The following is a 115,343-nucleotide window of genomic DNA, read 5'->3' as shown; positions in this document are numbered from 1 at the left end:
TTTGCCGTCGACCTTGATTTCCTCGAAGGCCACGCCTTTGCTCTCGAGCAGGTACTTGGCGCGCATGCAGTAGGGGCAGTAGTCGCTGGAATAGACGATGACAGGCTTCATATCACTTCACCAGGGGCAGGTTATCGGCTTTCCAGCTGGAAACGCCACCGCTCAGTTTGGCGGCGGTGTAACCAGCCTTGATCAGCTCGCCGCAGACCGCGCCGGACTGCTGGCCCATCGCGTCGACCACGATCAGGGTCTTCTCTTTGTGCTTCTCGAGCTCGGCCATGCGGTTGGCCACTTTGTCCTGCGGAATGTTCAGCGCACCGACGATGTGGCCGGCGGAATATTCCTTGGACGTACGAATGTCGATGACCAGCGCCTTGTCGGCATTGACCAGCGCGGTCAGCTGGCCGTTGCTCAGGCTCTGGCCGCCACGGCGCAGTTCATTGACGAGCAGTGCGACCAGCAGAACCACGAAGATCGCCACCAGGATGTAGTGATCTGTCGCGAATTGAATCAGGTGAGCAACCATCAGCGGTGTTCCAGGCGATTGAAAATGCCGGCCAGTATACACAGCCCCCCAGTACCACCAAAGCCCGAAGGGTCGGTGGTAAAGGTACCTTCATGTTGCCGGGTTGCCCGCGTCGGTCGGGCAACCGGACGATTATTAGCCCCTGATGGCGCATTTGCCCTAAAATGCGTGTCTTTATCATCTTTGAACAACCGTGAGTTTGATTGATGACGAGTACGCCCAAACCCCTGGTGCTGATCATCCTGGATGGATTCGGCCACAGCGAAAGCCCCGAATACAACGCCATCTTCGCCGCCAACACGCCGGTCTATGACCGCCTGCGCGCCACCCAGCCGCATGGCCTGATTTCCGGCTCCGGGATGGATGTCGGCCTGCCGGACGGGCAGATGGGCAACTCCGAAGTCGGCCACATGAACCTCGGCGCCGGGCGCGTCGTCTATCAGGACTTCACCCGGGTGACCAAGGCCATCCGTGATGGCGAGTTCTTCGAGAACCCGGTGCTCACCGGCGCAGTGGACAAGGCAGTGGGCGCCGGCAAGGCCGTGCACATCCTCGGCCTGCTGTCCGACGGTGGCGTGCACAGCCATCAGGACCACCTGATCGCCATGGCCGAGCTGGCCGCCCAGCGTGGGGCCGAAAAGATCTACCTGCACGCATTCCTCGACGGCCGTGACACCCCGCCTCGTAGTGCGCAATCGTCGATCGAACTGCTCGACGCGACCTTCGCCAAACTCGGCAAGGGCCGCATCGCCAGCCTGATCGGCCGCTACTTCGCGATGGACCGCGACAACCGCTGGGACCGCGTCAGCGCCGCCTACAACCTGATCGTCGACAGCGTTGCCGATTACACCGCCGACACCGCACTGGCCGGCCTGGAAGCAGCCTACGCCCGCGACGAGAACGATGAATTCGTCAAGGCCACGCGCATTGGCGAGGCGGTCAAGGTCGAGGACGGCGATGCCGTGATCTTCATGAACTTCCGCGCCGACCGCGCCCGCGAGCTTTCGCGTGCCTTCGTGGAGCCGGACTTCAACGAATTCCCGCGTGCACGCCAGCCGAAAATGGCGGCCTACATCGGCCTGACCCAGTACTCGGCTAAAATCGCAGCGCCTGCAGCCTTCGCCCCGTCCAGCCTGAACAACGTGCTCGGCGAGTACCTGGCGAAGAACGGCAAGACCCAGCTGCGCATCGCCGAAACCGAAAAGTACGCGCACGTCACGTTCTTCTTCTCCGGTGGCCGCGAAGAGCCGTTCGAAGGCGAAGAGCGCATCCTGATCCCGTCGCCGAAGGTTGCCACCTACGACCTGCAGCCTGAGATGAACGCACCTGAAGTGACCGACCGTATCGTCGAAGCTATCGAGCAGCAGCGTTTTGACGTGATCGTGGTCAACTACGCCAACGGCGACATGGTCGGCCATACCGGCGTATTCGAGGCTGCAGTAAAAGCAGTCGAAGCCCTCGATACCTGTGTCGGGCGCATCGTCGAGGCGCTGGAGAAGGTCGATGGCGAAGCATTGATTACCGCAGACCACGGCAACGTCGAGCAGATGGAAGACGCGTGCACCGGCCAGGCGCACACGGCGCATACCAGCGAGCCGGTGCCGTTCATCTATGTCGGCAAGCGCAAAGTGAAAGTCCGCGAAGGCGGCGTTCTGGCTGATGTGGCGCCGACCATGCTGAAGCTGCTGGGCCTGGAAAAACCGGCAGAAATGACCGGCACCTCGATCCTGGTAGACGCCTGATTCGGTGTGCCGGGGCCACTTTGCAGGCCCTGTGCACATGAATTCCGGACCAACGCCTCGCTGCCCCGGCAGCGAGGCGTTTTTTTTGCCTGCCCGCACGGGCATACTAGGCCAGTCTCCATCCTTGGTACGCCAAACCCCATGCTACGCGCCCTGATCCCTTTAGCCCTGTCCTGCCTGCTCAGCCCGGCCTTTGCCGATGAGCGCGCACAGACCCAGCAGCAACTGGAAGCCACCCGCCAGGACATTGCCGAGCTCAAGAAGACGCTGGGCAAGCTCCAGGAAGAAAAAGCCGGCGTGCAAAAAGACCTCAAGGCCACCGAGACCGACATCGGTAACCTGGAGAAGCAGGTGGAGGCCCTGCAACAAGAACTAAAAAAGACCGAGGGCGAGCTGGAGCGCCTTGATACCGAGAAAAAAAAACTCCAGAGCGCCCGCGTTGAACAACAACGACTGATTGCCATCCAGGCCCGTTCGGCCTACCAGAACAACGGCCGCGAGGAATACCTCAAGCTGCTGCTCAACCAGCAGAACCCAGAGAAATTCGCTCGCACCCTGTCCTATTACGACTACCTGAGCAAAGCGCGCCTCGAACAGCTCAAGGCGTTCAACGAGACGCTACGCCAGCTGGCCAATGTCGAGCAGGACATTTCCCGCCAGCAGGAACAGCTGCTGGCCCAGCGCACCGACCTCGACACCCGCCGCCAGGCGCTGGACACCGAGCGCAGCAAGCGCCAGCAGGTACTGGCCAAGCTCAACAGCGACGTAAAAGACGGCGACCAGAAGCTGCAGGCCCGCCAACAGGACCAGGCCGACCTGGCCAAGGTGCTCAAGACCATCGAGGAAACCCTGGCCCGCCAGGCCCGCGAAGCCGAAGAAGCGCGCAAGAAAGCCCTGCTCGCCCAGCAGGAAGCCGAGAAGCGCCGCCAGCAAGAGGCCCTGGCCGCCCGTGCGGACAAAGAAGAAGCCGAGCCGCCGAAAAAGGCCCGCACCACCCTCGGCCCGCTGGTTTCCAGTGACGGAGCCAGCTACGGCGGTGCATTTTCTGCCGCGCGGGGAAAACTTCCCTGGCCGGTCAATGGTCGATTGCTGGCACGCTTCGGTGATGCACGCGGCAATGATGTCCGGGCCAAGTGGGATGGCGTGATGATCAGCGCCAGCCCTGGCACCCAGGTACATGCGGTGCACGGCGGGCGTGTGGTGTTTGCCGATTGGTTGCGTGGCGCTGGACTTCTGGTCATTCTCGACCATGGTAATGGTTACCTGAGCCTGTACGGCCACAACCAGAGCCTGCTCAAGAGTGCCGGCGACATCGTCAAGGCCGGCGAAGCCATTTCCACCGTTGGCGACAGCGGTGGCCAGGACAGTGCAGGCTTGTATTTCGCCATCCGCCAGCAGGGCCGGCCTACCGACCCTTCGCAGTGGTGCCGCGGCTGACACATTACATACGGTGTAGCACCAGGCGCTGCACCGATGCTCCGCAGGGAGCGCTTACAGGATCAGGAGTTCGTTCGACATGCTGCACTCGCCTCGCCTTACCCAGCTGGCCCTGACCATCGCTCTGGCGATCGGTGCGCCCCTGGCCAGTGCCGCGGAGCCGGCGAAAGCGTCGCCAGCCAAGGCTGCCGCAGTGCCAGCCACCGAAGTGACCGCCAAGGCGCCATTGCCGCTGGAAGAGCTACGTACCTTTGCCGAGGTCATGGATCGCATCAAGGCCGCCTACGTCGAACCTGTGGACGACAAGACCCTGCTGGAAAACGCCATCAAGGGCATGCTCAGCAACCTTGACCCGCACTCGGCCTACCTCGGCCCTGAGGACTTCCAGGAGCTGCAGGAAAGCACCAGCGGCGAATTCGGCGGCCTCGGTATCGAAGTGGGCCAGGAGGACGGCAATATCAAGGTGGTGTCGCCGATCGACGATACCCCGGCCTCGCGTGCCGGCGTGCAAGCCGGCGACCTGATCGTCAAGATCAACGGCGCCCCGACCCGTGGCCAGACCATGACCGAAGCGGTCGACAAGATGCGCGGCAAGATAGGTGAGAAGATCACCCTGACACTGGTGCGCGACGGTGGCAATCCGTTCGACGTGACCCTCGCCCGCGCGGTGATCCAGGTCAAGAGCGTGAAGAGCCAGCTGCTGGAAAGCGGCTATGGCTACATTCGCATCACCCAGTTCCAGGTCAAGACCGGTGACGAAGTCGGCAAAGCCCTGGCCAAGCTGCGCAAGGACAACGGCAAGAAGCTGCGCGGGGTGATCCTTGACCTGCGCAACAACCCCGGTGGCGTACTGCAGGCAGCAGTGGAGGTGGCCGACCACTTCCTGACCAAGGGCCTGATCGTCTACACCAAGGGCCGCATCGCCAACTCCGAGCTACGCTTCTCCGCCGACCCGGCCGACGCCAGCGAAGGCGTACCGTTGGTTGTGCTGATCAACGGCGGCAGCGCCTCGGCCTCGGAAATCGTCGCCGGAGCCCTGCAAGACCACAAACGCGGCGTGCTGATGGGTACCGACAGCTTCGGCAAGGGCTCGGTACAGACCGTGCTGCCACTGGCCAACGACCGTGCGCTGAAGCTTACCACCGCGCTGTACTACACCCCCAACGGCCGCTCGATCCAGGCACAGGGCATCGTCCCGGACATCGAAGTACGCCCGGCCAAGCTGACCGCAGACGCCAGCGACAACGACACCTTCAAGGAAGCGGACCTGCAGGGCCACCTGGGCAACGGCAACGGCGGCGCCGATCGCCCGACCGGTAGCAGCAAGCGCCAGGAACGCCCGCAGGACAGTGACTACCAGCTGAGCCAGGCGCTGAGCCTGCTCAAGGGCCTGAACATCACCAAGGGCGACTGATCCACCCCATGCGTTATCTGCTGTGTCTGCTGTTCTGCCTGATGGCCGGGGTCGCGCAAGCGGCGTCGGCCGGCAAGGCCTACCTGAGCATCATCATCGACGACCTGGGCCAGAGCACCGAGCGTGACAACCGCACGCTCGCCCTGCCCGGGCCGGTGACCATGGCGATCATGCCCGACACTCCACATGCCACCGACTTTGCCCGCCAGGCGCACAAGGCTGGTAAGACGGTGATCCTGCACATGCCCATGGACCCGGCCACCGGGCCCTACGCCTGGCACCCCGAACTACCGCTGCCAGAGCTGGCAAGCCGCCTTGAAGCTGCCCTTGCCAAAGTGCCGTACGCAGCCGGCATCAATAACCACATGGGCAGCCGCATGACCTCGCAGCGCGAAGCCATGACCTGGCTGATGGGCGAACTGCAGCGTCGGCATCTGTTCTTCGTCGACAGCCGCACCAGCGCGGCTACTGTGGCAGCGGCACAGGCTCAGGCTGCGGGCCTGGCGCACGTCTCGCGTGACATTTTCCTGGACGACGAGCGAACGGTAGAGGCCATCAACCGGCAGTTGCGCCAAGGTGTAGAGTTGGCGCGACGGCAGGGGTCGGCCGTGTTGATCGGCCACCCCTACCCTCAAACGCTGCAGGTGCTGGAGCGTGCGCTCCCGCAGCTGAAAGCAGAAGGGATTGTGCTGATCAGCCTTTCGCAGATGATTGCCGAACGTGGCAACCAGGCCATGCCCGCCCATGGCAAGCATGGCCGCTACAGCAACCGCTGAGCGTATCAGTCGAACGGGATGATGCCGTTGGCTTGCTCAAGCGTCAGCTTGCCTCGGTGAACCCTCACGTTACTGCCTGGCTGACTGCTCTGACGTCGTTGGCTCCAGGTTTTCAGATGCCCCACGGTGAACTCCCGGGCCAAAGCGTCGGCCGACGGCATGTGGAAGTGCGCCACCCATATCGGCCGCCCTGAATTGTCCCCAGGCTGCGTGAGGCGCTGGATGTGGTACTCGTCGAAAGTGGTGCCGTTTCTCATGACCTGCCTAGGCCCCGCGTAAACCACCTTGAGCAGTTGCTGCCCATGCAGAAATCGCAGGGCTTCGGCGGTCGGGTAGCTGGTTTTGGTGTACAACGTTATCAGCTTGAGCTGTTTTTCCGTGCGCAACCTGTCCGCGGCAGCTTCCACGCTTCTAATCAGGGCGGGGTTGGCGTTTTCACCGTTGAGCCTGGCAGCCTCGCCACTGAGCTTTTTCATTTGCCGGTCGAACAACCGCGTGAGCAGCGCAGCTTTGATATCGTTCTCGACGTATTCTGCGGCCTTGCTGATGAGCACGTCGTTTTCATCCAGCAAGCCTTGCACATGCATGGCGGCATCAGTGGGCGCATCCTCAGGCTCGGCCGGGGGCTGCGGCTCCTGCGTCAGGCGCTCATGCCATTCCCCATCACGCCAATCGAAGGTGGCCAGCACCGTACTGTCGAACGAATCACGCACTTCGAGCAGCTGTTGACCCTCCAACTCCCGTACGGTGCCGATCAAAATCTGCCCTTCGCTGTTGCGCACCACATGCTGGCGCTCGTTCGTTACGGCATAGGCAACACGCCTTGGCACCATACCGCCACCCTCTTGCTCCTGGATCGCATTGGCAACACGCGTGCCTGCATCGAGCTTGAGCCTTTCCAGCTCGAGGCGGTAGCGGTCGAGCATGTCGACCTCGATCAGCTCACCGCCTTCGTCACGGATACGCTTGCAGTTGAGCAGCGCGGCAGCATATTCGTCCCAGGCTTCCTGAAGGATGGAGATACGGTCCTCCACCGACAGATTGGCAAAATCGAGCTCACCGTGGGCGCCTGCCGCGTTGCGCAGGGCAAGCCCTGCCAAGTCATCCCTGTACCGAGCGATGCGCTGCTGGCCCACGGGAGTATCGAGATGCAAAGCCATGTCCGCCAGATTCAGTGCCTGATGAAAGCGCAGCTGTACAGTGCTGATGGTGCGTCTGGCGATCATCTGGGCAACTGTAACGGCGTTCGTTTCGCTGAGCGCAATCACGCGCTCCGCAGGCGTGTCGGCCAGTAGCACATCCAAGTTGCCGGAAGCCTTGAGCATCCTGTCCTGGAAAGCCACGGTTCGTTCCAGCTTCTGACGATACTGCGCATAGGTCTCACGCACCTGACCGATTGGGCGGCCATCCAGTCGCGCCTGCAACTCAACGAGGCCTGGGTAGTCGACCAGGTCCCACAGATCCTTGAGGATGAACTCGTTGTTACGGATCAGGAAGTTTTGAACACGCAATGTTTCGGCTGGCAGATGCTGATCCAGGCCGCTACGCCGCAGGGTGGCGAACTTGGGTTCTTGCAAGATCCCATAGTTCATCAGCACCTGCTCATCCGCCAGCACTGCCGACTCCAGGAAGCGTATTGATTCATCGCGTTTGATAAGGATCTGCGTGTTCCACTCGGCAAGACGTGCATCGTACCGGGCGACAAGCGCCACGGAATCCTGAAGATCATTGCCCTCGAGCGACGATTGCCTGGCCTGTTCCGCGTCCCGAAGCACATGCAACTTATCGACCTTACCCCGCAGCTCGGTCACCTCAAGTGCGCGCTGTGTGAATTGATCTGAAGCCTCATTGGTGCGCAGGGTGAACTCGTCGGCGGTGCGCTGCAGATTGAAAAAACGCTCGACAAGCTTCGCCCGCGCGCCCCCTCTTCTCATTCCCCCGGCCAGGCGCAGCGACTGGTCCACGCGCCAAGTGTCCATCGTAGAGACTAGCCACGGCCCATAGCCCCCATTGCCATCCATCACGCGTACGCCACCATCAACCAGCTCCACCGGGTAAGCATCACCTGCCATTGCGGCATAGAGCTGCCCGTCGATCTGGTACAGGCCTGCGGCCTCACCGGTACTTAACAGCGCCGACTCGTGCAGCGAAACGCTACTGCGCATAGCCCGCAATGCCTGACGCTGAGCGGGTGCTATCCAGTTGAAGCCCTGGTTGCCACGCCATGACAGGTCCAGCTGACGCCCAGGCAATGCCGCCAGCTCACCCAGGGTGGCTGAAGGCTTCGTGCTCGGCAGCACTGACACTTCGGCAAAAGTACCGTACTGAGAAGCCGGCCCCTCGAACGCCGAGGCGTCCACAGGCATCGCGTCGGCTACGGCTGGCGCGCTGGGCTGGTGCAGGTGCAGCAAGGTCATGCCCAGGTTCAACAGCAAATCCGCGGCCGCTGCTGAACGGCCAAACTCGCCCTGTTGCTCAAGGGCCTGCAGGTCATGCTCCAGCGAGCCCAGCAGCTGTGCCAGCCACGCCACTGTTGCCACAGGGCCACGCAGCACCAGCGTCACGACATCGAACAACAGCCAGGCACCCTGGGCCAGTGTTTTCCAGCGCCTTTCCACGTTGGACTCGGACTGCATGTCTGCTAACTCTACCAGCAGGTCGCGGTTGGCGTTATAGAGGTGTTCGTCCAGGTCTTTGAGCCAGTACTGCACATGGATGACGGGCGGCCCGGGGCGCTCGGGCAGGTCGTAGGGGTCGGCTCCAATGCTGCCGACATGCGGTTCGCGAAACCCTCCGTGATCGTAAATGTGTCGAACCTGAGGGTCCATCCATTCAAGAATGCTGGCCTGCAACAGCGGCGACTGCTGGATGTGCTCCAGCAATGCATCAAAGTTTGCGTATTCGCGTAGCGTGTCCTGTTTATACAGTGGGCGATAAAGCAGTACCCGCCCGGGTTCTCCGCAAATCAGCACGTACATGCCACGCACCGGGTCATGCAAGCGGGAATCAGGTTGGCGCCGGAATGCCAGCGGCATCAAGACCACGCGCGGCAATAGCGGATCAAGGTGGCCGGCGCAGAAGTCGACCACAGCCTGCAGACCGACATCGGTGATCTTGGCATCGAGCTTGGCCCCCAGCGCGCTGAACCACAGGCTGCTGCGCCACTCCCTGGCAAAGCGCTTCACCCGCTGCGGGCGCTGTTGAGGGTCATTCAACTGGGCAGCGACATATGCCGGGTAAGTTCCGCCGATGTCGACCTCGCGGACCAGTTGATTGACAGCGTCTGCATCCAGCCACGCGGGCGCGGCTTCGCCGTTGGAACGGTGCAGGCGTGTAATCACAGCACCTTTGAGCGCCCCAAGATGGCCGATGGCGAACTCGGTCAGGTTTCTTTGTCCCGCGATTTCCAAAGGCTCGCCACCACCTGCTCCCGCCCCTGCCCCGCCTGGTACACCACGCGCCACGGAGAACTCAAGAATCAGATCGTCGGGCGATGTGTCGTCACTGTACTTCAGCCGTATCTGCTCGCCCAGCCGCTGCCACGTATAGGTTTGCAGGCTCTGCACGCCATCCAGTGCAGCAACGCCATCAGCGTCCTGTTGCAGGGCGGCAAGCTGCTGCAAGGCGGTTTGGTAGGCAAAGCTGTCACTGCCAGAGCTTGCCCGCACCCCAAGGGGCGGCGGCACTGCCGCGGTGTCGTTGGGGTAGCTGGCGAACCACTGAGCCGGGTCGCTCAGCTGAGCAAACAGTTGTTCAAGTGCCGCAACATCCGCCAAGCGCCCGTAGCGTACCCGGTCGACCTGGGTGAACATGGTGTCCAGCAGCAATGCCGCTTGCTGCGCGAAGACATTGCCATCGACCGGGTACTGCTGCCACGACATCTCATCGAACTGATAGGTGAGTGCCAGCTCGTCGCGCAGGGCCACGGCAAAGGCGGCCAGCGACTCAAACCCGCGCACGCTCCCAGAGGGAGAGCACCACAACACCACCTGCCGCTCATCCCACTCACCCGTTACCAGCAAATGGCAGAGCATGATGTCCCAGCTGTGACTACCCGTGGTGAGGCTGGCCTGCACAAAGCTCACCCACGGCTGATCGCTGCTACCGCGAACCAGCCCACGGATGCAGGCCTGCTCCTGTGCGTCCAGTCCTTGCAAAGGCAGGCCGCGTTGCAGGGCAGTCTTCAACAACAACTGGATCCATTGGTCACGACTGACCCCGGCGTTACCTATCCCCGTCCAATAGCCGAGTTGAGCCTGGCAAAAGGACTCGGGGATCTGCTCGATCAACGCATTGAGCGGGGCGGTAAGCCCGGTGAGGCTGCGGGTGTCGAAGGCACTGTCCGAGCCGGGGAACCGGTAGGGGTCGACGAGGCCAAGGTTGTAATGGCGCCCGTCGACAGGTTCCAGGTCTACGGTGTTTGATTGCAGCAAGGCCTGCAATATCCGGTCAACGAGCGGCTGAGTGGTCCAGTAGGCCGCAGAGGGGTCAGGGCTGTCCAACATCAACGCATCTGCCGAAGACAAGGCGGGCTGCACCGAGGCCAGCCATGGCAGTTCTACCAGCAACACCTTGAGCAACTGCTCGCTCACGACTTGGCGCAGGGTGGGTCGGTCGCTGAAATGCACTGCGGCTGCGCGGTTGAAATCGAACGTAAGGGCGGGGGAAGCGGGCATGCGTAGGCACTCCTGATGAAAGAGCAGGAAGCCTTGCGTAATGGTTTGTGGTTCAGGTGGTACTTATTACGTAGCGACACGAAACAGGCCCTGCTTGGGACAGGGCCTGTTTCCAAAGCCAATCAGCTGTACACGCGCCCCAACAGCTGGCGGTGGCTCTCGAACTGGTCCAACACATCACGCACGATCTGCTCCGGCGCAAAGCCCATCAGGTCGTACTCCTGGCTGCCGTCGTGCAGGTACACCTCGGCACGGTAGAAGCGCTGGCGCACTTCCGGCTCGCCTTCCACCGGTGCTTCGCTCGGCGCGGCCATGTAGCCGTCCAGGCTCACTTCGTAAACGAACGGGTTACCCTCGTCCATCATCACCCGCAAGCCCATCATGTTGCGCGACTGGCCAACACGGGTCTCCACTTCGAAACCAAGGGTCTGCAACTGCGCGGCAGCTTCTTTAAGCGCCGGGCTGACCTGCTTGTCCATGAAGCGCTGCACCACGGCCTGGGTCGGCTGCAGGTCCAGCTGGCTGAGGCGCTCGCTGAAACCACGGCGGCCACGGGCAGCCAGTTCGGCGCGCTCGCCTTCGACGGCGACGTCCTGCTTCATGGCCTTGTACAGGCCGAACATGAACAGCACCAGCACTACCGAGAACGGCAAGCCCGCCAGCACCACCATGGTCTGCATCGCTTCGAAGTTACCGGCGAACAGCAGGCCGATAGTGACCAGGGTGATGATCACCGACCAGAACACCACCATCCAGTGCGGGGCATCTTCGTCGACCTTGCCGCCTTTGCACGACAGATTGGCCATCATCACCGCGCCAGAGTCGGCCGGGGTGAGGAACAGCACGAAGCCGACGAATACCGCCACACCAATCACGATCTTGGCCGCAGGGAAATATTCCAGCAGCTGGTAGATCGACATCGAAGGCTGCTCAAGCGCTGTCTTGCCAAGCTCCACGGCACCGTGGTTGATCACCAGGTCCAGCGCGGTGTTGCCGAAGATCGACAGCCAGGCCAGGGTGAAACCCAACGGGATCAGCAGCACGCCGCTGACCAACTGGCGCACGGTACGGCCCTTGGAGATACGGGCAATGAACATGCCGACGAATGGGCCCCAGGAAATCCACCAGGCCCAGTAGAACACGGTCCACAGGCCCAGCCAGCGCTCGGACTTACCGGCCTCGCCTTCATATACGTAAAGGTCGAAGGTCTTCAGCACGATGCCGTTGAGGTAGTCGCCGACGTTCTGCACGAAGCCGTTGAGCAGGTGCAGGGTCGAGCCGCCCAGCAGGACGAATATCAGCAGGCCGCTGAACAGCATGATGTTCAGGTTGGACAGGCGGCGGATGCCGTTTTCCACACCCGAAACCGCTGCCACGGTCGCAACGCCCGCCATGACCAGGATCACTACCAGCAGGTTGGTCTTGGTGTGGTCCATGCCGAACAGATATTCCAGGCCCGAGGCCACCTGCATCGAGCCGATCCCCAGGTTGGTGACCAGCCCCAGCAGGGTGACGAACATGCCGAAGATGTCCACGGCATTGCCCGCAGCGCCCTTGACCCAGCGCTCACCGACCAGCGGGTACAGCGCCGAGCGCAGGGCCAGTGGCTGGTTGTGGCGGTAGGCGAAGTAACCCACGGCCAGGCCGACCAGGGCGTAGATCGCCCAGCCGTGCAGGCCCCAGTGCAGGAAGGTCAGCTGCAGGCCCTGGCGCGCAGCCTCGAGGCTGGCAGGGGTACCTTCCGGTGGGTTGAAGTAGTGGTCCAGCGGTTCGGAGGCGCCGAAATACAGCAGCGAGATACCGATACCGGAGGAAAACAGCATGCCGGCCCAGGCGCCGTAACTGAAGTCGGGCTGGTCGTCCTTGCCGCCAAGCTTGAGCTTGCCGTAGTCGGAGAAGGCCAGGTAGACGACGAACAGCAGGTAGCTGCAGATCACCAGCATGTAGTACCAGCCGAAGGTGCGCGTCAGCCATTTCTGGGCCATGCCCAGCACCTGGCCGGCGGTTTCGGGTACAGCGATAAGCAAGGCAGTCAGAACAAGGATCATCAGCGCGGAGGTGAAGAACACCACGCGGTTGACCCGTACCCTCTCGGCGGGGGGCTTGGTAAGTGAGGCAGAACTCATTGCACGAATGCTCCGGGCAGTGCAGCTGTGGAGGCTAATCAGTCTTTCCCGAGCAATTGGTGGAATATCCCCACTGCATCAGGTGTTATAAAAGCACCCTGGAAACCGTGATCCCGAATCGAAACGTTGCAAAAAAACAGACAGGTGGCCTGCTGAAAATGCCACGCCTCAGCTGAGGTGCGCGCATTCGTCACAGATCACCCCGCCCGCTCCAAGGGCCTGTCGCAGGCCAGCGGCCGTACGGCAGAATCTGCATTTCGCATCGCTCATGCCCGTCAACGCCTTGTATTCCGGGGGTTACGCGATTTCCTGGGGTGTCAATCCGTGCCTCATTGACCTCTTGAAAGAGTGTCAATGGCACAAATTGTCGCAGAGCTTATTCTTTATTGATTGAACGTTCAATCAAAACAAAATAGACTGGTCTTCGCCGAGTCAGCCGCCTGTCGTCTGCTCGCAGGGCCTGAGGAGATAGCAAGATGCCCAAGGTCGGTATGCAACCCATCCGCCGCCAGCAGTTGATCGAAGCCACGTTGCAGGCGGTCGATCAGGTCGGACTGGGGGACGCCAGCATTGCGCTGATTGCCCGTTTGGCCGGTGTGTCGAACGGCATCATCAGTCACTACTTTCGGGACAAGAACGGCCTGATCGCAGCGACGATGGGTTACATCATGAACATGCTCAACGAAGGCGTCAGAGCACGTCGCCAGGCCCTGACAGACGACAGCCCGCGCGCCCACCTGAAAGTGATCATCGAGGGCAACTTCGATGCCAGCCAGGTGAACGGCCCGGCAATGAAAACCTGGTTGGCCTTCTGGGCTTCCAGCATGCACCAGCCCGATTTGCACAGGTTGCAGCGAATCAACGATCACCGCCTGTACTCCAACCTGTGCTGCCAGTTCCGCCGCGCCCTGCCGCTCTACCATGCGCGCAAGGCAGCCCGCGGCCTGGCGGCCCTGATCGATGGCTTGTGGCTGCGTGGTGCCCTGTCGGGGGATGCATTCGACACCGACCAGGCAATACGGATTGCATACGAATACATGGATCTACAACTGGCTAAACAGCACACCCTGGACACAACCGACCAGGCCGCTGATCGAGCACGCACGGCGCTTGCCAACCCGGCAGGAGCGTGACGCGCAGCCAACCACACACTGCACTTGCGAGGACACTATGGCCCGTTTCGGAACGCAAAAACTCTACATTGATGGCGCTTACGTCGACGCTGGCAGCGACGCCACTTTCGAAGCCATCAACCCGGCTACGGGCGAAGTCCTCGCCCACGTGCAACGTGCCACCGAGGCTGACGTCGAGAAGGCCGTGGAAAGCGCCGAGCGCGGCCAGAAGGTCTGGGCAGCAATGACTGCCATGCAGCGTTCGCGCATCCTGCGTCGCGCCGTCGACATCCTGCGCGAGCGCAACGATGAACTGGCCATGCTGGAAACCCTGGACACCGGCAAGTCGTACTCTGAAACCCGCTACGTCGACATCGTTACCGGCGCCGACGTGCTCGAGTACTACGCAGGCCTGGTACCGGCCATCGAAGGTGAGCAGATCCCGCTGCGCGAATCCTCCTTCGTCTACACCCGTCGCGAGCCGCTGGGCGTGACCGTCGGTATCGGCGCCTGGAACTACCCGATCCAGATCGCCCTGTGGAAATCCGCCCCGGCCCTGGCCGCTGGCAACGCGATGATCTTCAAGCCATCGGAGGTCACTTCGCTGACCACCCTGAAACTGGCCGAGATCTACACCGAAGCCGGCCTGCCGAACGGCGTGTTCAACGTCCTGACCGGCAGCGGCCGCGAAGTCGGCACCTGGCTGACCGAACACCCACGTATCGAGAAAGTCTCCTTCACTGGCGGCACCACCACCGGCAAGAAGGTCATGGCCAGCGCCTCGAGCTCGTCGCTCAAGGAAGTCACCATGGAACTGGGCGGCAAGTCGCCACTGATCATCTGCGCCGACGCCGATCTGGACAAGGCCGCCGACATCGCCATGATGGCCAACTTCTACAGCTCCGGCCAGGTGTGCACCAACGGCACCCGCGTATTCATCCCGGCTGAAATGAAGGCTGCCTTCGAAGCCAAGATCGCCGAGCGCGTTGCCCGCATCCGTGTTGGCAACCCGGAAGACGAAAACACCAACTTCGGCCCGCTGGTCAGCTTCCAGCACATGGAAAGCGTGCTCGGCTACATCGCCAAAGGCAAAGAAGAAGGCGCCCGCGTGCTGTGTGGCGGTGAGCGTCTGACTGCCGGTGAATTCGCCAACGGTGCCTTCGTCGCGCCGACCGTGTTCACCGACTGCAGCGACGACATGACCATCGTCAAGGAAGAAATCTTCGGCCCGGTGATGAGCATCCTCACCTACGAAACCGAAGAAGAAGTCATCCGCCGCGCCAACGACACCGACTACGGCCTGGCCGCCGGCGTCTGCACCAACGACATCTCGCGCGCCCACCGCATCATCCACCAGCTGGAAGCCGGTATCTGCTGGATCAACGCCTGGGGCGAATCGCCAGCCGAAATGCCGGTTGGCGGCTACAAGCAGTCGGGCGTCGGCCGTGAGAACGGCGTCAGTTCGCTGGCTCAATACACTCGCATCAAGTCGGTCCAAGTCGAGCTGGGCGGCTACAACTCGGTTTTCTAAGCCCTGTCTAGCCACGCCCGTGCCACTGCGCACGGGCGTTTCCGCTCCCTGATCACCGCCAACACGAGGGTACTTCCATGTCCCAAGAATTCGATTACATCATCGTCGGCGCAGGTTCCGCCGGTAACACCCTGGCTGCCCGCCTGACCGAAGACGCAGGCGTTACCGTACTGCTGCTCGAAGCCGGTGGCCCCGACTACCGCTTCGACTTCCGCACCCAGATGCCAGCCGCCCTGGCCTTCCCGCTGCAAGGCCGCCGCTACAACTGGGCCTACGAGACCGACCCGGAGCCGTTCATGGACGGCCGTCGCATGGAATGTGGCCGCGGCAAGGGCCTGGGTGGCTCGTCGCTGATCAACGGCATGTGCTACATCCGCGGCAACGCCATGGACTTCGACGGCTGGGCAGAACTGCCAGGCCTGGAAGACTGGACCTACCTGGACTGCCTGCCGTACTTCCGCAAGGCCGAAACCCGCGACATCGGCCCGAACGACTACCACGGCGGCGATGGCCCGGTCAGCGTGGCCACGCCGAAAGCCGGCAACAACCCGCTGTTCCACGCCATGGTTGAAGCCGGCGTGCAGGCCGGTTACCCGCGCACCGAAGACCTCAACGGTTACCAGCAGGAAGGCTTCGGCCCGATGGACCGTTCGGTGACCAAGAACGGCCGCCGTTCCAGCACCGCCCGTGGTTACCTGGACCAGGCCAAGAAGCGCCCGAACCTCACCATCGTCACCCACGCCCTGAGCGACCGCGTGCTGTTCGACGGCAAGCGTGCCATTGGCGTGACCTACCTGGTCGGCGACAGCGAAGAGCGCGTCGAAGCCCGTGCCCGCAAGGAAGTGATCGTCAGCTCCGGCGCCATTGCTTCGCCGCAACTGCTGCAGCGCTCCGGCGTCGGCCCGCGCGCCCTGCTGGAAAGCCTCGACATCCCGGTCGTGCACGACCTGCCGGGCGTCGGCGAGAACCTGCAGGACCACCTCGAGCTGTACCTGCAGTACGCCTGCACCCAGCCCGTGTCGCTGTACCCATCGCTGCTGTGGTGGAACCAGCCGGCCATCGGTGCCGAGTGGATGTTCAAGGGTACCGGTATCGGCGCCAGCAACCAGTTCGAGGCCGGTGGTTTCATCCGCACCCGCCCTGAGTTCAAGTGGCCGAACATCCAGTACCACTTCCTGCCGGTGGCGATTAACTACAACGGCTCCAACGGCGTGAAGGAACACGGGTTCCAGGCGCACATGGGTTCCATGCGTTCGCCTGCCCGTGGTCGCGTCCAGGCCAAGTCGAAAAACCCGCGCCAGCACCCGAGCATCCTGTTCAACTACATGTCCACCGAGCAGGACTGGCAGGAATTCCGCGACGGCATCCGCCTGACCCGCGAAATCATGGCCCAACCGGCGCTGGACCCGTATCGCGGCCGCGAAATCAGCCCTGGCGCCCACGTGCAAACCGATGAAGAGCTGGACAAGTTCATCCGCGAGCACGCCGAAACCGCCTTCCACCCTTCCTGCTCGTGCAAGATGGGCACCGACGACATGGCGGTGGTCGACGCCGAAGGCCGCGTGCATGGCATGAAAGGCCTGCGCGTGGTCGATGCATCGATCATGCCGCTGATCATCACCGGCAACCTCAACGCCACCACGATCATGATCGCCGAGAAAATCTCGGACAAGATCCGTGGCCGCAAGCCGCTGCCACGCAGCACCGCCAAGTACTATGTGGCGGGCGATGCACCGGTGAGGGGCAAGCCGATGCGTGAAGTGAAGCAGGCGTAAGCCGGTACTGGCCCCTTCGCGGCTAAAGCCGCTCCCACAGGTAGCGCATCGCTTTCGAGCCTTGTGATCACCCTGTGGGAGCGGGTTTACCCGCGAAAGGGCCATGCCAGGCATCATAGAAAAAGGCACCCATCGCGGTGCCTTTTCTACATCTGCAGAAACGCTTTACATGCTGCCAATTCATCAGGTTAGAATCGATTGGCACGCGACTTGCCAGTCAAGCCCCCTTCCCGCGATATCCCGGAGTACCTGCCTTTGGATGCAAGCACCATCAACAGCCTGTTTCTGATCGGCGCATTGCTGGTGGGCGCAAGTATCCTGGTCAGTTCGCTGTCGTCTCGCCTGGGCATCCCTATCCTGGTCATCATCCTCGCCGTCGGCATGGTCGCTGGTGTCGATGGTGGCGGCATCATCTTCAACAACTACCCGACCGCCTACCTGGTGGGCAACCTTGCACTGGCCGTGATCCTGCTCGACGGTGGCCTGCGTACGCGGGTGGCAAGCTTCCGCGTGGCACTGTGGCCTGCGCTGTCGCTGGCCACAGTCGGCGTGATGATCACCACCGCGCTCACTGGCCTGGTGGCCGCCTGGCTGTTCCACCTGAGCCTGATCCAGGGCCTGCTGATCGGCGCCATCGTCGGCTCTACCGACGCTGCGGCGGTGTTCTCGCTGCTGGGCGGCAAAGGCCTGAACGAGCGGGTTACCGCTACGCTGGAAATCGAGTCGGGCAGCAACGACCCGATGGCGGTATTCCTCACGGTCACCCTGATCGACATGATCGCCAGCGGCCAGACCGGCCTGCACTGGAGCCTGCTGACCCACCTGCTGCGCGAGTTCGGCATCGGCAGCTTGCTGGGGCTGGGCGGCGGCTGGTTGATGCTGCAGCTGGTCAACCGTATCAACCTGGCCGGCGGCCTGTACCCGATCCTGGTGGTGGCCGGCGGCCTGGTGGTGTTTTCGCTGACCAACGCCCTGCATGGCAGCGGCTTCCTCGCCGTGTACCTGTGCGGCCTGGTGCTGGGCAACAAGCCGATCCGCAGCCGCCACGGCATCCTGCACATGCTCGACGGCATGGCCTGGCTGGCGCAGATCGGCATGTTCCTGGTGCTGGGGCTGCTGGTCACCCCGCACGACCTGCTGCCCATCGCCCTGCCGGCGCTGGGCCTGGCGCTGTGGATGATCCTGGTGGCGCGGCCGCTGTCGGTGGCCGCCGCCTTGCTGCCCTTCAAGGCCTTCCATGGCCGCGAGAAAGGCTTCATTTCCTGGGTCGGCCTGCGCGGCGCGGTACCGATCATTCTGGCGGTGTTCCCGCTGATGGCCGGCCTGCCGGACGCCCAGCTGTTCTTCAACCTGGCGTTCTTCATCGTGCTGGTGTCGCTGCTGGTGCAAGGCACCAGCCTGCCGTGGATGGCCAAGCTGCTGAAAGTGACCGTACCGCCAGACCCGGCACCGATTTCCCGCTCTGCCCTGGAAGTGCACATCACCAGCGAGTGGGAGCTGTTTGTGTACCGCCTGGGTGCCGAAAAATGGTGCATCGGCGCCGCCCTGCGCGAGCTGAAAATGCCCGAAGGCACGCGGATCGCCGCCCTGTTCCGTAACGAGCAACTGCTGCACCCGTCGGGCAGTACCGTGCTGGAAGTAGGCGACATGCTTTGCGTGATCGGCCACGAACACAACCTGCCGGCGCTGGGCAAACTGTTCAGCCAGGCACCCCAGCGTGGCCTGGACCTGCGGTTCTTCGGCGATTTCGTGCTCGAAGGCGATGCCGAGCTGGGCGCGGTGGCCGCCCTTTATGGCCTGAAACTGGACGGCCTGGACGCGAAGATGCCGCTGGCGCAGTTCATCCGACAGAAGGTCGGAGGCGCTCCAGTAGTAGGTGACCAGGTCGAATGGCATGGCACGATCTGGACGGTGGCGACCATGGACGGGAACAAGATCCAGAAAGTCGGCGTCAGATTCCCCGAAGGAACGCGACCCGGACCAGGATTGTTCCTCTAAACTTCGTTTCTGCCGGATCCCAAAGTAGTCTGCCTATGTCCCTGCGCGTGTACCTTCGCACAGCCCTGCTCGGGCTGTGCCTGTCCCTTTCTTTCGCGGTCAACGCGGCAGAAGCCCCGACCACCGCCAGCATCCAGAACAGCCTCGACAAGATCGCCGAGCGCAAGCTGCCCGAAGCTGACCAGAAGGCCTTGCAGCAGGTGCTCGAGCAAACCTTGAGCCTGCTCAACAGCAAGGAAGACAGCGAAAAGAAGCTTGCAGCGCTCAAGCAGCAACTGGCCAGCGCCCCCAAGGAAACCAGCGACAGCCAGAAAGAACTGGCCAGGCTCAAGGAGAGCAAGCCGCAACCGGTCGCCCAGCGCTATGCCAACCTGACCGTGCCCCAGCTGGAGCAGATGCTCAGCGAGCGCAACACCCAACAGGGTGAGCTGCAGAAGGCACTGTCCGAAGCCAATAGCCTGATCATCAACTCGCAGACTCGCCCCGAGCGGGCCCAGGCCGAGATCAGCAACAACCAGACCCGTACCCAGCAGATCAACAACAGCCTCAAGAGCGGCAAGGACGGCGGCAAGTCGATCAATGCCGACCAGCGCAACCAGCTCAATGCCGAACTGGCCTCGCTCAACGCGCTGACCCTGCTGCGCCGCCAGGAGCTGGCCGGCAACGGCCTGCTGCAAGACCTTGGCAACGCCCGCCATGACCTGCTGATCGAGCGTGCCGCACGCCTGGAGCAGGAGATCCAGGACCTGCAGACGCTGATCAACGAAAAGCGCCTGGCCCAGTCCCAGCAGACCGTCACCCAGCAGTCGATCGAAGCGCAAAAAGCCGGTGGCAGCAGCCTGCTGGCCACTGAAAGCGCTGCCAACCTCAGGCTCTCCGACTACCTGCTGAAAAGCACCGACCGCCTCAACGAGCTGACCCAGCAGAACCTGCGCACCAAGCAGCAGCTCGACAGCCTGACCCAGGCCGACCAGGCGCTGGACGAGCAGATAAACGTGCTCAAGGGCAGCCTGCTGCTGTCGAAGATCCTCTACAAGCAGAAGCAAGCGCTGCCGCACCTGAAGCTTGACCGCGACCTGGCCGACCAGATCGCCGATATCCGCCTGTACCAGTTCGAGATCAACCAGCAGCGCGAGCAGATGAGCAGCCCGGTGGCCTACGTCGACAAGCTGCTGGCCAACCAGCCTCAGGAAGACGTCACCCCGCAGCTGCGCAAGGCCCTGCTGGAAGTGGCAATCACCCGCAGCGACCTGCTCGAACGGCTGAACCGCGAGCTGTCGGCACTGCTGAACGAGTCGATCACCCTGCAGCTCAACCAGAAGCAACTGCTCGGCACCGCCCAGGGCCTGCGCAACACCCTCGACGAGCAGATGTTCTGGATCCCCAGCAACAAGCCACTGGATTGGGACTGGCTCAGCTTCGTGCCGACCCGTTTGCCCGAACAGGTCGCCAGCTTGCCCTGGGGCTCGGGCATCAAGGAAGTGGCCGATGGCCTGAGCCAGCGCCCGTTGCTGTTCCTGCCCCTGCTGCTGGCCATCGGTGGCCTGCTGTGGCGGCGCAAGTACCTGTATCAACGGTTGGGCAAGGTGCATCAGGATATCGGCCACTTCCGCCGTGACAGCCAGTGGCACACGCCCCAGGCCATCCTGATCAACATCCTCCTGGCGATGCCGGTGAGCCTGGGCCTGGCGCTGTGCAGCTATGCCCTGCAGATCGACGCCCGCGGGCAGAACGCCAACCTCGGTGCAGCGCTGTGGCAACTGGCCCAGGCCTGGCTGGTGTTTTACACCGCCTACCGCATCCTCGCCCCCGGCGGCGTGGCGGAAATCCACTTCCGCTGGCACAAACCCCAAGTCGAATTCCTGCGCGGCTGGGTTCGCCGGCTGGGCACTGTGGTACTGGCGCTGGTCGGTGTGGTGGCGGTCGCCGAGCACCAGCCTTCGGCCTTGGCCGACGACGTGCTCGGTATCGGTGTTGTACTGACCTGCTATGCGCTGATGGCCTGGCTGCTCAGCCGCCTGCTGCTCAGCAGCCCGGCGCACCGCGACACCTCGCTGTTCCGCAAAGCGGTGGGGGTGGCCTTCACCGCCCTGCCGATCGCGCTGTTCGTGGCGGTCTGCTTCGGCTACTACTACACCGCACTGAAACTGACCGACCGGCTGATCTATACCCTCTACCTGCTGCTGTTCTGGTTGGTGATCGAAGCGGCCTTCGTCCGTGGCCTGTCGGTAGCGGCGCGGCGCCTGGCTTATCAGCGGGCACTGAGCAAGCGCCAGGCCGCCAAGGAAGGGCTGGACGGTGAAGTCATCACCGAAGAGCCGACCCTGGACATCGAACAGGTCAACCAGCAGTCGCTGCGCCTGATCCGCCTGGCCCTGCTCGGCGGCTTCATCGCCGGCCTGTACTGGGTCTGGTCGGACCTGATCTCGGTGTTCGCCTACCTCAACAACTTCACCCTGTACGAATACACCAGCGGCACCGGCAGCGCCGCCAGCATGGTGCCAATCAGCCTCGGCGACCTGCTCGGCGCCCTGGTGATTGTGGGCATAACCTTCGCCTTGGCCGGTAACTTGCCGGGCCTGCTGGAAGTACTGGTACTGTCGCGCCTGAACCTCGCCCAGGGCAGCGCCTACGCCACCACCACGCTGCTGTCGTACACCATCGTCGGCGTCGGCATCGTCAGCACCCTGTCGACCCTTGGGGTGAGTTGGGACAAGCTGCAATGGCTGGTGGCGGCGCTATCGGTAGGCTTGGGCTTCGGCATGCAGGAGATTTTCGCCAACTTCATTTCCGGCATCATGATCCTGTTCGAGCGCCCGGTGCGGATCGGCGACACCATCACCATCGGCAACCTGTCCGGAACGGTCAGCAAGATCCGCATCCGCGCCACCACCATCACCGACTTCGACCGCAAGGACATCATTGTCCCCAACAAGACCTTCATCACCGGCCAGCTGATCAACTGGTCGCTGACCGACACGGTCACCCGGGTGACGCTGAAGCTGGGCATCGACTATGGCTCCGACCTGGACCTGGTGCGCGACCTGCTGCTCAAGGGCGCCCACGAGAACCCGCGGGTGCTCAAGGACCCGGAGCCGATCGTGTACTTCCTGAACTTCGGCGAGAGCTCGCTGGACCATGAGCTGCGCATGCATGTGCGTGACCTCGGCGACCGCAACCCGACGCTGGACGAGATCAACCGCTACATCAACCGCGAGTTCAAGGCCCACAACATCAAGATCTCGGTACGCCAGGTCGAGGTATTCCTGATGGACCCGAAAGGGGGCAAGCAGCAGTTGATCCCGATGGAGCAACCTAAGCCGGATGGCACTGCTTCAGCCTGAGTGGGCTCGAATACTTTATTCTGTGCAAATCCCCTGCGAGGGCTTCGCCCTCGTTTGCGGGCAAGCCCGCTCCCACAGAGACCGCATAGTACCTGTGGGAGCACGCTTGCCCGCGAAGGGCCGTCAAGCGGCCCCGATGTCCCGACTTCAGGAGCCGGCCCCGTGAAAGCCCTCGACCATCTCAGCTTCGACAACCGCTTCGCCCGCCTGGGCGATGCGTTCTCCACCCAGGTCCTGCCCGAGCCGATCGCCGAGCCGCGTCTGGTAGTGGCGAGCGAGTCGGCCATGGCCCTGCTCGACCTCGACCCTGCCCAGGCCGAACTGCCGGTATTCGCCGAAATATTCAGCGGTCACAAGCTCTGGGAACAGGCCGACCCGCGAGCGATGGTCTATTCCGGCCACCAGTTCGGCTCCTACAACCCGCGCCTGGGCGATGGCCGCGGCCTGCTGCTGGCCGAAGTGCTGAATGACCAGGGCGAACACTGGGACCTGCACCTCAAGGGTGCCGGCCAGACGCCGTACTCGCGCATGGGCGACGGCCGCGCCGTGCTGCGCTCGTCGATCCGTGAATTCCTCGCCTCCGAAGCCCTGCACGCCCTAGGCATCCCCACCAGTCGGGCGCTGTGCGTGATCGGCTCGAGCACCCCGGTGTGGCGCGAAACCCGCGAAAGTGCGGCTATGCTCACCCGACTGGCGCAGAGCCATGTGCGCTTCGGGCATTTCGAATACTTCTACTACACCAAACAGCCCGAGCAGCAGCGGGTGCTGATCGACCATGTGCTGGAGCAGCACTACCCCGAATGCCGCGATGCCGAACAGCCGTACCTGGCGATGTTCCACACGATCGTCGAGCGCAACGCCGCGCTGATCGCCCGCTGGCAGGCCTATGGCTTCTGCCACGGAGTGATGAACACCGACAACATGTCGATCCTCGGCATCACCTTCGACTTTGGCCCGTTCGCCTTCCTCGACGACTTCGACGCCAATTTCATCTGCAACCACTCCGACGACCGTGGCCGTTACAGCTACGCCAACCAAGTGCCCATCGCCCACTGGAACCTCAGCGCCCTGGCTCAGGCCCTGACCACAGTGATCGAGGTCGAACCGCTCAAGGAAGCGCTGGGCCTGTTCCTGCCGCTGTACCAGGCGCACTACCTGGACCTGATGCGCCGGCGCCTGGGGCTGACCACTGGCGAAGACGACGACCTGGCGCTGATCGAGCGCCTGCTGCAGCGCATGCAGAGCGGTGGCGTGGATTACAGCCTGTTCTTCCGCAGGCTGGGGGAGCTACCCGTTGCCGAAGCACTGAAGGGGGTGCGCGACGACTTCATCGACCTCGCCGGCTTCGATGCCTGGGGCGCGGATTACCTGGCCCGTTGCGCGCGCGAGCCCGGTAATGCCGAAGGCCGCCGTGAGCGGATGCATGCTGTGAACCCGCTGTACGTGCTGCGCAACTACCTGGCGCAAAAGGCCATCGAAGCGGCCGAAGCGGGGGACTACAGTGAAGTGCGGCGGCTGCATCAGGTGCTGAGCAAGCCATTCGAAGAGCAGGCTGGAATGCAAGGCTACGCCGAGCGCCCACCGGAGTGGGGCAAGCACTTGGAAATCAGCTGCTCATCCTGAAACCTGGCGCCGCTGCGCGGCCCTTTCGCGACACAAGGCCGCCCCTACAGACCTGCGCGAGCCCTGTAGGAGCGGCCTTGTGTCGCGAAAGGGCTGCGCAGCAGCCCCAAAAAACTCAAGGAATCAAAAATGTCCGACCCACTGGTAATCCCCTGCCCTCACTGCAACGGTCTCAACCGCCTGCCCGCAGAGCGCCTGGGTGACGCCCCGAAATGCGGCCGCTGCAAACAGGACGTACTGCTGAGCCAGCCCTTCGAACTCGGCGAAGCCAATTACGCCAGCCAGATCAAGGGCGACCTGCCGCTGCTTATCGACGTCTGGGCTGATTGGTGCGGCCCGTGCAAATCATTCGCCCCGACCTTCGAACAGGCCGCCCGCCAGCTCAGCGGCCGCTGCCGCCTGGCCAAGCTCGACAGCGAAGCCAACCGCAACCTCGCCGGGCAACTGGGCATCCGCTCGATCCCCAGCCTGATTCTGTTCAAGAACGGCCGCGAAATCAGCCGCCAGGCCGGGGCGTTTCCACTCCAGTCTTTGCTGGAGTGGCTGCGTAGCCAAGGGGTCTAAGCGCTCTCTTCGAGCAGCGAATGCAGCTCCACAAACTGCTGGGTCAGCTTGTGCCGTGGTTCCAGGTGGATCAACGGCAGGCTGGCGTGGTGCGATTCACGCATCTTCACTGAGCTGCCCAGGTACACCGGCAGCACCGGCAGCCCCTCGGCCAACAGCTCGTCGAGCATCTGCTGGGGCAGGCTGGCGCGGGACTGGAACTGGTTGACCACAATGCCTTCGACCATCAGGCCTTCGTTGTGGTCGTCCTTGAGCTCTTCGATTTCGGCCAGCAGGCCGTAGAGCGCCTGGCGCGAGAAGCTGTCACAGTCGAAGGGGATCAGCACACGATCAGCCGCGATCAACGCGGAAACCGCATAGAAATTGAGAGCCGGCGGTGTGTCGATGTAGATCCGCTCGTAGTCTTCGTCCAGCTCGTCGAGCAACTTACGCAGCTTGTTGATCTTGTGCTTGGCCTCCAGCTTCGGCTGCAGGTCGGCCAGTTCCGCCGTGGCCGTGACCACGTGCAGGTTGTCGAACGGGGTTTCGTAGATATCGACCTTGTTCTTCTTGCTGAACGGCCCGCTGGACAGGCTTTGCTTGAAGAAATCGGCGATACCCATGGGGATATCGTCGCCGGTCAGGCCGGTCAGATACTGGGTCGAGTTGGCCTGGGCGTCCAGGTCGATCAGCAAGGTCCGATAACCTTCGCTGGCGCTCACTGCCGCCAGGTTGCAAGCGATGCTCGACTTGCCCACGCCACCTTTCTGATTGAACACCACGCGCCGCATGATTGACCTCCGTGTATCAACGAATGCCCGAGTATGTGGCGGCGACGCGGCTATGGCCAGTGCCATTTGCCCATTAGCCGGCACAAGGTGCAAACATCACCCCTGGCCAGCCATCAACCCCGTCAGCAACTCGGCGAACGCCCGGGCCATCGCCGAGCCACCCCGCTCGCGCTGCACCAGCCATACCGCCGACATCGCCCCTTCATCCAACAGCGTGCGGTACACCACGCCTTCGATGCGCATGCGCTGGAACGACGCGGGCAGCACCGAGACCCCCAACCCCGCCGACACCAGGCCGATGATGGTCATCGCCTCCCCTGCCTCCTGAGCAAAGTGCGGGCTGAAGCCGGCCTGGCGTGCCAGGCTCAGCAGCTGCGCATGCAACCCGCTGCCATAGCTGCGCGGGAAGAACACGAACGGTTCATGGGCCAGGGCGGCCATGTACACGCCATGCTCCGTGCCTTCGGCCAACGGATGCGAGGCATTGATCACCGCCACCAGCGGCTCACGGAACAGCTCGGTGGCCACCAGACCCTCCGGCAGCGGCATCGGCCGCATCAGCCCGACCTCGATGGACTCGTCAAACACCGCTTCGGCGACATCCCGGCTGCTCATTTCCTTGAGGTTCAGGTGCACTGCCGGGAAGCGCTGGCGAAAGGCATGGATGGCCTTGGGAATCTTCGAGGTGAACGGCGCCGACGACGTGAAGCCGATCTTCATCTCGCCCAGCTCACCCAACTGCGCGCGCCGCGCCACATCGGCCGCCTTCTCTACCTGTGCCAGCACCTGGCGCGCCTCTTCGAGGAACAATCGGCCAGCCTCGCTCAGCTCGACCCGACGATTGGTCCGCTCGAACAGGCGAGCACCCAGCTCCTGCTCCAATGCCTGGATCTGCTGGCTCAAGGGCGGCTGGGAGATGCCAAGTTGCTGGGCCGCGCGGCCGAAGTGCAACTCTTCGGCAACGGCGATGAAGTAACGCAAATGGCGCAGTTCCATGATCGGCTCCAATTAGGTCGCTTAACGTCTTAAATAGGTCGAACAATATATTGGATCTAATCATTAGCCAGCTATATGCTTTTTTCATTGCGCCAGAGGTACCGCCCGTGAAAACTGCTGTAGCCCCCCTTCCTGCTGACCCAGAACCTGCCCCCCTGAACGAAATGTGGATCGAGAAAGGCACCCCCGCCTTCATGAAGACCGTGCTGGCCCTGTTCAGCGGCGGCTTCGCCACCTTCGCCCTGCTGTACTGCGTGCAGCCGATGATGCCGCTGCTGTCGAAAGAATTTGCCATCAATGCGGCACAGAGCAGCCTGGTGTTGTCGGTTTCCACCGCCATGCTGGCGTTCGGCCTGTTGATCACCGGCCCCATTTCTGACCGCATCGGACGCAAGCCGGTGATGGTCTTTGCCCTGGTTTGCGCCGCCCTCTCCACCCTGGCCAGCGCGGTAATGCCAAGCTGGGAGCTGGTACTGGCCACTCGCGCCCTGGTGGGCCTGTCGCTGAGCGGCCTGGCGGCGGTGGCCATGACCTACCTGAGCGAAGAGATCCACCCGCAGCACATCGGCCTGGCCATGGGCCTGTATATCGGCGGCAACGCCATTGGCGGCATGAGCGGACGGCTGATTACCGGCGTGCTGATCGACTTCGTCAGCTGGCACACGGCGATGCTGACCATCGGTGGCCTGGCCCTGGTCGCCGCACTGGTGTTCTGGAAGGTGCTACCTGAATCGCGCAACTTCCGCCCGCAGATGATGAGCCCGCGCAGCCTGCTGGATGGCTTTGTCATGCACTTCAAGGATGCCGGCCTACCGTGGTTGTTCCTCGAAGCCTTCCTGCTGATGGGCGCCTTCGTGACACTGTTCAACTACATCGGCTACCGCTTGCTGGCCGAGCCTTATCACATGAACCAGGCGCTGGTCGGTTTGCTGTCGGTGGTCTACCTGTCAGGTATCTACAGCTCGGCGCAAGTCGGCGCGCTGGCGGACAAGCTGGGACGGCGCAAGGTGTTCTGGGCCAGTATCGTGGTGATGGCAGGTGGCTTACTGATGACCCTGGCCAGCCCGCTGCCGATGGTGATCGTGGGTATGCTGGTGTTTACCTTCGGCTTCTTCGGCGCGCACTCGGTGGCCAGCAGTTGGATCGGTCGCCGGGCGCTTAAGGCCAAGGGGCAGGCGTCGTCACTGTACCTGTTCAGCTATTACGCCGGATCGAGCGTGGCGGGTACTGCGGGTGGGGTGTTCTGGCACCAGTGGGGCTGGAACGGGATCGGGCTGTTTATTGGCAGCTTGCTGGCGGTGGCGTTGCTGGTGGCGTTGCACTTGAGCAAGCTGCCTCCCAAGGCATAGGCGCCCGTGCTCATGCTTCCGGCAGCGCCATGACCAAGCGCGCCTGAAGCAGCTCGCCTTCGGCTTGCAACTGGATGTTCAGCGCTTCGCCACCGTCTTGCTCCAGTACGTGCAGCCAGGCCAGTACTGCGGCGACGGGCCCCTCCAGGCCGACATCCACCTGCGCAGCCTTCGCTTCCAGGCTAACGATGTGGACCCCTGCCGCCTTGGCACGCTCATTCAGCACAGCCGGTGTCAGCAACTCGACGGCGTCTGTCGACCGGCGCGGCCCCTGTACAATTCGCTGCAATATGGCAGCCAGCTCATGCTCACGCGCCAGCGCTTGTTCCGCTTGCTGCATGCGGGCCTGCCCTGGCAACCAGAGAAGCTGGCAGATCACGATCGACAGCAAGCCCCACACCGCTGCATTCAACAGCGCACGCCGGCCTGCTGGTATCTCTTTCCACTGGCGAACCCATGCATGCTCGTTGAGATGTTTCATTCTGCCTCCTGCCAGGCGAGGGTTGCCCGCACACCCTGGTCAGTCTGTCGCCCCTGTTCCATGCGCATGCCGGCAACACGCCCACCCAGTCGTTCGAGATCGTCAAAACCTTGAGCGATGACTTCGACACGCCAGCCCTGCCCGGCTGTCGTTTCCGCTCGCTCAATCACCAGATTGCCGCTGCTGACCAACTGCTCGGAGAACTGCGCGAGCTGCTCCACAGCAGTCGATTGCCTGGGCATGTGTTCCAACAACCGGATTTGCGTGGCTAAATCGCTTCCGGCCAGCTGTTCAGGCGCCCCGTGTTGCAGCACCCGAAGATTGTCAGTGCGCTGCAGGGATGCCTGACGCAACAACCATTCGGTTCGCCAGTAATCGACCAGGCAAACCATCAGCAATGCCAACACCACACTACCTGCCATCGCTTGCCATGCCGGCGTCTTGCGCCGTCGATACAAGCCCCCCTGGCACAGGTCCACTGCACCCGTTTTACCCTGCACCAGCAGCTCCACAGCACTGTCGACCTCCTGATCGCAGCAGTCCGCACCAATTGCCCCTGCCTCGCCTATCCAGGATATCGACGCATGGTTCTGCTTCAGTACCTGAGCAGCCTGGGCACTGACAGCCAGACGCGCACCTTCGGTGCCTCCCAGCAACCAGCGCCCCTCGAACCACAGGGCACACGCCTGTGCGGCACTCAGCAGGTCAGCATCGACGTGCACCGCGACCGGGTCGATACCCTGCTCATGCAACAGCGACATCAACGGACGCAAGCGTTCCAGCGCTATCACCAGTACCTTTCGCCGTCCCTCATCATCCTCTGGCCCAAACGCCAGGTGAGAGGCCTCCAAAGGTGCTGCCAAATGCTCTTCGGCCGCATAGCTCAATACCTCCCGGCTGGGGCGCTTGCCCGGCACTGGCCCGACCCTGCAGTAGCTCGCAAGCTCCATCGGCAAGACAAGCACCACACCAGCATCGGCCAATGCTGGCGGCAGGTTGGCCAACGTCGACCGATAAAGCTGCGCCTGCGCTGTACGCACAAGGACCGGCCATGTCCCGTCGGCTGCGGCCAGACCCTCCGCCAGTAGAAACAGGTAAACATCACTCATCTGGCGTTTGCTCCGGCTGTGCAGAAAAAACACGACGCAACACACGCACCTGATGCGTGTTCAGGTCGATCTCAAGGTCGCTGTAAAGGTAACCAAGATGGCCTGCCAGCGCTGCACGTACCTCCAAGCGGTACCAGCGGCTGGTCACTGAAAGACCATGGCTGTCGATGCCAAGACCGACCAGACGCGGTTGCGCAAGAAACTGCTGAACGCTGGCAAAGCCCTCTTCAGGCCGTTCGACTATCAAACTCCGGGCCGTGGATGCTTCCACGCCTTCAAGGCCTTCGAGCACCTGCGCCAAAGCGGTGTTGACGTTGAGCCCCGCATTCGCAGGCAACGCCACGACCCATGGCCGCAGGCGTGTCATCACTTCATCATCAACCCCTGGCAGGGCGCGCAACTGGCTAGGGTCGAGCATGCGTTGGCCTGCCAGGGAATCCAGCACTGGCGCCTCGATCTGCAGCGCTCGGCACAACTGCTGCCAACGCTTTAGCAGGACAGGGTCGAGAGGTTTCCGTGCGGTCAGCGCAGCGATGTTGAAACGCCCGGAAAGGTCTTCCAGACGCAGGCGGACCTGCCCCTGCTCAAGGCCCAGCAACCGGGCTTGCGCCCAAGGCTGACCGCCATGGGTCACTTGCAGCAGGGTTGCAGCCTGCTGTTTCAGTTGCATCAAAGCCTGGCGTTCCCCGGCATGCGCCAACTGCAGCAAACGCGAGGCATCGATTTGCTGCCTGACGCTACCGAGCATGCCTTGATGGCTACGCAACATGTTGGCAACTAGCACCGTCAGCAGCGCCATGACCAACAGCACGGTGATTAGCGCCACGCCCCTCTGCCGAGCGTTCTTCACAGACTTGCCCCCGCCATTGGCAGCACGCGACGTATGCCCTGGAAGCGCTGCGTCGAAAATGTGATCTCGAGCGCCTGTGGCGGCTGCGCAGCCGTCCAGCTGGAAACCCAGCCACCCTCTGCGCCATACATTCGCCAGCGCAACGCCACAATACCATCGAGCACGCGCTGCGGCCGTACCTGCCCATGCTCCAGAGTACGCCGCTGCCGCCACAGCACACCGTCCTCCAGCCAGTACTCGACAACCCTCAGATCGCTGCGTGGCAGGGGCTGCCGGTCACGCTCGGCACCCAGCAACCAGCTGACCCGGTATGGCGTCAAGGCAATGCCGTGGCCCGCACCATGCTTGCCGCTCGCGGGCCAATACCCTTGCAGTGCATCCCGCTGCATCACACTCATTGCCCGCCCCAGCGCACGCAACTCGTCGGCGTGGGCCTGGCGCGCGGCATCGGCCCGGGTGAATGCCGCCAGCAACTGGCTGGTGCCTGCCGCCAACAAGGCAAAGATGGCGACGGCCAGCAACAACTCCAGCAGGGTAAAACCGCGTTGGCTACAGGCTGGCTTAGGGCGCGGCATCAGCAACCTCCAGCCAGCCCACCGTGTGATGAAGCGTCTGCTGATCCGACGCCAAACCGACAGTCACGATCACTTCGACGAGGGGCGCATCGGCCAGCGAATGCCTTACCTCGACCAACCACCAGGCACGCTCATCGAACCGGACCTCGAGCGTGCGCCGCTGTGCAGCCACAGGCGCGTGCAGACGCAGTTCAGCCAGGTGGTTATCGGCGATCCAGCTGGCGAACAGCCGGTCACGCACGCCCTGCGACTGTTCCAGCACATGCTGGCTGGCGGTCATCACAGCTGCAGCCAGCACGGCAAAAACAGACAGCGCCACCAGTACTTCCAGCAACGTAAACCCGCGTTCAACGTTCGAGCCAGGGGTCATTGAGGCCATCACTTGATACTTGGGCCAGGCTGACGCCCGCCTCATGGAATGACAACGAAAACGGGGTGTGCTCGTCGCTACGGGAAAACACCAGCTGCGCAGTGCCTTCCGGCTTGCCGGTCATCACTGCCAGCCCGTCGATCTCAAGGCGCAGGTCCAGCCCGGTGTCCCGGCGCTGCCCCTGCGCTGCCACGCTGTGCCCCTCACCCTTCACTAGCTGATAGCCGCGGGGGTCGACGTGCACAGCCAAATCCCGCCCCTCCAGGACCGCCTGCTGCCTGGCGTATTGGACCAGTTGCAGAAACAGGACGGCTTCCTGCCGCGCCAACCGTTGGGGGCCCTGCCCCACCTGTAGCCCGGCCATGGCCAGGACGACGCCAACCAGCAGCAGCACCAGCATGATTTCAAGCAGGGTGAAGCCTCGCGACCGGCGCTGCCTCATTCGTCCCAGTTACCGATATCGGCATCCGCGTCTTCACCCCCGGGCTGGCCGTCGGCCCCCAAAGAGAACAAGTCGTACCCCTGGCCTGATCGCGTACCTGGGTTGGCGTACTGATAAGGTGCTCCCCACGGGTCCATCGCCTGACGCTTGAGGTAACCCTGGGCGCTCCACTGCCGGGGCAGTGGCGCCAGGGTTGGGCGCCGGACGAGCGCCTCCAGGCCTTGAGCCGTGGTGGGGTAGCGCCCATTGTCCAGGCGGTAGATTTCCAGTGCTGTGGCAATGGACTGGATATCGGTACGCGCTGCGGTGAGCTTGGCGTGGTCCGGGCGGCTCATCACATTGGGCAGCACCAAGGCACCGAGTACCCCCAGGATGATCACCACCACCATGATTTCAATCAGCGTGAAACCGCGTTGCGCGCGGCGTGCAAAGCCGTAGGACATATCAGTTGACCAGTTGGTTGAGGTTGAGAATGGGCAGCAGGATGGCCAGCACGATGAACAGCACGATGCCGCCCATCACCAACAGCATCAGGGGTTCACACAGGCTAACCAGGAGGGTTATACGACCTGCCAGTTGCCTGGCTTGAAGATTGGCGGCACGTTCCAGCATGCCGTCCAGCTCCCCGGCACGCTCGCCACTGGCGATCATGTGCAGCATCAGGGCGGGCATGGTCTCGCTGCGTGCCAGGCTATGGGCCAGCGTTGCGCCTTCGCCTACTGCACGCACAGCGGCTTGCAAGCGTTCGCGAAGAACCAGGTTGCCCACCACACCTGCCGCGATGTTCATGGCATCGACCAGCACGACGCCGCTGCGCCCCAGAATTGCCAGGGTGCTGATGAAACGTGCGGCTTCACTGGCCAGCACAAAACCGGCGTAACCGGGTATGCGCAGGACCATGGCATGCCATTGCCTTCGTCTGGCGGGTTTGCGTAACAGCAAGACGACCGCTGCAGCGCCTGCCAGCATCACCAGCAAGGCCAACAGCCCAAAGCGGCCGAAGGCATCGCTGAGTGCGATCAGCACCTGCGTTGCCAGTGGCAACTGTGCCTGGTCGCGGGCAAATGCCTGCACCACGTCCGGCACCACATAGCCAAGCAGAAACCCCACCACCAGCAGTGCCACGACCGTCAGGATCAAGGGGTAAAGCATCGCCAACTGCACTTTCTGGCGCAGTGCCCGCTGTTCCTCGCCATGCTCAGCCAGCCGCTCCAGTACGCCGGCGAGGTGCCCTGAACGCTCCGCCGCCTCGACCGTAGCGCGGTAGACCAACGGGAATGCCGATGGGTAATGTGCCAACGCATCGGCAAAGGTATTACCTTCGCAGACCCGCTCAGCCACACCAAGCAACACCTGCCTGACCAGACGCTGGCCGCTCTGCGCAGCCACCGCCTGCAATGCTTCAGTCAGCGGTATGCCGGCCTGCAACAGCGTTGCCAGCTGCCGGGTCAGCAGGCAGCGCTGCACGAGGGAAAGGCGGTTGCGTGCAACCTGCGCGGCAAACAGCGACGGTTGTAACTCTTCGATCATCAATACCGACCAGCCCTGCTCGCGCAACTGCTGTCGGGCGTGGCGTGCACTGGCTGCCTCCAGCGTGCCGCGCTGACGTGTGCCATCGATGCGCTGAGCCCGATACCGGAAAACCGCCATGCTCAATCCTGGCCGGTGACGCGCAGCAGTTCCTCGACACTGGTCTGTCCTTGGCAGACACGCTCAATGCCGTGCTGAAACAAGCTGATCGACTGCGGGGACAGCAATGCCCGCATCTGTGCCAAGGATGCGCGGGCGTGAATAGCCTGTGCCAGCTGCGGGGTGATCACGACCATTTCGTGCAAAGCCACACGCCCGCTGTAACCCAGCTGGCACAGCTCACAACCAACAGCCTGGTAAAGCTGCCGCGGTAAGTCATCGGGATTGCCCAATGCAGCGGCCATGGCGTCATCCACCTCGCACGCGACCTTGCAGTGCGGGCACAACACTCGCACCAACCGTTGGGCCATGACACCGGCAAGCGATGAGGCGAGCAAGCAAGTATCCACCCCCATATCCGCCAACCGCATGATGGCGCCCAGTGCACTGTTGGTATGCAGGGTCGACAGCACCAGATGGCCCGTCAGCGATGCCTGCACGGCAATTTCAGCGGTTTCCCTGTCACGGATCTCACCCACCATCACGACGTCCGGGTCCTGCCGCAGGATCGCCCGCAGCCCGCGGGCAAAGGTCATCTCGACTTTGCTGTTGACCTGAGTCTGGCCGATGCCCGGCAAGTGATATTCGACCGGGTCTTCGACGGTAAGGATGTTGCGCGACTCACGGTTCAGTACCGATAACGCCGTATACAACGTGGTGGTCTTGCCAGAACCAGTGGGGCCGGTCACCAGGAAAATGCCATGGGGCTTGTCCAGCAATGCAAGGAAAGCCTTCTGGACAGAGGGCTGCATCTGCATGTGTTGTATGTCCAGGCGGACCGCCTGCTTATCCAGCAAGCGCATCACCACCCGCTCCCCATGGGCCGCAGGCAAGGTGGACACACGCACATCCACCTCATGGCCTGCCAGCCGCAAGCTGATGCGGCCATCCTGTGGCACACGTTTTTCGGCGATGTCCAGGCGCGCCATGACCTTGATGCGCGATACCAGCAGTGCCGAGAGCGCCCTGGGCGGCGCGAGCACTTCGCGCATGACACCATCGATGCGCATGCGAACACGTAACTGCTGCTCGAAGGTTTCCAGGTGGATATCGGAAGCGCGTGACCTGACCGCTTCGCTGAGCAACGCATTGAGCAGCCGGATGATCGGCGCATCGTCCTGTTGATCGAGCAGGTCACTGGCCTGCGGCAAGCCCTCAGCCAAGCGTGACAGGTCGATGTGTTCATCCAGCTCCTGGATAACCGACTGTGCCGCATCCTGGGCGCCGCCATAGCAACCGGCCAGGTGGATGGCAAACACGTCATCGTCCACCAGCCGCAGCGGAAAATGCTGCCCGACCACGCGCAACGCTTCGGAAAGCGACTCCAGCGAAGCGCCATTGCGCATCAGCAACGTGTGGCGGTCAAGCAAAATGCCAAAGCGCCGGGCAAAGCCGAATGGAATCATGTCGCTCACCGGCCAGCTTCCTCGCCCATCGGTGCAGGACGCGCCTCGAACATTTGGCGCGGGTCTTTCGGTACTCGTGCCGGGTCGGACGCCTGTACCTCGCCATAGGCGCGGCGACCCGACTCGATCAGGTCTTGCTGGGTACGCAAGACGGTAGGCCTCAGGAACACCATCAGATTGGTCTTCTCCTGAGTGTCCCGGGTCCAGCGGAACAGGCCACCGAGCAGCGGGATGCGGCTTAGCAACGGTACACCGCGCTGCTCTGTCCGCACGCTGTCCTTGATGAGGCCGCCGATCACGATGATCTCGCCATCCGCAGCCAGGATGGTGCTCTTGAGCGTCCGCTTGCTGGTGATCAGGTCACCGTCGACTGTGCCAGGTGCCAGTTCGGAGCTTTCCTGCTCGACTTCAAGGCGCAAACTCCTGCCCTCATTGATGTGCGGGCGCACCTTCAGGCTAATACCGATGTCCTTGCGTTCCACGGTCGTGAACGGGTTGTCTGCGCCACTCCCTGATGTGGTGTACGAGCCCGTCTTGAAGGGCACGTTCTGCCCCACCAGGATCTGCGCCTCCTGGTTGTCTAACGTGAGCAGGCTGGGGGTGGACAGCAAATTGCTGCGGGTGTTGCTGGCCAACGCGGAGACCAGCAGGCGGAAACGGTCAGACCCCAAAGCCAGTGCCGCACCGCTCGGCAGTGCCTTATCCGCACCCAACAGGTCAGCCCACGCCACACCGCTGTCGGGGAATGTCACGCCGCCTTTAAGGCTGCCTGAATCTATCCCCCACTGCAGCCCCAAGGCTTCATTGATATCCCCGCTGACCTCGACGATTGCCGCATGAATCAGCACTTGCGCGCGTGGCTGGTCGAGTTGCTCGATGATCTGTACCACATCCCCCAACGTCTGGGGCTCGCCCAGAAGCACCAGCGCATTCTGGCTGACATCGGCCTTGACCATGGCCCCTGCTGCAAGTGGCTGGCCCAAGGTCTCAGTACCTGCCTTGCCATCCAGCCGTTTGCCCACTTCACTGAGCACCTCAGCCAGTTGCTCGGCATTGCCATGCTGAAGGCGCACAACTCGCCAGTTCTGCGAACTGGCGGGCGCAGGTACATCCAGCTCGCGGGCCAGGCGGGCAAGGCGCTGCCGGGACTTTTCCGGGCCGAGTATCAACAGGCGGTTGCTGCGCGAGTCGGATAGCACCCGCACACCACTGTCCGGGCCACCCGCCGAAGCCTCTACCACAGGCAACACATCCACGGCCTGTGCAGTACGCAAGGTCACCAGCTCATAATCATGACGTTGACCGCTGTCCAGTTGCGCCACCAGGCTTTGCAGGCGCTCCAGGTTTGCAGCCGAATCGGTAACGACCAATGCATTGGCCGAACTGGACGGGCCAATGTAACCGTTGCTGGACACCAACGGCCTCAGCAAGCCCGCCAAGTCAGCGGCAGTGCTACCGGACAAGCTGAACACGCGCGTTGTGAATGCGGCAGGAATGGCATCAACCTGCTGGTTGGCCCAGGCTTTTGCTTCACTCGCCGGCAGCACCAGCAAGCGATCGCCATCGTTTACCGCGGCGAACCCTTGCGCATTCAGCACCGAGTAGAACAGCCGGCGCACACCTTCACGATCGTGCGCTTCATTGGACAGGACGGTAATCCGGCCCTGCACGCGCGGGTCGAGCACAATCGTCTGATCAAGAATGGCCCCGACTTCGCGCACCACATCGCGCACATCGGCATCACTCATCGCCAGTTGCCAGGTCGGCGCATCAGCCAGGGCCAGCGGGCAGGTCAAAATCAGACAGGTCCTGAACAAGGCCACCCGTAGAAAGCGTTGAAATGTCATTGCACCTCCCGCAGCAGGCGGGGTGAATCGGCAGAGGCGGGACCACGCACAGGGGTACTGCCCGATTGAACGAAGACGTTGGCGCGGCTGCCGGACAAGGCCAGTGTTCGCTCGCGCTCACCGTCCCAAAGGGTGATGGACCGCACGTCGATGCGACGCAACACGCTGCCGCCCGGCATACGGTCGCCCACCTGGTACAGGCTTTCACCCTCGCGGCTTGCAACCAGCGCACGGGGGTGGCCCAGGCTCGGGATGAAACATGCCTTGAGCACCAGTTCGGCCTGGCCGGCAGCCTGGCCGATAGGTGCGCTGTAACCAAACGCCAGTGCCAAGGTTGCCGTGGGTAATGGCTGCTGGACGGTCGGTGCGGGGGCGACCTGCTCCTGCCCGACACGCTCAGCCATGGGGCGAGTTGTTTCCCGCACGACAAGGAAGACAATCGCCAGCAGGGGGGCCGCCACGCAGGACAAGATCGAAAACAGCTTCATAGGGCTCAGGGCAACATCCGGCGAAGCACCCGCCGCCCAGAACACTCGTGCAGCATGACGGCCCCGACATGCAGCGCCACAACCATGGTCAGCACCACGTTGGCTGCAACATGCAGCTTCAGCCAGGCACTGAGCCATGACGGGTCGCTGATCAACGGCGAGATGGCAAACCATCCAAACACGTCGATTGCGCGGTCCATCATCAGTACGCCAGATAACAGCACCAGCGCTGTCAGCCAGTACATGCCCTCGTGTACAGCATGGGCAGCCCGGCGCGCTCGAGGGTTCTCATTCAGCGCACCCGGCCTGGCCTTGACCCATCGCACCAGCCAGCGCAGCAAGAAAATCGGGATGAACAGCGTGGTCAGCCCGACATTCACGAAACCGACCAGATGGGCAGTGGCGGGTTCGACATCAAAGCCGGAAACATAAAAGCCACTGAGCAGCGCCCAGCCGATCACCAAGGCAGAGACCCAGTGCAACAGGATCTGCTGCCAGCAATATTTGTGTACTTGCATCGAAAATACCGTGTTGTGCCCTGGCAGCTACTCCAGCTGCCAAGGCCCATTCCTTCAGCGCTTGATCCAGGCGTCTTGCCAGTGGCTGCCTACACCAGGCTCATATTGGGTGGCACTTGCCGAATAGCTCTTGCACCAGCCCTCGAACGGGAACGGCTTGCACTCGAACACTTCCCCCGTCTTCGGTTGCAGGACACGTGTACCGGCCTTGTAGCTTGCAATCGATTGAGGGAAGACGAAGTCGTGGCCTTCGCCACCCGCAGCCTTCAGCTGAACCGTGCGCTCCTCCTGCAGCAGGATGCGCCCGGCCTTATTCACGCCGACCACCTTGAGCAGGTGCTCACCTGCCACGGTGTCCGCCTGCAGCATCATTGGACGGGTGGTGGCGTCCACGTCCTGGCGAGTGAAGCCGACTTGCTGGTTGGCACTGTCGAACAGCCGCGCGCTAACCTGCAAATTGCGGTTGGTCATCACTGTGAAGTCCAGGTTCGCCTTACCGTCTGTCAGTGTGTACTCAGGCTTCAGGTCATGCAGGTGCAGGTAACTGTCATCGACCGGCACGCCCTCGAAGTCCAGTTGATAACTGCTGATGCCCGTCTCAGGCTTGGCGAAGATGCTGTTGCTGCCCTGAACCGGCTTGATGTTACCGTCGCCATCCAGGAGGCCCGCCTGGACCAAGGACTGGGTTTCATTGATGCGCTTGGCAAGCTTGTAGGACCAGTTCGGCGCCAAGCCTTCCTCGGCATTCTCGATAGCCACGGTGACACTGTATTGCGGGCTTTCCGAACCGGCGATAAAGGCACGGGCCTTGACCTTGTCACCTACCTGCAGGTCCCGATGCGGATTGATAGTGCCGACCTGCGGCCACTCAGGCGCCGGGCCACCTTCGGCCTGAATATCGACATCCATGACGTTATAGAAAGCTGCTGCGGTATCACCTACGGTCCAGACACCCAAAATGACATGATGCCCTGAACGATCAGCAGGCAACGTGCATTGATGCTTTTCGAGTGCAGGCCCTTTCATGGGCTGCCCCTCACCACGCGCAGGCTTACCATGGCCATCAACTTCGCAGAAAGGCACCAACTCGAATGATTCACGGCTCAACGCCGCATTGGGGTTCCAACCATTTTTGGTGATGAAATATTCCCACTTGGTCGTAACGTGCCCAACTTCGTAGTACCAGTCGAACGCGACTTGCCGGTTTGTTATAGGGGTCAAGTGCCAACGGCCAGCCGATTGTTCGTCAACCGGCGCAAAGTCTGGGCGTACACCACCACTCGCTAGCTCGCCATCAGCAGGGCCGCGTGCTGGAAAGCCTTTTTCAGCTTCGCCCACGGATTGTGGCTCGTACATGGGCTGACCACACCCGGTGTTAAGCCCTAAACGGCAGGCATATGCCCGAGACGGCGGCTCACTGGCATAGCCATGCGCACTGGCCATTTGGGCATGCATGCCCAACCCGGCAATTGCCAGCCACGCGCTGCTGGCAACAACCCTTCGTAGATGCTTTCGTGTACTCATGACGCACTCCAAACTGCTGAGCTTGCGTCGGGGGCTCCCGACCAGAGTACGTCACTCTAATAATGCGAAAGGCTACAAAATATAGGAAGATTCCTACGAATAAGCAGGTATCTTCATGGATCAGTTGATAATCTCGACAATATCGACATCCACCTCACGGCTCATCAAGTGCTTCTCCACTTCACCGGTCAGCTTGACCTTGGTCTTGTCGTTGAACGGCGTTGGTGGCAGGTCTTCGTCATCGATCTCGACCGTAATGGTGCCGGAGTTGTCCTTGAACTCGTACTTGTCGTCGTTGTTGATCTTCTTGGTCACAAAACCTTGCAGCACAACCGGAGTGTCATCGGCAGCGTCGTTGGCTGCGGCAACGGTGGTAACCGGCTGAGCACCGGGGCCGGTATAGCCAGCAGCGAAGGCAGCGCTGCTGAGCAGCGGGGCGAGGATCAAAGCAAGGTAGCGGGCGGTCATGTCGAGCAATCCTGTGTCGGTGTCTGATTGGCCCACGATAACCGCCTTGGCTGAAGTAAAGCTTAATCAGTGCCCACTAAACCACATCCGCCACAACACCGAGCGACCGGCCAGTTGATGCTTGATGACCGCACCAATATGCAAAACGATCAGCGCGAACAACAGCCCCAGCGAGAAGAAATGCACCTGCACCCATGCCGCACGCCACGCATGTTCGCTGAACAAGGCCGGGACGTGCAGCACGCCAAAGGCACTCAGATCCTCATCTATGATCAGCACACCAGTCACCAGCACCAAAGCGATGGCCCCATATAAAGCAAGGTGCACCACCTGGGCAAGCAACTGCTCATAACGCCTGCCCGCGTGTGCAGACGGACCGGGAATGGCCATGCGCACCACACAACGCACGATGAATACGGGAATCAACAAGAGGCTGATTGAAATATTGAAGTCGGCCATCGCCGCCTTACGCGACGGGCTCACCTCAAACAATGCCAGGTACGCCCCGCTGCACATGACCCACAAGATGATGGCCGCCGAAAGCCAGTGCAACACCACCTGCGGCCAGGCATATCGTATGCGGGGATTGGTAAGGGATAAGGGCATCGTAAACCTCCAGACAAAGCACTCGGCAGTGATAGAGAGGTTGGGCGATGCGTCAGGGCAGGTATGTAAGAATCGCCCTTTACGGCTGAGTGAATCGTAGGAGCCCGCTGGCCCTTAGCGACCAGCGGAGCTATGCGGGGTCAGGCGTGATACTGCGCCGACAGTTCGTGCACGGCGTTGATGAACACGCCAGCGTGCTCCGGGTCGACCTCCGGGGTAATGCCATGGCCGAGGTTGAACACGTGGCCGGTACCCTTGCCATAGCTGGCCAGAATGCGCGCCACTTCCTGGCGAATAGCCTCCGGCTTGGCGTACAGCACAGTCGGGTCCATGTTGCCTTGCAGTGCCACTTTGTCACCCACGCGGCGGCGGGCGTCGCCGATCTCGCAGGTCCAGTCCAGGCCCAGTGCGTCGGCACCGGCCTCGGCGATGCTTTCCAGCCACAGGCCGCCATTCTTGGTGAACAGGATCACCGGCACCTTGCGCCCTTCATGCTCGCGGATCAGGCCGCTGACAATCTTGCGCATGTAGGCCAGGGAGAATTCCTGATAGGCCGCCGCCGACAGGTTGCCGCCCCAGGTATCGAAGATCTGCACGGCCTGGGCGCCAGCGAGGATCTGGCCATTGAGGTAGCTGGTGACGGACTGAGCCAGCTTATCCAGCAGCAGGTGCAGGGCTTGCGGGTTGTCGTAGGCCATGGCCTTGGTCTTGCGGAAGTCCTTCGACGAACCGCCTTCGACCATGTAAGTGGCCAAGGTCCACGGGCTGCCAGAGAAACCGATCAGCGGCACGCGGCCATTGAGCTCGCGGCGGATGGTGCTGACCGCGTCCATGACGTAGCCGAGGTCTTTTTGCGGATCAGGGATCGGCAGCGCTTCGATATCGGCCGGGGTACTGATGGCCTTCTTGAAACGCGGGCCTTCGCCGGTTTCGAAGTACAGGCCCAGGCCCATGGCATCAGGGATGGTGAGAATGTCCGAGAACAGGATCGCCGCGTCCAGCGGGTAGCGGTCCAGCGGCTGCAGGGTAACCTCGCAGGCGAACTGCGGGTTCATGCACAGGCTCATGAAATCACCGGCCTTGGCGCGGCTAGCGCGGTACTCCGGCAAGTAGCGGCCGGCCTGGCGCATCATCCAGACTGGGGTAACGTCTACGGGTTGCTTGAGCAGTGCACGCAGGAAACGATCGTTCTTCAGGGCAGTCATGTCGGCATCCGGAAAAATAGTGCGGGCATTTTCTCAGACGCCAGCGCAAAAGGCACGGTCAAGACCATGCGTTTTGTCTATTGGGTGCTACAGATCAAGCGTTTTTGTATACAAAATCATCGCGGGCAAGCCCGCTCCCACAGGGTTATGTGCAAAACCTCTGTGGGAGCGGGCTTGCCCGCGAATGCGATGGATCAGACTTCGAGGTAGTCCAGGATACCTTCGGCAGCGTTACGGCCTTCGAAGATCGCAGTCACCACCAGGTCCGACCCCCGCACCATGTCGCCACCGGCGAACACTTTCGGGTTGCTGGTCTGGTGCTTGAACTTGGCTTTCTCCGGCGCCACCACGCGGCCCTGGCTGTCCAGCTGGATGCCATGTTGCTCGAACCACGGTGCCGGGCTCGGGCGGAAGCCGAAAGCAATCACCACGGCGTCGGCCGGCAGGATTTCTTCGGAGCCCGGGATCGGCTCGGGACTGCGGCGGCCACGGGCATCCGGCTCGCCGAGACGGGTCTCGACCACCTTCACACCTTCGACCTTGTCCTCACCGACGATGGCGATAGGCTGGCGGTTGTAGAGGAACTTGACGCCCTCTTCCTTGGCGTTCTTCACCTCTTTGCGCGAACCCGGCATGTTGGCTTCGTCACGGCGATAGGCACAGGTCACCGACTTGGCGCCCTGGCGGATCGAGGTGCGGTTGCAGTCCATCGCAGTGTCGCCACCGCCCAGCACCACGACCTTCTTGCCCTGCATGTCGACGAAGTCTTCCGGCGATTTCTCGAAGCCGAGGTTGCGGTTGACGTTGGCGATCAGGAAGTCCAGCGCGTCGTGCACGCCTGGCAGGTCCTCACCCGGGAAACCGCCCTTCATGTAGGTGTAGGTGCCCATGCCCATGAACACGGCGTCGTATTCGGCGAGCAGCTGCTCCATGGTGATGTCCTTGCCCACCTCGGTGTTCAGGCGGAACTCGATACCCATGCCAGTGAAGACTTCGCGGCGATTGCTCAGCACAGTCTTTTCCAGCTTGAACTCGGGGATACCGAAGGTCAGCAGGCCGCCGATTTCCGGGTTCTTGTCGAACACCACCGGGGTCACGCCGCCACGCACCAGCACGTCGGCGCAGCCCAGGCCGGCAGGGCCGGCGCCGATGATCGCGACGCGCTTGCCGGTTGGCTTGACCTTGGACATGTCCGGGCGCCAGCCCATGGCGAAGGCGGTGTCGGTGATGTACTTCTCGACCGAGCCGATGGTCACCGCACCGAAACCGTCGTTCAGGGTGCAGGCACCCTCGCACAGACGGTCCTGCGGGCATACACGGCCGCACACTTCCGGCAGGGTGTTGGTCTGGTGCGACAGTTCGGCCGCAGCCAGGATGTTGCCTTCGGACACCAGCTTCAACCAGTTGGGGATGAAGTTGTGTACCGGGCACTTCCATTCGCAATACGGGTTACCGCAGCCCAGGCAGCGGTGTGCCTGCTCTACGGACTGCTGCGGCTTGAACGGTTCGTAGATTTCCACGAACTCCTTCTTGCGCTGGCGCAGGAGCTTTTTCTTCGGGTCCTTGCGGCCCACTTCGATGAACTGGAAGTCGTTGTTCAGACGTTCAGCCATTTTTCAAAACCTCTTTACCGCAGTTGCCAGCCTCAGGCTGCAAGCTGCAAGACGATCACTTGAGCACGACGGGCCCCGCGCACGGGGCCGTCACTTGCAGCTGTTCTTACTGCGGGTTGGCACGGGTGCTGGACAACAGTTGCTTGAGGTTGGCCGCCTTCGGCTTGACCAGCCAGAAGCGCCGCACGTAGTCGTCCAGGTTCTCGAAGAGCTCACGCCCCCACTCGCTGCCGGTCTCTTCCACGTATTCGCCAAGGACCCGCGCCAGGTGGCTGCGGTAGGCTTCCATCGCCTCACCACTGATACGCTGGATTTCCACCAGCTCGTGGTTGAGCTTGTCGACGAAGCTGTTGTCCATGTCGAGCACGTAGGCGAAGCCGCCAGTCATGCCAGAACCGAAGTTGTAACCGGTCTTGCCCAGAACGCAGACAAAGCCGCCGGTCATGTATTCACAGCAGTGATCGCCAGTGCCCTCGACAACAGCGTGGGCGCCGGAGTTACGCACAGCGAAGCGCTCGCCTGCGGTGCCGGCGGCGAACAGCTTGCCGCCCGTGGCGCCATACAGGCAGGTGTTGCCGACGATTGCGCTGTGCTGGGTTGCGAACGGGCTGCCAGCTGGCGGCACGATGGTGACCTTGCCACCGGTCATGCCTTTGCCGACGTAGTCGTTGGCGTCGCCTTCCAGGTGCAGGTTCAGGCCACCGGCGTTCCACACGCCGAAGCTCTGGCCAGCAGTACCCTTGAAGCGGAAGGTGACCGGCTTGTCGGCCATGCCCTGGTTGCCGTACAGCTTGGCGATTTCACCCGAGATGCGGGCACCGATGGAGCGGTCGCAGTTGCAGATGTCGAGGCTGAATTCGCCACCGGCCTGATCGCGGATCGCCGGCAGGGCCATCTCGACCATCTTCTCGGCCAGCTCGCCCTTGTCGAACGGCGGGTTCTTGTCGACTTCGCAGAACTGCGGCTTGTCGGCCGGGATGTGCGAGCTGCCCAGCAGCGGGGTCAGGTCCAGGTACTGCTGGCGTTCGGTATCGCCTGGCAGCACGTCGAGCAGGTCGGTACGGCCGATCAGCTCGCCGAGGCTGCGCACGCCCAGCTTGGCCAGCCACTCACGGGTTTCTTCGGCGACGAAGGTGAAGAAGTTGATCACCATGTCGACGGTGCCGATGTAGTGATCCTTGCGCAGCTTCTCGTTCTGGGTGGCCACGCCGGTGGCGCAGTTGTTCAGGTGGCAGATGCGCAGGTACTTGCAGCCCAGGGCGATCATCGGCGCGGTGCCGAAACCGAAGCTCTCGGCGCCGAGGATGGCCGCCTTGATCACGTCCAGGCCGGTTTTCAGGCCGCCGTCGGTCTGTACACGTACCTTGCCGCGCAGGTCGTTGCCGCGCAGGGTCTGGTGGGTTTCGGCCAGGCCCAGTTCCCACGGGGCGCCGGCGTACTTGATCGAGGTCAGCGGCGAAGCACCGGTACCACCGTCGTAACCGGAGATGGTGATCAAATCGGCATAGGCCTTGGCCACGCCGGCGGCGATGGTGCCAACGCCAGCTTCAGCCACCAGCTTGACCGAAACCAAGGCCTGCGGGTTGACCTGCTTGAGGTCATAGATCAGCTGAGCCAGGTCTTCGATCGAGTAGATGTCGTGGTGCGGTGGCGGCGAGATCAGGGTCACGCCTGGTACCGCGTAGCGCAGCTTGGCGATCAGGCCGTTGACCTTGCCGCCTGGCAGCTGGCCGCCCTCGCCGGGCTTGGCGCCCTGGGCAACCTTGATCTGCAGCACTTCGGCGTTGACCAGGTATTCCGGGGTCACGCCAAAGCGGCCAGTAGCCACCTGCTTGATCTTCGAGCTTTTGATGGTGCCGTAACGCGCCGGGTCTTCACCGCCCTCACCGGAGTTGGAGCGTGCGCCCAGGCGGTTCATCGCCTCAGCCAGGGCTTCGTGAGCCTCTGGCGACAGCGCGCCCAGCGAGATCCCGGCGGAGTCGAAGCGCTTGAGGATGGCCTCCAGCGGCTCGACCTGGTCCAGCGGCAGGGCCTCGTCGGCCACCTTTACTTTCAGCAGGTCACGGATCATCGACACCGGGCGTTGGTCGACCAGCGTGGTGTATTCCTTGAACTTGGCGTAGTCGCCCTGCTGCACGGCGGCCTGCAGGGTGTTGACCACGTCCGGGTTGTAGGCGTGGTATTCGCCACCGTGGACGAACTTCAGCAGGCCACCTTGCTGGATCGGCTTGCGCGCACTCCAGGCTTCGGCTGCCAGCAGCTTCTGGTCACCTTCGAGGTCGACGAAGCGCGCACCTTTGATGCGGCTGGACACGCCCTTGAAGCTCAGGCCGACCACTTCCTCGGCCAGGCCCACGGCTTCGAACAACTGGGCGCCGCGGTACGAGGCGATGGTGGAGATACCCATCTTCGACAGGATCTTCAGCAGGCCCTTGGAGATGCCTTTGCGGTAGTACTTGAAGACTTCGTCCAGATCCCCCAGCACTTCGCCGGTACGGATCAGGTCGGCCAGTACTTCATAGGCCAGGTACGGGTACACGGCCGAGGCACCGAAGCCCAGCAGCACGGCGAAGTGGTGCGGGTCACGGGCAGTAGCGGTTTCGACCAGGATGTTGCTGTCGCAACGCAGGCCCTGCTCGGTCAGGCGGTGGTGCACGGCACCCACGGCCAGCGAAGCGTGCACCGGCAGCTTGCCCGGGGCAATGTAACGGTCGCTCAGCACCAGCTGGGTCTTGCCGCTACGCACGGCTTCTTCAGCCTGGTCGGCAATGTTGCGGATGGCCGCCTGCAGGCCGACGCTCTCGTCATAGTTGAGGTCGATCAGCTGGCGGTCGAAGCCTTCGCGCTCCAGATTCATCAGCGAACGCCACTTGGCGGGCGAGATGACCGGCGAGCTGAGGATAACCCGCGAAGCGTGCTCCGGGGATTCCTGGAAGATGTTGCGCTCGGCGCCCAGGCAGATTTCCAACGACATGACGATCGCTTCGCGCAGCGGGTCGATCGGCGGGTTGGTCACCTGAGCGAACTGCTGGCGGAAGAAATCGTACGGCGAACGCACGCGCTGCGAAAGCACGGCCATTGGCGTGTCGTCACCCATCGAGCCGACCGCTTCCTGGCCCTGCTCGCCGAGTGGGCGCAGGACCTGGTCACGCTCTTCGAAGGTGACCTGGAACATCTTCATGTACTGCTTGAGCTGGTCAGCATCGTAGCTGGCCGCGCCCTGGTCATCGGTCAGGGTCGCCTGGATGCGCAGGGCGTGCTGACGCAGCCAGCGCTTGTACGGGTGGCGCGACTTCAGACGGTTGTCGATGGCGTCAGTGTCGAGAATCTGGCCGGTTTCGGTGTCCACGGCGAGGATCTGACCCGGGCCGACACGGCCCTTGGCCAGAACTTCCTCAGGCTGGTAGCCCCACACGCCGATTTCAGAGGCGATGGTGATGTAGCCGTTGGTGGTCGTCACCCAGCGCGCCGGGCGCAGGCCGTTACGGTCGAGCAGGCACACCGCGTGGCGGCCTTCGGTCATGACGATACCGGCCGGGCCATCCCACGGCTCCATGTGCATGGAGTTGTACTCGTAGAAGGCGCGCAGGTCGGCGTCCATGGTCTCGACGTTTTGCCAGGCTGGCGGCACCAGCATGCGCACGCCGCGGAACAGGTCGATGCCGCCGGTCACCATCAGCTCGAGCATGTTGTCCATGCTCGAGGAGTCGGAACCGACGCGGTTGACCAGCGGGCCGAGTTCTTCGAGGTCGGGGATCTGGTCGTTGGCGAACTTGGTGCGACGGGCCATGGCCCAGTTGCGGTTGCCGGTGATGGTGTTGATCTCGCCGTTGTGGGCGAGGAAGCGGAACGGCTGCGCCAGCGGCCATTTCGGCAGGGTGTTGGTAGAGAAGCGCTGGTGGAACACGCAGATCGCGGTCTGCAGGCGCTCGTCACCCAGGTCTGGATAAAACGCCGCGAGATCGCGCGGCATCATCAGGCCTTTGTAGATGATGGTCTTGTGCGAGAAGCTGCAGATGTAGTGGTCGGCGTCGTGGGCGTTGGCCACGGACGAACGGCGACGGGCACTGAACAGCTTGATGGCAAATTCCTGATCGCTCAGGCCTTCACCGCCGATGAACACCTGCTCGATCTGCGGCAGGCGCTCCAGGGCCAGACGACCGAGCACGCTGGTGTCGATCGGGACCTTGCGCCAGCCGACCAGCTTCAGGCCGGCTGCAACGATTTCGCGGTCCATGTTGGCGCGAGCGGCTTCGGCTTTGACCGGGTCCTGGTTGAAGAACACCATGCCGACGGCGTACTGCTTGGGCAGTTCGACAGCAAAGTGTTCCTGGGCCACGGCACGCAGGAATTGATCGGGCTTCTGCATGAGCAGACCGCAACCGTCACCGGTCTTGCCGTCGGCGTTGATACCGCCGCGGTGGGTCATGCAGGTCAGTGCCTGCATGGCAGTTTGCAGAAGGTGGTGGCTCGGTTCGCCCGTCATATGGGCGATCAGGCCAAAACCACAGTTGTCCTTGAATTCTTCGGGATGGTACAGACCTGTTTTCATAGACACTTTCTCACCAGGTTCACCTCTCAACCGGAGGCAAATCTCTTTTATGTACAACCACTTACCATCCACGCCGATCAAACGCCAGCTTTTTTGCGGTGGCCATGGAAAACCATTGTTGCACAGCGACAGTCCTACCCACAAATTTTCATGTCTCACCATTGAAAATTTATGTCGCATTTTTGAATGTTTTTGCGCCACTAGCCGTGATAGCGGCTTGGCTCGAGTCTGAAGCGTTTCAGCCATGACTGCAACTGAGGCTTGTGGCCGGCAGTCTGGGACAGAAAAGCCTGCCGCGCTCGGGCGCAGCAGGCTAGTCGAATGTCATTAATCGCTCAGCAACTGGGCGGCGGGGTGATGCCGCCCGGCAGGTATCAGCGGGCCGAGGCCAGCTCTTGTTGGACGCTGGCGACGGTACGTGGCCAAGGTTTACCAGCCTGGACCTTCGCTGGCAAGTTCTTGATTGCCGCAACCGCTGCGTCGCGGTTGGCAAAGTTGCCGTAGGTGACTACGTACAGCGGCTTGCCCTGCAGGTTTTTCTTGAAGTAGCGATAGTCGCCACCCTGTGCCTTGACGAAAGCCTGGGCCGACGCCTCGGAGCTGGTACCGAGGATCTGCACCACATAGTTGCCTGGCTTCTGGCCCGAGTACCAGCCACTGCTGCCGGTGCCGCCGGCTACCGGTTTTTCCAACGGTTTGGCGGCGGGCTTGGCGGTAGCAATCTGCGTCGGTGCGGCTGGCGCCGGCTTGGCAGGCGCAACCGGTTTGGCAGGCTGGGTAGCGACAGGCTTCGGCGCTGGCGCAACTGGCTGGGCCGGCTGAACTGGCTGAACCGGTGCGGTAGCCTGGGCCATGCTCGGCGTCGGGCCGGCAGGTACGCCCTGCGGTGGCGCGACGGTGGTTACGGTAGGCGGGTTGCCAGGCTGCAAGGCAGTGTTGCCGGCCGGGCCACCCTCTTCGCCGTCACCCATGCCGGCAGCTTGCGCCAGAGGCTCGCGCATGACCGGCTGGGACTGACCCACCAGCGGCAAAGGCATCGGCTGCGACTGGCCGGAGAATTCGATGGCCGGGTTGCCGTTGTTCGATTGAGCGCCCCCCGGCTGGCCTTCGCCCAACGGCAACTGGGCCTGAGCCACGGGCGCCTCGGCAGGGGCCTTGTCGCCTTTCTTGGGCATCAGAACCGCAGCACCTACGGCGACCACGACGACAGCGGACAGCGCGAGTACGTGTTTCTTAGGCATTTTGAACCCCATGGATGGTCGCTTGACCGTAGTACGGCTGGCGATCATGGCTTCGATCAAAGTATCGCGGGCGACCTGGTTGATGTTGCCAGGCCATCCGTCGGAGTTTTCATGAATATCGACCAGCTGTTCACGGGTGAACACCTCGATGCCCCGGCCAGCGCCCTCCAGGCGTTGTTCCAGGTACTCGCGGGTTTCTTCCTCGCTGTAGGGGGCAAGCTCAATGACGTGGAAGCGCTCTTCCTCGACCTGGATCTCGTCCAACCCGGCAATCAGCGAAGGCTCGCCGAACAGGAACACGTGCGGGCGACCTTCCGGTAGCCCTGCCGCCAGTTCCAGCAACGCTTGGAGTGCCGACTCGTCGAGTTGTTCCGCATCGTCCACCAGCAAATAGACTTCCTGCCCGGTCAGTGCCAGTTGCACCACCTTGTTCAGGATCGCCTGCACTTCAGGCTGGGCCACTTCCAGGGTTTGCGCCACCTGGCCAAGCACGCTGGCGGCGTCGCTGGCGCCGCGGGCAGATACCACCACGCTCAGCACCGACTGCTTGTTGGTACTGGCCACCAAGGCCTGGCGCAGCAGGGTCTTGCCGCTGCCCACGGGGCCGGTGACCACCAGCATCAGCTGGCTGTAGCGGGCCAGGTGATGTAACTGGCCCAGCACCGGCTTGCGCTGGGCAGGGAAGAACTTGAAGCCGGGCACACGCGGCGCGAACGGATCGTGGCTCAACTGGTAATGTTCGAGGAACGCCTCATCGGCATGCAAACTGGTCATTACGCTGTCACAACCTCAAAGCTGGGCCACGATCGCGCGGTAATCCGCCGACAGCGTGGCCTGAAGAATCTCTTTCGGATAGTCGTCGGTGATCACGGCCTCGCCCAGCCGGCGCAGCAGCACCAGCCGCAGGCGGCCATCGAGCACCTTCTTGTCGACCGCCATATGCTCCATGAAATGCGCCGGGGTCATTTCCTGTGGTGGCACCACCGGCAAACCTGCGTCCTGCAACAGGCGGATACCGCGATCACGCTCGGCCTGGTCAATCCAGCCCAGGCGCATGGACATTTCCAGGGCCATTACCGTGCCTGCGGCTACGGCTTCGCCGTGCAGCCACACGCCATAGCCCATGTGCGTTTCGATGGCATGCCCGAAGGTATGCCCAAGGTTCAGGGTTGCCCGCACGCCGGATTCGCGCTCATCGACGCCGACCACCGCCGCCTTGGCCACGCACGAGCGGCGGATGGCTTCGGTCAGGGCCGCAGGCTCCAGGGCGCGCAAGGCCTGCATGTTGGCGTCGAGCCAACCGAGGAACGGTTCGTCGCAGATCAGGCCGTACTTGATCACTTCGGCCAGGCCTGCCGAAAGCTCGCGCTCGGGAAGGGTCTTGAGGCTTGTGGTATCGATCAGCACCGCGTTGGGCTGGTAGAACGCACCGACCATATTCTTGCCCAGCGGGTGGTTGATGCCAGTCTTGCCGCCCACCGAGGAGTCGACCTGGGACAACAGCGTGGTGGGTACCTGAATGAAATCGACACCACGCTGGTAACAGGCTGCGGCAAAGCCAGCCATGTCGCCGATCACCCCGCCGCCGAGGGCGACCACGGTAGTGCGGCGGTCATGCCGGGCACCGAGCAGGCCGTCGAAGATCAGTTGCAGGGTCTGCCAGTTCTTGTGGGCTTCGCCATCCGGGAGGATCACCGGCAGAACCGAATAGGCACCGAGGGTCTTGCTCAGGCGTTCGAGGTACAGAGGCGCGACGGTTTCGTTGGAAACGATGGCAACCTGCCGCCCGGCGATGTGCGGCGCCAGCAGTTCAGGTTGGTCCAGCAGGCCTTCGCCAATGTAGATCGGGTAGCTGCGCTCGCCCAGGTCGACCTTTAGTGTCTGCATGTATCCCCACAATGTACTTGAGCGCGGCGCCGGCTGTGCGACCCGCGCGGTAACGTTGAACCTCGCCTCGGCGCTGGCCGAGAATAGTCCCGGCTTAGCGGGGCGGCAACTGCTGCAGGCGCTCGAGAATATCAAGCACCACCATGCGTGGTGGCCGTTCGTCGGTTTCCACCACCACGTCGGCGATCTCGCGATAAAGCGGGTCGCGCGCCTCCAGCAATGCGCGCAGAGTCGCTTCCGGGTTGGCGGTGCGCAGCAACGGGCGGTTGCGATCGCGCGCAGTACGCCCGACCTGCTGCTCCACCGAGGCGTGCAGGTAAATGACCCGGCCGCCCTCGTGCAGCGCCTGGCGATTTTCCGCGCGCATTACCGCACCGCCGCCGGTCGCCACGACCACGCCATCGAGCGCGCAGAGCTCGGCGATCATCGCCTGCTCGCGGTCACGGAAGCCCGGCTCGCCTTCTTTATCGAAGATCCACGGGATGTTGGCGCCGGTTCGCAGTTCGATTTCCTTGTCGGAATCCTTGAACAGCAGGCGCAGCTCTTTGGCCAACAGGCGCCCGATGGTGCTCTTTCCAGCGCCCATGGGCCCTACAAGTATCAAATTTCGCACAGAATCAACGACTCACAGCAATCGCCTGGTCACTCATGATACGCGGAGTCAGGAAGACCAGCAGCTCGGATTTTTTCTCTTGTAATGCATCGCGTCGAAACAGCCGCCCAACATACGGCAGATCGCCGAAAAATGGCACCTTGTCGACTACATTGTTTTGCGTGGTCGAATACACGCCGCCGATGACGATGGTCTCACCGTCCGTAACGCGGACCTTGGCATTGACCTCGTTCTTGCGAATCGGCGGCACGTCGTTCAGGGCATTGACGAAATCAGGTTCGTCCTTGGTCACCTTGACCGTCATGATGACCTTGCCGTCCGGAGTGATCTGTGGCGTGACCTCCAGCGACAGCGAGGCCTCGCGAAAAGCCACAGAGGTAGCGCCACTCTTGCTGGTTTCCTGGTATGGCACCTCGGTACCCTTCAGGATTCTGGCGGTTTCATTGTCAGCCGTGACCACTTTGGGCTGGGAGATGATTTCGCCGTTGCCGCTCTTCTCCATCGCACTGAGCTCCAGATCCAGCAACACGCCGCCGCGCAAAAGGCCTACACCGATGCTGGCACCACCCTGCTCCATGCCAAGGTCGACGAACACATCCTTGCCCAATTGCGGCGCCTCCCCATATAACTGCCGGCCCCAACGCACGCCCAGGCCTTTCTCGTAGTCGACATTGGCCTCCACGATGCGCGCCTCGATCTCCACCTGGCGTACCGGCACATCAAGTTGAGCAACCAGCTTGCGCAACTCGGCCAGGCGTTCTGCCGGCTGATGCGCCACCAAGGTGTTGGTGCGCGCATCGACGCTCAAGCTGCCACGACCGGTCAGAATTCCATCATCCGCCAGTGTTGCCAGCAGCAGCTCTGCAAGTTGGGAAGCGTTGGCGTGATGGATTGGCAGCAGCTCTCGTCGCAACGGCTGCAGCTGCGCATCCAGCTCCTGCCCAATACGCACGCCGCGGGATTGCTCGGCCAACTCGGCCGCAGGTGCCACCAGCAGCACATTCCCCTCGTCGCGCCGCGCTAGCCCTTTGCTGAGAAGGACCAGCTCCAGCGCTTGATCCCAGGGGACTTCGTGCAGCCGCAAGGTGACATTGCCTTGCACCGTATCGCTGGCTACCAGGTTGACCCCGGCATAGTCCGCCAGCACCTGAAGCACTGAGCGCACTTCGACGTCCTGAAAATTCAGCGATATGGGTTCACCCCGATAGGGTGTTGCCATGCACCACTGACTGGGTATCAGGGCCACCGCCATCCACATCAACAGGCATTTCATAACCTTCCGTGATCTCCAGGTTCGCGCTCTTCCTGAGCGTCAGCATCACCGTGCGCTCGCGCCACACGCCCCCTACGAACAGTCGCTGGCGCACTTCCAGCTGCCGTTCGCCGACCTCTACAACAATGCCTCCTTCACGCCCCAGCCGGTCACCGGGGCGCGCGCGATACAAGCGCCCTGCCGACGCCAGCAACGCTTCGCGCTGCAGGCCCCGCTGCAAGCTGCCGACCATTTGCAGCTGTGCCAGCGGAACACTGACAAGCCCACCCTGAACGTCACGTGTCGCCCATGCGGAAAAAGGATCAACACCCACTGGCAGCACCTCAGCACGGGCGGGTAAATCAGCCAGGGATACAGGTTCGGGCACAGCGCCGTCGGCTTGGTAGGCATGGACACGCAAGCCAAGGCGCAACAGCCCTGGCCGGTCATCGGCAGGCTCCAGCCACAACGCCTCTGCGCGTAACAGGCGAACCTGGCCCAGCCAATCGTCCAGCCACACTCGCAACCCCGAATAACGCCCGACTACCTGCACATCCAAGGGTGTCTGCCAGTAGCCGGGCTGCTTTACGTCATCTCGCACGTCCAATTGTTCGAAGTGCAGACCATGCGCATGCCCCGAGGCTGCCAACTGGTCCAGTAAATCGCTCATGCCAGCGCCGGCAGCAAGACGCCAGCGGGCATCCTGCAATAGCTGCTGCGCCTCATCGAAGGCCTCACGCATTTGCGACAGCGCCAGCACTTCGGCAGCCTTGGTTGCGTGCTCCTGAAGCAAGTCGCTTTGCCTGGCATGTTCCGCGCGCTGGAGATGCGACCATTGCGGCAGGCGAAACAGGCAGCCAAGCCCAAATACGACGAGGCCTACGGCGCAGGGCAGCGTGAAGCGAAATAACCGCGAGCGCTCGATGAGGGCCAGCCACACCTCATGCTGAAACAGATTCACGACCACAACGCCGACAGACGTGCCAGCAACAGGAACTCATCGCCACCCGGCAGGCTCTTGAGGCTTTTAAGTTCTAGATCGCGCACCACGCCAGAGCGCTCCAGTTCACGCATGAGCTGCGCCACGACGGCGCCGGAGGCGGCTACACCGACCAGGCGCAGTCGTGAGCATTCCAGTTCGAGCTTGCGCAGTTGAACGCCTTCCGGCAGGGCTCGTTCCAGGTCGGCGAACACGGCAGTCAGTAGCCCCTGCTCTGCGCGCAAGCCAGCCAACGCGGCGGCCTGCTTACGTACCGCGTCATAGGATTGCCTGATGCGATCATGCTCGTTCAGCTGCACCTCGAGCGCCTCGATTGCAGCCTGCTGACCATGGTTGGCAATGGCTTGCTGCCGAACGCGCTGGCGGGCCAGCTGGTCCATCAACAGCACCGCACACAGCGCCACGACAGCCGCCCCCAACAACGTCAGGCGCAAACGCCGGAGCACTGCCAGCCGTTGCCGCTCTCGCCACGGCATCAGATTCAGACGCAGCATCAGCGCACGCTCCCCATCGCCAGGGCGAAAGCCAAGGCCATATGCCCGTCGCTGCAATCCACACCGGCCACCGGCGGCAATGACCGGCAGGGCAAGCCGAGTTGCTCACTCAGTCGACCGAGCAAGCCTTGCCCAGGCACCGAAGCCCCGACGACCAGCACTTCCTCCGGCCCCTTCCCTTCACCGAACAGATTGCCAGGCAAATCAGGTGCTACGCCAGGGAGCAACTCCCGCCGCAATGGCAGCGTCTCGTCAAGCCAGCCATGCAGTGTCGAACCGCCCGGTTCAATGCGCAGCAGCGCTGCTGTGCCTTTGCTTGGCATCAGCCGACGCAAGGCAATACTGTCGACCTCGACGACCTCCAGTTCCAGCCCTGCGGACTCGAAGGCTGCTGCCAGAGGCTGCAGCGCACTCTGACGACTGGCCGCGACCAGCACATCCAGGCTACCTGGCTGTTGCGGCGAGGCGCCCAGCACCTGGAAGTCCAACACTAGGTCTTCAAGGGGGAAGGGAAACAGCCGCTCCGCGTCCGCCAGCAGTTGTGCCTCCATCTGGCTCGGGGCCTGGCTGACCGGCAGCTGACACAGCTTGCAGATCACTTGCGAGGCTGGTAGCGCCACAGCTGCCCGGCGTTGCCGACTACCTGATTGCCGAAGAGCATCGCGCAAGGCACCTACGAACCACTCAGGGTCATGCCTGCCGTTGCCAGGCGCAAACGGCTCGCATGCATGAAACGCCCAGACAAGCGGCTCATAGCGCCCCCTGTGGCGACGCAACTGTGCAATACGAATGGAGTCAGAGGCAATTTCAACCCCCAACAGTGAACTGGCATCCTTGCCAAAACGTCCGAGCATCACGACTTCCTTGTTACAACCATGAACCGCCCCATTGCCGGGCCTGGACGGCCAGACGGTGCAGCGGGCCGCCTGGCCGGTCACCCGGCGAGGCGAAAAATGCTTATAATGCCCAGCGTTTTTTCGTCCGCCGGCCCCGTGCGCAATTCACCCCTCAATCTGGACACCGAAAAGCCTTGATACGCCTGCTGAAGTTCTTCTGGTGGTCTTTCGTCGCAGTCATCTGCGCGCTCGTACTCGGTGTGAGCGGTGCGTTTCTGTATCTTAGCCCCAACCTGCCATCGGTCGATTCGCTCAGAAGCATCCAGTTGCAGATCCCCCTGCGGGTGTATAGCAGCGACGGCAAACTGATTGCCGAGTTCGGCGAAATGCGCCGCTCGCCGATCCGCTTCGCGGAAATTCCGCCACAGTTCATTCAGGCGCTTCTGTCAGCCGAGGACGACAATTTCCTCAATCACTACGGGGTCGACCCAAGCAGCCTGATGCGTGCTGCGACCCAGCTGGTGAAAACCGGTCACATCCAGACCGGCGGCAGCACGATCACCATGCAGGTGGCGAAGAACTTCTTCCTCACCAGCGAGCGCAGCTTCTCGCGCAAGACCAACGAGATCCTGCTGGCCCTGCAGATCGAGCGCGAGCTGACCAAGGACGAGATCCTCGAGCTGTACGTCAACAAGATCTACCTGGGCAACCGTGCCTACGGTATCGATGCTGCCGCGCAGGTCTACTACGGCAAGTCGATCCGTGACGTGAGCCTGGCGCAGATGGCGATGATTGCCGGCCTGCCCAAGGCACCGTCGCGCTTCAACCCGCTGGCCAACCCGGTACGCGCCAAAGAGCGTCGCGACTGGATCCTGGGCCGGATGTACAAGCTCGGCAAGATCGACGAAGCGAGCTATCAGGCCGCCCTGGCCGAGCCACTCAATGCCAGCTATCACGTGCCGACCCCTGAGGTGAACGCGCCTTACGTCGCCGAAATGGCCCGCGCCGAAATGGTTGGCCGTTATGGCAGTGATGCCTACACCGAAGGTTTCCGCGTCACCACCACCGTGCCAAGCGACATGCAGGAAATGGCCAACAAGGCCATTCTCAACGGCCTCACCGAATACGACGAGCGTCACGGTTATCGCGGCCCGGAAGCTCGCTTCCCAGGCAAGACCCACGCTGCCTGGCTGCAAGAGCTGAGCAAGCAGCGCAACCTTGGCGCACTCGAGCCGGCCATCGTCACCCAGATCGAGAAAGACGGCATCAAGGTGCTGACCCGTGATGGCAAGGAAGAACACGTTGCCTGGGACACCATGAAATGGGCACGCCCATTCATCAACACCAACTCCCAGGGCCGTGCGCCGCAGTCGCCTGCCGACGTTGCCCAGGTCGGTGACCTGGTTCGCCTGCAGCGCCTTGACGAGGGCAAGCTCAAGTTCAGCCAGGTACCCGGTGCACAGAGCGCGCTGGTAACCCTCGACCCCTACAACGGCGCCATCCGCGCCCTGGTTGGCGGCTTCTCGTTCGAGCAGAGCAACTACAACCGTGCCATGCAGGCCAAGCGCCAGCCAGGCTCGAGCTTCAAGCCGTTCATCTATAGCGCGGCACTGGACAGCGGCTACACCGCTTCCAGCCTGGTCAACGATGCGCCGATCGTGTTCGTCGACCAGTACCAGAACAACGAGTGGCGGCCGAAAAACGACACCAACACCTTCCTCGGCCCGATCCGCATGCGCGAGGCGCTGTACAAGTCGCGCAACCTTGTATCGATTCGCCTGCTGCAGGCCATGGGTGTGGACCGCACCATCGATTACATCAGCAAGTTCGGCTTCAACAAGCAGGACTTGCCACGCAACCTGTCCCTGGCCCTGGGCACCGCGACCCTGACCCCGATGGAAATCGCTACAGGCTGGAGCACCTTTGCCAACGGCGGTTACAAGGTCAACCCGTACCTGATTGACCGTATCGAAAGCCGCAATGGCGAGACGCTGTTCACCGCCAACCCGGCCCGCGTACCGCAAGGCGCTGAAGACCATGCCGGGCTGGCAGCACCGGAACAACCGATCAGCACTGCCGCCCTGCCGGGCGAGGCGCCTTCGGCCCTGGGCCAGATCGCCCCGCCACCGCAGACCCCGGCCATCGCCGAGCAGATCATCGATGGCCGCACCACCTACATCCTTACCAGCATGCTGCAGGACGTGATCAAACGCGGCACCGGCCGCCGGGCACTGGCCTTGGGCCGCGACGACCTGGCGGGCAAGACCGGTACCACCAACGAGTCCAAGGACGCCTGGTTCTCCGGCTACAACGCCGATTACGTGACTACCGTGTGGGTCGGCTTTGACCAGCCGGAAAGCCTGGGCCGTCGTGAATACGGTGGTACTGCGGCGCTGCCGATCTGGATGAACTTCATGGGCGCGGCATTGAAGGGCAAGCCGAGCCATGCACCGGCCGAGCCGGAAGGCATCCTCAGCCTGCGGGTCGACCCTGTCAGCGGCCGCGCGGCCTCGCCCAGCACACCAAACGCCTACTTCGAATTGTTCAAGGCCGAAGACTCGCCGCCGTCGGTCGATGAGCTGGGTAACGGCGCAGCGCCTGGCAGCCCGCTGCCAGCGGATGAAGCGGCGCCGATGGATCTGTTCTGAAGCGGAGCGCCTGGATCAGGTTTTGTGTGGGCGCGTAAATCGAGCGCCGCCCGTGCGGCGCTCGATCTCACAGGCGCTGACACTCTCTCGGCAAACAAAAAGCCCCGGTTCATATGAGCCGGGGCTTTTTTGTGTCGCTTACGGCAGTGATCAGCCGTTGAACACTTCATCCACGCTGTTCAGCGGGTAGTGCTTCGGATACGGCAGGGTAGCCACGCCGGATTCGATGGCAGCTTTGGCCACAGCGTCGGAAACGACGGTGATCAGACGCGCGTCCAGCGGCTTCGGAATGATGTACTCGCGACCGAACTCCAGGCCTTCAACGCCGTAAGCTTCGCAGACTTCCTTAGGTACCGGCAGCTTGGCCAGGTCTTTCAGGGCGATGGCAGCAGCGATCTTCATTTCTTCGTTGATGCGCTTGGCGCGAACGTCCAGGGCACCACGGAAGATGAACGGGAAGCCCAGCACGTTGTTGACCTGGTTCGGGTAGTCGGAACGACCGGTAGCCATGATCACGTCGCTGCGAGTGGCGTGAGCCAGCTCTGGGGAAATTTCCGGGTCCGGGTTCGAGCAGGCGAACACGATCGGGTTGGCAGCCATCGACTTCAAGCCTTCCGGGCTCAGCAGGTTCGGGCCGGACAGGCCTACGAACACGTCAGCACCGTCCAGGGCATCGGCCAGGCTGCGCTTGTCGGTGGCGTGGGCGAACTGGGCCTTGTACTGGTTCAGGTCGTCGCGACCCGCGTGGATCACGCCACTGCGGTCGATCATGAAGATGTTTTCGACCTTGGCGCCCATGCTGACCAGCAGCTTCATGCAGGAAATGGCGGCAGCACCGGCACCCAGACAGACGATCTTGGCGTCTTCCAGCTTCTTGCCGGCGATTTCCAGGGCGTTGATCATGCCGGCCGCGGTAACGATCGCGGTGCCGTGCTGGTCATCGTGGAACACTGGAATGTCGCACTGCTCGATCAGGGTGCGTTCGATTTCGAAGCACTCTGGTGCCTTGATGTCTTCGAGGTTGATGCCACCGAAGGTGATCGAGATGCGGCGAACGGTGTCGATGAAAGCCTGCGGGCTCTCGGACTCGACTTCAATGTCGAACACGTCGATACCGGCGAAACGCTTGAACAGAACGCCCTTGCCTTCCATCACTGGCTTGGAAGCCAGTGGGCCGAGGTCACCCAGACCGAGGATGGCGGTGCCATCGGAAATTACCGCGACCAGGTTGCCCTTGCCGGTGTATTTGTAGGCCAGCTCTGGATCACGGCCGATTTCGCGCACGGGTTCAGCAACGCCTGGGCTGTAGGCCAGGGCGAGATCGCGGGCGGTGGCGGTGGGCTTGGAGAGCTCGACGCTCAGTTTCCCCGGACGAGGTTGAGCGTGGTATTCGAGAGCGGCGGTTTTCAGGTCTGACATGGTGGGCATTCCGCTATTTACTGTTCTGACGGACCGCCGAGGATACGCAAAGAGCCGGGGAGCCACAAGACTGGTCAGTCACTTGTGTCAAGGCCTTTGGCCTACGACTTTAAGCTATCACGCACGGGGGCATTCGGCTCACAGTGTGTACAATCCAATAGCGAACTGTCTACATCTTTCGGCCTGAAGTGCGCTCTAGCATGCCCGGATAGGTCACAGGCAACACCCAGCGTCGCTGCCCCGGTTTGAGGCCACCCTTGCGGGAACGGTCCAGCACCCAACCGCGCGCCTCGACCTGGCGTCCCTTGAGGTTAGCGAAGAAGCCTTGAGGGAAGTTGCGTTGCAGACGAGCGGGAATCTGCAGCACCACGGTGTCGTCCAGTTCGAGCCAGATACCACCACGATTGCGCTCGATGCTTCGAACGGTGCCTGCGACAACAGCAAAGCCCGATTGCTTTACATCTGCGGCCTTGCGCACCGGCGAACTGCGCCACAGGCCTACCCGCGCTTCGCGCGCCACCCGCTCGGCCGCTTGCTGGCAACTCGCCAGGCGCACATTGGGAGCGATCGCTATGCGAAAGCCAAGCCCTTCGCTGAGCAGCTGCGCTTCAAGATTGTTGCCATTGCGACCATAGATGTGCGCCAGGGTACGGCCGTACTTGTCTTTGCCCTCGACCCCTGGCACCAGCCCGACACGCCCGTCGCTAGCCCTGACCAATGCCTGCAGGCGCCGCTTGGCGGCCTCGGCATAAGGTTCACTGGTACGCCCCTTGCGCCCGATCTCAGGGGCATTGATGCCGATCATGCGCACGCTGCGACCATCGGTCAGGCGCAGCGTGTCGCCATCCACCACCTGGCGCACCGCCACTTGCTGCGGCTTCTCCGGCAGCGGGCAGAACGCCATGGCAGGGGTCTGCCAGATTGCGCCCACAAAAAAGGCGCCCACAAGGGGCGCCTTTTTCAGCAACAATGCGAAGCCCGAAGGATTCGCCATGCGCATGATTACTTCTTGGTACCGAACATACCGAAGCGATCGGCGAACTTCTGTACGCGACCACCGGTGTCCAGGACTTTCTGCTTACCGGTGTAGAACGGGTGGCACAGGTTGCAAACGTCGATCGCCAGGGTGTTGCCCAGGGTCGAACGAGTTTCGAACTTGTTACCGCAGCTGCAGGTGACTGCAACTACTTCGTAGTTCGGGTGGATACCTTCTTTCATGGTCACTTCCTCGAGCTGCGTGCCGCCACCCAACACCTATTGTTGAATACCGCACGTAATTAGGCGGCGAATAATACCAGAGCACCGCGCCAACGCAAGTTGTCGCTTGCACCGACCGTCGTCTGCTAGGCTCGCCAGTCTTTGAAACGCCCTCCGAGACTTGCCGCGTGTCCGACGTCATCCTGCGCCTTGCCCTGCCCTCCCCGTTGCGCCGCCTGTTCGATTACAAGGCGCCAGCGAGCATGGCACGCCAGGTGCTGACCCCAGGCATGCGCATCCGTGTACCGTTCGGGCGCCGCGAAATGATCGGCGTGCTGGTGGAAGTGTGTGAGCAGAGCGAAGTTCCCGCCGACAAGCTCAAGCCCGCCAGCGCCCTGCTCGACCCGGTTTCGCCGATTCCACCAGCGCTGTTCAAGCTGTGCCTGTGGACGGCCCAGTACTATCAGCACAGCCTCGGTGACACCCTGAGCTGGGCGTTACCCACCCTGCTGCGCCAGGGTGAACCTGCCGAAATGCGCCAGGAGCGCTTCTGGCACGCGGCCCCCGGCGCACGCCTGGAGGACCCCCGCATCGCCCGCGCCCCGCGCCAGCGCGATGCCCTCAAGACCCTGGCCCAACACCCGCATGGCGTTGCGCACAGCCTGCTGAGCAAGCTCAACCTGAACAAGGACAGCCTCGACCTGTTGCTGGCCAAGGAGCTGGTACAGCTGGAAGTACGCCGCCACCTGCCGGCGCTTCGCCATGAACACTGGCTGGCGCAGCCGGAACTGCCCCTCAATGAAGAACAACGCGATGCCTTCGACGCCGTGCGCGAGGGCTTTGACGGCTTCGGCGCCTTCCTGCTGGCCGGCGTCACCGGCAGCGGCAAGACCGAGGTGTACCTGCAGCTGATCCGCGAAACCCTGGAAGCCGGTAAGCAAGCGCTGGTGCTGATCCCCGAGATCAACCTCGGCCCGCAGACCCTGGCGCGTTTCGAGCAGCGCTTCAACGCCCGCATCGCCCTGCTGCACTCGGCCGTGAACGACCGTGAGCGCCTTGATGCCTGGCTGGCCGCCCGCGACGGCGAAGCCGACATCATCATCGGTACACGTTCGGCGCTGTTCACCCCGATGAAGAACCCTGGCCTGATCATCATCGACGAAGAACACGACGGTTCTTATAAGCAACAGGAAGGCCTGCGCTACCACGCCCGCGACCTGGCGCTGGTGCGCGCCCACCAGGAAAACATCCCGATCCTGCTTGGTTCCGCCACCCCGTCGCTGGAAACCCTGCACAACGCGCTCACCGGTCGCTATCGCCTGCTGCGCATGAACCAGCGCGCTGGCGGAGCCCGCCCACCGCGCATGCTGCGCCTGGATGTGAAAAGCCTGCCGCTGGACAGCGGCATCAGCGGCCCGTTGCAGCAGGCCATCCGCCAGACCCTGGAGGCTGGCCAGCAAGTCCTGGTGTTCCTCAATCGCCGCGGCTTCGCCCCAACCTTGCTGTGCCATGACTGTGGCTGGCTGTCCGAGTGCCCGCGCTGCGATGCCCGCATGACCGTGCACCAGCGCTCTGGCGTGCTGCGCTGCCACCACTGCGGCTACGACGAGCGCCTGCCGCACCAGTGCCCGAAGTGCAACCACGTCGACCTGCGGCCCGTTGGCGCCGGCACCGAACGCGCCGAAGAGCGCCTGAAAGTCCTGTTCCCGGATTACCCGATCCTGCGCGTGGACCGCGACAGCACGGCGCGCAAGGACGCCATGCACAACTTGTTCAGCACCATCCAGCGCGGCCAGCCAAGCATCCTGGTCGGTACCCAGATGCTGGCCAAGGGGCACCATTTCCCGCGGGTGACCCTGGTCGCCATCCTCGATGCCGATGGTGGGCTGTTCTCCGGAGACTTTCGCGCCAGCGAGCGCATGGCCCAGCTGATCGTCCAGGTCGCAGGCCGGGCCGGGCGCGCCGAAGAGCCTGGCAAAGTGATCATTCAGACACACCTGGCCGACCACCCGCTGCTGGTGCAACTGACCGAACAAGGTTATTTCGCCTTCGCCGAGCAGGCCTTGGACGAACGCCGCAATGCCGGGCTGCCACCGTTCTCCCACCTTGCCCTGCTGCGCGCCGAAGCGCACAAGCCCGGCCAGGCCGAGGGTTTCCTTGACGAAGCCTGCGCCGCCGCCGAGCGACTGGTCGCCGAACAACGGCTGCCCGGCATCGAACTGCTCGGGCCAGTGCCTGCGCCCATGGAGCGGCGCGCTGGGCGTTTCAGGGCACAATTGTTGATTCAGGCCAATACCCGGGCCCCCTTGCATCGACTGATCAGCGCCTGGTTGCTAGTGTTGGAGCAACTGCCGAGCGGGCGCCAAGTACGCTGGTCGCTGGATGTCGACCCGGTCGATCTCTATTGAGCGACAAGCCATTAGCTGCAAGCCACAAGCAATCACAGGCGGCGTGTGCCCGGTTTTTCTTGTCGCTTGCAGCCTGTAGCTTGCAGCTCAAAGGTTGGCAACCCGCCCCCGGCAACGGATAATGCCCAGTTTTTCCACCTGCGCATCCAGGCGCTCCTCCGCGCTTGCGGTCGAAAAGAGATCCCCATGAAAGACACCATTCGCCAGCTGATCCAGCAAGCCCTCACCCAACTCGTCACCGACGGTGTGCTGCCTGAAGGGCTCTCGCCGGCGATCCAGGTGGAAAACGCCCGGGACAAGACCCACGGCGACTTCGCCAGCAACATCGCCATGATGCTGGCCAAGCCGGCCGGCATGAAGCCGCGCGACCTGGCCGAAAAAGTGATCAACGCCCTGCCGGCCAGCGCCGACATCAGCAAGGTCGAGATCGCCGGCCCAGGCTTCCTGAACTTCTTCCAGAACACCGACGCCCTGGCCAAGCGCCTGGACGCCGCCCTTGCCGACGATCACCTCGGTGCGCGCAAGGCAGGCCCTGCGCAGAAGGTGGTGATCGACATGTCGGCACCCAACCTGGCCAAGGAGATGCACGTCGGCCACCTGCGCTCGACCATCATTGGTGACAGCGTCGCGCGCGTGCTGGAGTTCCTCGGTGACAACGTCATCCGCCAGAACCACGTCGGCGACTGGGGCACTCAGTTCGGCATGCTGATGGCCTACCTGCAGGAAAACCCGATCACCAGCGACGAGCTGTCGGACCTGGAGAACTTCTACCGCGCAGCGAAGAAGCGCTTTGACGAATCTGAAGAGTTTGCCACCCGCGCCCGCGGCCTGGTGGTCAAGCTGCAGGCCGGCGACCCTGAGTGCCTGGCCCTGTGGACACGCTTCAAGGACATCTCGCTGTCGCACTGCCAGAAGACCTACGAGCTGCTCAACGTCAAGCTGACCATGGCCGACGTGATGGGCGAAAGCGCCTACAACGATGACCTGGCCAACGTGGTCGCCGACCTCAAGGCCAAGGGCCTGCTGGTCGAGGACCAAGGCGCCCAGTGTGTATTCCTCGAAGAATTCAAGAACAGCGAAGGCGAGCCACTGCCGGTGATCGTGCAGAAGGCTGACGGCGGCTACCTGTACGCCACCACCGACCTGGCCGCCGTGCGCTACCGCAGCAACGTGCTCAAGGCCGACCGCGCTCTGTATTTCGTCGACCAGCGCCAGGCCCTGCACTTCAACCAGGTGTTCGAAGTGGCCCGCCGCGCCGGCTTCGTCGGCCACCCGATGCAAATGGAGCACATGGGCTTCGGCACCATGAACGGCGCCGACGGCCGCCCGTTCAAGACCCGCGACGGTGGCACCGTCAAGCTGATCGACCTGCTCACCGAGGCCAAGGAGCGCGCCTACGCGCTGGTCAAGGAAAAGAACACGGAATTTACCGAAGACGAGCTGCGTCACATCGGTGAAGTGGTGGGCATCGGCGCGGTGAAATACGCCGACCTGTCCAAGCACCGCACCAGCGACTACAGCTTCAACTTCGAGCTGATGCTCAACTTCGAAGGCAACACCGCGCCGTACCTGCTGTACGCCTACACCCGCGTGGCCGGTGTGTTCCGCAAGCTGGGCAAAGGCTTCGACGAAGTCGACGGCGCCATCGTGCTGCAGGCCCCTCAGGAACAGGACCTGGCCGCGTCCCTGGCCCAGTTCGGCGAAATCCTCAACAACGTCGCCGACAAGGGTACCCCGCACGTACTGTGCAGCTACCTGTACGACCTGGCCGGCCTGTTCTCGAGCTTCTACGTGAACTGCCCGATCCTCGCTGCCGACACCCCCGAGCAACAGCAGAGCCGCCTGCGCCTGGCCGCCCTGACCGGTCGCACCCTCAAACAAGGTCTGGAGCTGCTCGGCCTGGAAACCCTGGAGCGCATGTAAGTTGGCTGCCAAGAAAAAACCAGCGCCCAAACGCGGTGCCAGCCGTCAGACGGCGCCAGCCAAGCAGCCGATCCCCGGCTGGGTATGGCTGGCAGTCGGCCTGACGGTCGGTGCATTCATCGTCTTCCTGATGAAGCTCGAACCCGGCGGCGGTGACATCAAGCGCACCAAGCCCGAACAGCAGAAGCCGGAGAAAGTGGCCGAGGCCAGCAAGTCGACCACGACTGCGACGCCACAGCAGCCGGTGAAACCGAAGTACGACTTCTACACGCTGCTGCCCGAGTCTGAGGTAATCGTGCCGCCTGAGGCCGTGCCGGAGAAGACCCCACCAGTACCGGCACAGCCCGTGACCCCAGTCACACCGGCAGAAGCTGCGAAGATCGATACTGCACGCGCCCAGGCCGCGCTGCTGGGGCAAACGCCGCCACCTGCACCACCGGTGATCAAGCCGGCGGCGACCACGCAGTACTTCCTGCAGGCCGGTTCGTTCCGCAAGCAGGCCGACGCAGACAAGGTACGCGCGCAGATCATCCTGCTCGGCCAGGCGGTCAAGGTCGAGTCGGGTACCGTCAAGGAAGAAACCTGGTACCGCGTGCTGGTCGGGCCGTTCAGCAACCGTGAACAGCTGACCGGGGCGCAGAAGCAGTTGGCAGGGGCGGGCTTCAGCAACCTGCTGCTGCAGCAGCGGCAGACCCGCCAGTAACGAACAAGGCCTTGCCGCTCAGTGCGACAAGGCCTTTTTTGTGGGCGCTTGCCGCCCTACCGGCTGCGGGAATTGGCTTCGGAAATCTGGCCGTTCAAGGTCCAGAAGTCGTACAGCACACCGACCAGGAACAAGCCGCCAGTGAAGAAGTAGATGATCGCCGAGATCCACTTGCCCTGGTACAGCCGGTGCACACCAAAGATACCCAGGAAGGTCAGCAGGACCCAGGCAATGTTGTAGTCGATACGACCGGACTGGAAACGCATGTCAGCTTCGCGGTCCATCGACGGGATCAGGAACAGGTCGATCAGCCAGCCTATGCCAAGCAGGCCCAAGGTGAAGAACCAGATTGTCCCGGTGATCGGCTTGCCGTAGTAGAAACGGTGCGAGCCGGTAAAGCCGAAGATCCACAACAAGTAACCGATGACCTTGCTGTGGGTGTCGTGGTGCGGCGTCCCCTGTTGATAACTGTTCATTCATAGCCCTCGTGGGTTATCCGAAAATTTTCTAAATAAAAATGTGACTTTTCCGCTGCAGGCCGACGTACGGCAGCATGACAATCGACCAACGGCCCTGAAAAGGAGCAAAAAGCTGTTATAAAGTTGCGCGCCAAACACATAAACATTCATAAGAGCTTCATCTATGCCGCCTTTATTCAAGACATGGCTGACCCTCTGCCTATTATTGCCCCTGGCCGCCCACGCCACCAATCGTGAGCAACGTCTTCCTAATGGTTTCACGGGCTACACCAGCAACACTTCGGTGAAACACGCGCCCGTCAAGCAGACCACGCTGCACGCACGCTCGAACTATTCGGGCAAGGGCCACAACCTGCCTGCCGTTGCGGCAATGTCGCCGAAGCAGAGCAGCGATGTGCTCAGCCGTGCGGTCAACGTGCTCGGTACCCCTTATGTTTGGGGCGGCAGCAACCCGAAAAAAGGGTTCGATTGCAGCGGGCTGGTCAAATACGCGTTCAACGACGTGGCAGATGTCGACCTGCCGCGTACGTCCAACGCCATGGCCCAGGGCCACGGCGTAAAAGTGGCAAAGAGCGACCTCAAGCCAGGCGATCTGATCTTCTTCAATATCAAGAGCCGCCGGGTCAATCACGTTGCCATCTACCTGGGTAACGACCGCTTTATCCATGCGCCGCGCACCGGCAAGCGGGTGAGCATCGACAACCTGAGCAAGCCGTACTGGCAGCAGCACTATGTGGTTGCCAAGCGGGTGCTGCCCAAAGAGCAGCAACAGCTGAGCCTGGCCAAGCGCTAAATCGGTTTCGGCCTCTTCGGGGCAAGCCCGCGCCCACAGAATCAGCACCTTTTTCCAGTGCTGTGCAGTAACTGTGGGAGCGGGCTTGCCCGCGAAAGAGCCGGAACACGCTCTAAAAATCCCCGATCAATCCATTCTCCCTCAGCCCAAACATCGCCCCCTCCATCGTCCGCATTCCCTCCGCCGCCCCCGCCTGCATAACCGAACACAACTGCGCCATCCGCCCCTCCCGCACCAGGTTGCGCACCGCAGGCGTCGCCACCAACACCTCTCGCGCCGCCACCCGGCCGCCGCCCACACGCTTGACCAGCACCTGTGCCACCACCAGGCGCAACGACTCCGCCAGCATCGCCCGCACCAGCGGCTTTTCGTCTGCCGCAAATACCTCGATCAACCGATCAATGCTGCCGGCCGCAGACCGCGTATGTACCGTGGCCAGCACCAGATGCCCCGTCTGCGCCGCGCGTAGCGCCAGGCGGATGGTTTCCAGGTCACGCAATTCGCCAATCATGATCACATCCGGGTCCTGACGCAGAGCGCTGCGCAGCCCTTGACCGAAGTCGCGACAATGCCGGCCGATCTCGCGCTGGTTGACCAGGCTGCATTGGCTGCTGTGGATAACTTCAACAGGGTCTTCGAGGGTGATGATATGTAGCGCCCGCTCACCATTGAGCCGGTCAATCAGTGCCGCCAGGGTGCTCGACTTGCCGCTGCCGGTCGGGCCGCCTACCAGCACCAGGCCATCCCTGTGCTGCGCAACGGCTTGAAACACTTCTTCAAGATCAAGTTCGTCGACACTGGCAATGCGTTTCGGAATCAGACGAAACGAGGCTGCCAGGCCGTTCAGCTGACGAAACAGATTGACACGAAAACGCCCCAGCGATGCCAGTTCCAGTGCCAGATCCAGCTCGTCGCCTTGCAGCCACTGCTGGCACTGGCCCTCGTCGAGCAGCGGCGTCAGTGCGTCGCTCAACGCTGCCGTGGTCACCCCCGGTAGCGGCATGCGCCGCAGCTCGCCATCCACACGCAGCATCGGTATCTTGCCCGCAGCCAGATGCAGGTCGCTCGCCCCTGCGCCCATGGCCCGGGCCAACAGGTCGGTCACATCCATGAGACTCCCCAATAGCCATCAAGCAGGTAGAATGCCGAAGATCTCCAGAGCCGACGGCATCGATCCATGTCCACCATAGCAGACAACCTTTCCGCCCTCGCCGCCCGTATCCACAACGCTGCCCAAGCTGCCGGGCGCGACCCGGCCAGCGTCCAGCTGCTGGCGGTGAGCAAGACCAAACCGGCCGCCGCCATTCGCGAAATCCACGCCGCCGGCGTGCGGGATGTCGGTGAAAACTACCTGCAGGAAGCCCTGGCCAAGCAGGAAGAACTGCGCGACCTGCCCTTGATCTGGCACTTCATCGGCCCCATTCAGTCGAACAAGACCAAAGCCATTGCCGAACATTTCGACTGGGTACACTCCGTGGACCGCCTGAAAATCGCCCAACGCCTGTCCGAACAGCGCCCTGCGGGCCTGCCACCGCTGAACATCTGCCTGCAGGTGAACGTCAGCGGTGAAGACAGCAAGTCCGGCTGCGCCCCAGCCGACCTACCAGCGCTGGCCAAAGCCGTGGCAGCACTGCCAAACCTGCGCCTGCGCGGCCTGATGGCGATCCCAGAGCCAACCGAAGACCGCGCCACTCAAGAGGCCGCCTTCGCCGGCCTGCGTAAGCTTCAGGAGCACCTGGAGCTTGGCCTGGACACCCTGTCGATGGGCATGAGCCACGACCTGGAAGCGGCCATCGCCCAAGGCGCGACCTGGGTACGTATCGGGACCGCCCTGTTCGGCGCCCGCAACTACGGCCCCGTCTGATTCCATGCTTTACTCACTCTTTCCTTCAAGGACCTGACATGAGCAAGACACGTATTGCCTTTATCGGCGCCGGCAACATGGCCGCCAGCCTGATCGGTGGCCTGCGTGCCCAGGGCCTGGACGCGGCGCAGATCCGTGCCAGCGACCCCGGCGCCGAGACCCGCACCCGCGTCCAGGCCGAACACGGCATCGAGGCATTCGAAGACAACGCCCAGGCCATCGCTGGTGCCGACGTGGTCGTGCTGGCAGTGAAGCCACAGGTCATGAAGGCCGTGTGCGAAGCGCTGAAGCCGAACCTGGAAGACGGCCAGCTGATCGTCTCGATCGCCGCCGGTATCACCTGCGCCAGCCTGCAGACCTGGCTGGGTGCCCGTCCGGTGGTGCGCTGCATGCCCAATACGCCGGCACTGCTGCGCCAGGGTGTCAGCGGCCTGTACGCCACCACTGAAGTGTCTGCCGAGCAACGCCAGCAGGCCGAGCAACTCCTGTCGGCAGTCGGCACCGCCCTGTGGCTGGAGCAAGAACAGCAACTGGACGCCGTCACCGCCGTTTCCGGCAGTGGCCCGGCCTACTTCTTCCTTCTCATCGAAGCGATGACCGCTGCGGGTGAAAAACTGGGCCTGCCACGCGAAACCGCCTCGCAGCTGACCCTGCAAACCGCCCTGGGCGCCGCGCACATGGCCGTGGCCAGTGATGTCGATGCCGCAGAACTGCGCCGCCGCGTCACCTCGCCAGCCGGCACTACCGAGGCGGCGATCAAGTCGTTCCAGGGCAACGGTTTCGAAGCCATCGTCGAACAGGCGCTGGAAGCGGCATCGAAGCGTTCCGCCGAGCTGGCCGAACAACTGGGCAAATAAGGAGCTGTTGATGAATGCACTGTCCGGCGCCGCGATCTTCGTGGTGCAAACCCTGGTCAGCCTGTACCTGGTGATCGTTCTGCTGCGCTTTGTGCTGCAACTGGTCAAGGCCAACTTCTACAACCCGCTGAGCCAGTTCGCCGTGCGCGCGACCCAGCCGCTGCTCAAGCCGATCCGCCGGGTGATCCCCAGCATCGGTGGCCTGGACACTTCGTCGCTGCTGTTGGCGATCGTCATCCAGGCACTGCTCATGGGCTTCGTGCTGATGGTCACCTACGGCACCTTCGGCGACGTCCTGCACCTGCTGATGTGGGCCATCATCGGCATCACTTCGCTGTTCCTGAAAATCTTCTGGGTCGCGATGATCGTCATGGTGATCGTTTCCTGGGTCGCACCGAACAGCCACAACCCGGCTGCCGAACTGGCCTGGCAGATCAGTGAGCCCGTCCTGGCACCGTTCCGCCGCATCGTGCCCAACCTGGGCGGCATGGACATCTCGCCAATCTTTGCCTTCCTGGCGATCCAGGTGATCCAGTCGTTCGTCATGCCACCGCTGGCAGCCTACGCGGGCATGCCACAGGAACTGTGGCGGATGATCTAAGCCTCGATGCCTGCGGGTTTCCCCCAGCGGCAAGCCTTTGCTTGCCGCTGGGGGTAGCGCTCTTTAGACTTACGCCTCCGTCAAGCGTGAGCAGGGTCGATGTCCACTGTCCTTCCCGAAGATTCCGTCGGTCTGGTTACACCGCAAATTGCCAAGTTCGATGAGCCGCTGGCCCTGGCCTGTGGCCGCTCGCTGAACAGCTACGAGCTGATCTACGAGACCTACGGCACCCTGAACGCCAGCGCAAGCAATGCCGTGCTGATCTGCCATGCCCTGTCCGGCCATCACCATGCCGCGGGTTACCATGCCGCCACCGACCGCAAGCCGGGCTGGTGGGACAGCTGCATCGGCCCTGGCAAGCCGATCGATACCAACCGCTTCTTCGTGGTCAGCCTGAACAACCTCGGCGGCTGCAACGGCAGCACTGGCCCGAGCAGCATCAACCCAGCCACCGGCAAGCCTTATGGCGCCGAGTTCCCGGTACTGACCGTTGAAGACTGGGTGCACAGCCAGGCACGCCTGGCCGACCGCCTGGGCATTGCGCAGTGGGCCGCCATCGTCGGTGGCAGCCTGGGCGGCATGCAGGCCTTGCAGTGGACCATAACCTACCCCGAACGCGTGCGTCACTGCGTGGACATCGCCTCGGCGCCCAAGCTGTCGGCGCAGAACATCGCCTTCAACGAAGTGGCACGCCAGGCCATCCTCACCGACCCCGAGTTCCACGGCGGCTCGTTCCAGGACCAGGGCGTGATCCCCAAGCGCGGCCTGATGTTGGCGCGCATGGTCGGCCACATCACTTACCTGTCCGACGACTCGATGGGTGAGAAATTCGGCCGCGAGCTGAAGAGCGACAAGCTCAACTACGACTTCCACAGCGTCGAATTCCAGGTCGAAAGCTACCTGCGCTATCAGGGCGAGGAGTTTTCCGGCCGTTTCGACGCCAACACCTACCTGCTGATGACCAAGGCTCTGGACTATTTCGACCCGGCCGCGGCACAAGGTGGCGACCTGGCCGCCACCCTGGCCCACGTCAAGGCAGACTACTGCATCATGTCGTTCACCACCGACTGGCGCTTCTCGCCAGCCCGCTCGCGGGAGATCGTCGATGCCTTGATGGCAGCGCGCAAGAACGTCTGCTATCTGGAAATCGACTCACCTTATGGGCACGATGCCTTCCTGATCCCCACACCTCGCTACATGCAGGGTTTCGCGAACTACATGAACCGCATCGCCATCTGAGGACAGCATGAGAGCCGATCTGGAAATCATCCACGAGTGGATTCCCGCTGGCAGCCGGGTACTCGACCTGGGCTGCGGCAATGGCGAGCTGCTGGCCTCGCTGCGTGACCGCAAGCAGGTCACCGGTTATGGCCTGGAGATCGACGCCGACAACATCGCCGCCTGCGTGGCCAAGGGCGTCAACGTCATCGAACAGGACCTCGACAAGGGTCTGGGCAACTTTGCCAGCAACAGCTTCGATGTGGTGATCATGACCCAGGCCCTGCAGGCCGTGGAGTACCCCGACCGCATTCTGGACGAGATGCTGCGGGTAGGCCGCCAGTGCATCATCACCTTCCCCAACTTCGGCCATTGGCGCTGCCGCTGGTACCTGGCCACCAAGGGCCGCATGCCGGTGTCGGACTTCATGCCCTACACCTGGTACAACACGCCGAACATCCACTTCTGCACCTTCGCCGACTTCGAAGAGCTGTGCCATGAGCGCCGCGCCAAGGTCCTGGACCGCCTCGCCGTCGACCACTTGCACCGTAACGGGTGGGGTGGGCGGCTATGGCCTAATCTACTAGGTGAAATCGGCATCTATCGCGTCAGTAGCCCAGGCCTGCAGGAGCACCAACTGGCGGTCTGACGCCCACCGGAGGATTCGCACCATGCGTCGCCTAGCCCTGTTCCTGATCAGCCTGTGCCTGGCACTGCCAGTGATGGCGGCCGATGCTGCCCGCCCCGAGCGCAAGGAAGTCTTTGGCGACGTGACGGTGCACTACAGCGCTTTCACCTCGAGCATGCTGCAACCGGACATCGCCGCTGCCACCGGGCTCAACCGCAGCAAGAACCAAGGCGTGCTCAACATCGCCGTGCTCAAGGCCGACAAGCCGGCGATGGCGGTGGTCAGCGGCACGGTGAAAGACCTGACCGGGCGCACCAGCCCGCTGTCGTTCAAGCAGATAACCGACCAAGGCGCGGTGTACTACATCGCCCAGTTCAAGATCGAGCAGGCCGAGACCCTGACCTTCGACCTCAATGTCGAAACCGGCGGGGTCAGCCATCAACTCAGTTTCAACCAGGAAGTGTTCCCAGGCGAATGATGAATTTCCAGCAACTCGTATTGGCCAGCCACAACGCCGGCAAACTCAAGGAACTCCAGGCCATGCTCGGCCAGTCCGTGCAACTGCGCTCGATCGGCGAGTTCAGCCAGGTCGAGCCCGAGGAAACCGGCCTGTCGTTCGTCGAAAACGCCATCCTCAAGGCCCGCAATGCAGCACGCATCTCTGGCCTGCCAGCACTTGCCGACGACTCCGGCCTGGCAGTGGACTTCCTCGGCGGCGCGCCGGGCATCTACTCGGCGCGTTATGCCGATGGCAAAGGTGACGCGGCGAACAATGCCAAGTTGCTCGAAGCCCTGAAAGACGTGCCGCAAGACCAGCGCGGCGCGCAGTTCGTCTGCGTGCTGGCCCTGGTGCGCCATGCCGATGACCCGCTGCCGATCCTTTGCGAAGGCCTGTGGCACGGCAGCATCCTGTTCGAAGCCAGCGGCGAGCATGGCTTCGGCTACGACCCGCTGTTCTGGGTGCCAGAGCGCAAGTGTTCGAGCGCCGACCTCGCCCCTGTGGATAAGAACCAGCTCAGCCACCGCGCCCGCGCCATGGCCCTGCTGCGTCAACGTCTGGGCCTGGCATGATCGCAACGCTGTCCGAAGCCGGCGCGGTGGCGCTCACCAGCCTGCCGCCGCTGGCGCTGTACATCCACATCCCGTGGTGTGTGCGCAAATGCCCTTACTGCGATTTCAACTCCCACGCCGCCGGGCCTGAGCTACCGGAAGAGGCCTACGTCGACGCCCTGTTGACCGACCTCGACCTGGAACTGGCCGCCGTGCAGGGCCGGACACTGTCGTCGATCTTCTTCGGCGGCGGTACGCCGAGCCTGTTCAGCGCCAATGCCCTGGGGCGCCTGCTGCGCGGCGTAGAGCAGCGCATCCCGTTCGCGCCGGACATCGAGATCACCCTCGAGGCCAACCCGGGTACTTTCGAGCAGGAGAAGTTCAAGGCCTACCGGCAAACGGGTATCAACCGCCTGTCGATCGGTGTGCAGAGCTTCCAGCCGGCCAAGCTGGAGGCACTGGGGCGCATCCACAATGGCGACGAGGCGATCCGCGCCGCCGGCATGGCACGTGCTGCGGGCTTCGACAACTTCAACATGGACTTGATGCACGGCCTGCCCGACCAGTCGCTGGACGACGCCTTGGGCGACCTGCGCCAAGCCATCGACCTGGCGCCGATGCACCTGTCGTGGTATCAGCTGACCGTCGAGCCAAACACAGTGTTCTGGAACCAGCCGCCGGAGCTGCCCGAGGACGATATCCTCTGGGACATCCAGGAAGCCGGCCAGGCCCTGATGGCGGCCCACGGCTTCAAGCAGTATGAGGTTTCGGCCTACGCCCAGGCTGACCGTGCCGCCCGGCACAACCTCAACTACTGGCGCTTCGGCGACTTCATCGGCATCGGTGCCGGCGCCCATGGCAAGCTGACATTCGCCGATGGCCGCATCCTGCGCACCTGGAAGACCCGCCTGCCTAAGGATTACCTGAACCTGGCCAAGCCGTTCAAAGCCGGCGAGAAGCTGCTGCCGGTCGACGAGTTGCCGTTCGAGTTCCTGATGAACGCCCTGCGCCTCACCGATGGCGTGGAAGCTGAGCTGTTCACCCAACGCACCGGGCTGCCCCTGGCACAGCTGGCCGAAGCCCGCCGTGCGGCCGAACAAAAGGGCCTTTTGCAGGTCGAACCGGATCGACTGGTGGCCACGCCACGCGGCCAGCTGTTCCTCAATGACCTGCTGCAGTATTTCTTGACCTAAGGATGACCCATGGATCTGGTACTTGATCTGCTCGCCACGGTTTCGCGCTGGAGCCGCAGCAACCTGTCGGAGATTTCCCTGGCCCTGGTAGGCTGCCTGCTGGTGCTGTTCGGCACCGATATCAAAGGCTGGGTGGACCAGCGCCTGGGCGCCCTGGCGGGTGCGTTGCGCGTGCCGGTCATGGCTGCGCTGGTGATGATCGGCAGTGGTGCGGCGCTGATCTATGCCACGCCTTGGGTAGTGAAGGGACTGGGGCAGTTCAACAACTATGCCTTGGCGCCGGTGCTGTTGGTTGTACTAGTACTGATTGGCGTTGTGGCTGACCGCCGCGGGTGAGCCTGCTAAAAGCTGCCCCGGCGAACCAGGGCAGCTCTAGCACCTGACTAGCCCTTACTGGGCATCGTCGAAGTGATCGCGCATGAAGTCTCGAACAGTCTTGATCACAGTCAGGATCCGGACGAGCCTCCAGACGCGGCTCAGCGTATCAAGCAAACGCTTCATAAGCCTTGGCCTCCGTGTTGGCGGGCCAATCTTCCAGCATCTAACCGGTACTTCGATGCCTTCGAAAACTGTGTGAACGTTTTCGGTGAAGTGGCCAAGTTGATGGCCCTTCGAAATCAGATACCGGCATGATTCTCAGGCCATGTCGAAGGGGCCGAGAAGCAGAATTCTTCTCCTACCCGGCCCATCAGCGAACTCGCCCACACAGGAGCAGCGCGATGATACTTGGGATGCGCGGTCAAAGTTGTTAACCGCGCCGACACACGTGATGCTGGATATTTCTGATCATTGACGCGTCCTTTCTGGCTGCCTATGATCCACTGACTGTGTGAACGTTTTCGATGAAATCCCGGAGCAAAGGATACTCAGTCCTGAAGCTCCCCCAAAAAAAACCGCCCTTCACAGAGCGGTTTTTTTTCGCCTGCAGTTATACAGGCATCAGCACATAGAAAGGCTTATCCAGCCGATCAATCCACCTTCTCGAACTTCAGATCCCACACCCCATGCCCCAGCCGCTCGCCGCGGCGTTCGAACTTGGTGATCGGGCGCTCTTCCGGGCGCGGCACATAGGTACCGTCTTCAGCACGGTTGCGATAGCCCGGGGCGGCGCTCATCACTTCCAGCATGTACTCGGCATAGGGTTCCCAGTCAGTTGCCATGTGGAACACACCACCCGGCTTCAGCTTGCGTCGCACCAGCTCGGCAAACTCCAGCTGGACGATACGGCGCTTGTGATGACGCGCTTTGTGCCATGGGTCAGGGAAGAACAGCATCAGGCGATCGAGGCTGTTGTCGGCCACGCAGCGGTTGAGCACCTCAATGGCGTCGCAGTCGTAGACACGCAGGTTCTTCAGACCCTGGGTCAGCACACCGTTGAGCAGTGCGCCCACACCCGGACGGTGCACTTCAACACCGATGAAGTCCTGCTCAGGCGCAGCAGCGGCCATCTCCAGCAGGGAATGGCCCATGCCGAAGCCGATCTCCAGGGTACGCGGCGCCGAACGGCCGAACACCTGGTCGTAATCCACCGGGCTGTCGGCCAGCGGCAGGATGTACAGCGGGCCGCCCTGGTCAAGGCCGCGTTGCTGGCCTTCGGTCATGCGCCCGGCGCGCATCACGAAACTCTTGATGCGGCGGTGTGGGCGGGCTTCGCCGTCGGCGGAGATCGGCGTATCTTGCGAGTCAGTCATCAGGGGCTCTTACTTGATCAGACCATCCAGCGGCGACGAGGCGCTGGCATAAAGTTTTTTCGGCATGCGGCCGGCCAGGTAGGCCATGCGACCGGCGAGGATGGCGTGCTTCATGGCCTCGGCCATCAGCACCGGCTGTTGGGCGTGGGCGATAGCCGAGTTCATCAGCACGGCTTCACAGCCCATTTCCATGGCGATGGTGGCATCCGAGGCGGTGCCCACACCTGCATCGACCAGTACCGGCACCTTCGATTCTTCGAGGATGATCTGCAGGTTGTACGGGTTGCAGATGCCCAGGCCAGTGCCGATCAGGCCGGCCAGCGGCATCACCGCGATGCAGCCGGCTTCGGCCAACTGGCGGGCGATGATCGGGTCGTCGCTGGTGTAGACCATCACGTCAAAACCGTCCTTGACCAGCACTTCGGCGGCCTTGAGGGTTTCGATCACGTTAGGGAACAGGGTTTTCTGGTCGGCCAGCACTTCCAGCTTCACCAGCGTGCGCGACTCGTGGGACTTGTGACCATCGAGCAGCTCACGGGCCAGACGGCAGGTACGCACCGCCTCGACAGCGTCAAAGCAACCTGCCGTGTTTGGCAGGATGGTGTACTTGTCGGGCGACAGCACGTCGAGCAGGTTCGGCTCGCCCGCATTCTGGCCCAGGTTGGTCCGGCGCACGGCCACGGTGACGATTTCGGCACCCGAGGCCTCGGTGGCCAGGCGGGTTTCTTCCATGTCACGGTATTTGCCGGTGCCGACCAGCAGGCGCGACTGGAAAGTGCGCCCGGCCAGGATGAAGGGCTTGTCGCTACGAACGTTGCTCATCGTTGTTCCTCGGGAAAAGATTGCTGGGCTTGCAGGTGAATCGCCGGACCGGGGTCAGCCACCACCGATGGCGTGGACCACCTCGACCTGATCGCCTTCGTTCAGCTGCGTGCTGTCGTGCTGGCTACGCGGCACGATATCCAGGTTGAGTTCCACCGCCACCCGGCGCCCGGTCAGTTCCAGGCGGGTCAGCAGCGCCGCGACGCTTTCGCCAGCGGGCAATTCGTAAGGTTCACCGTTCAGTTGAATGCGCATGCGCACGGCCACCATTGTTCTTTGGGGCCCGCATTCTAGCGCCGATCCACGTATGAACCCAAGGGCGCTGCACGCCATTAGTCGCGATTGTGGACCGCTTGGTCAGCCCAGGCGCCAGGCAGCCAGGCCCAGGCACAGCCAACCGGCGAGGAAGCACAGGCCACCAATGGGTGTGATGATACCCAGCTTGCCCAGGCCGCTGAGGGTCAGCAGGTACAGGCTACCGGAGAACAGCACGATCCCCAGGGCGAACAGACCGCCGGCCCAGCCAACCAGGCGCCCCGGCAGGTGCGCCGAAAGCACGGCGACACCAAAGATCGCCAGGGCATGCACCAGCTGATAGGTGACCCCCGTGTGGAAAATGGCCAGGTAATCCGCGGTCAGGCGGTTCCTAAGCCCATGCGCGGCGAACGCGCCCAGGGCGACGCCGGTGAAGCCGAAGAAGGCGGCGAGCATGAGGAAGCTGCGAAGCATGGGACGACTCCTTGTATCGGGTCTGTATAATGGCCCGTTCCACCGGTCCGGCCAAGCCATCGCCATGCTGTCATCCATTCTCCGCCGCTTCGCCCGCGCCCTGCTCTGGTTCGCCACCGGCAGTATCGTGCTGGTACTGGTGTTTCGCTGGGTACCGCCTCCGGGCACCGCCCTGATGCTCGAGCGCAAGGTGCAATCATGGGTGAGTGGCGAGCCGATCGACCTGCAACGCGACTGGGAACCGTGGGAAAACATCTCCGACGAGCTCAAGGTTGCGGTCATCGCCGGAGAAGACCAGAAGTTCGCCAGCCATTGGGGCTTCGACATTCCGGCCATCCAGGCGGCACTGGCATACAACGAGCGTGGTGGCAGCATTCGTGGTGCCAGCACCTTGACCCAACAGGTGGCCAAAAACCTGTTCCTGTGGTCGGGCCGCAGCTGGTTCCGCAAGGGGCTGGAAGCCTGGTTCACCGCGCTGATCGAGCTGTTCTGGTCGAAGGAACGCATTCTCGAGGTGTATCTGAACAGCGCCGAATGGGGCCAGGGCGTGTTTGGCGCCCAGGCGGCCGCCCGCTATCACTTTGGTGTGGATGCCAGCCGGCTGACCCGCCAGCAGGCCGCGCAACTCGCGGCGGTGCTGCCAAGCCCGATCAAATGGAGTGCCAGCCGCCCGAGCGCCTACGTGGCGAGCCGAGCGGGCTGGATTCGGCGACAGATGAGCCAGTTGGGTGGCCCCAGCTACCTGATGCAACTAGATTCTTCGCGCAAACTTTGAATTTCTGGGGCTGCTGCGCAGCCCATTCGCGACACAAGGCCGCTCCTACAGGCAGGAGTGCCCCATAATCGCGCTGGCAAAAAAAAGCCGCTCACCCTCTTCGGGCAAGCGGCTTCTCGATGCAACCAAGCCTGATCAGGTGGTGATCAGCGCCTTGACCTTGTTCATCGCATTTTTCTCCAGCTGGCGAATCCGCTCAGCCGAAACGCTGTACTTGTCAGCCAGCTCATGCAACGTGGCCTTTTCTTCCGCCAGCCAGCGCTGGTAGAGAATATCGCGGCTGCGATCATCCAGGCCTTGCAGCGCTTCGTGCAGGTTGCTGGTGGAGTTGTCACTCCAGTCGGCATCCTCAAGCTGTACAGCCGGGTCGTAGCGGTGGTCTTCCAGGTAATGCGCAGGCGACTGGAAAGCGCTGTCGTCATCCGCTTCGGCTGCCGGGTCGAAGGCCATGTCCTGGCCACTCAGGCGACTTTCCATCTCGCGCACTTCACGTGGCTCGACGCCGAGGCTTTCAGCCACGCGATGAACCTCGTCGTTGTTCAGCCAAGCCAGGCGCTTCTTCTGGCTGCGCAGGTTGAAGAACAGCTTGCGCTGGGCCTTGGTGGTCGCCACCTTGACGATGCGCCAGTTGCGCAGGATGAATTCGTGGATCTCTGCCTTGATCCAGTGCACGGCGAAGGACACCAGGCGCACACCCATTTCCGGGTTGAAACGCTTGACTGCCTTCATCAGGCCTACGTTGCCTTCCTGGATCAGGTCGGCCTGGGCCAGCCCATAGCCTGCATAGCTACGTGCGATATGTACGACGAAACGCAGGTGGGCCATCACCATTTGCCGAGCGGCCTCGAGATCCTGCTCGTAATAGAGACGCTCGGCCAGATCACGCTCCTGCTCGACAGACAACAGCGGGATGCTGTTGACCGTGTGCACGTAGGCGTCCAGGTTTGCACCGGGTACCAGGGCATAGGCAGGTTGCAACGATGTGGTCATTCAAGAACCTCCGACTTACTAAACTCGCGCCTTGTGGGCGCTGCCAACATTGACCCGGAACGACCGTACAAGTTCCCTGGTGAAGAAAATGTCAATGCTGGCACGTAAAAACTATCGCGGCGCCAGCTCGTTCAGATGACGAGCGACTGCGATCCATGCACCGATATACCCCAACAGCACTGCTCCGATCAAGAGCGACAGACCATCGGAAGCCGGCACACCACCCAGGGCGAAGTCACTGCCGTACAGCCCGGACAGCCCTACCACGGCCTCGTTCAGCCAGTTCAGACCAAAGGCCAGGATCGCCCATGCCAGCAAGCCCGCACCCAGGCCATACAAGGCGCCCATGTACAGGAAAGGCCGGCGTACGTAGCTGTCGGTGCCGCCTACCAGCTTGATCACTTCGATCTCGATACGGCGGTTTTCAATGTGTAGACGAATTGTGTTACCGATTACTAACAGCAACGCAGAAATCAGCATTACCGCCAGGCCGAAGACGAAGCGATCGCCGAGCTTGAGGATCGCCGCCAGGCGCTCCACCCACACCAGGTCCAGCTGCGCATTTTCTACCCTTGGCAGTTCCGACAGGCGCTGCCGCAGGGCTTCCAGGGCTGGCTTGTCGACTTCGGTCGGGGTCACCACCACGACACCGGGCAACGGGTTGTCGGGCAATTCGCGCAGGGCCTCGCCCAGCCCGGACTGCTGCTGGAACTCTTCCAGGGCCTGCCCGGGGCTGACGTACTGGGCTTCGGCGACACCCGGCATGCGCCTGATGTCGTCGCGCAGGGCTTCACCCTGCTGGCTGCCCGCATCGAGCTTGAGGTAGAGCGAAATCTGCGCAGCGCGTTGCCAGGAGCCGCCCAGCACCTCGATATTCTTCAACAACAGCGACAGGCCCATGGGCATGCTAAGGGCCACTGCCATCACCAGGCAGGTGAAGAAGCTACCGATCGGCTGCTTGCCCAGGCGTCGCAGGCTGTCGGCCAGGCTGGCACGATGGCTTTCCAGCCAGGCGTGCAGCAGGGTGCGAAAATCCGGGCCGTCGTCGTCGTGATCGCCGCCCCTCTTCTTGTTTGCTGGCTGCGGGTCGGCCGCCTTGGGCGCAACGCGCTCGGAAACCTTTGGTGTACGTGTAGTGCTCATTGCCCGGCCTCCCCATCGCCGATCAGACGACCGCGCTGCAAGGTCAGCATGCGGTGGCGCATGCGCGCAATCAGTGCCAGGTCGTGGCTGGCGATCAGAACTGTGGTGCCCAGGCGGTTGATGTCTTCGAACACGCCCATGATCTCTGCGGCCAGGCGCGGGTCGAGGTTACCGGTGGGCTCATCCGCCAGCAGCAAGGCCGGCTGGTGGACGATGGCACGGGCAATACCGACCCGCTGTTGCTGGCCCGTGGACAGGTCGGCCGGGAACAGCTCGCCCTTGTCCGATAGCGAAACACGCTCCAGCGCCGAATCAACGCGCTTGGCGATCTCTGCCTTGGACAAGCCGAGAATCTGCAGCGGCAGGGCGATGTTGTTGAACACGGTGCGGTCGAACAGTAGCTGGTGGTTCTGGAACACCACGCCGATCTGCCGGCGCAGGAACGGGATCTGTGCATTGCTGATCTGGCCCAGGTCCTGCCCGGCCAGCATCAGCTTGCCGCTGGTCGGGCGTTCCATGGCCAGCAGCAGGCGCAGCAAGGTGCTTTTGCCCGCCCCCGAATGCCCGGTGACGAACAGGAACTCGCCCCGGCGCGCCCGGAAACTCAGCTCATGCAAGCCGACATGGCCATTGGGGTAGCGCTTGGCAACCTGTTCGAATCGGATCATGGTCAGTCTCGCTCGGCGAACAGAGCCTTGACGAACGGCTCGGCTTCGAAGGTGCGCAGGTCGTCGATGCCTTCACCGACGCCGATGAAGCGGATCGGGATGTTGAACTGCTTGGCCAGGGCGAAGATCACCCCGCCCTTGGCGGTACCGTCCAGCTTGGTCAGGGCCAGGCCGGTGAGTTCGACGCTCTGGTTGAAGTACTTGGCCTGGCTGATTGCGTTCTGCCCGGTACCGGCATCGAGCACCAGAAGCACCTCGTGCGGCGCCTCGGCGTCGAGTTTGCCGATCACCCTGCGGACCTTCTTCAGCTCTTCCATCAGGTTGTCTTTGGTGTGCAGGCGGCCGGCGGTGTCGGCGATCAGCACATCGACACCACGGGCCTTGGCGGCCTGTACAGCGTCGAAGATCACCGAGGCGGAGTCGGCGCCGGTGTGTTGGGCGATAACCGGGATCTGGTTACGCTCACCCCAGACCTGCAACTGCTCGACAGCGGCGGCGCGGAAGGTATCACCGGCAGCCAGCATGACTTTCTTGCCTTCCAGCTGCAGCTTCTTGGCAAGCTTGCCGATGGTGGTGGTCTTGCCGGCACCGTTCACGCCGACCACCAGAATCACATAGGGCTTGTTCTGCGCTTCGACCTTGAGCGGCTGCTCGACCGGGCGCAGCAGTGCGGCCAGCTCTTCCTGCAGGGACTTGTACAGCGCGTCGGCGTCGGCCAGCTGCTTACGGGCGACCTTCTGGGTCAGGTTCTGGACAATGGCCGAAGTGGCTTCTACGCCAACGTCAGCAGTCAGCAGCCGGGTTTCGATCTCGTCGAGCAGGTCGTCATCGATGACCTTCTTGCCCAGGAACAGGCTGGCCATGCCCTCGCCGATGCTGGCGCTGGTCTTCGACAGGCCCTGCTTGAGGCGGGCGAAGAAGCCGGGTTTGGACTGCTCGGTGGCAACCGGCGCGGCAACTACGGGGGCTGGCTCTGGCGCCACTGGCGCAGGCGCCGCGACTGCGGTCGCTACCACAGGCTCTGGCGCGGGACGTTCCGGAATCACCGGCGGCGCCTTCGGCTCCAGGTCCGGCACCAGCGCCACAGGTTCTTCAGCTACCGGAAGCACCAGATTACTGACGGGGGCGGCATGCTCGACAACTGGGGCAACTTCGACCGGCCCCGCTTGCAGCGGCACAGAGGCGACGGGCTCAGGCGTCGGTGCGACCAGCGGCTCAGCAGCGATCGGCTCAGGCTCGGGTGCGTGCAATGGCTGGGAAGCGAGCGGCTCTGGCACAGGCGCTTCGACCACCGGGGCCACCGGCTCGACCGGCGTAGGCTGCTGTGCCTCGGCAAGCGGCTGCTCGACGGCAGGCTGCGGCGTTACCGGTTCGGCTGGCTGCGCCTCGGGCGCTTGTGGCTCAGGCGCTTGAGGCTGTTCGGCGACAGGTTGCTGCGGCTTCTTGCGAAACCAGCTGAACAGGCCTTTTTTCTCGCCAGCCTCGGCCGGCGCTTTTTTGTCGTCGTTGGAACCAAACATGGAAGACGGCTATCTCAGGGTAGCGATGGGCCAGCAGCTGGCGCATCGGGAATTCTCTAAACGCAGAACAGACTATTTTGAATCCGACTGGTTCATGCGCAATGTTTTGTCTTAATGGGCCTGCGGGCCAGAACGGCGACAGGCATGGTCGCCAGGCAACCGGATCAGTATCCTAGCACCTCCTGGCCCGTCGACGCTAAACCAGCGGGCCGCCGAACAGGTTAATCACCGTATGAATGCTCTAGCCCGCCGCGCCGCTGGCCTGTTGCTCAGCACGCTCTGCCTGCCGCTCGTGGCTTTTGCCGCCGACGTGCAACCCACCCACGAATTCATCCTCGACAACGGCCTGAAAGTGGTGGTGCGTGAAGACCATCGCGCCCCGGTGGTGGTGTCGCAGATCTGGTACAAGGTCGGCTCCAGCTACGAGACCCCGGGGCAGACCGGCTTGTCCCATGCCTTGGAACACATGATGTTCAAGGGCAGCGCCAAGATCGGCCCCGGCGAGGCCTCGCGCATCCTGCGTGACCTCGGCGCGGAAGAAAACGCCTTTACCAGCGACGACTACACCGCCTATTACCAGGTGCTGGCCCGCGATCGCCTGCCGGTGGCACTGGAGCTTGAAGCCGACCGCCTGGCGAGCTTGCGCCTGCCTGCCGACGAGTTCGCCCGTGAAATCGAGGTGATCAAGGAAGAGCGCCGCCTGCGCACCGACGACCAGCCAAGCGCCAAGGCTTTCGAGCTGTTCCGTGCCATGGCCTTCCCGGCCAGCGGTTACCACACCCCGACCATCGGCTGGATGGCTGACCTTGAGCGCATGAAGGTCGAGGAGCTGCGCCACTGGTACGAATCCTGGTACGCGCCGAACAACGCCACCTTGGTGGTGGTCGGCGATGTCACCGCCGATGAAGTGAAAGGGCTGGCGCAGAAATACTTTGGCAGCATTCCCAAGCGGGCCGTGCCTGCGGCCAAGCTGCCGCTGGAGCTCGCCGAGCCAGGCCAGCGCCTGCTGACGCTGCACGTGCGCACCCAGCTGCCGAGCCTGATCTACGGTTTCAACGTGCCGAGCCTGGCAACCACCAAGGACCCGAGCACCGTGCACGCCCTGCGGCTGATCTCGGCCCTGCTCGACGGCGGCTACAGCGCGCGCATGCCAGCACGCCTGGAGCGTGGCCAGGAACTGGTGGCCGGTGCCTCGTCCAGCTACAACGCCTTCACCCGTGGCGACAGCCTGTTCCTGATCTCGGCCACGCCAAACGTGCAGAAGCAAAAGACCCTGGCCGACGTCGAAAAAGGCATCTGGCAGCTGCTCGACGAGCTCAAGACCACGCCGCCCAGCGCCGAAGAGCTGGAGCGCGTGCGTGCCCAGGTCATTGCCGGCCTGGTCTACGACCGCGACTCCATCAGCAGCCAGGCCACCACCATCGGTCAGCTGGAGACAGTCGGCCTGTCGTGGAAGCTGATCGACAGCGAGCTGGACGAACTCAAGCGCGTTACCCCGCAAGACGTGCAAAACGCCGCACGCACCTATTTCACCCGCGAACGCCTGAGCGTTGCCCATGTACTGCCCGAGGAGTCCGCTCATGAGTGATCGCAGCGCACCACGCTACACCCTGATCGGCACGGGCATCATCGCGCTGGTAGTGGCCGTGGCCGCGGTACTCGCCCGCCCGGCCCACTCCGAGGCCGAAAGCAACGCCGCCCGCCCGGCCAACACCTTGCAATCGCTGGCCGAGCTGGACGGCAAGGCGCCCAGCCGGCGCCAGCTGAACATCCAGAACTGGACCACCGCCGAAGGCGCCCGCGTGCTGTTCGTCGAAGCCCGCGAGCTGCCGATGTTCGACCTGCGCGTGACCTTCGCCGCCGGCAGCAGCCAGGACGGCAACACCCCTGGCCTGGCCACCCTGACCAACGCCATGCTCAACGAGGGTGTTGCCGGCAAGGATGTGACCGCAATCGCCGAAGGCTTCGAAGGCCTTGGCGCCGATTTCGGCAACGGCTCCTACCGTGACATGGCCGTGGCCTCGCTGCGCAGCCTGAGCGCCAAGGACAAACGCGAGCCGGCACTCAAACTGTTCGCCGAAGTGGCCGGCAAGCCGACCTTCCCTGAAGACGCCCTGAAACGCATCAAGAACCAGCTGCTGGCCGGCTTCGAGTATGAGAAGCAGAACCCTGGCAAGATCGCTGGCAAGGCGCTGTTCAGCAAGCTCTACGGCGACCACCCTTACGCTCAGCCAAGCGATGGCAGCGCCGAGAGCGTGCCAGGCATCAGCCTTGGGCAGCTGCGCGCCTTCCACGCCAAGGCCTATGCCGCTGGCAACGCGGTGATCGCCCTGGTTGGCGACCTCAGCCGTGAGGAAGCCGAGGCAGTCGCCGCCCAGGTGTCCGCCGCCCTGCCCAAAGGCCCGGCGCTGGCCAAACCGGCCCAACCGATTGAACCCAAGGCCGGTGCCACGCATATAGACTTCCCGAGCAAGCAGACTCACCTGATGCTGGCCGAGCTTGGTATCGATCGCCAGGACCCGGACTGGCCGGCCCTGTCGCTGGGCAACCAGATCCTCGGTGGCGGCGCTTTCGGCACCCGCCTGATGAGCGAAGTCCGCGAGAAGCGTGGGTTGACCTACGGCGTATACTCGGTGTTCAGCCCGATGCAGGTGCGTGGCCCATTCATGATCAACCTGCAGACCCGTGCCGAGCTCAGCGATGGCACACTCAAGCTGGTGCAGAGCATCCTCGCCGACTACCTCAAGAACGGCCCGACCCAGCAAGAGCTGGACGACGCCAAGCGCGAACTGGCCGGCAGCTTCCCGCTGTCCAATGCCAGCAATGCCAGCATCGTCGGCCAACTGGGCGCCATCGGTTTCTACAACCTGCCACTGACCTGGCTGGAAGACTTCATGCAGCAGTCCCAGGCGCTGACCGTTGAACAGGTCAAAACGGCGATGAACAAGCATCTGGCAGCCGATAAGCTGGTGATCGTCACCGTTGGCCCAACAGTGCCACAGCAGCCACTGCCTGCCCCCACTGACAAACCGTCCGAGCAACCGCTCGGCGTACCGGAGCACTAATGCCTAGATCCACCCCTCCCGCCCGCCCGCAGCAGGGCCAAAGCAAGGGCCAGGGTCACCTGCGCATCATCGCCGGCGAGTGGCGCAGCCGCCGCCTGGCGGTACCGGAAGGCGAAGGCCTGCGCCCAACCCCTGACCGCGTGCGCGAAACCGTATTCAACTGGCTGGCGCCCCATATCGAAGGCGCCCGGGTGCTGGACGCCTTCACCGGCAGCGGCGCCCTGGTACTTGAGGCACTGTCCCGTGGCGCCGAGGATGCCGTGGCGCTGGACAGCAACCCGGCGGCCATTGCCAACCTGAAGAACAACCTCGAGATCCTGCGCTGCCCGCGCGGGCAGATCTTGCAGACCGACGCCTTGCGCTACCTGCAGAGCCCGGCCAAGCAGCAGTTCGATGTGGTGTTCCTCGACCCACCGTTCCACCAGGACCTGCTGGCCAATGCCTGCAACCTGCTGGAACAGAACCAGTGGCTGCGCGATCAAGCGTGGATCTACACCGAAAGCGAGGCCGCTCCGTCGACGCTGCCGATGCCCGGCAACTGGCGCCTGCACCGTGAGAAGAAGACCGGCCAGGTGCACTACGCGCTCTGGCAACGGGCCTGATCCGGTAAGCCGTATTTAGTTACCGCAAAACCGCTGCCCGCATGGTTGAAGCTGCTCCCACGTTCTTGCAGGAGCTCTTCAACCGTGACCCACCACCCTTCTGTGCCCATCCAGGGCAGCACCGTACAATCATTCACCCTTTCCAATGGCCTGCGTACCTACCTGCGCGAAGACCATCGCGCCCCGCTGGTCAGTATGCAGCTGTGCTATCACGTCGGTTCGAGCTACGAGCCCGCAGGCCATACCGGTCTTTCCCATGCCCTGGAGCATCTGCTGTTCGAAGGCAGCAGCAAACTGACAAGTGGGCAATATTCAGCGGTCATGACCCGCCTCGGCGGCGAGCCGAATGCCTTCACCTCTGCCGATGCCACGGTTTTTCCGCTGACCCTGCCAGGCAGTCGGCTCGAAATTGCTCTGGAGGCCATGGCCGACGTCATGGCGAGCGCCACGATCAGCAATACACCTTTCGCTCGCGAACTGGACGTGGTCATGGCCGAGCGCCGAGAACAAGTCGACAACAACCCCTTTTCACTGGCGCTGGAGCATCACGATTTACTGGCGTACGGCAGCGACGGCTATGGCACCCCAATCATTGGCTACACGTCTGACCTTGAGCACCTGACCCCGGCTGCCGCCCGAACCTGGTACCAAAGCTGGTACCACCCAAACAATGCCACGCTGGCAGTAGCCGGTGACATCACCCTGCCACGGCTGCAAACCTTGGTAATGCGGCACTTTGCAAACATTGCCGCCAATCGACTGCCGGCCCGAATGACTCCCTCGGCCCCGCCACTGCAAGCTCGCCGCCATCAGACGCTGCGCCTGCCAGGCCTTAACACAGGCACCATCCTCAGTTTCAACCTCCCCAGCCAATGTACCGCCCGGTCTGGCGAGCAGGCCTACGCATTGCGGCTACTGCCCGATCTGCTGGCCAACGGACATAGCAGCGTCCTGCAACGCCTGCTGGTTCTGGATGACCCTGTTCTTCGTAGCCTGAGATCAGCCTACGAACCCTGGCAGCGCGGTGACAGCTTGCTGGCGCTCTACGCATTTTGCAGCCCTCAGATAACGCCGGAGCTCGCTGCCGAAAGGCTGATGCTGGAAATCGAAGCATTTCGCCAGTCGGCCCCCTCCAAGGACGACCTGGAACGTGCCAAGGCTCGCTTGCTGGCAAGGCAGGTGTTCGAAAAGGATGACATCAGCAACCAAGCGCAGGCCATCGGCAAGCAAGCTGTCTGCGGCCTGGACCCGATTGCGCTGGCAGATGAACGACAAGCCATCGAAGCCGTGACAGCCGAGCAGGTCGGCCAGGTAGCCCTTGAGTTCCTGACCGATTCCCGCGCCGCCATTACCTTCATGCACCCCAAGGAGAGCGCTCATGCATGACACGACTCCGACTCAACAGCCCACCGAAACCAACCGCATTTACGGCGGCCTGGTCTCTGCCCGGGGGCTCGACCTGGATCAGTTCGAGTCCATCCAGACTCAGGTGCATGCCTGGACGACTGAAGCAGGGACAGGCGTGAAATTCGTCGAAACCCGCGGGTTACCAATCGTCGATATAGTACTGAGGTTCAAGGCTGGCACTGTTCAGGACACTGCGCACTCGGGCCTGGCAGCCTTGACGTTGTACATGCTCGATGAGGGCAGCCAGCAGTACACGGCCACGCAGCAGGCCGAACACCTCGAGCGCCTGGGGGCGATCGTCGAAAAGCAGATACGCCTGGAGCACGCGACGCTGAGCCTGCGTAGCCTGAGTACACAGGCCGTGCTAGGGCAGGCCCTGGCGGTTTTTACCGACCTCGTGGCACGTCCTGCATTCCTCACCTCTGCTCTGGACAAGATCAAGCCGCAGTTGCTACAGAGCAGCGCTTCACGTGAACGGCACCCTGTATTGAGGGCGCGTAGCGAAGCCTTCCGTCACCTGTTCAGTGGCCATCCCTACGGCTCCCCATTGGGTAACACCGAACAAGGTGTAACGGCGGTTACCACAGACGACTTGCGAACCTTCCACCAGCGCGCCTACTCCGCCAGTAACCTGGAGATGGTCGTGGTCGGAGATCTTTCCCTCGCGCAAGCGCAAGCGCTCTCACGCCAGATCAGCGAGGCTCTGCCACAGGGCTGGTTGGCAACAGATTTGCCAACTGTCCCGGCCCCTACCCGCGCGACGCTACACGTCGAACAGCCAGGTGCGAGCAGTGCGGTCCTGCTGGCACTCCCTTTGAACGTGCCCGCCAATGACCCGCAGTTCCCCGCCCTGTTACTGGCCAGCGACGTACTGGGAAAAGGGCTTGAATCGCGCCTGATGGTGGAGCTCCGCCAACGCCGCGGCCTCACTTACGGTGTGCATACCCATGTATTGCCATTACGGGCAGGCGGGTTGTTCACCACCGAATGGGAAGTCGCACCGGCGCATGTGCAAGGCTCTCAGGAACTGGTAGTGGCTCTGCTGCGTGACTTCATCGAGCAAGGGCCGACCCCGGCCGAATTGCGAGTAGCACGCAAACAACTGGAAGGGCAATTGCTGCGCAGTGTCGCTCAGAACAAGCGTCTGGCAGCGCTGCTCACGGAGTTTACCCATCATCGTCAACCTGAAGATCATCTCAATACCTACATCGAGCGCATCAACAGGTTGACGCCGGCAGATGTCCGCACCGCCATGCTGCGTCATCTCGACCTAAGCTACACCGTACAGGTCAGTGTCGGCCCAAGCGTCGCGCAACAACCTCTGCCAGCCCCCCACCAATAGTGCAGGTACAGCGGCGGGGTTTCATGGCACTCTAAGCAGGCACATCACGAGTCGCCCAGCATGCCCAGTCTCACCGCCACGTTCCGCCCGGCCATAGGCCTGTCCAACCCCCACCTGCAGACCCTGTGGGGGCCACTGTGGCGCAAGCTGCCAGAGCTGGAACGCCGCCGCGAACGCCTGTGGCTGGCCGATGGTGATTTTCTCGACCTCGACTGGCATGGGCCACATAGCCCGGATGCGCCGCTTGTGCTGGTGCTGCATGGCCTGACCGGCTCATCCCATTCGCCCTACGTCAAAGGCTTGCAACAATCGCTGCAAGCCCGCGGCTGGGCCAGCGTGGCGGTGAACTGGCGCGGCTGTTCGGGCGAGCCGAACCTGCTGCCACGCAGCTACCATTCCGGTGCCAGCGAAGACCTCGCCGAGGTGGTCGCTCACCTGCACGCCCAACGCCCTTCGGCGCCGTTGTATGCCGTCGGTTATTCACTTGGCGGTAATGTATTGCTCAAGTACCTGGGGGAATCTGGTTCAACCAGCCAGTTGCAAGCAGCCGTGGCGGTTTCGGTACCGTTCCGCCTGGACCAGTGCGCCGACCGCATCGGCCAGGGCTTTTCCAAGGTGTACCAGGCGCATTTCATGCGCGAGATGATGGCCTACGTGCAGGTGAAACAACGGCACTTTCGCGACCACGGGCACCACGAGGGGCTGGCCGCGCTCGACCGGCTGGGGCCATTGGGCAGGATGAAGACGTTCTGGGATTTCGACGGCAAGGTGACCGCACCGCTCAACGGCTTCAACGATGCCCACGATTATTATCGCCGCTCATCGAGCCGGTTCTATCTGGGGGAAAATCGTACGCCGACACTGATCATCCACTCCACCGATGACCCGTTCGTGTTCGGCCACAGCCTGCCCACGGCCAGTGAACTGGCACCGCAGACGCAGTTCGAATTGCATGAGCGGGGTGGGCATGTCGGGTTTGTCGACGGCAGCCTGCGCAATCCGGGCTACTACCTGGAGCGGCGGATTCCGCAGTGGCTGCTCGACGGTCAGTGATTACTCGCCAGTCGCCACGCCATGCTTGGGATCATTTATCCATTCGCTCCACGACCCGGCGTACAGCCTGCCCAGTGGATAACCTGCCAACGCCAGTGCAAACAAGTTATGGCAGGCCGTCACGCCTGACCCGCAATACGCCACCAGTTGCTCCGGCGAACGCCCTGCCAGCTTTTCAGCAAAGCGCTGCTTGAGCTGCTCCGGCGCCAGGAAACGACCGTCAGCTGCGAGGTTTTCGTTGAAGGCCGCGCACTGGGCACCCGGAATATGCCCGGCAACCGGATCGATTGGCTCCACCTCACCGCGAAAGCGCGGCAACGCACGGGCATCGATCAGGGTCAGGTCAGGGCTGCCCAGGCGCTTGGCCAGGTGCTCGGCGTCGATCAACAGCTTGGCGTCCGGCTCACCGCTGAAGGTCCCCTCGCGCTTGGCAGGGGCATCCAGGCTCAGCGGCAGATGCGCCGCATGCCAGGCCTTGAGCCCACCGTCGAGGATCGCCACGTCACTGCGCTTGCCCAGCCAGACCAGCAGCCACCAGGCCCTGGCGGCAAAAGCGCCGGGGCCATCGTCATAGAGCACCACTTCGCTGTCGTCGTCCAGGCCCCATTCGCGCAGGCGCTGGACCAACCGGTGCGGGTCGGGCAACGGGTGGCGGCCGGTGCGGCCCTTGCTGACAGGCCCACTCAAGTCGCGCTCCAGGTCGGCAAAGTGCGCACCGGCGATGTGCCCCTCGGCATAGCTGCGTTGGCCGTAATCCACATCCTCCAGGGCAAAACGACAATCCAGGATCACCAGCTTGGGCGAGTCCAGACGCTCGGCCAGCTGTTGCGGGGTGATCAATTGCGCAAGGGGCATGACAATCTCCTGATCGATGGCACGAAGGCCCTGGCTACTGTTCCAGAGCCTGATTGAACGGAACGTGGAATTCCTGACACAGGGCGTCCACGGCGCTGCGGGCGTTATGGGTGACGAAACCGAGCTCCAGCACCAGCACCTGATAGACGCCGCGCTTGAAGGCTTCTTCACCCAGATGCGCGGAATGTTCGCGCGTAGTGCTGAGAAAGCGCACCCACGAGGTCAGAACGATCCAGGCATTGATGGTCAGTGACTCGATCTGCGCAGCTTCCATGGCCAGGATCCCGGCATCGACGAAGCCGCGGTAGATGGCCTGGCCTTGGCGCAGGCAGCGCTCGGAGAAGCGCCTGTAGCGTGCGGCCAGCTCCGGGTCGCTTTCCAGCAGGTGTTCAAGGTCACGGTGCAGGAAGCGGTAATTCCACATCGCCGCAAGCAGCGCCTTGAGGTAGAAGCGCTTGTCCTCGACTGTGGCCATGCGGCCCTGCGGCGGGCGCAGGAAGCTGTCCACCAGCGCTTCGTACTGGCTGAACAGCACGGCGATGATCGCCTGCTTGTTGGGGAAGTGGTAGTACAGGTTGCCGGGCGATATTTCCATGTACGCGGCGATGTGGTTGGTACTGACGCTGCGTTCGCCCTGCTGGTTGAACAGCTCCAGGCTGTTCTGCACGATGCGCTCTTGGGTCTTCATGCGCGGGGCCATGCTCAGCTCCGAGTCTGCGGGCTTTCGATAATGGAGCCATCTTACGGTGAATCACCCCACGGGTGCACCGTTCCTCCCGGTGAAAAAAGTCGCACCATGGTACAAGTTAGAGTATAGGCTCTAGGCACTTCGAGCCCTGACGAGAGACCGCCGTGACCTCGCCCATCGCCTTGCCTCCTGTGCATTCCGACACCGACCTTGAAGCGACGTTCGCCGCTCAGCGCCAGGCCTTTGCCGGCAACCCCATGCCGCCAGCGGCGCAGCGGCGGCAGTGGCTGAAAAGCCTGCGCGAAGCGTTGCTGGCGGACCAGCAAGCGCTGATCGAAGCAATCGATGCCGACTTCAGCGGCCGCAGTGCCGACGAGACGCTGTTGGCCGAACTGCTGCCGTCGATGCAAGGCATTCGCCATGCCGAGCGCCACCTGCAGCGCTGGATGCGCCCGGCCCGGCGTGCCGTAGGCCTGGCCTTCCAGCCGGCGAACGCCCGCGTGCTGTACCAGCCGCTGGGCGTGGTAGGCATTATCGTGCCATGGAACTACCCACTGTTTCTCGCCATTGGCCCGCTGACCGGAGCCCTGGCTGCTGGCAACCGGGTCATGCTCAAGCTCAGCGAGTCCACCCCGGCCAGCGCGCTGGCGCTTAAAGCCTTGCTGGAACGGGTGTTTCCCGAGGACCTGGTCAGCGTGGTACTGGGCGAAGTCGAGGTTGGCCAGGCGTTCGCCAAGCGGCCCTTCGACCACCTGCTGTTCACCGGCGCCACCAGCATCGGCCGCCAGGTCATGCTGGCAGCCGCGCAGAACCTGACCCCGGTGACCCTTGAGCTGGGCGGCAAATCACCCGCCATCGTCTCGGCCAACGTACCGCTGGGCACCGCCGCCGAGCGCATCGCTTTCGGCAAGACCCTCAACGCCGGCCAGACCTGCGTCGCCCCCGACTACGTGCTGGTGCCACGTGACCGCCTGAACGACTTCGCCGACGCCTACCGCAACGCTGTGAAGCGCATGTACCCACGCATCGCCGACAACCCCGACTACAGCGCCATCATCAACCCACGGCAGTTGCAGCGCCTGCAGCACCTGCTGGACGACGCCCGCGGCAAGGGTGCCCAGGTGCTCGACCTGTACCCCGATGAGCCGCGCCAGGGCCGGCGCCTGCCACCGCACCTGCTGACCGGGGTCAACGACGGCATGCAGGTCATGCAGGACGAAATCTTCGGCCCGTTGCTGCCGCTGGTCCCTTACGACCACCTCGACGATGCCCTGGCGTACATCAATCAACGCCCCCGCCCTTTGGCGCTGTATTACTTCGGCTACGACCGTGGCGAGCAGCAGCACGTGCTGCAGCACAGCCATTCCGGCGGCGTGTGCCTGAACGATACGCTCTTGCACGTAGCCCAGGACGATTTGCCGTTCGGCGGGGTCGGCCCTTCCGGCATGGGCCATTACCATGGCCACGAGGGCTTCCAGACCTTCAGCAAGGCCAAGGCAGTGCTGGCCAAGCAACGCCTGAATGCCGCACGGCTGATCTACCCGCCCTATGGCAAGGCCTTGCAGCGCCTGGTCTACAAGCTGTTCATCCGCTGATGCAGCGCCGCGACCTGCTGCGCTTCAGCCTGGGCGCCAGCCTTTTCCTCAGTACCGCCAGCCTGGTCGGCTGCAGCAAGCAAACGCCCGCAGCCAGTTTCCAGGTGCTGCGTGACGATGACTTGCCAGCCCTGCTTGCGCTGATTCCGGTGGTGCTCGCCGGCACTGCAGCGAGCGACGAGTTGGTGCTGCACAGCCTTGACCACAAGCTGGCAGCACTGTCCCCGGAAATGCTCAAGCTCACTCGGCAACTGTTCGATGTGCTCAACCTGCCGCTGACCCGCGGCCCGCTGACTGGGGTCTGGGGCGGCTGGGAGCACGCCAGCGGCGCGCAAGTAACGGCGTTTCTGCAGCGTTGGCAGGACAGTTCGCTCAACCTGCTGCGCATGGGCCATGCCTCGCTGCTGCAACTGCTGCAAATGGCCTGGTACGAGTGCCCGCAAGCCTGGGCAGCCTGCGGCTACCCCGGCCCACCCAAGACCTGACAACAAGAGCATCTTCAATGCCTGTCACCGACCCGTTTCGCCAAGGCCTCGAACGTGGCTGGATCACCCATGACGGCTCACGCCTGGAGCAAGACCTGACGCTGGAGACCGATATCGCCGTGATCGGCAGTGGTGCCGGTGGCGCCACCAGCGCGCAGATGCTCAGCGCAGCAGGCTTCAAGGTATTGCTGATCGAGGAAGGCCCGCTGAAGACCAGCAGCGACTTCCATCTGCTGGAGAGCGAGGCCTACGCCAGCCTGTACCAGGAAGGCCTGGGGCGGATGAGCAAGGATGGCGCCATCACCATTCTGCAGGGCCGTGCAGTCGGCGGGACCACGCTGATCAACTGGACCTCGAGCTTTCGCACGCCCCCGCAAACACTGGCGCACTGGGCCACAGCGCATGGCGTGACGGGCCTGGGAGAGAACGCAATGCAGCCCTGGTTCGAGCGCATCGAGCACGACTTGGGCATCTTGCCCTGGGCGCTGCCAGCGAATGCCAACAACGACGTTCTGCGGCGAGGCTGTGAACAGCTCGGCTATCGCTGGGCGGTGATACCGCGCAACGTGCGTGGCTGCTGGAACCTTGGCTACTGCGGCATGGGCTGCCCGGTCAACGCCAAACAATCGATGCTGGTCACACGCATTCCGGCGACCCTGGAAAATGGCGGAGAGCTGCTCTACCTCGCACGTGCCGAACGCTTTGAACACAATGGCGAACGTATCGCCCGGTTGCAGTGCCAGGCGCTGGATGCTCAAGGGGTACACCCCACTGGCCGGCAGATCAGCGTGCGCGCCCGCCACTACATCTTGGCCGGTGGCGGTATCAACAGCCCGGCCTTGCTGCTGCGCTCCAAAGCACCCGACCCGCATGGCCGCCTGGGCAAACGGACCTTTCTGCACCTGGTCAACTTCAGCGCAGCACGATTCGACACGCGCATCGACCCGTACTACGGCGCTCCCCAATCGATCTACAGCGACCACTTCCAGTGGCAAGACGGTGTCGATGGGCCAGTGGGCTACAAGCTGGAAGTGCCCCCCTTGCATCCCGCCCTGGCCAGCACCCTGCTCGGCGGCTACGGCAGCGAAAATGCCAGGCGCATGGCAGAACTCCCCCACACCCACGTGATGCTGGCATTGCTGCGAGACGGTTTTCACCCCGAAAGCACGGGTGGCGCGGTGGAGCTGCGCGGGGACGGCTCGCCGGTGCTGGATTACCCGGTAACCGACTACCTGCGCGAAGGCCTGCGCCGCGCCTTCCACAGCATGGCGCAAATCCAGTTCGCTGCAGGCGCCGCGCAGGTTACCCCGGTGCACAGTGATGCCAGCGCCGCAGCCAGCCTTGATGAGGCCCGACGCATGATCGACGCCTTGCGCCTGGAGCCGTTTCGCACCCGCCTGGGTAGCGCCCATGTCATGGGCGGCTGCGCAATGGGGGAGGACCCACGCCAGGCGGTATGCGACAGCCTGGGCCGCCACCATCAGCTGGAAAACCTGTCGATTCATGACGGTTCGCTGTTCCCCACCAGCATCGGCGCCAACCCGCAGTTGTCGGTCTATGCCATCTGCGCCATGCTCAGCGACGCCTTGGCCACCCGCCTGGCACAGAGTGCATGACAACAAATACGCGCCCTGTCTATAGTGCCATCAGCCGGCCGCATGACTTGGCCGGGCGCAATCGCTGCGCTACCATCCGACTCCCCAACGCACTCCAGCCAGGATGACGCGATGAACCGAGTGTTGTACCCGGGTACTTTCGACCCCATTACCAAAGGCCATGGTGACCTGGTCGAGCGCGCTTCGCGCCTGTTCGACCACGTGATCATCGCGGTGGCGGCCAGCCCGAAGAAAAACCCCCTGTTCCCACTGGAACAACGGGTCGAGCTGGCCCGTGAGGTCACCAAGCACCTGCCCAATGTCGAAGTCATCGGCTTCTCCTCGCTGTTGGCGCACTTCGCCAAGGAACAGGGTGCGAACGTGTTCCTGCGCGGCCTGCGTGCGGTGTCGGACTTCGAATACGAGTTCCAGCTGGCGAACATGAACCGGCAGTTGGCGCCCGACGTCGAAAGCCTGTTCCTGACGCCTTCGGAACGTTATTCGTTCATTTCCTCGACGCTGGTGCGGGAAATAGCCGCTTTGGGCGGAGATATCACCAAATTCGTCCACCCCGTGGTGGCCGAGGCGCTCACCGAGCGCTTCAAGAAGTAACCTTGCGCACCTGATCATCGCGCCCGCGTGCACTGCGGGCGCGAATGCGGCACAATTGTGCCCAAAGCGTTGAACATGCCCGGGCGATGCGCCCCGGCCGGAGTCCCCATGTCCCTGATCATCACCGACGATTGCATCAACTGCGACGTCTGCGAACCCGAGTGCCCGAACGAGGCCATCTCCCAAGGCGAAGAGATCTACGTGATCGACCCGAACCTGTGCACCCAGTGCGTGGGTCACTACGACGAGCCGCAGTGTCAGCAGGTCTGCCCGGTCGACTGCATCCCGCTGGATGAAGCACATCCGGAAACCGAAGACGAGCTGATGGCCAAGTACCGCCGTATCACCGGCAAGGCCTGAGCGCCGCCTGGCAAGGGCTTCGCCCTTGTTCGCGGGTGAACCCGCTCCCACAGGTACGATGCAGTCTTTGTGGGAGCGGGTTCACCCGCGAATGGGCCGCCTAGCAGGCCTCAGCGCTGGCAGCGCGGGCAGAACACGCTCGCCCGCTGCCCTAGCTTCACCTCGCGCAGGGCCGTGCCACACAGCTTGCACGGCTGCCCGCCCCGCCCGTAGACGAACAACTCCTGCTGGAAGTACCCCGGCTGCCCGTCGCCGCCGATGAAATCGCGCAAGGTCGTCCCGCCCTGCTCGATGGCCGCCGCCAGTACCCGTTTGATCTCGCTCGCCAGTTTCAGATAACGCGCCCGGGAAATCCCGCCCGCCTCGCGGCGTGGGTCGATTCCGGCGGCGAACAGCGCCTCGGTCGCGTAGATGTTGCCCACCCCTACTACCACCGCGTTGTCCATGATGAAAGGCTTGACCGCCATCGAGCGCCCACGCGACAGCTGGAACAACCGCTCACCGTCGAACAGGTCGGTCAGCGGCTCCGGCCCCAGACGCAACAGCAGTTCATGGTTGAACGGGTCGAGGCTCCAGAGCATGGCGCCGAACCGCCGCGGGTCGGTGTAACGCAGCATCAGCCCCGATTCCAGCTCGATGTCGACGTGTTCGTGCTTGGCCGCTGGCAAGCCCAGCTCCACCAGGCGCAGGTTGCCCGACATGCCCAGATGACTGATCAAGGTACCGACCTCGGCGTTGATCAACAGGTACTTGGCCCGCCGCTCGACGCTGACGATGCGCTGCCCGGACAGGCGCACGTCAAGGTCTTCGGGGATTGGCCAGCGCAGGCGCCGGTCACGCACCACCACACGGCTGACGCGTTGGCCTTCCAGGTGCGGCGCTATTCCGCGCCGTGTGGTTTCGACTTCAGGTAATTCCGGCATCGATCAGTGCCCACCCAGCTCGCGAATGTTCTGTTTCAGGTTCTCGAAGTCGTAATCCGACAAGCCGATATAGTCCAGTACAAGTGGGCCGACCACACGCCACTCGTGGTCGACGCTCTGGTTGCCCAGCACACGGTACGAGGCGCAGATGTGCTCTGCCATCTTCAGTACGGCCAGCAGGTTCTTCAACTGGCTCTGGGTATTGCGCGACGAGTCCTCGCGGAAGATCGCCAGGGCATTATGGTGATTGGCGATGGCCGCGCTGATGTGCTCCGGCAGGCGCCACGACTTGGCCGTGAAGTAACCAACCACAGAATGGTTGGTGTTGAAGGCGCGGTTCTCGGTATCGACCACGCGAGTTTCCTCACCGGCCTTGGCGTACGCATCTTCCAGCACCTGCATGTAGTCGGGGAAGCGCTTGAGCATCAGCGGCACGCCGCAGTCGTGGAACAGGCCGAGCGTGTAGGCTTCGTCAGCAGCCTGGATACCTGTGCGCTTGGCCAGGGTCAGGCAAGTCATGGCCACATCCTGAGCGGTGTCCCAGAAGCGGTTGAGGGTGACGATGGTCTCGTCACTCATCTCGCCCTTGATCGACTGCGCGTTGATCAGATTGATGATCGAACGGCTGCCCAGCAGGTTCACCGCGCGCTGGATCGAGCCGATCTTGTTCGCCAGGCCGAAATGCGGCGAGTTGACCAGCTTGAGCAAGGCTCCAGCCAGGCCCGGGTCCTGGGAAATCAGCTTGGCGATGGTATCCAGGTCCGGGTCGGGCATGTACTGCTCGAACTGCAGGTCGACCATGATCTGCGGTTGCGGCGGAATGGTGATGCCTTGCAAGGCTTGCTGGATCTGTTCGGCGCTGAGTTCTTGGGACATGCGTGCACACTCGTGAAGGACCGGGGAATTCTACCCCCCTTACGCGCCAGGCGACCAACCACTGAATCCCTGTGGGGCGGCCTTGCGTCGCGAAAGGGCCGCATAGCGGCCCCGGCAATTTCTGCTGCGAAGCTGCAAACCTGGGGCCGCTACGCGCCCCTTTCGCGACGCAAGGCCGCTCCTACAAGGGACGCGCAGGCAGCCAACAGGCTATAATCCCGCTCTTTTTTCCCGGAGCGACGTCATGTCCCTGCCCAGCCTTCGCCTCAAAGCCAATGCCGACCGCCGCCTGCGCGCCGGCCACCTGTGGGTCTACAGCAACGAAGTCGACGTCTCCGCGACCCCGCTGCAAGGCTTCCAGGCCGGCCAGCAGGCAGTACTCGAGGCTGCCAACGGCAAGCCGCTGGGCATCGTCGCACTGAGCCCGAACAACCTGATCTGCGCTCGCCTGCTGTCGCGTGACATCAAGCTGCCGTTGGACAAGTCGTTGCTGGTGCACCGCCTGAACGTGGCCCTGTCCCTGCGCGAGCGCCTGTTCGACAAGCCGTGCTACCGCCTGGTGTACGGCGATTCCGACCTGCTGCCGGGCCTGGTGGTCGACCGCTTCTTCGACATCCTCGTGGTGCAGCTGGCCTCGGCCACCATGGAAGCGCACAAGGATGACGTGATTGCAGCACTGATTCAGGTGCTCAAGCCCAGCGGCATCCTTTTCAAGAACGACTCCGCCGCCCGCGACGCCGAAGGCCTGCAGCGCTACGTCGAAACCGTTTATGGCGAAGTGCCCGACTGGGTCCCGCTGGAAGAGAACGGCGTCAAGTTCGAAGCCCCGGTACGCGAAGGCCAGAAGACTGGCTGGTTCTACGACCACCGCATGAACCGCGCGCGCCTGGCCCCCTACGTCAAAGGCAAGCGCGTGCTCGACCTGTTCAGCTACATCGGTGGCTGGGGCGTGCAGGCCGGCGCATTCGGCGCCAGTGAAGTGTTCTGCGTCGATGCGTCGGGCTTTGCCCTGGATGGCGTCGAGCGTAACGCTGCGCTAAACGGCATCAGCGAGAAGCTGACCTGCATCGAAGGCGACGTGTTCGAGGCCCTGCGCGAGCTCAAGGCCGCCGAAGAGCGCTTCGACGTGATCATTGCCGACCCACCCGCGTTCATCAAGCGCAAGAAGGACCTGAAAAACGGCGAAGCGGCTTATCGCCGTCTCAACGAACAGGCCATGCGCATGCTCAACAAGGACGGCATCCTGGTCAGCGCCTCGTGCTCGATGCACCTGCCCGAGGACGACTTGAACAATATCCTGCTGACCAGCGCCCGCCACCTGGACCGCAACTTGCAATTGCTGGAGCGCGGCGGCCAAGGCCCGGACCACCCCGTGCACCCGGCCATTGCCGAAACCCGCTACATCAAGAGCATCACCTGCCGGTTGCTGCCAAACAGCTGACCCGCGCGGTCTGGGGCGCAATGCGCCCCAGACCGGTATCAGATTTCCAGCACCTGCGACGCGATCCCGAAGTACACCAGCACCCCCGCCGCATCGGCGATCGAAGTCACCAGCGGACCACTGGCAGTCGCCGGGTCGAGCTTCAGGCGTGTGAACAGGAACGGCAGGCTCATGCCGATCAGGCTGCCGACCAACACGATCACCAGCATGCTACTGGCTACGATCAAGGCAACGTCCGCGCCACCTCGCAATGCTCCCAGCGATGCCACCGCCAGGGCCATGGTGCCGCCGAGCGCCAACGCCACCCCGCATTCGCGGCCCAGCATGCGCATCCAGTCACGCATGACCACCTCTCCCGTCGCCAGCGCCCGCACCATCAAGGTGGCCGACTGCGCCCCGGCATTCCCCCCGCTGTCCACCAACAGAGGCAGGAAGAACACCAGCACGATATGCGCGGCGATGGTTTCTTCAAAGGCGGCGATGCCGGCGCCGGAAAACAGGTTGCCGAACACCAGCAGCACCAGCCACAGCACCCGCTTGCGGTAAAGCAGACCGACAGTGGCAGTGCGCAGGTTGCCGACGTGATTGGTGATCGATGCGCCTTTGTGGAAGTCTTCGGTCGCCTCCTGGCGAAGCTTGTCCAGCGCTTCGCTGGCCTGGTCATGCGAGAGTGGTTCTTTACAGCGAATGCAGTTTGCGCAGACAGAGTACATACGAGTCTCCAGGCGCCGACGCAGGCACCCGCAAACCTCGAACTCAGGGGTTCAAGCCTTCGCAAGCCCTGGCGACAACGCGCTCAGTGCCAATTTACAAGTTCGCGGTGAACTGAAACTGGGAAGGTCCATTGAGGTGATTTCTCGTGAAGCCGCACATGCGGCGCGGAGGATGATAACCAGCGCGATTGGCAGGGTCTGCCACGCAGGCACCGTTTCAGAGGCGTCCTACAAGCAGCCGGGAATCACTCTCAAACCACCGTCCAGGCACATCTTCATTCCCTCGCCGCGCCAGCGGTGTAGAATCGGCCTATTCATCGCCAGTCATCCCCGGCGGGTTTATGAGCTCTGGCCAAGCACGCGGCGATCCCGCGCGGTCTTCGGCCCCATCCGTGCCAGTGGCAACCGGCCTGTGGCGCAAAGGACAAGAGAAGCTCACTCCCCTATTTGTGACCTGATTAAGCCGCCAGGAGTGTTTCATGCCTGATTATCGTTCCAAGACTTCCACCCAAGGCCGCAACATGGCCGGCGCCCGCGCCCTGTGGCGCGCCACCGGGATGAAGGATGAAGACTTCAAGAAACCGATCATCGCCATCGCCAACTCGTTCACGCAGTTCGTCCCGGGCCACGTGCACCTGAAGGACCTGGGCCAGCTGGTCGCCCGCGAGATCGAACGCGCCGGTGGCGTGGCCAAGGAATTCAACACCATCGCGGTCGATGACGGCATCGCCATGGGCCACGACGGCATGCTGTACTCGCTGCCCAGCCGCGAAATCATTGCCGACGCCGTCGAGTACATGGTCAACGCCCACTGCGCCGACGCCATCGTCTGCATCTCCAACTGCGACAAGATCACCCCCGGCATGCTGATGGCCGCCCTGCGCCTGAACATCCCGGTGATCTTCGTTTCCGGCGGCCCGATGGAAGCCGGCAAGACCAAGCTGGCCAGCCACGGCCTGGACCTGGTCGACGCCATGGTCATCGCCGCCGACTCCACGGCCTCCGACGAGAAGGTCGCCGAGTACGAGCGCAGCGCCTGCCCGACCTGCGGTTCGTGCTCCGGCATGTTCACCGCCAACTCGATGAACTGCCTGACCGAAGCCTTGGGCCTCGCCCTGCCGGGCAACGGTTCGACCCTGGCCACCCACGCCGACCGCGAGCAACTGTTCCTCACCGCTGGCCGCACCATCGTCGAGCTGTGCAAGCGCTATTACCAGGAGAACGACGAGTCGGTGCTGCCGCGCAGCATCGCCAACTTCAAGGCGTTCGAGAACGCCATGATGCTCGACATCGCCATGGGCGGCTCCACCAACACCATCCTGCACCTGCTGGCGGCAGCCCAGGAAGGTGAAGTCGAGTTCGACCTGCGCGACATCGACCGCCTGTCACGCAAGGTGCCGCAGCTGTGCAAAGTGGCGCCGAACATCCAGAAGTACCACATGGAAGACGTGCACCGCGCTGGCGGCATCTTCAGCATCCTCGGTTCGCTGGCCCGTGGTGGCCTGCTGCACACCGACCTGCCGACCGTGCACAGCCGCAGCATGGAAGAAGCCATCGCCAAGTGGGACATCACCCAGACCGATGACGAGGCCGTGCACACCTTCTTCAAGGCAGGCCCGGCCGGCATCCCGACCCAAACCGCGTTCAGCCAGTCGACCCGCTGGGAAACCCTCGACGACGACCGTGAAAACGGCTGTATCCGCAGCTTCGAGCACGCCTACTCGCAAGAAGGCGGCCTGGCTGTGCTGTACGGCAACATCGCCCTGGACGGCTGCGTGGTGAAAACCGCCGGTGTCGACGAGTCGATCCACGTGTTCGAGGGCACCGCGAAGATCTTCGAAAGCCAGGACAGCGCCGTGCGCGGCATCCTCGCCGACGAAGTGAAGGCCGGCGACATCGTGATCATCCGTTACGAAGGCCCGAAAGGCGGCCCGGGCATGCAAGAGATGCTCTACCCGACCTCGTACCTGAAGTCCAAAGGCCTGGGCAAGGCTTGTGCGCTGCTCACCGATGGTCGCTTCTCGGGCGGCACCTCGGGCCTGTCGATCGGCCACGCCTCGCCTGAAGCAGCCGCTGGCGGTGCCATCGGCCTGGTGCGCGACGGCGACAAAGTGCTGATCGACATCCCGAACCGTTCGATCAACCTGTTGGTCAGCGACGAAGAGCTGGCTCACCGCCGCATCGAGCAGGACAAGAAAGGCTGGAAGCCGGTTGAAGTACGTCCGCGCAAGGTGACCACCGCGCTGAAGGCCTATGCCCTGCTGGCAACCAGTGCCGACAAGGGTGCTGTGCGTAACAAGGCAATGCTCGAAGGGCTGTGAGGCTCTGACGGCGTAAAAAAAAACCGGCGCCTTGAGCGCCGGTTTTTTGATTGCTCATTGATGTTCAATGAAACGGGGTAGCAGTGTCCGAGCAAAACATTGACAGCTTGTGAAGAGCGATTCCAAGTGACTCGTCATCAAACAATTTGCTTTTTCGAGCAGCGGATCCTGCCCCTCCAGACCAGCTTTTCAGATGTTCGCGAACTGCTGGGACTGTCGGTTCTACACCATCTACATGCAATAGCCAATCAACAGTAGCCAGTAGCTCCATACCAAAAGGAGACTCAAAACCATCGATCAATTCGGCAGTGAACTCCAACGCAGGCAAATACGCCTTGGCTTCACTGTTCAAATACGCCTGCACAAATGACTTGCGCCCCTCATCAAACCAGATCACGTCCAGAGGGCCCGCATCGCTGATTCGCTTTCCGCAGTGCAAATAACTACCATCAAGGTTGTCTAGCAGATGCTCAAGCCGGTTCGCGTAAGGGCCGTACTTATGAGCAACAAACTTCAACTCCAATGGGTTGATGCCTGGCGTGAACCGCTCGATTGATCGTTCTAGAAACCAGGCAAGCTTCTGGACTTCGAGCAAACTGCACTCCATCCCAAGCACCCAGTAGCGGCGCACCAGCTCTGCAATCAAGGCTCGAGCCGGGGTTAGCTTCTCAACACCACAGCGCTTGGAAACGTTTTGATAATTTGCCGTAGGCTCGAAAACAATAATATCCGCATCCAGATCATCCAGAACGCTCTGAATCTGTTCTCGTACCGTATCCCAAGGCAAGCCTCCATTGCCAGCGCCAAGTGGAGGGATAGCAATCGATGCCACTTGGTTCTCGATAATGAAGTTGCGCAAATCATGGAGACCATCGACGATCCAGCCAATTTGCGAAGGCGAGCGCCAATGCCGCTTGGTTGGAAAATTCACAATCCAGCGCGGCCCGTCCAGCTCACGCACTTCAGTGACAAACATCTTCCCAGTAATTACTTCTTTCGCTTTGCAAGCAGCAGCATACTGGCGATAGTTATCGGCAAAACGCTCCTTGAACATCAGCGCGATGCCTTTGCCCATCACCCCTACGGTGTTGACAGTATTAACCAGCGCTTCGGCCTTGGCCTCCAGCAGGTTACCTTGCATAAAGCGGATCATCAGAAGTACCACCTAGGGCGAGCATACACGGGAAGATTCAGCTGACGTTGCTGAACCTCCTTGTCGACACGACTCTTCAAAGTTTCGTTGTAGCAGACAATTCCCAGAAGGCCAGCGACCGGGACATGTCCATGGATAAGGGCCTCAGCCTGATAACGCTCCATTTTTCGAGGGTCATCAGGATCACGTTTGAAATCCCTGCGCTGCAAAATCCCCCAATCGATTTTGTCCAGCTGCGTGAGATCGCTGTAGTAGCCAGCCCAATGCGGGTAGGCATGGGCGTCCGTGAAGACAAACCGCAGACCCAGCGACTGCGCATGGTACAGACTGGAGACAAGAATCACGATCTCTTCGTTCCTCCGCTGGGGAACGCCCCACCCCGAGTGGATGTTCTTCATCATCACGGAGAACGGGGTGAAGTAGAACGGCACATAATCTGCCAGCGTCCCATTGGGATCTATAGGCACGTGGCGTTGCGCTCGCTTGCTGATCAGCTCTGGATTGCCGATTCCAACGTAAGCGCTGGAAAACTTACCGGATGACACAGCATGCAGCCCATGATCCAGAAGCCACGGTAGGTTATCGCGGTGAACAATTCGCCAGATGAGCGCCTTGGATGGGTTGAGACTGGAATAGATCATCTAGGTGGGAACATGTTTGGATTCGAGTCGATCCATAGATTGCCCATCCCCGCTCCCCTAGCCTCCCGCGCTACGGTTTGCTGGATTTCAGGTGATGGCGTATAGATTTTTGCAAACTGGGCCGCCAGCACTGGGCCCGGAGCTAAACACTCTGCCATGCAAATGTGCCTGCACAGGGGATCACGATACTCTCGTCGCTCCATCATGTCCCAGTCAATCGTTCCAATCCCTGCTTCATAATCCAGTAATTCAAGAGCGCCACCGGCCAATGGATGCCTTGGTATCACGCGCCAGTTGGACTGACGAGCGTAACTCCTGGCCACGGCAATCAATACAAAACGCTCGCCCGGTCGGTCATGATGCACTCTGCCATCGAAGGGGTTTTTCGCAAACCAGTGAAATGGCACAAACTGTTCCAGAGCCTCGCCCCGCCGGCCTTCGATAATTTCAGGATCAGCGATATCGGTGAAACCCGCCTCCAGATGGGCTCTGGGAAGCAAGCCCCTCCGCATGATGGAAGGGACATTTTCGACGCTGGTCAGATGGTAGATGAACTGCTGATCTCGAATAACCACTGGCAACCTCTGGCAGAAATGATATCCATGGGCCATCAACCATAGTCATTGGATCCATATCTGCCAGGCTGCAGCCACTTTAAATCCAATCCTGACCTTTACTGAATCTGCTCCGGCGTCACGATCACCCAGTTCTTGTCTGCGGTCACCGGCAACCCTTCCTTGGCCTGGGCCGCCGCATGCTTCGCGATCATCCCGTTCAACTGGTCCATGTACTTGGCCTTGCGGTTTATCCACAGGTGAATGCCGCCCTTGTCCACATCCACACCGTGAAACTGCATGTAGCCATCACTGGTCGGTGTATCACCGCCCACCAGCACCGGTTTCTTCCATTCATCGATGTAGGTGAGGATCGCCGCCTGCTTGCCCGCCATCCAAGTGGCCGGGGTCCACAGGTAAGGCGTCAGCTCGAGTCCTTCGTTGGCCTTGGCGTCATAGTGCCCGGCAGCGATCTGCTTGCGCGCCGTGGTCAGCTGGCCATTGGCGCGATCCTTGAGCAACAGGCTGACGCCAATCACGTTCTGCGGTTTGACGTTGTAGCCGTACTTGGGATCGGAAGCGACCATGCGCACCAACTCTTCCGAGGCCGCCGAGATCACGTAGACCTCGATACCGTTCTCCATCAGCTTGTTGTACAGCTCCGCCTGGCCAGTGAAGACCTTCGGCGGCTGCACCTCGATGGACTTGACCTGGTCACCTTCGAAATAGGTGCTGGGGATTGGCTTGGCAGAGGCCATCAGCTCATCGACCTGAGCCTTCAGCTCCTTGAGCGTAAAACCGGCAAACACCTGTGCCACCCACGGGTAGCAGACCATGTCGTCGATCTCGCACAGCCGGTAGTAGTAGCTGAACAGGCTTTCCTTGTGCGCAGCAGTGTCCTTGAACGGGATCAGCTTGAGCGACGGGTCGAGCTTGTCACGGGTCAACAGCCCTTTGTTTTCCATGAACGGCAGCAGCGCTTCTTCGAGGTCGTAGCGGTAGCTGGTGTTGTCCATGTCGAACACCGCGTAGTTACCTTTGTGGGCATTGGCGGCAATCATGGCGTCGAGCTGCCTGGCCGCATCGGCGGGCCAGTGCTTGAGCTCGGTAGCGAAGCTTTCGACACTGAACAACAGCGACAAGCCAAGGGCGAGGGCTTTCGGAGCGAATTTCATGTGCGGATCTCCTGAAATGACCTGGAAACGCTAGTGCAACATTCCCGCCTTAAAGGCCCTCACAACGACCCGCATGCAACTCTAAACGCCTTGTTCATTGCTATCCGCGACAAGCTGTTATTCCATTAGCGACTAAGCAAATTACTTTTGGGTATAAATTCGTTTGTTTTCAGGCTGTTAGCATTTCCGTTCGCAATCGCTCACCAGAGGCGATGCCTCTTCTGCTTTTTCCTGGAGCTTCAATGAACCTGCCGTTGTCTCTCAACCTGCTGGCGTTCCTGGCCTTGCTGCTGGGCCTGGCGCAAACCCGCCGCACCAACTGGAGCCTGGCCAAGAAAGTACTGCTGGGCCTGGCACTGGGCGTGGCGTTCGGCCTGGTCTTGCACACCATTTACGGCGCTGGCCACCCGGTACTCAAGGCCACCATCAGCTGGCTCGACCTGGTCGGCAACGGCTACGTCGGGCTGCTGCAGATGATCGTCATGCCGCTGATCTTCGCCTCGATCCTCAGCGCCGTGGCCCGCCTGCACAACGCCTCGTCGCTGGGCCGCATCAGCGTGCTGAGCATTGGCACGCTGCTGCTGACCACCGCCATCGCCGCGCTGATCGGCATTGTCCTGACCAACCTGTTCGGCCTTAGCGCCGAAGGCCTGGTGGCCGGCGCCCAGGAAAGCGCGCGGATGCAGGTTATCCACAGCGACTACGTCGGCAAGGTCGCCGACCTGAATATCCCGCAGTTGCTGCTGTCGTTCATCCCGAGCAACCCGGTCGGCGACCTGGCCCGGGCCAAGCCGACCTCGATCATCAGCGTGGTGATCTTCGCCGTGTTCGTTGGCCTGGCCGCGCTGCAACTGATCAAGGACGATGCGCAGAAGGGCGAGCGCGCCCTGTCGGCCATCGATACCCTGCAGGCCTGGGTGATGCGCCTGGTACGCGTGGTCATGAAGCTCACGCCTTATGGCGTGCTGGCATTGATGACCAAAGTGGTGGCCAGCTCGAACATGGAGGACATCCTCAAGCTCGGCAGTTTCGTGGTGGTGTCGTACCTGGGCCTGGCGCTGATGTTCGTGGTCCACGGGATCATCCTCGCCGCTACCGGCGTGAGCCCGCTGCGCTTCTTCCGCAAGGTCTGGCCGGTGCTGACCTTTGCCTTCACCAGCCGCTCCAGCGCCGCCAGCATCCCGCTGAACATCGAAGCGCAAACCCGCCGCCTGGGCGTGCCGCAGTCGATTGCCAGCTTCAGTGCATCGTTCGGCACCACGATTGGCCAGAACGGCTGCGCCGGGCTCTATCCCGCCATGTTGGCCGTGATGGTGGCGCCTGCGGTGGGCATCGATACCTTCGACCCGCTGTGGATAGCGACCCTGGTGGCGATCGTGACGCTGAGTTCGGCGGGGGTTGCCGGTGTGGGTGGCGGTGCGACCTTCGCCGCGCTGATCGTGCTGCCGGCCATGGGCCTGCCGGTCGAGTTGGTGGCACTGTTGATCTCGGTTGAGCCGCTGATCGACATGGGCCGCACGGCGTTGAACGTGAACGGTTCGATGACCGCGGGCGTGGTGACCAGCCAGTTGCTGAAAGAGACCGACAAGGAAGTGCTGGGCGGCGATGAACATGCCGAGCTAAGCCATACCTGACAAATCGCCGGGGGCGCCTTGCGCCCCTTTCGCGACACAAGGCCGCTCCTACAAGGCAAACGCGTATCCCTGTAGAAGCGGCCTTGCGTCGCGAAAGGGCTGCAAGGCAGCCCCAGCATTCTCAAACTTTGTTCCAAACCTCGAAGTGGTAAGCCGGCTTGCCTTCTTCAGCCTGCGCCTCGCTCGACAGCAACTTCCACTGGCCCTCATCGAACGCCGGGAACCAGGCATCACCCTGCGGCGATAGCTCGACCCGCGTCAGGTACATCCGGCTCACCAGCCCCTTCTCCAGCGCCTGCCCATACAGCTGCGCCCCGCCAATCAGCATCAGCTCACCAACGCCCTGCTCCCGCGCCCATTGCTCGGCCCGCGTCACCGCTGCTTCAAGCGAACTGAACACTTCGGCGCCCACCAGTTGCAACCCTGGCTGCCGGCTGACCACGATATTCAGCCGCCCCGGCAACGGCCGGCCCAGTGAATCCCAGGTCTTGCGCCCCATGATGATCGGCTTGCCCAGGGTGGTGGCCTTGAAGTACTTGAAGTCCCCCGGCAGGTGCCAGGGCATGGAGTTGTCGATGCCGATCACGCGGTTCTCGGCGTGAGCCGCGATCAGGCTGAGGGGGAGTGATGTATTCATGCCAGCGAGGATAGCACCGGGCGTGTGGGTTATGCTTCTGCCCTGAACCACGCAATGGAAGACCCTGTGACTGCACCGACTCCACTGGACAAGCGCTGGCTCACCGAAGCGGTACGCCTGCGCGAAGAACATGCCGGCCTGCTGGAAGACCAGGAGGCCAACCGCCACGCCCGCCAGCAGGGCGGTGACCTGGCGGCGCGCATCGAAACCCGTGCGCTGTGGCTGGCCGAACGCGATGGCATGACCACGGCCTTGCGCCACTGGCAGCAGGGCGCCCGCCTGGCGCTGCTGGCCTTGATGCTGCTGGCCATTTTCAGCGGCGCAGGCCTGGCCTTCGCCGCCCTGGGCGACGGGCAACGCCCGGTCAACGTGTTCTGGGCCCTGGGCAGCCTACTCGGGCTGAACCTGCTGATGCTGCTGGGCTGGGCCGTGGGTTTTGCCTTGAGCGGCGAGCACGGCGCCAGCCTCGGTCGCCTGTGGCTGTGGTTGAGTGAACGCTTTGCCCGCGATGCCAAGGCCGCGCACCTGGCGCCAGCGCTGTTGGTGCTACTGCAACGCCAGCGCCTGAACCGCTGGCTGCTGGGTGCCCTAGTACACGGGCTGTGGCTACTGGCGATGCTCGCCGCCCTGGTCATGCTCCTGACCTTGCTGGCTACCCGCCGGTACGGCTTCGTCTGGGAAACCACGCTGCTTGCCGCCGACCCGTTCATTCACCTGACCCAAGCCCTCGGCGCACTGCCCTCGCTGCTTGGTTTCGCCGTACCGGACGAGGCCATGATCCGCGCCAGCGGCGACACCCTCCCCGCCCTGGATATCGCCCGCCAGGCTTGGGCCAGCTGGCTGCTCGGCGTGGTGTTGGTGTACGGCCTGCTGCCGCGCCTGCTGCTGGCCGGGCTGTGCCTGTGGCGCTGGCGCCAGGGCCGTGAGCGGCTGACGCTTGACCTCAGCCTGCCCGGCTACGCGCAGCTGCGCGACGCCCTGATGCCCCGCAGCGAGCGCATCGGCGTGCAGGATACAGCCCCCGATGCGCTGCCACAATTCGAGGCTGGCCAGTTGGAAAGCACCAGTAGCGGCGCCCTGCTGGTGGGCCTGGAGCTGGACCACCAGCACCCTTGGCCGCCCGCCCTGCCCAAGGCCGTGACCGACGCTGGCGTGCTCGACAACCGCGAATCACGCAACAAGCTGCTCGAACAGCTCAGCCGTTTCCCGCCAGCGCGCCTGGCCATCGCCTGCGACCCACGCCGCTCGCCCGACCGCGGCAGCCTGGCGCTGCTCGCAGAGCTGGCACGCCATGCTGGCGCCACTCGCATCTGGCTGCTTCAGGCAGCGCCCGGCCAAGCCCTGGACGCCCAGCGCCTGGGTGACTGGCACGACGCCCTTGACCGCCTCGGCCTGCCCCATGCCGACACCTCGCCCCTGACCTGGCTGGAGCATGGCCATGACTGAGCCGCTGAAACTGGCCGTGGTTGGCCACACCAACGTCGGCAAGACCTCGCTGCTGCGCACGCTCACCCGTGACGTCGGCTTTGGCGAGGTCTCACACCGCCCCAGCACCACCCGCCACGTCGAAGGCGCACGGCTGTCGGTGGATGGCGAACCGCTGCTCGAGCTCTACGACACGCCCGGCCTGGAAGATGCCATCGCCTTGCTCGACTACCTCGAGCGCCTGGAACGCCCCGGTGAACGCCTGGACGGCCCAGCCCGCCTCGAACGCTTCCTGCAGGGCAGCGAGGCGCGCCAGCGCTACGAGCAGGAAGCCAAGGTGCTGCGCCAGTTGCTAGCGAGCAATGCTGGCCTTTATGTCATTGACGCCCGCGAGCCGGTGCTGGCCAAGTACCGCGACGAACTGGAAGTGCTGGCCAGCTGCGGCAAGCCGTTGTTGCCGGTGCTCAACTTCGTCGCCAGCAGCCAGCACCGTGAGCCGGAATGGCGTGAAGCCCTTGCCCGGCTTGGGCTTCACGCACTGGTGCGGTTCGATAGCGTCGCCCCGCCAGAAGATGGCGAACGCCGGCTGTACGAGAGCCTGGCACTGCTGTTGGAAGACGCCCGACCAGCCCTGCAACGGCTGATCGACGACCAGCAGGCACAGCGCCTGGCGCGCCAGCAAAGCGGCAAGCGGCTGATCGCCGAGCTGCTGCTCGACTGCGCGGCCTGCCGCCGCAGTGTCGAGGCTGAGCCGGTAGCCGAGGCGCGCGCCATCGAGGCACTGCGCCAGGATGTGCGCCAGCGTGAACAGCGTTGCGTAGAAGCATTGCTCAAGCTGTATGCCTTCCGACGGGAGGATGCCAATGCCGGTGATTTGCCGTTGCTGGATGGCCGTTGGGGTGATGATCTTTTCAACCCCGAGACTCTGAAACTGCTGGGTGTGCGCCTGGGCAGCGGCGTGGCGGCCGGGGCTGCTGCCGGTGCCGGGGTTGACTTGCTGGTTGGGGGCCTGACCCTCGGCGCAGCAGCGCTGGCAGGTGCCATTGCCGGTGGTGCGCTGCAGACGGCGCGCAACTATGGGTCAAGGCTGATGGGCAAGCTGAAGGGGCAACGCGAACTGACGGTGGATGACACAGTGCTGCGGCTGCTGGCGTTGCGTCAGCAGCACTTGATGGTAGCGCTGGATAGCCGTGGGCATGCGGCGCAAGACCGCATACGGCTGGGTGAAGTGGATGAAAAGGCCTGGCGTGAGGGCAAGCTGCCAGAGGCGTTGATCAAGGCACGGGCGCATCCGCAGTGGTCGACCCTCAACCCTGGGGCGAAGCTCAATCAGGCCGAGCGCCAGGAACAGCTGGAGGCGCTCGTTTCACAGATCTGATTCAGCAGGTCTTGCCCTTTCGCGGGCAAGCCCGCTCCCACAAAGGGACTGCACAACTTTCGAAAAGTGTGCGGTCCCTTTGTGGGAGCGGGTTTACCCGCGAAGAGGCCGGAGCAGGCAACTTCAAAGCAAAGCCAGAGCCTTCTGCTTGAGCAGCGCCAGATCCATCACCGGCACCCCGACCTCCTTGGCCATCTCGTCCCACTCCCGCATCCGCAAGCTCACCTCGAACAGCGGATCCTGCTCGAATGTATCCGCCTCGGCTGCGCTCATCACGCCCCCCTGATACTCCAGGGTCCGCCGGCTCGCCTCGCTCAGCCGCTGGTAATACCCAGGCTCGCGCAAGGTCAGGTAACGCTTGGCCTCCACGTGGTATTGCACCAGCCGCGCCATGCGCTCGCCAAAGCCACAACGACGCAGGTATTGCGCACCGATGCGCTCATGGCTGACCACGCCATAGCCGCCCATGCTGGCGTCACCGCCGCACAGGTGGCCGATGTCATGGAAGAACGCCGCCAGCACCACTTCATCATCGAAGCCTTCAGCCATGGCCAGCTGCGCAGCCTGGGACATGTGTTCGAGCTGGTTGATGGCTTCGCCGATGTAGTCGTCGCTGCCATGCTGCTCATACAAACTGAACAGCCTGTCGATGATCTGGGATGGCGTAGGCATGGGCTTCACTCCTGGGCTTATTGTTGCGCCACTTTCTCCGACTTGCCGTCATAGCGCTTGCGCCATTCGGTGAGGATCTCGTCGCGGTTCTTCGAGGCCCAGGCAAAGTCGTTCTTGATCAGGCGCTGTTCATAGTCGGCCGGCAGCTCGGTCTGTGGCTTGGCGATACCTGGCGCGGCCAGTACGGCAAAGTTGTCCTTGTACAGCTCCATGGCCGCCGGGCTTGCCGAGAAATCAGCCAGGCGCTTGGCCGCGTCAGCCTTGGGCGAGCCTTTGATCACGGCAGTTGCTTCGATCTCCCAGCCCAAGCCTTCCTTCGGCAGCACGATATCCAGCGGCGCGCCTTGGCGCTTGAGCTGCACGGCCGGGTACTCGAACGAAATACCGATCGGAAACTCGCCCGCCGCCGCCAGCTTGCACGGTTTGGAGCCGGAGTGAACATATTGGCCGATGTTCTGGTGCAAAGCATCCATGTAGGCCCAGCCTTGAGGCTCGCCGAAGGTCTGCAGCCAGGCGCTGACGTCAAGGAAACCGGTGCCGGACGAGGCCGGGTTGGGCATGACGATCTTGCCTTTGTACTCAGGCTTGGTCAGGTCCTGCCAGCTCACGGGTTTAGTCAGGCCCTGCTTTTCGGCTTCGACAGTGTTGAAGCAGATGGTCGCGGCCCACACGTCCATGCCGACCCAGGCTGGCGGGTTGGCCGCATCGCGGTAGTTCGCCGAGATCTTGCCCAGGTCTTTCGGCGCGTAGGCTTCGAGCATGCCGTTGTGGTCGAGAATGGCCAGGCTGGAAGCGGCCAGGCCCCAGACCGCGTCGGCCTGTGGGCGCTCCTTCTCTGCCAGCAGCTTGGCGGTGATGATGCCAGTGGAATCACGCACCCACTTGATCTCGATGTCCGGGTTGGCCTTTTCGAAGGCCTGCTTGTAACTCTTGAGCTGCTCGGCTTCCAGCGCGGTGTACACAGTCAGCTGTGTGGCTGCGGCCGAAGCCTGCAGGCTGAAGACGGCGGATACGGCAGCGGCAAGTGCAAGGGGCTTGAACATGATGCGTTTCCTATCAGTGTGGGCAGGCAGTCATTGGCCGGGCGCGCGCTGGCGCCAGGCCTGGGAGCGGCGCAGCAGGCCGCGGGAAGCCGCGGCCAGCAGCAGCGATGCGGCGGCGCTGGTCAGCAGGATCAGGGTCGACATGGCGGCAGCACCGCCGACGTTGCCAGCATCGTCCATGTTCAGCACGGCGACTGCGGCGAGGAGGGTGTCGGGGCTGTAGAGGAAGATCGCCGCCGACACGGTGGTCATCGCCGAGACGAACAGGTAGCGGATGATGTCCAGCAGCGCCGGCAGGCAGATCGGCACGGTGACCCGCACGAAGTGCTTGTATAGCGGGGCCTTGAGCGACAACGCGGCGGCCTCGAACTCGCCGTCGAGCTGGCGCAGCGCGGTGGCGGCGGTCATCTGCGCGGTGGTCAGGTAGTGGGCGATGGTGCACAGCACCAGCAGCGCCATGCCGCCGTAGAACACGTGCAGCGGGTTGCCGCTGAGGTTGAAGAAGAACACGTAGCCCAGGCCCAGCACCAAACCCGGTACCGCCATGGGGATGAAGCTGAGCAGACGCAGAGCCTGGTTGAGCAGGCGCTGACCTTGGGTTTTCTCCATCAGGTAGGCGCCAGTGAAGATCACGATGCTGCCGATCAGTGCGGTGCACAGGGCCATGGTCACACTGTTGCGGTAGGCCAGCCAGCCGCCACCGGCGGTGTCCTCGAACTGGTAATGCTTGAACGACAGGGTCAGGTTGTACGGCCAGAACGTGACCAGCGACGAGTACACCGCCATGCCGATTACCACCAGCAGGGCTGCGCAGACCAGCAGCACGATGGCCAGGTAACAGGCATCACGGCAGCGCGACGGCTTGGGCTCGAACACCTGGGCTCGGCCGCTCATCGCCTCGCCCTGGCGCCGACGCAGCCAGGCATCGACGCCGAAGCTGAACAGCGCCGGCAGCAGCAATACCATGCCGATCAACGCGCCACGGCCGAACTGCTGCTGGCCGACAACCGCCTTGTAGGCCTCCAGCGCCAGCACCTGATAATCGCCGCCCACCACGACCGGCACGCCGAAATCGGTGATGGTCAAGGTGAATACCAGGCAAAACGCGGCGAACACCGCCTGACGCGTGGCTGGCCAAGTGATGCTGAGAAATGCCCGCCACGGCCCGGCCCCCATGCTCGACGCCGCGTCGAACAGCCGCGCGTCGGCCAGCGACAAAGCCGAGAGAAGGATCATCAACGCATGGGGGAAGGTGTAGATGGCCTCGCCCAGGACAATGCCCCAGAAGCCATAAATATTGTGGCTGAGCAGGCTGCGCAACAGGCCTTGGTTGCCGAAAAGATAGACCAGGGCAATCGCCGGTAGCATCGACGGCGCCAGCAACGGCAGCAGCGAGATGCCGCGCCACAGGCCCTTGGCCGGGATCAGCGTGCGCTGCAAGGCGTAGGCGAAGAGGTAGGCCAACGGCACCACGATCGCCGCCACGGTAAAGGCCACCGACAGGCTGTTGCCGAGCAGCCAGTGAAAGTTTTCGCTGGCGAACAGTTCGCGGGCAGCCAATACGCCACCGCCCTGGCCGGCTTCACCGCTGAAGCCTTTCCAGAAAATGGCCAGCAGTGGCATCACCACGGCCAGCAGCAGAAGAATCAGCAGCAGGCTCTTGCCACCGACAACGAACAGGCGGTCACCCAGGGCGACGTCACCGCGTCGCGCATCCTTGGTCGGGGTCAGCGGTAAAGACATTGGCGCGGCCATCTCAGGCAAACACCTGCAGGCTCTGCGGTGGCAGCGCCACCCAGATGTCCTGCGAGCCCAGGGGCGGCATGGCTTCGGGCGCAAGTTCGGCGAGCAGGGCATGGCCCGGCAGCGCCTCGAGCTCGAAGCTCATGCGGCAGCGGTTGCCAAGGAAGGTGATTTCGCGGACCTTGGCCGGGAACAGGTTCTCCTCATGCACCACTGGGTTCACGGTGATTGCCTCTGGGCGGCAGAACAGTCGACCACTGCGGGCACTACCCGCGTTGGTTGCCAGGCGCATGCTCATGGCGCCGACCTGGGCGTGGCTCTCGCTACTGCGCTGGAACGGCAGCCAGTTGCCTTGGCCGACGAATTCGGCGACGAACGGCGTGGCTGGCTGGTCGTAGATTTCCTGCGGGGTCGCGTATTGCTCGACCTGGCCGTTGTTCATCACCGCGATGCGGTCAGCCATGAGCATGGCTTCGTCCTGGTTGTGGGTGACCATCAACGTGGTGATACCCAGCTGGCGCTGCAGCTGGCGCAGCTCGGTACACAAGTGCTCACGCACGCGGGCATCCAGTGCTGACATCGGTTCGTCGAGCAGCAGCAGTGACGGCGACGGCGCCAGCGCACGGGCCAGGGCCACACGCTGTTGCTGGCCGCCGGACAGCTGGCCGGGATACTTCTTTTCGCTACCGGACAGGCCAACCAGCTCAAGCATTTCCGCCACGCGCTGGCGGCTCTCGTCGCGGCTGCTGCCGGTCAGGCCGTAAGCAATGTTGGCTTCAACGCTAAGGTTGGGGAACAGTGCGTAGGACTGGAACAGGATTCCGTAGTCCCGGGCCTGGGGTGGCAGTTCGGAGATGTCGCGCTCACCGATGTACAGCGCGCCACGGTCCTGGCGCTCAAGGCCTGCGATGCAGCGCAGCAGGGTGGTCTTGCCGCAACCGGACGGGCCAAGCAGGCACACCAGCTCACCGGCGGCGATGTCCAGGGACACATTGTTCAGCGCCGTGAAGGCACCGAAACGTTTGTGGATACCGCGCACTTTCATCTGTGCGCCCGGGGTGGCGTGGTTCATGGCAAGGCCTCATCGAACAAGTGAGGGCCATGCTAGGAAGGCTGTGCGAAGGTTCTGTGGCTTTTGGGCAAAAGCCGCTGATAGTGGTATAGGCAGATTTGGTAGTGGCCGCGAGGGCCTATTCGCGGGTAAACCCGCT

Annotated in this window: 101 protein-coding genes (1 of these 101 running past the window's edge); 43 read left to right on the top strand and 58 right to left on the bottom strand. The window is 62.7% G+C overall.

The window, feature by feature from the left end:
- Both grxC and APH27_RS06345 read right to left on the bottom strand, forming a co-directional pair.
- Positions 1 to 111, bottom strand: partial view of a glutaredoxin 3 gene (gene grxC, locus APH27_RS06350; protein ID WP_003249204.1) — the beginning only. It extends 144 nt beyond the left edge of the window; the window shows 111 of its 255 coding nt (coding positions 1-111); the start codon lies at positions 109 to 111; its stop codon lies off the left edge, out of view.
- 1 nt (position 112) lies between these two features.
- On the bottom strand, positions 113 to 526 hold the full coding sequence (locus APH27_RS06345) for a rhodanese-like domain-containing protein (RefSeq protein ID WP_027921024.1): 414 nt from the start codon (positions 524 to 526) through the stop codon (positions 113 to 115).
- A 206-nt stretch (positions 527 to 732) separates the two neighbouring features.
- Here APH27_RS06345 and gpmI point away from each other — a divergent pair, with 206 nt between their 5' ends.
- The 4 genes from gpmI to APH27_RS06325 all read left to right on the top strand — a co-directional run bounded on the left by gpmI (position 733) and on the right by APH27_RS06325 (position 5,895).
- Positions 733 to 2,268 carry a 2,3-bisphosphoglycerate-independent phosphoglycerate mutase gene (gpmI, locus tag APH27_RS06340; RefSeq protein ID WP_027921023.1) on the top strand — a complete coding sequence of 512 codons (1,536 nt, stop codon included), beginning with the start codon at positions 733 to 735 and terminating at the stop codon, positions 2,266 to 2,268.
- Between the two features lie 141 nt (positions 2,269 to 2,409).
- Positions 2,410 to 3,705, top strand: a complete 1,296-nt coding sequence (locus tag APH27_RS06335) for a murein hydrolase activator EnvC (protein ID WP_027921022.1) — start codon at positions 2,410 to 2,412, stop codon at positions 3,703 to 3,705.
- A 79-nt stretch (positions 3,706 to 3,784) separates the two neighbouring features.
- Positions 3,785 to 5,119 carry a S41 family peptidase gene (locus APH27_RS06330; protein WP_027921021.1) on the top strand — a complete coding sequence of 445 codons (1,335 nt, stop codon included), beginning with the start codon at positions 3,785 to 3,787 and terminating at the stop codon, positions 5,117 to 5,119.
- 8 nt (positions 5,120 to 5,127) lie between these two features.
- A complete protein-coding gene (locus tag APH27_RS06325; RefSeq protein WP_060484297.1) occupies positions 5,128 to 5,895 on the top strand; it encodes a divergent polysaccharide deacetylase family protein in 768 nt (255 codons plus the stop codon).
- Between the two features lie 5 nt (positions 5,896 to 5,900).
- On the opposite strand, the gene APH27_RS06320 is transcribed toward APH27_RS06325, so the two are convergent.
- Both APH27_RS06320 and APH27_RS06315 read right to left on the bottom strand, forming a co-directional pair.
- Positions 5,901 to 10,571 (bottom strand): DUF6543 domain-containing protein, encoded by a 4,671-nt coding sequence (locus APH27_RS06320; RefSeq protein ID WP_060484296.1) that lies wholly within the window; start codon positions 10,569 to 10,571, stop codon positions 5,901 to 5,903.
- 122 nt (positions 10,572 to 10,693) lie between these two features.
- Positions 10,694 to 12,640, bottom strand: a complete 1,947-nt coding sequence (locus APH27_RS06315) for a BCCT family transporter (protein WP_256208150.1) — start codon at positions 12,638 to 12,640, stop codon at positions 10,694 to 10,696.
- Between the two features lie 533 nt (positions 12,641 to 13,173).
- On the opposite strand from APH27_RS06315, the gene betI reads away from it, so the two are divergent.
- From betI to trxC, 7 genes are all read left to right on the top strand, one after another.
- A complete protein-coding gene (betI, locus tag APH27_RS06310; protein WP_027921017.1) occupies positions 13,174 to 13,830 on the top strand; it encodes a transcriptional regulator BetI in 657 nt (218 codons plus the stop codon).
- Positions 13,831 to 13,867: 37 nt separating this feature from the next.
- Complete coding sequence (gene betB / locus APH27_RS06305) at positions 13,868 to 15,340, top strand: betaine-aldehyde dehydrogenase (RefSeq protein ID WP_027921016.1); 1,473 nt, start codon at positions 13,868 to 13,870, stop codon at positions 15,338 to 15,340.
- A 77-nt stretch (positions 15,341 to 15,417) separates the two neighbouring features.
- Positions 15,418 to 17,115, top strand: a complete 1,698-nt coding sequence (betA, locus tag APH27_RS06300) for a choline dehydrogenase (RefSeq protein WP_027921015.1) — start codon at positions 15,418 to 15,420, stop codon at positions 17,113 to 17,115.
- Between the two features lie 255 nt (positions 17,116 to 17,370).
- On the top strand, positions 17,371 to 19,113 hold the full coding sequence (locus tag APH27_RS06295; protein WP_060484311.1) for a potassium/proton antiporter: 1,743 nt from the start codon (positions 17,371 to 17,373) through the stop codon (positions 19,111 to 19,113).
- Between the two features lie 35 nt (positions 19,114 to 19,148).
- Complete coding sequence (gene mscK / locus APH27_RS06290; protein WP_060484295.1) at positions 19,149 to 22,457, top strand: mechanosensitive channel MscK; 3,309 nt, start codon at positions 19,149 to 19,151, stop codon at positions 22,455 to 22,457.
- A 162-nt stretch (positions 22,458 to 22,619) separates the two neighbouring features.
- On the top strand, positions 22,620 to 24,080 hold the full coding sequence (selO, locus tag APH27_RS06285) for a protein adenylyltransferase SelO (RefSeq protein WP_060484294.1): 1,461 nt from the start codon (positions 22,620 to 22,622) through the stop codon (positions 24,078 to 24,080).
- 129 nt (positions 24,081 to 24,209) lie between these two features.
- Positions 24,210 to 24,644, top strand: a complete 435-nt coding sequence (trxC, locus tag APH27_RS06280) for a thioredoxin TrxC (RefSeq protein WP_060484293.1) — start codon at positions 24,210 to 24,212, stop codon at positions 24,642 to 24,644.
- On the opposite strand, the gene APH27_RS06275 is transcribed toward trxC, so the two are convergent.
- Positions 24,641 to 25,414 carry a ParA family protein gene (locus APH27_RS06275; RefSeq protein WP_027921010.1) on the bottom strand — a complete coding sequence of 258 codons (774 nt, stop codon included), beginning with the start codon at positions 25,412 to 25,414 and terminating at the stop codon, positions 24,641 to 24,643. The two genes, trxC and APH27_RS06275, sit on opposite strands and share 4 nt — an antisense overlap.
- A 96-nt stretch (positions 25,415 to 25,510) precedes the next feature.
- On the bottom strand, positions 25,511 to 26,410 hold the full coding sequence (locus APH27_RS06270) for a LysR family transcriptional regulator (RefSeq protein ID WP_060484292.1): 900 nt from the start codon (positions 26,408 to 26,410) through the stop codon (positions 25,511 to 25,513).
- A gap of 164 nt (positions 26,411 to 26,574) precedes the next feature.
- Here APH27_RS06270 and APH27_RS06265 point away from each other — a divergent pair, with 164 nt between their 5' ends.
- Entirely contained in the window at positions 26,575 to 27,759 is a 1,185-nt protein-coding gene (locus tag APH27_RS06265) for an MFS transporter (RefSeq protein ID WP_256250556.1), read from the top strand.
- Between the two features lie 10 nt (positions 27,760 to 27,769).
- On the opposite strand, the gene APH27_RS06260 is transcribed toward APH27_RS06265, so the two are convergent.
- From APH27_RS06260 to pilM, 25 genes are all read right to left on the bottom strand, one after another.
- Positions 27,770 to 28,240 (bottom strand): type II secretion system protein M, encoded by a 471-nt coding sequence (locus APH27_RS06260; RefSeq protein WP_060484290.1) that lies wholly within the window; start codon positions 28,238 to 28,240, stop codon positions 27,770 to 27,772.
- Positions 28,237 to 29,349 (bottom strand): type II secretion system protein GspL, encoded by a 1,113-nt coding sequence (gene gspL / locus APH27_RS06255; RefSeq protein WP_060484289.1) that lies wholly within the window; start codon positions 29,347 to 29,349, stop codon positions 28,237 to 28,239. Before gspL ends, APH27_RS06260 begins: the two co-directional genes overlap by 4 nt.
- Entirely contained in the window at positions 29,342 to 30,175 is an 834-nt protein-coding gene (locus APH27_RS06250; RefSeq protein ID WP_060484288.1) for a general secretion pathway protein GspK, read from the bottom strand. The genes gspL and APH27_RS06250 overlap by 8 nt, the downstream gene beginning before the upstream one ends.
- Positions 30,176 to 30,195: 20 nt before the next feature.
- Entirely contained in the window at positions 30,196 to 30,774 is a 579-nt protein-coding gene (gene gspJ / locus APH27_RS06245) for a type II secretion system minor pseudopilin GspJ (RefSeq protein ID WP_060484287.1), read from the bottom strand.
- Positions 30,761 to 31,144 (bottom strand): type II secretion system minor pseudopilin GspI, encoded by a 384-nt coding sequence (gene gspI / locus APH27_RS06240; protein WP_060484286.1) that lies wholly within the window; start codon positions 31,142 to 31,144, stop codon positions 30,761 to 30,763. The genes gspJ and gspI overlap by 14 nt, the downstream gene beginning before the upstream one ends.
- Positions 31,122 to 31,586 (bottom strand): type II secretion system minor pseudopilin GspH, encoded by a 465-nt coding sequence (gspH, locus tag APH27_RS06235; protein ID WP_060484285.1) that lies wholly within the window; start codon positions 31,584 to 31,586, stop codon positions 31,122 to 31,124. The genes gspI and gspH overlap by 23 nt, the downstream gene beginning before the upstream one ends.
- A complete protein-coding gene (gene gspG, locus APH27_RS06230; protein ID WP_060484284.1) occupies positions 31,583 to 32,029 on the bottom strand; it encodes a type II secretion system major pseudopilin GspG in 447 nt (148 codons plus the stop codon). Before gspG ends, gspH begins: the two co-directional genes overlap by 4 nt.
- Position 32,030: 1 nt before the next feature.
- Positions 32,031 to 33,236, bottom strand: coding sequence for a type II secretion system inner membrane protein GspF (gene gspF, locus APH27_RS06225; protein ID WP_060484283.1), 1,206 nt, complete (start codon positions 33,234 to 33,236; stop codon positions 32,031 to 32,033).
- 2 nt (positions 33,237 to 33,238) lie between these two features.
- A complete protein-coding gene (gspE, locus tag APH27_RS06220; RefSeq protein ID WP_060484282.1) occupies positions 33,239 to 34,690 on the bottom strand; it encodes a type II secretion system ATPase GspE in 1,452 nt (483 codons plus the stop codon).
- A complete protein-coding gene (gene gspD / locus APH27_RS06215) occupies positions 34,687 to 36,528 on the bottom strand; it encodes a type II secretion system secretin GspD (protein WP_060484281.1) in 1,842 nt (613 codons plus the stop codon). Before gspD ends, gspE begins: the two co-directional genes overlap by 4 nt.
- Positions 36,525 to 36,932 (bottom strand): hypothetical protein, encoded by a 408-nt coding sequence (locus tag APH27_RS06210; protein ID WP_060484310.1) that lies wholly within the window; start codon positions 36,930 to 36,932, stop codon positions 36,525 to 36,527. The genes gspD and APH27_RS06210 overlap by 4 nt, the downstream gene beginning before the upstream one ends.
- An 89-nt stretch (positions 36,933 to 37,021) precedes the next feature.
- Positions 37,022 to 37,534 carry a cytochrome b gene (locus APH27_RS06205; protein ID WP_060484280.1) on the bottom strand — a complete coding sequence of 171 codons (513 nt, stop codon included), beginning with the start codon at positions 37,532 to 37,534 and terminating at the stop codon, positions 37,022 to 37,024.
- A gap of 54 nt (positions 37,535 to 37,588) precedes the next feature.
- Positions 37,589 to 39,058, bottom strand: coding sequence for an N-acetylglucosamine-binding protein GbpA (gbpA, locus tag APH27_RS06200; RefSeq protein WP_256250555.1), 1,470 nt, complete (start codon positions 39,056 to 39,058; stop codon positions 37,589 to 37,591).
- Between the two features lie 120 nt (positions 39,059 to 39,178).
- Entirely contained in the window at positions 39,179 to 39,526 is a 348-nt protein-coding gene (locus APH27_RS06195) for a NirD/YgiW/YdeI family stress tolerance protein (protein ID WP_027921005.1), read from the bottom strand.
- Between the two features lie 66 nt (positions 39,527 to 39,592).
- Positions 39,593 to 40,132: a cytochrome b gene (locus tag APH27_RS06190; protein WP_060484279.1), complete on the bottom strand. Its 540-nt coding sequence runs from the start codon at positions 40,130 to 40,132 to the stop codon at positions 39,593 to 39,595.
- A 140-nt stretch (positions 40,133 to 40,272) separates the two neighbouring features.
- The gene (hemE, locus tag APH27_RS06185) at positions 40,273 to 41,337 is read right to left on the bottom strand and encodes a uroporphyrinogen decarboxylase (RefSeq protein ID WP_060484278.1); all 1,065 of its coding nucleotides are present in this window, start codon (positions 41,335 to 41,337) and stop codon (positions 40,273 to 40,275) included.
- A 194-nt stretch (positions 41,338 to 41,531) separates the two neighbouring features.
- A complete protein-coding gene (locus APH27_RS06180) occupies positions 41,532 to 42,950 on the bottom strand; it encodes an FAD-dependent oxidoreductase (protein ID WP_060484277.1) in 1,419 nt (472 codons plus the stop codon).
- Positions 42,951 to 43,056: 106 nt separating this feature from the next.
- Positions 43,057 to 47,502: a glutamate synthase large subunit gene (gene gltB / locus APH27_RS06175; RefSeq protein WP_060484276.1), complete on the bottom strand. Its 4,446-nt coding sequence runs from the start codon at positions 47,500 to 47,502 to the stop codon at positions 43,057 to 43,059.
- A 374-nt stretch (positions 47,503 to 47,876) separates the two neighbouring features.
- The gene (locus APH27_RS06170) at positions 47,877 to 49,517 is read right to left on the bottom strand and encodes an AAA family ATPase (protein WP_060484275.1); all 1,641 of its coding nucleotides are present in this window, start codon (positions 49,515 to 49,517) and stop codon (positions 47,877 to 47,879) included.
- Positions 49,518 to 49,532: 15 nt separating this feature from the next.
- Complete coding sequence (gene aroB / locus APH27_RS06165; RefSeq protein ID WP_060484274.1) at positions 49,533 to 50,630, bottom strand: 3-dehydroquinate synthase; 1,098 nt, start codon at positions 50,628 to 50,630, stop codon at positions 49,533 to 49,535.
- A gap of 94 nt (positions 50,631 to 50,724) precedes the next feature.
- A complete protein-coding gene (gene aroK, locus APH27_RS06160; protein WP_027920998.1) occupies positions 50,725 to 51,243 on the bottom strand; it encodes a shikimate kinase AroK in 519 nt (172 codons plus the stop codon).
- A gap of 4 nt (positions 51,244 to 51,247) precedes the next feature.
- Positions 51,248 to 52,516, bottom strand: a complete 1,269-nt coding sequence (locus tag APH27_RS06155; protein ID WP_082435010.1) for a type IV pilus secretin PilQ — start codon at positions 52,514 to 52,516, stop codon at positions 51,248 to 51,250.
- Positions 52,440 to 53,456: a pilus assembly protein PilP gene (locus APH27_RS06150; protein ID WP_082435016.1), complete on the bottom strand. Its 1,017-nt coding sequence runs from the start codon at positions 53,454 to 53,456 to the stop codon at positions 52,440 to 52,442. The genes APH27_RS06155 and APH27_RS06150 overlap by 77 nt, the downstream gene beginning before the upstream one ends.
- Positions 53,453 to 53,989: a PilN domain-containing protein gene (locus tag APH27_RS06145; protein ID WP_060484272.1), complete on the bottom strand. Its 537-nt coding sequence runs from the start codon at positions 53,987 to 53,989 to the stop codon at positions 53,453 to 53,455. Before APH27_RS06145 ends, APH27_RS06150 begins: the two co-directional genes overlap by 4 nt.
- On the bottom strand, positions 53,989 to 54,843 hold the full coding sequence (gene pilM / locus APH27_RS06140) for a type IV pilus biogenesis protein PilM (protein WP_027920994.1): 855 nt from the start codon (positions 54,841 to 54,843) through the stop codon (positions 53,989 to 53,991). Before pilM ends, APH27_RS06145 begins: the two co-directional genes overlap by 1 nt.
- A gap of 176 nt (positions 54,844 to 55,019) precedes the next feature.
- Between pilM and APH27_RS06135 the strand changes: the two genes are divergently transcribed.
- Positions 55,020 to 57,473: a penicillin-binding protein 1A gene (locus APH27_RS06135; RefSeq protein ID WP_027920993.1), complete on the top strand. Its 2,454-nt coding sequence runs from the start codon at positions 55,020 to 55,022 to the stop codon at positions 57,471 to 57,473.
- A gap of 150 nt (positions 57,474 to 57,623) precedes the next feature.
- Here the strand turns inward: APH27_RS06135 and APH27_RS06130 are convergent, their stop codons facing one another.
- The 3 genes from APH27_RS06130 to rpmE form a co-directional block, all read right to left on the bottom strand.
- On the bottom strand, positions 57,624 to 58,892 hold the full coding sequence (locus APH27_RS06130; protein ID WP_027920992.1) for a malic enzyme-like NAD(P)-binding protein: 1,269 nt from the start codon (positions 58,890 to 58,892) through the stop codon (positions 57,624 to 57,626).
- Positions 58,893 to 59,061: 169 nt separating this feature from the next.
- On the bottom strand, positions 59,062 to 59,892 hold the full coding sequence (locus APH27_RS06125) for a thermonuclease family protein (protein WP_060484271.1): 831 nt from the start codon (positions 59,890 to 59,892) through the stop codon (positions 59,062 to 59,064).
- Between the two features lie 2 nt (positions 59,893 to 59,894).
- Complete coding sequence (rpmE, locus tag APH27_RS06120; protein ID WP_027920990.1) at positions 59,895 to 60,110, bottom strand: 50S ribosomal protein L31; 216 nt, start codon at positions 60,108 to 60,110, stop codon at positions 59,895 to 59,897.
- 167 nt (positions 60,111 to 60,277) lie between these two features.
- Here rpmE and APH27_RS06115 point away from each other — a divergent pair, with 167 nt between their 5' ends.
- The 3 genes from APH27_RS06115 to APH27_RS06105 all read left to right on the top strand — a co-directional run bounded on the left by APH27_RS06115 (position 60,278) and on the right by APH27_RS06105 (position 65,123).
- Entirely contained in the window at positions 60,278 to 62,497 is a 2,220-nt protein-coding gene (locus APH27_RS06115; RefSeq protein WP_060484270.1) for a primosomal protein N', read from the top strand.
- Between the two features lie 186 nt (positions 62,498 to 62,683).
- On the top strand, positions 62,684 to 64,420 hold the full coding sequence (gene argS, locus APH27_RS06110) for an arginine--tRNA ligase (RefSeq protein ID WP_060484269.1): 1,737 nt from the start codon (positions 62,684 to 62,686) through the stop codon (positions 64,418 to 64,420).
- A gap of 1 nt (position 64,421) precedes the next feature.
- Positions 64,422 to 65,123, top strand: coding sequence for an SPOR domain-containing protein (locus APH27_RS06105; RefSeq protein WP_060484268.1), 702 nt, complete (start codon positions 64,422 to 64,424; stop codon positions 65,121 to 65,123).
- Between the two features lie 56 nt (positions 65,124 to 65,179).
- Here APH27_RS06105 and APH27_RS06100 read toward each other — a convergent pair whose 3' ends face one another.
- Complete coding sequence (locus APH27_RS06100) at positions 65,180 to 65,599, bottom strand: TM2 domain-containing protein (protein ID WP_027920986.1); 420 nt, start codon at positions 65,597 to 65,599, stop codon at positions 65,180 to 65,182.
- Positions 65,600 to 65,765: 166 nt separating this feature from the next.
- Between APH27_RS06100 and APH27_RS06095 the strand changes: the two genes are divergently transcribed.
- Positions 65,766 to 66,395: a C40 family peptidase gene (locus tag APH27_RS06095; protein ID WP_027920985.1), complete on the top strand. Its 630-nt coding sequence runs from the start codon at positions 65,766 to 65,768 to the stop codon at positions 66,393 to 66,395.
- A 112-nt stretch (positions 66,396 to 66,507) separates the two neighbouring features.
- Here the strand turns inward: APH27_RS06095 and APH27_RS06090 are convergent, their stop codons facing one another.
- Entirely contained in the window at positions 66,508 to 67,506 is a 999-nt protein-coding gene (locus tag APH27_RS06090) for a type IV pilus twitching motility protein PilT (protein WP_060484267.1), read from the bottom strand.
- Positions 67,507 to 67,572: 66 nt separating this feature from the next.
- Between APH27_RS06090 and APH27_RS06085 the strand changes: the two genes are divergently transcribed.
- The 9 genes from APH27_RS06085 to APH27_RS06045 all read left to right on the top strand — a co-directional run bounded on the left by APH27_RS06085 (position 67,573) and on the right by APH27_RS06045 (position 74,142).
- Positions 67,573 to 68,259, top strand: coding sequence for a YggS family pyridoxal phosphate-dependent enzyme (locus APH27_RS06085; RefSeq protein ID WP_027920983.1), 687 nt, complete (start codon positions 67,573 to 67,575; stop codon positions 68,257 to 68,259).
- Between the two features lie 38 nt (positions 68,260 to 68,297).
- A complete protein-coding gene (gene proC, locus APH27_RS06080) occupies positions 68,298 to 69,116 on the top strand; it encodes a pyrroline-5-carboxylate reductase (RefSeq protein WP_027920982.1) in 819 nt (272 codons plus the stop codon).
- Positions 69,117 to 69,126: 10 nt separating this feature from the next.
- Positions 69,127 to 69,717 carry a YggT family protein gene (locus tag APH27_RS06075; protein WP_027920981.1) on the top strand — a complete coding sequence of 197 codons (591 nt, stop codon included), beginning with the start codon at positions 69,127 to 69,129 and terminating at the stop codon, positions 69,715 to 69,717.
- Between the two features lie 99 nt (positions 69,718 to 69,816).
- Positions 69,817 to 70,956 (top strand): homoserine O-acetyltransferase, encoded by a 1,140-nt coding sequence (locus tag APH27_RS06070; protein ID WP_027920980.1) that lies wholly within the window; start codon positions 69,817 to 69,819, stop codon positions 70,954 to 70,956.
- 7 nt (positions 70,957 to 70,963) lie between these two features.
- Complete coding sequence (metW, locus tag APH27_RS06065; RefSeq protein WP_027920979.1) at positions 70,964 to 71,584, top strand: methionine biosynthesis protein MetW; 621 nt, start codon at positions 70,964 to 70,966, stop codon at positions 71,582 to 71,584.
- A 22-nt stretch (positions 71,585 to 71,606) separates the two neighbouring features.
- Positions 71,607 to 72,041, top strand: a complete 435-nt coding sequence (locus APH27_RS06060; RefSeq protein WP_027920978.1) for a DUF4426 domain-containing protein — start codon at positions 71,607 to 71,609, stop codon at positions 72,039 to 72,041.
- On the top strand, positions 72,038 to 72,634 hold the full coding sequence (gene rdgB / locus APH27_RS06055) for an RdgB/HAM1 family non-canonical purine NTP pyrophosphatase (protein ID WP_027920977.1): 597 nt from the start codon (positions 72,038 to 72,040) through the stop codon (positions 72,632 to 72,634). The genes APH27_RS06060 and rdgB overlap by 4 nt, the downstream gene beginning before the upstream one ends.
- Positions 72,631 to 73,806, top strand: coding sequence for a radical SAM family heme chaperone HemW (gene hemW, locus APH27_RS06050; protein ID WP_060484266.1), 1,176 nt, complete (start codon positions 72,631 to 72,633; stop codon positions 73,804 to 73,806). Before rdgB ends, hemW begins: the two co-directional genes overlap by 4 nt.
- Before the next feature lie 9 nt (positions 73,807 to 73,815).
- Entirely contained in the window at positions 73,816 to 74,142 is a 327-nt protein-coding gene (locus tag APH27_RS06045; protein ID WP_027920975.1) for a DUF3392 family protein, read from the top strand.
- Between the two features lie 632 nt (positions 74,143 to 74,774).
- Here APH27_RS06045 and trmB read toward each other — a convergent pair.
- From trmB to APH27_RS06025, 4 genes are all read right to left on the bottom strand, one after another.
- The gene (gene trmB / locus APH27_RS06040; RefSeq protein WP_027920974.1) at positions 74,775 to 75,497 is read right to left on the bottom strand and encodes a tRNA (guanosine(46)-N7)-methyltransferase TrmB; all 723 of its coding nucleotides are present in this window, start codon (positions 75,495 to 75,497) and stop codon (positions 74,775 to 74,777) included.
- Between the two features lie 9 nt (positions 75,498 to 75,506).
- On the bottom strand, positions 75,507 to 76,319 hold the full coding sequence (locus APH27_RS06035) for a thiazole synthase (RefSeq protein ID WP_027920973.1): 813 nt from the start codon (positions 76,317 to 76,319) through the stop codon (positions 75,507 to 75,509).
- A gap of 54 nt (positions 76,320 to 76,373) precedes the next feature.
- A complete protein-coding gene (gene thiS, locus APH27_RS06030) occupies positions 76,374 to 76,574 on the bottom strand; it encodes a sulfur carrier protein ThiS (protein ID WP_033696634.1) in 201 nt (66 codons plus the stop codon).
- A gap of 102 nt (positions 76,575 to 76,676) precedes the next feature.
- On the bottom strand, positions 76,677 to 77,048 hold the full coding sequence (locus tag APH27_RS06025; protein ID WP_027920971.1) for a DUF423 domain-containing protein: 372 nt from the start codon (positions 77,046 to 77,048) through the stop codon (positions 76,677 to 76,679).
- A 64-nt stretch (positions 77,049 to 77,112) separates the two neighbouring features.
- Between APH27_RS06025 and mtgA the strand changes: the two genes are divergently transcribed.
- Positions 77,113 to 77,823: a monofunctional biosynthetic peptidoglycan transglycosylase gene (gene mtgA / locus APH27_RS06020; protein ID WP_027920970.1), complete on the top strand. Its 711-nt coding sequence runs from the start codon at positions 77,113 to 77,115 to the stop codon at positions 77,821 to 77,823.
- Positions 77,824 to 77,958: 135 nt separating this feature from the next.
- On the opposite strand, the gene rpoH is transcribed toward mtgA, so the two are convergent.
- The 4 genes from rpoH to ftsY all read right to left on the bottom strand — a co-directional run bounded on the left by rpoH (position 77,959) and on the right by ftsY (position 82,144).
- Positions 77,959 to 78,813 (bottom strand): RNA polymerase sigma factor RpoH, encoded by an 855-nt coding sequence (rpoH, locus tag APH27_RS06015; RefSeq protein WP_060484265.1) that lies wholly within the window; start codon positions 78,811 to 78,813, stop codon positions 77,959 to 77,961.
- Between the two features lie 111 nt (positions 78,814 to 78,924).
- Positions 78,925 to 79,956, bottom strand: coding sequence for a permease-like cell division protein FtsX (gene ftsX / locus APH27_RS06010; protein ID WP_027920968.1), 1,032 nt, complete (start codon positions 79,954 to 79,956; stop codon positions 78,925 to 78,927).
- On the bottom strand, positions 79,953 to 80,624 hold the full coding sequence (gene ftsE / locus APH27_RS06005) for a cell division ATP-binding protein FtsE (RefSeq protein WP_012274659.1): 672 nt from the start codon (positions 80,622 to 80,624) through the stop codon (positions 79,953 to 79,955). The genes ftsX and ftsE overlap by 4 nt, the downstream gene beginning before the upstream one ends.
- 2 nt (positions 80,625 to 80,626) lie before the next feature.
- The gene (gene ftsY / locus APH27_RS06000; protein ID WP_060484264.1) at positions 80,627 to 82,144 is read right to left on the bottom strand and encodes a signal recognition particle-docking protein FtsY; all 1,518 of its coding nucleotides are present in this window, start codon (positions 82,142 to 82,144) and stop codon (positions 80,627 to 80,629) included.
- 232 nt (positions 82,145 to 82,376) lie between these two features.
- On the opposite strand from ftsY, the gene APH27_RS05995 reads away from it, so the two are divergent.
- The 6 genes from APH27_RS05995 (at position 82,377) to APH27_RS05970 (ending at position 89,613) form a co-directional block, all read left to right on the top strand.
- Entirely contained in the window at positions 82,377 to 83,732 is a 1,356-nt protein-coding gene (locus APH27_RS05995; protein ID WP_027920966.1) for a pitrilysin family protein, read from the top strand.
- The gene (locus tag APH27_RS05990; protein ID WP_060484263.1) at positions 83,725 to 85,209 is read left to right on the top strand and encodes a pitrilysin family protein; all 1,485 of its coding nucleotides are present in this window, start codon (positions 83,725 to 83,727) and stop codon (positions 85,207 to 85,209) included. The genes APH27_RS05995 and APH27_RS05990 overlap by 8 nt, the downstream gene beginning before the upstream one ends.
- Positions 85,209 to 85,811 (top strand): 16S rRNA (guanine(966)-N(2))-methyltransferase RsmD, encoded by a 603-nt coding sequence (gene rsmD, locus APH27_RS05985; RefSeq protein ID WP_027920964.1) that lies wholly within the window; start codon positions 85,209 to 85,211, stop codon positions 85,809 to 85,811. The genes APH27_RS05990 and rsmD overlap by 1 nt, the downstream gene beginning before the upstream one ends.
- Positions 85,812 to 85,895: 84 nt before the next feature.
- Positions 85,896 to 87,197, top strand: coding sequence for a pitrilysin family protein (locus APH27_RS05980; RefSeq protein WP_060484262.1), 1,302 nt, complete (start codon positions 85,896 to 85,898; stop codon positions 87,195 to 87,197).
- Positions 87,190 to 88,560: a pitrilysin family protein gene (locus tag APH27_RS05975; protein WP_060484261.1), complete on the top strand. Its 1,371-nt coding sequence runs from the start codon at positions 87,190 to 87,192 to the stop codon at positions 88,558 to 88,560. The genes APH27_RS05980 and APH27_RS05975 overlap by 8 nt, the downstream gene beginning before the upstream one ends.
- 60 nt (positions 88,561 to 88,620) lie before the next feature.
- Complete coding sequence (locus APH27_RS05970; protein ID WP_060484260.1) at positions 88,621 to 89,613, top strand: hydrolase; 993 nt, start codon at positions 88,621 to 88,623, stop codon at positions 89,611 to 89,613.
- Here the strand turns inward: APH27_RS05970 and APH27_RS05965 are convergent, their stop codons facing one another.
- Positions 89,614 to 90,468 carry a sulfurtransferase gene (locus tag APH27_RS05965; protein ID WP_027920960.1) on the bottom strand — a complete coding sequence of 285 codons (855 nt, stop codon included), beginning with the start codon at positions 90,466 to 90,468 and terminating at the stop codon, positions 89,614 to 89,616.
- Between the two features lie 34 nt (positions 90,469 to 90,502).
- Complete coding sequence (locus APH27_RS05960) at positions 90,503 to 91,168, bottom strand: TetR/AcrR family transcriptional regulator (protein ID WP_027920959.1); 666 nt, start codon at positions 91,166 to 91,168, stop codon at positions 90,503 to 90,505.
- A 152-nt stretch (positions 91,169 to 91,320) separates the two neighbouring features.
- Between APH27_RS05960 and APH27_RS05955 the strand changes: the two genes are divergently transcribed.
- The 5 genes from APH27_RS05955 (at position 91,321) to APH27_RS05935 (ending at position 95,803) form a co-directional block, all read left to right on the top strand.
- Positions 91,321 to 92,751 (top strand): coniferyl aldehyde dehydrogenase, encoded by a 1,431-nt coding sequence (locus APH27_RS05955; protein ID WP_060484259.1) that lies wholly within the window; start codon positions 91,321 to 91,323, stop codon positions 92,749 to 92,751.
- Positions 92,751 to 93,236 carry a hypothetical protein gene (locus APH27_RS05950; RefSeq protein ID WP_027920957.1) on the top strand — a complete coding sequence of 162 codons (486 nt, stop codon included), beginning with the start codon at positions 92,751 to 92,753 and terminating at the stop codon, positions 93,234 to 93,236. The genes APH27_RS05955 and APH27_RS05950 overlap by 1 nt, the downstream gene beginning before the upstream one ends.
- Before the next feature lie 17 nt (positions 93,237 to 93,253).
- Positions 93,254 to 94,852 carry a GMC family oxidoreductase gene (locus tag APH27_RS05945; protein WP_060484258.1) on the top strand — a complete coding sequence of 533 codons (1,599 nt, stop codon included), beginning with the start codon at positions 93,254 to 93,256 and terminating at the stop codon, positions 94,850 to 94,852.
- A 111-nt stretch (positions 94,853 to 94,963) separates the two neighbouring features.
- Positions 94,964 to 95,443, top strand: coding sequence for a pantetheine-phosphate adenylyltransferase (gene coaD, locus APH27_RS05940; protein WP_027920955.1), 480 nt, complete (start codon positions 94,964 to 94,966; stop codon positions 95,441 to 95,443).
- A gap of 108 nt (positions 95,444 to 95,551) precedes the next feature.
- A complete protein-coding gene (locus tag APH27_RS05935; RefSeq protein ID WP_008095804.1) occupies positions 95,552 to 95,803 on the top strand; it encodes a YfhL family 4Fe-4S dicluster ferredoxin in 252 nt (83 codons plus the stop codon).
- 110 nt (positions 95,804 to 95,913) lie between these two features.
- On the opposite strand, the gene mutM is transcribed toward APH27_RS05935, so the two are convergent.
- Positions 95,914 to 96,726, bottom strand: coding sequence for a bifunctional DNA-formamidopyrimidine glycosylase/DNA-(apurinic or apyrimidinic site) lyase (gene mutM, locus APH27_RS05930; protein ID WP_027920954.1), 813 nt, complete (start codon positions 96,724 to 96,726; stop codon positions 95,914 to 95,916).
- A gap of 3 nt (positions 96,727 to 96,729) precedes the next feature.
- Entirely contained in the window at positions 96,730 to 97,548 is an 819-nt protein-coding gene (locus APH27_RS05925) for an HDOD domain-containing protein (protein ID WP_177326728.1), read from the bottom strand.
- Positions 97,549 to 97,846: 298 nt separating this feature from the next.
- Between APH27_RS05925 and APH27_RS05920 the strand changes: the two genes are divergently transcribed.
- Positions 97,847 to 99,043 (top strand): class I SAM-dependent rRNA methyltransferase, encoded by a 1,197-nt coding sequence (locus tag APH27_RS05920; RefSeq protein ID WP_027920952.1) that lies wholly within the window; start codon positions 97,847 to 97,849, stop codon positions 99,041 to 99,043.
- A 38-nt stretch (positions 99,044 to 99,081) separates the two neighbouring features.
- Here the strand turns inward: APH27_RS05920 and APH27_RS05915 are convergent, their stop codons facing one another.
- Positions 99,082 to 99,756: a magnesium transporter gene (locus tag APH27_RS05915; protein ID WP_256208144.1), complete on the bottom strand. Its 675-nt coding sequence runs from the start codon at positions 99,754 to 99,756 to the stop codon at positions 99,082 to 99,084.
- 479 nt (positions 99,757 to 100,235) lie between these two features.
- Here APH27_RS05915 and ilvD point away from each other — a divergent pair, with 479 nt between their 5' ends.
- Positions 100,236 to 102,077 carry a dihydroxy-acid dehydratase gene (gene ilvD, locus APH27_RS05910; protein WP_027920951.1) on the top strand — a complete coding sequence of 614 codons (1,842 nt, stop codon included), beginning with the start codon at positions 100,236 to 100,238 and terminating at the stop codon, positions 102,075 to 102,077.
- A 64-nt stretch (positions 102,078 to 102,141) separates the two neighbouring features.
- Here the strand turns inward: ilvD and APH27_RS05905 are convergent, their stop codons facing one another.
- The 4 genes from APH27_RS05905 to APH27_RS05890 form a co-directional block, all read right to left on the bottom strand.
- Complete coding sequence (locus APH27_RS05905; protein WP_060484257.1) at positions 102,142 to 103,230, bottom strand: macro domain-containing protein; 1,089 nt, start codon at positions 103,228 to 103,230, stop codon at positions 102,142 to 102,144.
- The gene (locus APH27_RS05900; protein WP_060484256.1) at positions 103,230 to 103,871 is read right to left on the bottom strand and encodes a DUF4433 domain-containing protein; all 642 of its coding nucleotides are present in this window, start codon (positions 103,869 to 103,871) and stop codon (positions 103,230 to 103,232) included. The genes APH27_RS05905 and APH27_RS05900 overlap by 1 nt, the downstream gene beginning before the upstream one ends.
- Positions 103,868 to 104,482: a DarT ssDNA thymidine ADP-ribosyltransferase family protein gene (locus tag APH27_RS25660; RefSeq protein ID WP_256250554.1), complete on the bottom strand. Its 615-nt coding sequence runs from the start codon at positions 104,480 to 104,482 to the stop codon at positions 103,868 to 103,870. The genes APH27_RS05900 and APH27_RS25660 overlap by 4 nt, the downstream gene beginning before the upstream one ends.
- Before the next feature lie 62 nt (positions 104,483 to 104,544).
- Positions 104,545 to 105,600 (bottom strand): phosphorylcholine phosphatase, encoded by a 1,056-nt coding sequence (locus tag APH27_RS05890; RefSeq protein WP_060484254.1) that lies wholly within the window; start codon positions 105,598 to 105,600, stop codon positions 104,545 to 104,547.
- Positions 105,601 to 105,842: 242 nt separating this feature from the next.
- Between APH27_RS05890 and APH27_RS05885 the strand changes: the two genes are divergently transcribed.
- On the top strand, positions 105,843 to 107,234 hold the full coding sequence (locus tag APH27_RS05885) for an L-cystine transporter (RefSeq protein ID WP_060484253.1): 1,392 nt from the start codon (positions 105,843 to 105,845) through the stop codon (positions 107,232 to 107,234).
- A gap of 121 nt (positions 107,235 to 107,355) precedes the next feature.
- Here the strand turns inward: APH27_RS05885 and APH27_RS05880 are convergent, their stop codons facing one another.
- Positions 107,356 to 107,871 carry a dihydrofolate reductase gene (locus APH27_RS05880; protein WP_060484252.1) on the bottom strand — a complete coding sequence of 172 codons (516 nt, stop codon included), beginning with the start codon at positions 107,869 to 107,871 and terminating at the stop codon, positions 107,356 to 107,358.
- 54 nt (positions 107,872 to 107,925) lie between these two features.
- Here APH27_RS05880 and APH27_RS05875 point away from each other — a divergent pair, with 54 nt between their 5' ends.
- Positions 107,926 to 109,317 (top strand): DUF2868 domain-containing protein, encoded by a 1,392-nt coding sequence (locus tag APH27_RS05875; protein ID WP_060484251.1) that lies wholly within the window; start codon positions 107,926 to 107,928, stop codon positions 109,315 to 109,317.
- Positions 109,310 to 110,674, top strand: coding sequence for a GTPase/DUF3482 domain-containing protein (locus APH27_RS05870; RefSeq protein ID WP_027920946.1), 1,365 nt, complete (start codon positions 109,310 to 109,312; stop codon positions 110,672 to 110,674). Before APH27_RS05875 ends, APH27_RS05870 begins: the two co-directional genes overlap by 8 nt.
- Before the next feature lie 123 nt (positions 110,675 to 110,797).
- Here the strand turns inward: APH27_RS05870 and APH27_RS05865 are convergent, their stop codons facing one another.
- The 4 genes from APH27_RS05865 to APH27_RS05850 are packed head-to-tail and all read right to left on the bottom strand — an operon-like array spanning position 110,798 to position 115,204.
- Entirely contained in the window at positions 110,798 to 111,346 is a 549-nt protein-coding gene (locus APH27_RS05865) for a phosphonate degradation HD-domain oxygenase (protein WP_027920945.1), read from the bottom strand.
- Between the two features lie 17 nt (positions 111,347 to 111,363).
- A complete protein-coding gene (locus APH27_RS05860; RefSeq protein ID WP_027920944.1) occupies positions 111,364 to 112,389 on the bottom strand; it encodes a putative 2-aminoethylphosphonate ABC transporter substrate-binding protein in 1,026 nt (341 codons plus the stop codon).
- A 30-nt stretch (positions 112,390 to 112,419) separates the two neighbouring features.
- A complete protein-coding gene (locus tag APH27_RS05855; RefSeq protein ID WP_060484250.1) occupies positions 112,420 to 114,144 on the bottom strand; it encodes a putative 2-aminoethylphosphonate ABC transporter permease subunit in 1,725 nt (574 codons plus the stop codon).
- 1 nt (position 114,145) lies between these two features.
- Entirely contained in the window at positions 114,146 to 115,204 is a 1,059-nt protein-coding gene (locus APH27_RS05850) for a putative 2-aminoethylphosphonate ABC transporter ATP-binding protein (protein WP_060484249.1), read from the bottom strand.
- Positions 115,205 to 115,343: the final 139 nt, after the last annotated feature.

This window comes from Pseudomonas sp. NBRC 111123, from assembly GCF_001320205.1.
Lineage (GTDB): Bacteria > Pseudomonadota > Gammaproteobacteria > Pseudomonadales > Pseudomonadaceae > Aquipseudomonas > Aquipseudomonas putida_J.
This window is presented reverse-complemented; position numbering and strand designations above follow the sequence as displayed.

Bases quoted from the DNA above. Each gene is read 5' to 3' on its own strand.
- APH27_RS06345 (WP_027921024.1), bottom strand. From the start codon at position 526: ATGGTTGCTCACCTGATTCAATTCGCGACAGATCACTACATCCTGGTG.
- gpmI (WP_027921023.1), top strand. From the start codon at position 733: ATGACGAGTACGCCCAAACCCCTGGTGCTGATCATCCTGGATGGATTC.
- APH27_RS06335 (WP_027921022.1), top strand. From the start codon at position 2,410: ATGCTACGCGCCCTGATCCCTTTAGCCCTGTCCTGCCTGCTCAGCCCG.
- APH27_RS06330 (WP_027921021.1), top strand. From the start codon at position 3,785: ATGCTGCACTCGCCTCGCCTTACCCAGCTGGCCCTGACCATCGCTCTG.
- APH27_RS06325 (WP_060484297.1), top strand. From the start codon at position 5,128: ATGCGTTATCTGCTGTGTCTGCTGTTCTGCCTGATGGCCGGGGTCGCG.
- APH27_RS06320 (WP_060484296.1), bottom strand. From the start codon at position 10,571: ATGCCCGCTTCCCCCGCCCTTACGTTCGATTTCAACCGCGCAGCCGCA.
- betI (WP_027921017.1), top strand. From the start codon at position 13,174: ATGCCCAAGGTCGGTATGCAACCCATCCGCCGCCAGCAGTTGATCGAA.
- betB (WP_027921016.1), top strand. From the start codon at position 13,868: ATGGCCCGTTTCGGAACGCAAAAACTCTACATTGATGGCGCTTACGTC.
- betA (WP_027921015.1), top strand. From the start codon at position 15,418: ATGTCCCAAGAATTCGATTACATCATCGTCGGCGCAGGTTCCGCCGGT.
- mscK (WP_060484295.1), top strand. From the start codon at position 19,149: ATGTCCCTGCGCGTGTACCTTCGCACAGCCCTGCTCGGGCTGTGCCTG.
- trxC (WP_060484293.1), top strand. From the start codon at position 24,210: ATGTCCGACCCACTGGTAATCCCCTGCCCTCACTGCAACGGTCTCAAC.
- APH27_RS06275 (WP_027921010.1), bottom strand. From the start codon at position 25,414: ATGCGGCGCGTGGTGTTCAATCAGAAAGGTGGCGTGGGCAAGTCGAGC.
- APH27_RS06270 (WP_060484292.1), bottom strand. From the start codon at position 26,410: ATGGAACTGCGCCATTTGCGTTACTTCATCGCCGTTGCCGAAGAGTTG.
- APH27_RS06265 (WP_256250556.1), top strand. From the start codon at position 26,575: ATGTGGATCGAGAAAGGCACCCCCGCCTTCATGAAGACCGTGCTGGCC.
- APH27_RS06260 (WP_060484290.1), bottom strand. From the start codon at position 28,240: ATGAAACATCTCAACGAGCATGCATGGGTTCGCCAGTGGAAAGAGATA.
- gspL (WP_060484289.1), bottom strand. From the start codon at position 29,349: ATGAGTGATGTTTACCTGTTTCTACTGGCGGAGGGTCTGGCCGCAGCC.
- gspJ (WP_060484287.1), bottom strand. From the start codon at position 30,774: ATGCCGCGCCCTAAGCCAGCCTGTAGCCAACGCGGTTTTACCCTGCTG.
- gspI (WP_060484286.1), bottom strand. From the start codon at position 31,144: ATGACCCCTGGCTCGAACGTTGAACGCGGGTTTACGTTGCTGGAAGTA.
- gspH (WP_060484285.1), bottom strand. From the start codon at position 31,586: ATGAGGCAGCGCCGGTCGCGAGGCTTCACCCTGCTTGAAATCATGCTG.
- gspG (WP_060484284.1), bottom strand. From the start codon at position 32,029: ATGTCCTACGGCTTTGCACGCCGCGCGCAACGCGGTTTCACGCTGATT.
- gspF (WP_060484283.1), bottom strand. From the start codon at position 33,236: ATGGCGGTTTTCCGGTATCGGGCTCAGCGCATCGATGGCACACGTCAG.
- gspD (WP_060484281.1), bottom strand. From the start codon at position 36,528: ATGACATTTCAACGCTTTCTACGGGTGGCCTTGTTCAGGACCTGTCTG.
- APH27_RS06210 (WP_060484310.1), bottom strand. From the start codon at position 36,932: ATGGCTGAGCGTGTCGGGCAGGAGCAGGTCGCCCCCGCACCGACCGTC.
- APH27_RS06205 (WP_060484280.1), bottom strand. From the start codon at position 37,534: ATGCAAGTACACAAATATTGCTGGCAGCAGATCCTGTTGCACTGGGTC.
- gbpA (WP_256250555.1), bottom strand. From the start codon at position 39,058: ATGAGTACACGAAAGCATCTACGAAGGGTTGTTGCCAGCAGCGCGTGG.
- APH27_RS06195 (WP_027921005.1), bottom strand. From the start codon at position 39,526: ATGACCGCCCGCTACCTTGCTTTGATCCTCGCCCCGCTGCTCAGCAGC.
- APH27_RS06190 (WP_060484279.1), bottom strand. From the start codon at position 40,132: ATGCCCTTATCCCTTACCAATCCCCGCATACGATATGCCTGGCCGCAG.
- hemE (WP_060484278.1), bottom strand. From the start codon at position 41,337: ATGACTGCCCTGAAGAACGATCGTTTCCTGCGTGCACTGCTCAAGCAA.
- APH27_RS06180 (WP_060484277.1), bottom strand. From the start codon at position 42,950: ATGGCTGAACGTCTGAACAACGACTTCCAGTTCATCGAAGTGGGCCGC.
- gltB (WP_060484276.1), bottom strand. From the start codon at position 47,502: ATGAAAACAGGTCTGTACCATCCCGAAGAATTCAAGGACAACTGTGGT.
- APH27_RS06170 (WP_060484275.1), bottom strand. From the start codon at position 49,517: ATGACCAGTTTGCATGCCGATGAGGCGTTCCTCGAACATTACCAGTTG.
- aroB (WP_060484274.1), bottom strand. From the start codon at position 50,630: ATGCAGACACTAAAGGTCGACCTGGGCGAGCGCAGCTACCCGATCTAC.
- APH27_RS06155 (WP_082435010.1), bottom strand. From the start codon at position 52,516: ATGAAATGCCTGTTGATGTGGATGGCGGTGGCCCTGATACCCAGTCAG.
- APH27_RS06145 (WP_060484272.1), bottom strand. From the start codon at position 53,989: ATGCTGCGTCTGAATCTGATGCCGTGGCGAGAGCGGCAACGGCTGGCA.
- pilM (WP_027920994.1), bottom strand. From the start codon at position 54,843: ATGCTCGGACGTTTTGGCAAGGATGCCAGTTCACTGTTGGGGGTTGAA.
- APH27_RS06130 (WP_027920992.1), bottom strand. From the start codon at position 58,892: ATGTCAGACCTGAAAACCGCCGCTCTCGAATACCACGCTCAACCTCGT.
- APH27_RS06125 (WP_060484271.1), bottom strand. From the start codon at position 59,892: ATGCGCATGGCGAATCCTTCGGGCTTCGCATTGTTGCTGAAAAAGGCG.
- rpmE (WP_027920990.1), bottom strand. From the start codon at position 60,110: ATGAAAGAAGGTATCCACCCGAACTACGAAGTAGTTGCAGTCACCTGC.
- argS (WP_060484269.1), top strand. From the start codon at position 62,684: ATGAAAGACACCATTCGCCAGCTGATCCAGCAAGCCCTCACCCAACTC.
- APH27_RS06100 (WP_027920986.1), bottom strand. From the start codon at position 65,599: ATGAACAGTTATCAACAGGGGACGCCGCACCACGACACCCACAGCAAG.
- APH27_RS06095 (WP_027920985.1), top strand. From the start codon at position 65,766: ATGCCGCCTTTATTCAAGACATGGCTGACCCTCTGCCTATTATTGCCC.
- APH27_RS06090 (WP_060484267.1), bottom strand. From the start codon at position 67,506: ATGGATGTGACCGACCTGTTGGCCCGGGCCATGGGCGCAGGGGCGAGC.
- APH27_RS06085 (WP_027920983.1), top strand. From the start codon at position 67,573: ATGTCCACCATAGCAGACAACCTTTCCGCCCTCGCCGCCCGTATCCAC.
- proC (WP_027920982.1), top strand. From the start codon at position 68,298: ATGAGCAAGACACGTATTGCCTTTATCGGCGCCGGCAACATGGCCGCC.
- APH27_RS06075 (WP_027920981.1), top strand. From the start codon at position 69,127: ATGAATGCACTGTCCGGCGCCGCGATCTTCGTGGTGCAAACCCTGGTC.
- APH27_RS06070 (WP_027920980.1), top strand. From the start codon at position 69,817: ATGTCCACTGTCCTTCCCGAAGATTCCGTCGGTCTGGTTACACCGCAA.
- metW (WP_027920979.1), top strand. From the start codon at position 70,964: ATGAGAGCCGATCTGGAAATCATCCACGAGTGGATTCCCGCTGGCAGC.
- APH27_RS06060 (WP_027920978.1), top strand. From the start codon at position 71,607: ATGCGTCGCCTAGCCCTGTTCCTGATCAGCCTGTGCCTGGCACTGCCA.
- rdgB (WP_027920977.1), top strand. From the start codon at position 72,038: ATGATGAATTTCCAGCAACTCGTATTGGCCAGCCACAACGCCGGCAAA.
- hemW (WP_060484266.1), top strand. From the start codon at position 72,631: ATGATCGCAACGCTGTCCGAAGCCGGCGCGGTGGCGCTCACCAGCCTG.
- APH27_RS06045 (WP_027920975.1), top strand. From the start codon at position 73,816: ATGGATCTGGTACTTGATCTGCTCGCCACGGTTTCGCGCTGGAGCCGC.
- trmB (WP_027920974.1), bottom strand. From the start codon at position 75,497: ATGACTGACTCGCAAGATACGCCGATCTCCGCCGACGGCGAAGCCCGC.
- APH27_RS06035 (WP_027920973.1), bottom strand. From the start codon at position 76,319: ATGAGCAACGTTCGTAGCGACAAGCCCTTCATCCTGGCCGGGCGCACT.
- thiS (WP_033696634.1), bottom strand. From the start codon at position 76,574: ATGCGCATTCAACTGAACGGTGAACCTTACGAATTGCCCGCTGGCGAA.
- APH27_RS06025 (WP_027920971.1), bottom strand. From the start codon at position 77,048: ATGCTTCGCAGCTTCCTCATGCTCGCCGCCTTCTTCGGCTTCACCGGC.
- mtgA (WP_027920970.1), top strand. From the start codon at position 77,113: ATGCTGTCATCCATTCTCCGCCGCTTCGCCCGCGCCCTGCTCTGGTTC.
- rpoH (WP_060484265.1), bottom strand. From the start codon at position 78,813: ATGACCACATCGTTGCAACCTGCCTATGCCCTGGTACCCGGTGCAAAC.
- ftsX (WP_027920968.1), bottom strand. From the start codon at position 79,956: ATGAGCACTACACGTACACCAAAGGTTTCCGAGCGCGTTGCGCCCAAG.
- ftsE (WP_012274659.1), bottom strand. From the start codon at position 80,624: ATGATCCGATTCGAACAGGTTGCCAAGCGCTACCCCAATGGCCATGTC.
- ftsY (WP_060484264.1), bottom strand. From the start codon at position 82,144: ATGTTTGGTTCCAACGACGACAAAAAAGCGCCGGCCGAGGCTGGCGAG.
- APH27_RS05995 (WP_027920966.1), top strand. From the start codon at position 82,377: ATGAATGCTCTAGCCCGCCGCGCCGCTGGCCTGTTGCTCAGCACGCTC.
- APH27_RS05990 (WP_060484263.1), top strand. From the start codon at position 83,725: ATGAGTGATCGCAGCGCACCACGCTACACCCTGATCGGCACGGGCATC.
- rsmD (WP_027920964.1), top strand. From the start codon at position 85,209: ATGCCTAGATCCACCCCTCCCGCCCGCCCGCAGCAGGGCCAAAGCAAG.
- APH27_RS05975 (WP_060484261.1), top strand. From the start codon at position 87,190: ATGCATGACACGACTCCGACTCAACAGCCCACCGAAACCAACCGCATT.
- APH27_RS05970 (WP_060484260.1), top strand. From the start codon at position 88,621: ATGCCCAGTCTCACCGCCACGTTCCGCCCGGCCATAGGCCTGTCCAAC.
- APH27_RS05965 (WP_027920960.1), bottom strand. From the start codon at position 90,468: ATGCCCCTTGCGCAATTGATCACCCCGCAACAGCTGGCCGAGCGTCTG.
- APH27_RS05960 (WP_027920959.1), bottom strand. From the start codon at position 91,168: ATGGCCCCGCGCATGAAGACCCAAGAGCGCATCGTGCAGAACAGCCTG.
- APH27_RS05950 (WP_027920957.1), top strand. From the start codon at position 92,751: ATGCAGCGCCGCGACCTGCTGCGCTTCAGCCTGGGCGCCAGCCTTTTC.
- APH27_RS05945 (WP_060484258.1), top strand. From the start codon at position 93,254: ATGCCTGTCACCGACCCGTTTCGCCAAGGCCTCGAACGTGGCTGGATC.
- coaD (WP_027920955.1), top strand. From the start codon at position 94,964: ATGAACCGAGTGTTGTACCCGGGTACTTTCGACCCCATTACCAAAGGC.
- APH27_RS05935 (WP_008095804.1), top strand. From the start codon at position 95,552: ATGTCCCTGATCATCACCGACGATTGCATCAACTGCGACGTCTGCGAA.
- mutM (WP_027920954.1), bottom strand. From the start codon at position 96,726: ATGCCGGAATTACCTGAAGTCGAAACCACACGGCGCGGAATAGCGCCG.
- APH27_RS05920 (WP_027920952.1), top strand. From the start codon at position 97,847: ATGTCCCTGCCCAGCCTTCGCCTCAAAGCCAATGCCGACCGCCGCCTG.
- APH27_RS05915 (WP_256208144.1), bottom strand. From the start codon at position 99,756: ATGTACTCTGTCTGCGCAAACTGCATTCGCTGTAAAGAACCACTCTCG.
- ilvD (WP_027920951.1), top strand. From the start codon at position 100,236: ATGCCTGATTATCGTTCCAAGACTTCCACCCAAGGCCGCAACATGGCC.
- APH27_RS05905 (WP_060484257.1), bottom strand. From the start codon at position 103,230: ATGATCCGCTTTATGCAAGGTAACCTGCTGGAGGCCAAGGCCGAAGCG.
- APH27_RS05900 (WP_060484256.1), bottom strand. From the start codon at position 103,871: ATGATCTATTCCAGTCTCAACCCATCCAAGGCGCTCATCTGGCGAATT.
- APH27_RS25660 (WP_256250554.1), bottom strand. From the start codon at position 104,482: ATGGCCCATGGATATCATTTCTGCCAGAGGTTGCCAGTGGTTATTCGA.
- APH27_RS05890 (WP_060484254.1), bottom strand. From the start codon at position 105,600: ATGAAATTCGCTCCGAAAGCCCTCGCCCTTGGCTTGTCGCTGTTGTTC.
- APH27_RS05885 (WP_060484253.1), top strand. From the start codon at position 105,843: ATGAACCTGCCGTTGTCTCTCAACCTGCTGGCGTTCCTGGCCTTGCTG.
- APH27_RS05880 (WP_060484252.1), bottom strand. From the start codon at position 107,871: ATGAATACATCACTCCCCCTCAGCCTGATCGCGGCTCACGCCGAGAAC.
- APH27_RS05875 (WP_060484251.1), top strand. From the start codon at position 107,926: ATGGAAGACCCTGTGACTGCACCGACTCCACTGGACAAGCGCTGGCTC.
- APH27_RS05870 (WP_027920946.1), top strand. From the start codon at position 109,310: ATGACTGAGCCGCTGAAACTGGCCGTGGTTGGCCACACCAACGTCGGC.
- APH27_RS05865 (WP_027920945.1), bottom strand. From the start codon at position 111,346: ATGCCTACGCCATCCCAGATCATCGACAGGCTGTTCAGTTTGTATGAG.
- APH27_RS05860 (WP_027920944.1), bottom strand. From the start codon at position 112,389: ATGTTCAAGCCCCTTGCACTTGCCGCTGCCGTATCCGCCGTCTTCAGC.
- APH27_RS05855 (WP_060484250.1), bottom strand. From the start codon at position 114,144: ATGGCCGCGCCAATGTCTTTACCGCTGACCCCGACCAAGGATGCGCGA.
- APH27_RS05850 (WP_060484249.1), bottom strand. From the start codon at position 115,204: ATGAACCACGCCACCCCGGGCGCACAGATGAAAGTGCGCGGTATCCAC.